Annotated in this window: 103 protein-coding genes and 4 pseudogenes (2 of these 107 cut by a window edge); 79 read left to right on the top strand and 28 right to left on the bottom strand. The window is 66.6% G+C overall.

Annotated features, from left to right (window positions below):
• The 6 genes from ACV229_RS16820 to ACV229_RS16845 form a co-directional block, all read left to right on the top strand.
• On the top strand, positions 1–1,005 hold the 3' portion of the coding sequence (locus tag ACV229_RS16820; protein WP_448084237.1) for an aldehyde dehydrogenase family protein. It extends 477 nt beyond the left edge of the window; the window shows 1,005 of its 1,482 coding nt (coding positions 478–1,482); its start codon lies off the left edge, out of view; its stop codon occupies positions 1,003–1,005.
• Positions 1,006–1,265: 260 nt separating this feature from the next.
• Positions 1,266–2,543 carry an NAD(P)/FAD-dependent oxidoreductase gene (locus tag ACV229_RS16825; RefSeq protein WP_448084238.1) on the top strand — a complete coding sequence of 426 codons (1,278 nt, stop codon included), beginning with the start codon at positions 1,266–1,268 and terminating at the stop codon, positions 2,541–2,543.
• A 65-nt stretch (positions 2,544–2,608) separates the two neighbouring features.
• Positions 2,609–2,917: a (2Fe-2S)-binding protein gene (locus ACV229_RS16830; protein ID WP_448084239.1), complete on the top strand. Its 309-nt coding sequence runs from the start codon at positions 2,609–2,611 to the stop codon at positions 2,915–2,917.
• On the top strand, positions 2,899–4,329 hold the full coding sequence (locus ACV229_RS16835) for an FAD-dependent oxidoreductase (RefSeq protein WP_448084240.1): 1,431 nt from the start codon (positions 2,899–2,901) through the stop codon (positions 4,327–4,329). Before ACV229_RS16830 ends, ACV229_RS16835 begins: the two co-directional genes overlap by 19 nt.
• Positions 4,329–5,480 carry an NAD(P)/FAD-dependent oxidoreductase gene (locus tag ACV229_RS16840; protein WP_448084241.1) on the top strand — a complete coding sequence of 384 codons (1,152 nt, stop codon included), beginning with the start codon at positions 4,329–4,331 and terminating at the stop codon, positions 5,478–5,480. The genes ACV229_RS16835 and ACV229_RS16840 overlap by 1 nt, the downstream gene beginning before the upstream one ends.
• 50 nt (positions 5,481–5,530) lie before the next feature.
• A complete protein-coding gene (locus ACV229_RS16845; RefSeq protein WP_448084384.1) occupies positions 5,531–5,980 on the top strand; it encodes a helix-turn-helix domain-containing protein in 450 nt (149 codons plus the stop codon).
• 72 nt (positions 5,981–6,052) lie between these two features.
• Here the strand turns inward: ACV229_RS16845 and ACV229_RS16850 are convergent, their stop codons facing one another.
• The gene (locus ACV229_RS16850) at positions 6,053–8,425 is read right to left on the bottom strand and encodes a DNA polymerase II (RefSeq protein WP_448084242.1); all 2,373 of its coding nucleotides are present in this window, start codon (positions 8,423–8,425) and stop codon (positions 6,053–6,055) included.
• 304 nt (positions 8,426–8,729) lie between these two features.
• On the opposite strand from ACV229_RS16850, the gene ACV229_RS16855 reads away from it, so the two are divergent.
• Together ACV229_RS16855 and ACV229_RS16860 are read left to right on the top strand one after the other, a co-directional pair.
• Positions 8,730–9,866 (top strand): RpiR family transcriptional regulator, encoded by a 1,137-nt coding sequence (locus ACV229_RS16855; protein WP_448084243.1) that lies wholly within the window; start codon positions 8,730–8,732, stop codon positions 9,864–9,866.
• Positions 9,863–10,708 carry a GSU2403 family nucleotidyltransferase fold protein gene (locus ACV229_RS16860; protein WP_448084244.1) on the top strand — a complete coding sequence of 282 codons (846 nt, stop codon included), beginning with the start codon at positions 9,863–9,865 and terminating at the stop codon, positions 10,706–10,708. The genes ACV229_RS16855 and ACV229_RS16860 overlap by 4 nt, the downstream gene beginning before the upstream one ends.
• A 55-nt stretch (positions 10,709–10,763) precedes the next feature.
• Here the strand turns inward: ACV229_RS16860 and ACV229_RS16865 are convergent.
• Positions 10,764–10,919 (bottom strand): annotated as a pseudogene (locus ACV229_RS16865) (hypothetical protein); the annotation flags it as partial.
• A gap of 785 nt (positions 10,920–11,704) precedes the next feature.
• Between ACV229_RS16865 and ACV229_RS16870 the strand changes: the two are divergent.
• The 5 genes from ACV229_RS16870 to ACV229_RS16890 all read left to right on the top strand — a co-directional run bounded on the left by ACV229_RS16870 (position 11,705) and on the right by ACV229_RS16890 (position 22,680).
• Entirely contained in the window at positions 11,705–15,622 is a 3,918-nt protein-coding gene (locus ACV229_RS16870) for a beta strand repeat-containing protein (protein WP_448084245.1), read from the top strand.
• Complete coding sequence (locus ACV229_RS16875; protein WP_448084246.1) at positions 15,619–21,306, top strand: EndoU domain-containing protein; 5,688 nt, start codon at positions 15,619–15,621, stop codon at positions 21,304–21,306. The genes ACV229_RS16870 and ACV229_RS16875 overlap by 4 nt, the downstream gene beginning before the upstream one ends.
• A complete protein-coding gene (locus ACV229_RS16880) occupies positions 21,303–21,533 on the top strand; it encodes a hypothetical protein (protein WP_448084247.1) in 231 nt (76 codons plus the stop codon). The genes ACV229_RS16875 and ACV229_RS16880 overlap by 4 nt, the downstream gene beginning before the upstream one ends.
• Positions 21,534–21,887: 354 nt before the next feature.
• Positions 21,888–22,208, top strand: coding sequence for a hypothetical protein (locus ACV229_RS16885; protein WP_448084248.1), 321 nt, complete (start codon positions 21,888–21,890; stop codon positions 22,206–22,208).
• Positions 22,209–22,347: 139 nt separating this feature from the next.
• Positions 22,348–22,680 (top strand): DUF6984 family protein, encoded by a 333-nt coding sequence (locus tag ACV229_RS16890; RefSeq protein ID WP_448084249.1) that lies wholly within the window; start codon positions 22,348–22,350, stop codon positions 22,678–22,680.
• On the opposite strand, the gene ACV229_RS16895 is transcribed toward ACV229_RS16890, so the two are convergent.
• Positions 22,673–23,062, bottom strand: a complete 390-nt coding sequence (locus tag ACV229_RS16895) for a hypothetical protein (protein ID WP_448084250.1) — start codon at positions 23,060–23,062, stop codon at positions 22,673–22,675. The genes ACV229_RS16890 and ACV229_RS16895 overlap by 8 nt on opposite strands.
• A 22-nt stretch (positions 23,063–23,084) precedes the next feature.
• On the opposite strand from ACV229_RS16895, the gene ACV229_RS16900 reads away from it, so the two are divergent.
• The 12 genes from ACV229_RS16900 (at position 23,085) to ACV229_RS16955 (ending at position 40,253) form a co-directional block, all read left to right on the top strand.
• A complete protein-coding gene (locus ACV229_RS16900) occupies positions 23,085–23,231 on the top strand; it encodes a hypothetical protein (protein WP_448084251.1) in 147 nt (48 codons plus the stop codon).
• A gap of 983 nt (positions 23,232–24,214) precedes the next feature.
• Positions 24,215–25,006, top strand: a complete 792-nt coding sequence (locus ACV229_RS16905) for a hypothetical protein (RefSeq protein WP_448084252.1) — start codon at positions 24,215–24,217, stop codon at positions 25,004–25,006.
• A gap of 168 nt (positions 25,007–25,174) precedes the next feature.
• Complete coding sequence (locus ACV229_RS16910) at positions 25,175–27,637, top strand: two-partner secretion domain-containing protein (protein ID WP_448084253.1); 2,463 nt, start codon at positions 25,175–25,177, stop codon at positions 27,635–27,637.
• Between the two features lie 3 nt (positions 27,638–27,640).
• Positions 27,641–27,781 carry a hypothetical protein gene (locus tag ACV229_RS16915; RefSeq protein WP_448084254.1) on the top strand — a complete coding sequence of 47 codons (141 nt, stop codon included), beginning with the start codon at positions 27,641–27,643 and terminating at the stop codon, positions 27,779–27,781.
• Complete coding sequence (locus ACV229_RS16920; RefSeq protein WP_448084255.1) at positions 27,778–29,577, top strand: ShlB/FhaC/HecB family hemolysin secretion/activation protein; 1,800 nt, start codon at positions 27,778–27,780, stop codon at positions 29,575–29,577. The genes ACV229_RS16915 and ACV229_RS16920 overlap by 4 nt, the downstream gene beginning before the upstream one ends.
• Positions 29,578–29,662: 85 nt before the next feature.
• On the top strand, positions 29,663–30,505 hold the full coding sequence (locus ACV229_RS16925) for a peptidyl-prolyl cis-trans isomerase (protein WP_448084256.1): 843 nt from the start codon (positions 29,663–29,665) through the stop codon (positions 30,503–30,505).
• 604 nt (positions 30,506–31,109) lie between these two features.
• Complete coding sequence (locus ACV229_RS16930) at positions 31,110–32,696, top strand: inorganic phosphate transporter (RefSeq protein WP_448084257.1); 1,587 nt, start codon at positions 31,110–31,112, stop codon at positions 32,694–32,696.
• 254 nt (positions 32,697–32,950) lie between these two features.
• On the top strand, positions 32,951–34,702 hold the full coding sequence (locus ACV229_RS16935) for an ABC transporter permease (protein WP_448084258.1): 1,752 nt from the start codon (positions 32,951–32,953) through the stop codon (positions 34,700–34,702).
• Positions 34,703–34,771: 69 nt separating this feature from the next.
• Positions 34,772–36,112 (top strand): ABC transporter ATP-binding protein, encoded by a 1,341-nt coding sequence (locus tag ACV229_RS16940; protein WP_448084259.1) that lies wholly within the window; start codon positions 34,772–34,774, stop codon positions 36,110–36,112.
• A gap of 394 nt (positions 36,113–36,506) precedes the next feature.
• A complete protein-coding gene (gene ppk2, locus ACV229_RS16945; RefSeq protein ID WP_448084385.1) occupies positions 36,507–37,376 on the top strand; it encodes a polyphosphate kinase 2 in 870 nt (289 codons plus the stop codon).
• A gap of 765 nt (positions 37,377–38,141) precedes the next feature.
• The gene (locus ACV229_RS16950; protein ID WP_448084260.1) at positions 38,142–39,527 is read left to right on the top strand and encodes an NCS2 family permease; all 1,386 of its coding nucleotides are present in this window, start codon (positions 38,142–38,144) and stop codon (positions 39,525–39,527) included.
• Between the two features lie 342 nt (positions 39,528–39,869).
• Positions 39,870–40,253, top strand: a complete 384-nt coding sequence (locus ACV229_RS16955; RefSeq protein ID WP_448084261.1) for a DUF4377 domain-containing protein — start codon at positions 39,870–39,872, stop codon at positions 40,251–40,253.
• Between the two features lie 147 nt (positions 40,254–40,400).
• Here the strand turns inward: ACV229_RS16955 and ACV229_RS16960 are convergent, their stop codons facing one another.
• A complete protein-coding gene (locus ACV229_RS16960) occupies positions 40,401–41,771 on the bottom strand; it encodes an MFS transporter (protein WP_448084262.1) in 1,371 nt (456 codons plus the stop codon).
• Positions 41,772–41,874: 103 nt separating this feature from the next.
• Positions 41,875–42,741 (bottom strand): LysR family transcriptional regulator, encoded by an 867-nt coding sequence (locus ACV229_RS16965; RefSeq protein ID WP_448084263.1) that lies wholly within the window; start codon positions 42,739–42,741, stop codon positions 41,875–41,877.
• 189 nt (positions 42,742–42,930) lie between these two features.
• Here ACV229_RS16965 and ACV229_RS16970 point away from each other — a divergent pair, with 189 nt between their 5' ends.
• A complete protein-coding gene (locus tag ACV229_RS16970) occupies positions 42,931–43,929 on the top strand; it encodes an NAD(P)H-quinone oxidoreductase (protein WP_448084386.1) in 999 nt (332 codons plus the stop codon).
• Positions 43,930–43,945: 16 nt separating this feature from the next.
• Here the strand turns inward: ACV229_RS16970 and ACV229_RS16975 are convergent, their stop codons facing one another.
• Positions 43,946–44,380 (bottom strand): phosphatase, encoded by a 435-nt coding sequence (locus ACV229_RS16975; protein WP_448084264.1) that lies wholly within the window; start codon positions 44,378–44,380, stop codon positions 43,946–43,948.
• Positions 44,381–44,718: 338 nt separating this feature from the next.
• A complete protein-coding gene (locus tag ACV229_RS16980) occupies positions 44,719–46,077 on the bottom strand; it encodes an NAD(P)/FAD-dependent oxidoreductase (protein ID WP_448084265.1) in 1,359 nt (452 codons plus the stop codon).
• A gap of 99 nt (positions 46,078–46,176) precedes the next feature.
• Here ACV229_RS16980 and ACV229_RS16985 point away from each other — a divergent pair, with 99 nt between their 5' ends.
• The 3 genes from ACV229_RS16985 (at position 46,177) to ACV229_RS16995 (ending at position 49,730) form a co-directional block, all read left to right on the top strand.
• Entirely contained in the window at positions 46,177–47,130 is a 954-nt protein-coding gene (locus tag ACV229_RS16985; RefSeq protein WP_448084266.1) for a LysR family transcriptional regulator, read from the top strand.
• 199 nt (positions 47,131–47,329) lie between these two features.
• The gene (locus tag ACV229_RS16990) at positions 47,330–48,592 is read left to right on the top strand and encodes an MFS transporter (protein ID WP_448084267.1); all 1,263 of its coding nucleotides are present in this window, start codon (positions 47,330–47,332) and stop codon (positions 48,590–48,592) included.
• A 223-nt stretch (positions 48,593–48,815) separates the two neighbouring features.
• Positions 48,816–49,730 (top strand): LysR substrate-binding domain-containing protein, encoded by a 915-nt coding sequence (locus ACV229_RS16995; protein WP_448084268.1) that lies wholly within the window; start codon positions 48,816–48,818, stop codon positions 49,728–49,730.
• Between the two features lie 154 nt (positions 49,731–49,884).
• Here ACV229_RS16995 and ACV229_RS17000 read toward each other — a convergent pair whose 3' ends face one another.
• On the bottom strand, positions 49,885–50,409 hold the full coding sequence (locus tag ACV229_RS17000) for a tautomerase family protein (protein ID WP_448084269.1): 525 nt from the start codon (positions 50,407–50,409) through the stop codon (positions 49,885–49,887).
• A gap of 102 nt (positions 50,410–50,511) precedes the next feature.
• Here ACV229_RS17000 and ACV229_RS17005 point away from each other — a divergent pair, with 102 nt between their 5' ends.
• Positions 50,512–51,555, top strand: coding sequence for a GlxA family transcriptional regulator (locus tag ACV229_RS17005; RefSeq protein ID WP_448084270.1), 1,044 nt, complete (start codon positions 50,512–50,514; stop codon positions 51,553–51,555).
• A 214-nt stretch (positions 51,556–51,769) separates the two neighbouring features.
• Here ACV229_RS17005 and ACV229_RS17010 read toward each other — a convergent pair whose 3' ends face one another.
• The gene (locus ACV229_RS17010) at positions 51,770–53,005 is read right to left on the bottom strand and encodes an NADH:flavin oxidoreductase/NADH oxidase family protein (RefSeq protein WP_448084271.1); all 1,236 of its coding nucleotides are present in this window, start codon (positions 53,003–53,005) and stop codon (positions 51,770–51,772) included.
• A gap of 68 nt (positions 53,006–53,073) precedes the next feature.
• On the opposite strand from ACV229_RS17010, the gene ACV229_RS17015 reads away from it, so the two are divergent.
• Positions 53,074–53,553, top strand: a complete 480-nt coding sequence (locus tag ACV229_RS17015; RefSeq protein WP_448084272.1) for a MerR family transcriptional regulator — start codon at positions 53,074–53,076, stop codon at positions 53,551–53,553.
• A gap of 57 nt (positions 53,554–53,610) precedes the next feature.
• On the opposite strand, the gene ACV229_RS17020 is transcribed toward ACV229_RS17015, so the two are convergent.
• Positions 53,611–53,811, bottom strand: coding sequence for a hypothetical protein (locus ACV229_RS17020; protein WP_448084273.1), 201 nt, complete (start codon positions 53,809–53,811; stop codon positions 53,611–53,613).
• A gap of 193 nt (positions 53,812–54,004) precedes the next feature.
• On the opposite strand from ACV229_RS17020, the gene ACV229_RS17025 reads away from it, so the two are divergent.
• The 3 genes and pseudogenes from ACV229_RS17025 to ACV229_RS17035 form a co-directional block, all read left to right on the top strand.
• Positions 54,005–54,940, top strand: a complete 936-nt coding sequence (locus ACV229_RS17025) for a helix-turn-helix domain-containing protein (RefSeq protein ID WP_448084274.1) — start codon at positions 54,005–54,007, stop codon at positions 54,938–54,940.
• A gap of 227 nt (positions 54,941–55,167) precedes the next feature.
• On the top strand, positions 55,168–56,070 hold the full coding sequence (locus ACV229_RS17030) for an NmrA family NAD(P)-binding protein (RefSeq protein WP_448084275.1): 903 nt from the start codon (positions 55,168–55,170) through the stop codon (positions 56,068–56,070).
• Between the two features lie 3 nt (positions 56,071–56,073).
• A pseudogene (locus ACV229_RS17035) lies at positions 56,074–56,295 on the top strand (porin); the annotation flags it as partial.
• Between the two features lie 4 nt (positions 56,296–56,299).
• Here ACV229_RS17035 and ACV229_RS17040 read toward each other — a convergent pair.
• Both ACV229_RS17040 and ACV229_RS17045 read right to left on the bottom strand, forming a co-directional pair.
• Entirely contained in the window at positions 56,300–56,710 is a 411-nt protein-coding gene (locus tag ACV229_RS17040) for a VOC family protein (protein WP_448084276.1), read from the bottom strand.
• Positions 56,711–56,806: 96 nt separating this feature from the next.
• Positions 56,807–58,006: a benzoate/H(+) symporter BenE family transporter gene (locus ACV229_RS17045; RefSeq protein ID WP_448084277.1), complete on the bottom strand. Its 1,200-nt coding sequence runs from the start codon at positions 58,004–58,006 to the stop codon at positions 56,807–56,809.
• Positions 58,007–58,262: 256 nt separating this feature from the next.
• Between ACV229_RS17045 and ACV229_RS17050 the strand changes: the two genes are divergently transcribed.
• From ACV229_RS17050 to ACV229_RS17100, 11 genes are all read left to right on the top strand, one after another.
• Positions 58,263–59,153: a LysR family transcriptional regulator gene (locus ACV229_RS17050; protein WP_448084278.1), complete on the top strand. Its 891-nt coding sequence runs from the start codon at positions 58,263–58,265 to the stop codon at positions 59,151–59,153.
• A 338-nt stretch (positions 59,154–59,491) separates the two neighbouring features.
• Positions 59,492–60,172 carry a hypothetical protein gene (locus tag ACV229_RS17055; RefSeq protein ID WP_448084279.1) on the top strand — a complete coding sequence of 227 codons (681 nt, stop codon included), beginning with the start codon at positions 59,492–59,494 and terminating at the stop codon, positions 60,170–60,172.
• 31 nt (positions 60,173–60,203) lie between these two features.
• Positions 60,204–60,701, top strand: coding sequence for an Lrp/AsnC family transcriptional regulator (locus tag ACV229_RS17060; RefSeq protein WP_448084280.1), 498 nt, complete (start codon positions 60,204–60,206; stop codon positions 60,699–60,701).
• 151 nt (positions 60,702–60,852) lie between these two features.
• Complete coding sequence (locus tag ACV229_RS17065; protein WP_448084281.1) at positions 60,853–61,932, top strand: homoserine dehydrogenase; 1,080 nt, start codon at positions 60,853–60,855, stop codon at positions 61,930–61,932.
• Positions 61,929–63,359, top strand: a complete 1,431-nt coding sequence (locus ACV229_RS17070) for an aldehyde dehydrogenase family protein (protein WP_448084282.1) — start codon at positions 61,929–61,931, stop codon at positions 63,357–63,359. The genes ACV229_RS17065 and ACV229_RS17070 overlap by 4 nt, the downstream gene beginning before the upstream one ends.
• A 77-nt stretch (positions 63,360–63,436) precedes the next feature.
• Positions 63,437–64,234: an ABC transporter ATP-binding protein gene (locus tag ACV229_RS17075; RefSeq protein ID WP_448084283.1), complete on the top strand. Its 798-nt coding sequence runs from the start codon at positions 63,437–63,439 to the stop codon at positions 64,232–64,234.
• A gap of 31 nt (positions 64,235–64,265) precedes the next feature.
• Positions 64,266–65,045 (top strand): transporter substrate-binding domain-containing protein, encoded by a 780-nt coding sequence (locus ACV229_RS17080; protein WP_448084284.1) that lies wholly within the window; start codon positions 64,266–64,268, stop codon positions 65,043–65,045.
• 85 nt (positions 65,046–65,130) lie between these two features.
• Positions 65,131–65,808 (top strand): ABC transporter permease, encoded by a 678-nt coding sequence (locus tag ACV229_RS17085; RefSeq protein WP_448084285.1) that lies wholly within the window; start codon positions 65,131–65,133, stop codon positions 65,806–65,808.
• 12 nt (positions 65,809–65,820) lie between these two features.
• Positions 65,821–66,516, top strand: coding sequence for an ABC transporter permease (locus ACV229_RS17090; protein ID WP_448084286.1), 696 nt, complete (start codon positions 65,821–65,823; stop codon positions 66,514–66,516).
• A gap of 43 nt (positions 66,517–66,559) precedes the next feature.
• Positions 66,560–67,729, top strand: a complete 1,170-nt coding sequence (locus tag ACV229_RS17095) for a trans-sulfuration enzyme family protein (protein ID WP_448084287.1) — start codon at positions 66,560–66,562, stop codon at positions 67,727–67,729.
• A 31-nt stretch (positions 67,730–67,760) separates the two neighbouring features.
• Entirely contained in the window at positions 67,761–68,198 is a 438-nt protein-coding gene (locus ACV229_RS17100) for an Lrp/AsnC family transcriptional regulator (RefSeq protein ID WP_448084288.1), read from the top strand.
• 48 nt (positions 68,199–68,246) lie between these two features.
• On the opposite strand, the pseudogene ACV229_RS17105 reads toward ACV229_RS17100, so the two are convergent.
• Positions 68,247–68,837: pseudogene (locus ACV229_RS17105) on the bottom strand (fatty acid desaturase); the annotation flags it as partial.
• Between ACV229_RS17105 and ACV229_RS17110 the strand changes: the two are divergent.
• A pseudogene (locus tag ACV229_RS17110) lies at positions 68,782–69,003 on the top strand (phosphate ABC transporter substrate-binding protein); the annotation flags it as partial. The pseudogenes ACV229_RS17105 and ACV229_RS17110 overlap by 56 nt on opposite strands.
• A gap of 105 nt (positions 69,004–69,108) precedes the next feature.
• Here the strand turns inward: ACV229_RS17110 and ACV229_RS17115 are convergent.
• Entirely contained in the window at positions 69,109–69,894 is a 786-nt protein-coding gene (locus ACV229_RS17115; RefSeq protein WP_448084289.1) for a GntR family transcriptional regulator, read from the bottom strand.
• A gap of 1 nt (position 69,895) precedes the next feature.
• Positions 69,896–71,587, bottom strand: a complete 1,692-nt coding sequence (locus tag ACV229_RS17120) for a sigma 54-interacting transcriptional regulator (protein ID WP_448084290.1) — start codon at positions 71,585–71,587, stop codon at positions 69,896–69,898.
• A gap of 286 nt (positions 71,588–71,873) precedes the next feature.
• Between ACV229_RS17120 and ACV229_RS17125 the strand changes: the two genes are divergently transcribed.
• The 17 genes from ACV229_RS17125 (at position 71,874) to ACV229_RS17205 (ending at position 85,619) form a co-directional block, all read left to right on the top strand.
• On the top strand, positions 71,874–72,122 hold the full coding sequence (locus ACV229_RS17125) for a phenol hydroxylase subunit (RefSeq protein WP_448084291.1): 249 nt from the start codon (positions 71,874–71,876) through the stop codon (positions 72,120–72,122).
• Complete coding sequence (locus ACV229_RS17130) at positions 72,119–73,114, top strand: phenol hydroxylase (RefSeq protein WP_448084292.1); 996 nt, start codon at positions 72,119–72,121, stop codon at positions 73,112–73,114. Before ACV229_RS17125 ends, ACV229_RS17130 begins: the two co-directional genes overlap by 4 nt.
• A 39-nt stretch (positions 73,115–73,153) precedes the next feature.
• Positions 73,154–73,423: an MmoB/DmpM family protein gene (locus ACV229_RS17135; protein ID WP_448078808.1), complete on the top strand. Its 270-nt coding sequence runs from the start codon at positions 73,154–73,156 to the stop codon at positions 73,421–73,423.
• Positions 73,424–73,462: 39 nt separating this feature from the next.
• On the top strand, positions 73,463–75,013 hold the full coding sequence (locus ACV229_RS17140; protein WP_448084293.1) for an aromatic/alkene/methane monooxygenase hydroxylase/oxygenase subunit alpha: 1,551 nt from the start codon (positions 73,463–73,465) through the stop codon (positions 75,011–75,013).
• 16 nt (positions 75,014–75,029) lie between these two features.
• Positions 75,030–75,386, top strand: a complete 357-nt coding sequence (locus ACV229_RS17145) for a phenol hydroxylase subunit P4 (RefSeq protein WP_448084294.1) — start codon at positions 75,030–75,032, stop codon at positions 75,384–75,386.
• A gap of 65 nt (positions 75,387–75,451) precedes the next feature.
• Entirely contained in the window at positions 75,452–76,516 is a 1,065-nt protein-coding gene (locus tag ACV229_RS17150) for a 2Fe-2S iron-sulfur cluster-binding protein (protein WP_448084295.1), read from the top strand.
• A gap of 1 nt (position 76,517) precedes the next feature.
• The gene (locus ACV229_RS17155) at positions 76,518–76,874 is read left to right on the top strand and encodes a 2Fe-2S iron-sulfur cluster-binding protein (RefSeq protein ID WP_448084296.1); all 357 of its coding nucleotides are present in this window, start codon (positions 76,518–76,520) and stop codon (positions 76,872–76,874) included.
• Positions 76,875–76,892: 18 nt separating this feature from the next.
• Entirely contained in the window at positions 76,893–77,837 is a 945-nt protein-coding gene (locus ACV229_RS17160; RefSeq protein WP_448084297.1) for a catechol 2,3-dioxygenase, read from the top strand.
• Between the two features lie 20 nt (positions 77,838–77,857).
• On the top strand, positions 77,858–78,307 hold the full coding sequence (locus ACV229_RS17165; RefSeq protein ID WP_448084298.1) for a GlcG/HbpS family heme-binding protein: 450 nt from the start codon (positions 77,858–77,860) through the stop codon (positions 78,305–78,307).
• Positions 78,308–78,376: 69 nt separating this feature from the next.
• Positions 78,377–79,894, top strand: a complete 1,518-nt coding sequence (locus ACV229_RS17170; protein ID WP_448084299.1) for a 2-hydroxymuconic semialdehyde dehydrogenase — start codon at positions 78,377–78,379, stop codon at positions 79,892–79,894.
• A 27-nt stretch (positions 79,895–79,921) separates the two neighbouring features.
• Entirely contained in the window at positions 79,922–80,704 is a 783-nt protein-coding gene (dmpE, locus tag ACV229_RS17175; RefSeq protein ID WP_448084300.1) for a 2-oxopent-4-enoate hydratase, read from the top strand.
• A gap of 40 nt (positions 80,705–80,744) precedes the next feature.
• Positions 80,745–81,668, top strand: a complete 924-nt coding sequence (locus ACV229_RS17180; RefSeq protein WP_448084301.1) for an acetaldehyde dehydrogenase (acetylating) — start codon at positions 80,745–80,747, stop codon at positions 81,666–81,668.
• A 43-nt stretch (positions 81,669–81,711) separates the two neighbouring features.
• The gene (gene dmpG / locus ACV229_RS17185; RefSeq protein WP_448084302.1) at positions 81,712–82,758 is read left to right on the top strand and encodes a 4-hydroxy-2-oxovalerate aldolase; all 1,047 of its coding nucleotides are present in this window, start codon (positions 81,712–81,714) and stop codon (positions 82,756–82,758) included.
• The gene (gene dmpH, locus ACV229_RS17190; RefSeq protein ID WP_448084303.1) at positions 82,755–83,543 is read left to right on the top strand and encodes a 2-oxo-3-hexenedioate decarboxylase; all 789 of its coding nucleotides are present in this window, start codon (positions 82,755–82,757) and stop codon (positions 83,541–83,543) included. The genes dmpG and dmpH overlap by 4 nt, the downstream gene beginning before the upstream one ends.
• A 13-nt stretch (positions 83,544–83,556) precedes the next feature.
• On the top strand, positions 83,557–83,748 hold the full coding sequence (locus ACV229_RS17195; RefSeq protein WP_448078820.1) for a 2-hydroxymuconate tautomerase: 192 nt from the start codon (positions 83,557–83,559) through the stop codon (positions 83,746–83,748).
• A 38-nt stretch (positions 83,749–83,786) separates the two neighbouring features.
• Positions 83,787–84,608, top strand: a complete 822-nt coding sequence (locus ACV229_RS17200; RefSeq protein ID WP_448084304.1) for an alpha/beta fold hydrolase — start codon at positions 83,787–83,789, stop codon at positions 84,606–84,608.
• 108 nt (positions 84,609–84,716) lie between these two features.
• The gene (locus ACV229_RS17205) at positions 84,717–85,619 is read left to right on the top strand and encodes a SphA family protein (RefSeq protein WP_448084305.1); all 903 of its coding nucleotides are present in this window, start codon (positions 84,717–84,719) and stop codon (positions 85,617–85,619) included.
• A gap of 146 nt (positions 85,620–85,765) precedes the next feature.
• On the opposite strand, the gene ACV229_RS17210 is transcribed toward ACV229_RS17205, so the two are convergent.
• Positions 85,766–86,716: an amidohydrolase family protein gene (locus ACV229_RS17210; RefSeq protein ID WP_448084306.1), complete on the bottom strand. Its 951-nt coding sequence runs from the start codon at positions 86,714–86,716 to the stop codon at positions 85,766–85,768.
• 120 nt (positions 86,717–86,836) lie between these two features.
• Here ACV229_RS17210 and ACV229_RS17215 point away from each other — a divergent pair, with 120 nt between their 5' ends.
• Positions 86,837–87,721 carry a LysR substrate-binding domain-containing protein gene (locus ACV229_RS17215; RefSeq protein WP_448084307.1) on the top strand — a complete coding sequence of 295 codons (885 nt, stop codon included), beginning with the start codon at positions 86,837–86,839 and terminating at the stop codon, positions 87,719–87,721.
• A gap of 99 nt (positions 87,722–87,820) precedes the next feature.
• On the opposite strand, the gene dbpA is transcribed toward ACV229_RS17215, so the two are convergent.
• From dbpA to ACV229_RS17235, 4 genes are all read right to left on the bottom strand, one after another.
• Entirely contained in the window at positions 87,821–89,215 is a 1,395-nt protein-coding gene (gene dbpA / locus ACV229_RS17220) for an ATP-dependent RNA helicase DbpA (RefSeq protein WP_448084308.1), read from the bottom strand.
• 1 nt (position 89,216) lies between these two features.
• Entirely contained in the window at positions 89,217–89,414 is a 198-nt protein-coding gene (locus tag ACV229_RS17225; RefSeq protein ID WP_448084309.1) for a hypothetical protein, read from the bottom strand.
• 496 nt (positions 89,415–89,910) lie between these two features.
• Positions 89,911–91,554, bottom strand: coding sequence for a malate dehydrogenase (quinone) (mqo, locus tag ACV229_RS17230; RefSeq protein ID WP_448084310.1), 1,644 nt, complete (start codon positions 91,552–91,554; stop codon positions 89,911–89,913).
• A 472-nt stretch (positions 91,555–92,026) separates the two neighbouring features.
• Positions 92,027–92,515, bottom strand: a complete 489-nt coding sequence (locus tag ACV229_RS17235; protein ID WP_448084311.1) for an Lrp/AsnC family transcriptional regulator — start codon at positions 92,513–92,515, stop codon at positions 92,027–92,029.
• Between the two features lie 116 nt (positions 92,516–92,631).
• Here ACV229_RS17235 and ACV229_RS17240 point away from each other — a divergent pair, with 116 nt between their 5' ends.
• The 8 genes from ACV229_RS17240 (at position 92,632) to ACV229_RS17275 (ending at position 100,977) form a co-directional block, all read left to right on the top strand.
• The gene (locus tag ACV229_RS17240; RefSeq protein WP_448084312.1) at positions 92,632–93,669 is read left to right on the top strand and encodes a histone deacetylase family protein; all 1,038 of its coding nucleotides are present in this window, start codon (positions 92,632–92,634) and stop codon (positions 93,667–93,669) included.
• Positions 93,670–93,732: 63 nt separating this feature from the next.
• Complete coding sequence (locus tag ACV229_RS17245; protein WP_448084313.1) at positions 93,733–94,809, top strand: ornithine cyclodeaminase; 1,077 nt, start codon at positions 93,733–93,735, stop codon at positions 94,807–94,809.
• Between the two features lie 43 nt (positions 94,810–94,852).
• Positions 94,853–95,986: a branched-chain amino acid ABC transporter substrate-binding protein gene (locus ACV229_RS17250; protein ID WP_448084314.1), complete on the top strand. Its 1,134-nt coding sequence runs from the start codon at positions 94,853–94,855 to the stop codon at positions 95,984–95,986.
• Between the two features lie 220 nt (positions 95,987–96,206).
• Positions 96,207–97,712, top strand: a complete 1,506-nt coding sequence (gene pdxR, locus ACV229_RS17255) for a MocR-like pyridoxine biosynthesis transcription factor PdxR (RefSeq protein ID WP_448084315.1) — start codon at positions 96,207–96,209, stop codon at positions 97,710–97,712.
• Positions 97,713–97,848: 136 nt separating this feature from the next.
• Entirely contained in the window at positions 97,849–98,151 is a 303-nt protein-coding gene (locus tag ACV229_RS17260) for an ArsR/SmtB family transcription factor (RefSeq protein ID WP_448084316.1), read from the top strand.
• A gap of 11 nt (positions 98,152–98,162) precedes the next feature.
• Positions 98,163–99,515 carry a pyridoxal phosphate-dependent decarboxylase family protein gene (locus ACV229_RS17265; protein WP_448084317.1) on the top strand — a complete coding sequence of 451 codons (1,353 nt, stop codon included), beginning with the start codon at positions 98,163–98,165 and terminating at the stop codon, positions 99,513–99,515.
• 135 nt (positions 99,516–99,650) lie between these two features.
• Positions 99,651–100,121 (top strand): cupin domain-containing protein, encoded by a 471-nt coding sequence (locus ACV229_RS17270; RefSeq protein ID WP_448084318.1) that lies wholly within the window; start codon positions 99,651–99,653, stop codon positions 100,119–100,121.
• A gap of 112 nt (positions 100,122–100,233) precedes the next feature.
• Positions 100,234–100,977, top strand: coding sequence for an SDR family NAD(P)-dependent oxidoreductase (locus ACV229_RS17275; protein ID WP_448084319.1), 744 nt, complete (start codon positions 100,234–100,236; stop codon positions 100,975–100,977).
• Positions 100,978–101,074: 97 nt separating this feature from the next.
• On the opposite strand, the gene ACV229_RS17280 is transcribed toward ACV229_RS17275, so the two are convergent.
• Together ACV229_RS17280 and ACV229_RS17285 are read right to left on the bottom strand one after the other, a co-directional pair.
• Positions 101,075–101,374, bottom strand: coding sequence for an AzlD family protein (locus tag ACV229_RS17280; protein WP_448084387.1), 300 nt, complete (start codon positions 101,372–101,374; stop codon positions 101,075–101,077).
• Positions 101,367–102,104, bottom strand: a complete 738-nt coding sequence (locus ACV229_RS17285) for an AzlC family ABC transporter permease (RefSeq protein WP_448084320.1) — start codon at positions 102,102–102,104, stop codon at positions 101,367–101,369. The genes ACV229_RS17280 and ACV229_RS17285 overlap by 8 nt, the downstream gene beginning before the upstream one ends.
• Positions 102,105–102,230: 126 nt before the next feature.
• Between ACV229_RS17285 and ACV229_RS17290 the strand changes: the two genes are divergently transcribed.
• The 3 genes from ACV229_RS17290 (at position 102,231) to ACV229_RS17300 (ending at position 104,272) form a co-directional block, all read left to right on the top strand.
• Positions 102,231–102,689, top strand: a complete 459-nt coding sequence (locus ACV229_RS17290; protein ID WP_448084321.1) for an Lrp/AsnC family transcriptional regulator — start codon at positions 102,231–102,233, stop codon at positions 102,687–102,689.
• Between the two features lie 314 nt (positions 102,690–103,003).
• Positions 103,004–103,573: a hypothetical protein gene (locus tag ACV229_RS17295; protein WP_448084322.1), complete on the top strand. Its 570-nt coding sequence runs from the start codon at positions 103,004–103,006 to the stop codon at positions 103,571–103,573.
• Positions 103,574–103,618: 45 nt separating this feature from the next.
• The gene (locus ACV229_RS17300; protein WP_448084323.1) at positions 103,619–104,272 is read left to right on the top strand and encodes a class I SAM-dependent methyltransferase; all 654 of its coding nucleotides are present in this window, start codon (positions 103,619–103,621) and stop codon (positions 104,270–104,272) included.
• A gap of 116 nt (positions 104,273–104,388) precedes the next feature.
• Here the strand turns inward: ACV229_RS17300 and ACV229_RS17305 are convergent, their stop codons facing one another.
• The 6 genes from ACV229_RS17305 to ACV229_RS17330 all read right to left on the bottom strand — a co-directional run bounded on the left by ACV229_RS17305 (position 104,389) and on the right by ACV229_RS17330 (position 109,808).
• On the bottom strand, positions 104,389–105,021 hold the full coding sequence (locus tag ACV229_RS17305; protein WP_448084324.1) for a LysE family translocator: 633 nt from the start codon (positions 105,019–105,021) through the stop codon (positions 104,389–104,391).
• A 176-nt stretch (positions 105,022–105,197) separates the two neighbouring features.
• Positions 105,198–105,530, bottom strand: coding sequence for a DUF2322 family protein (locus ACV229_RS17310; RefSeq protein WP_448084325.1), 333 nt, complete (start codon positions 105,528–105,530; stop codon positions 105,198–105,200).
• Positions 105,531–105,664: 134 nt separating this feature from the next.
• Positions 105,665–106,372, bottom strand: coding sequence for a flavin reductase family protein (locus ACV229_RS17315; RefSeq protein ID WP_448084326.1), 708 nt, complete (start codon positions 106,370–106,372; stop codon positions 105,665–105,667).
• 182 nt (positions 106,373–106,554) lie between these two features.
• Entirely contained in the window at positions 106,555–108,384 is a 1,830-nt protein-coding gene (gene atsR / locus ACV229_RS17320) for a hybrid sensor histidine kinase/response regulator AtsR (RefSeq protein ID WP_448084327.1), read from the bottom strand.
• On the bottom strand, positions 108,381–108,881 hold the full coding sequence (locus ACV229_RS17325) for a molybdopterin-dependent oxidoreductase (protein WP_448084328.1): 501 nt from the start codon (positions 108,879–108,881) through the stop codon (positions 108,381–108,383). Before ACV229_RS17325 ends, atsR begins: the two co-directional genes overlap by 4 nt.
• 48 nt (positions 108,882–108,929) lie before the next feature.
• A complete protein-coding gene (locus ACV229_RS17330) occupies positions 108,930–109,808 on the bottom strand; it encodes a response regulator (RefSeq protein ID WP_448084329.1) in 879 nt (292 codons plus the stop codon).
• 355 nt (positions 109,809–110,163) lie between these two features.
• Here ACV229_RS17330 and ACV229_RS17335 point away from each other — a divergent pair, with 355 nt between their 5' ends.
• From ACV229_RS17335 to ACV229_RS17350, 4 genes are all read left to right on the top strand, one after another.
• A complete protein-coding gene (locus tag ACV229_RS17335) occupies positions 110,164–110,751 on the top strand; it encodes a tetratricopeptide repeat protein (protein WP_448084330.1) in 588 nt (195 codons plus the stop codon).
• A gap of 124 nt (positions 110,752–110,875) precedes the next feature.
• Entirely contained in the window at positions 110,876–111,709 is an 834-nt protein-coding gene (locus ACV229_RS17340) for a hypothetical protein (protein ID WP_448084331.1), read from the top strand.
• 410 nt (positions 111,710–112,119) lie between these two features.
• Entirely contained in the window at positions 112,120–115,203 is a 3,084-nt protein-coding gene (locus tag ACV229_RS17345) for an ATP-binding protein (RefSeq protein WP_448084332.1), read from the top strand.
• A 25-nt stretch (positions 115,204–115,228) separates the two neighbouring features.
• On the top strand, positions 115,229–115,343 hold the 5' portion of the coding sequence (locus tag ACV229_RS17350; RefSeq protein WP_448084333.1) for a hypothetical protein. 158 nt of this gene lie beyond the right edge of the window; only the first 115 of its 273 coding nucleotides appear in the window; its start codon is at positions 115,229–115,231; its stop codon lies off the right edge, out of view.

Genomic DNA, 115,343 nt, shown 5'->3' on the forward strand with positions numbered 1-115,343 from the left:
TTCCCGCTGGTGATGGCGTCGTGGAAGGTCGCGCCGGCGCTGGCGGCCGGCAACGCGGTGGTGCTGAAGCCGTCCGAGATGACGCCGTTCTCGGCGCTGCGGCTCGCTCGGCTCGCGATCGAGGCGGGCATTCCGCCCGGCATCTTCAACGTCGTGCAGGGCGACGGCCGCACCACCGGCGACGCGCTGTGCCGGCACCCTAAGATCGCGAAGGTGACGTTCACGGGTTCGACGCAGACAGGCGCCGCGATCATGACCGCGTGCGCGCAATCGGGCACCAAGCCCGTCACGCTCGAACTGGGCGGCAAGAGCCCGCAGATCGTGTTTGCGGATGCGCCCGATCTCGACACGGTCGCGCGCCGCGTCGCCGCGGCGATCACCGGCAACGCGGGGCAGGTGTGCGTCGCGGGCTCGCGGCTGATCGTCGAGCGCGGCGTCGAGGCGCGCTTCGTCGAGCGGGTCGCGGCCGCGTTCGCCGAGCTGCGGCCGGGCGCGACCTGGGCGGCCGGCACGACGCTGCCGCCGATCGTGTCGCAGCCGCAGCTGCAGCGGATCGACGCGATCGTGCAGCGCACGCTCGAAGGCGGCGCGCAGGCGGTCGCGGGCGGCGGCCGGATCGCGCTGGCCGGCGACGGCGCGTTCTATGCGCCGACGATCCTGACGGGCGTGACGACCGAATCGCCGGCCGTGCGCGACGAGATCTTCGGGCCGGTGCTGACCGTGCAGACGTTCGCTGGCGAGGACGAGGCGCTCGCGCTCGCCGCGCACGACAAGTACGGGCTCGCGGCCGGCGTGCATACGGCCGACCTGGGCCGCGCGCTCCGGATGATGCGCGGGCTCGAGGCCGGCACCGTGTGGATCAATCGCTACGGCCGCACGTCGGATTTCGTGATCCCGACCGGCGGCTACAAGCAGTCGGGGATCGGCAAGGATCTCGGCCGGCAGGCGTACGAGGCGAACCTGCGGTTCAAGAGCGTGCTGATCGACCTGTCGGCCGGCGCGTGATGCGAGCCGTGTCGGCGACCGGTTCGCGCACCTGCACACGGCAGGATCCCGCCCCCATCCGCGCGGACGGAGCGGGCATGCCGGAGGGCCGGCGCGCGGCGCCGCATAGTGTGCTGCGGGCGCCGCGCAAAACGGTGGAATGTGCGTGCGGCGCGCGCCAATACACGGCAACTCGGCTTTTTGGCGGTGATTAAATGGTTTTCAACCGGCGGGCGCCGCGCGCCTCCGATACCTGTCGTTCGAACGTCCCGAAGGATCCGATGAAATTCGAATCGTATTGGCTGGAAACCCGTCCCGCGTTTCGCGCCGGCCGTGACGGGCCCGTCGACGGACGCGCGGACGTGGTCGTGATCGGCGGCGGCTTCACGGGCCTGTCGGCCGCGCTCGCGCTTGCGCAGCGCGGGGTCGCGGTCGTCGTGCTCGAAGCCGGGCAGATCGCGAGCGAGGCGTCGGGGCGCAACGGCGGCCAGTGCAACACGGGCCTCTCGCAGGATTACGCGTCGCTCGCCGCGCGGATCGGCGCGCCGCAGGCGAAGCAGTTCTATCGCGCGTACGAAAGCGCGGTGAAGAGCGTCGAGTCGATCGTCGCCGAGCATGCGATCGACTGCGATTTCCGGCGCGGCGGCAAGCTGAAGCTCGCCGCGAAGCCGCAGCATTTCGCGGGCCTCGCGAAGACCTGCGACGCGCTGCGGCGGGACGTCGATCCGGACGTCGAACTGATCGAGCCGTCGCGGATCCGTGACGAGGTCGGCTCCGACGGTTTTTACGGCGGCCTGCTGCAACGCAACGGCGGCCAGATGCACATGGGCAAGTTCGGGGTCGGACTCGCCGAGGCCGCGTCGCGCGTCGGCGCGCGCATCTACGAGCAGGCGGCCGTCACGCAACTGAAGCGGCTCGACGGCGACCGCCACGAAGTGACCTGCGCGCGCGGCACGATCGTCGCCGATCGCGTGCTGGTCGCGACGGGCGCGTCGCAGCACGGGCCGTTCGCGTGGTTCCGGCGGCGCATCGCGCCGGTCGGCAGCTTCATCGTCGTCACCGAGCCGCTGCCCGACGCGCAGCTGAACCGGCTGTTCCCGCACCGCCGCGCGTACGTGACGACGCGCCATATCGGCAACTACTTCCGCGTGACGCCCGACAACCGGCTGCTGTTCGGCGGCCGCGCGCGTTTCGCGATGTCGAATCCGCGCTCGGACGCGAAGAGCGGCGAGATCCTGCGCGCGGGCATGGCCGCGTACTTCCCCGAGCTCGCGAACGTGCGGCTCGACTATTGCTGGGGCGGGCTCGTCGACATCACGGCCGACCGGCTGCCGCGCGCGGGGCAGCACGAAGGGCTGTACTACTCGATGGGCTACAGCGGCCACGGCGTGCAGATGTCGGTGCACATGGGCCGCGTGATGGCCGACGTGCTGTACGGCGCGGCCGCGTCGAATCCGTGGCGCGAGCTCGACTGGCCGGCGATGCCCGGCCATTTCGGGCACGCGTGGTTCCTGCCGTTCGTCGGCGCGTATTACCGGCTGCAGGACATCCTGCACTGATTGACGATGATGCGCGCGGCACGCCGGCTCGTTTGCGGCACGGTCGCGCGACAGGAGTGATGCAAATGACAGGGCGATTCGTTCGTCTCGCCGAAACCGGGCGCCATCCGGTCGCGTTTCGCGTCGACGGCCGCACGGTGAACGGGCTCGAGGGCGACACGCTGCTCGTCGCGATGCTGACGCAGACGGGCCACGTGCGGCAATCCGAGTTCGGCCCCGAGGCGCGGGCCGGTTTCTGCCTGATGGGCGCGTGCCAGGACTGTTGGGTCTGGACCGCCGACGGCGAGCGCCTGCGCGCATGCACGACCGTCGTGCAGCCGGGCCTCGACATCGTCACCCGGCAACCGGAGGCGCAATGGCCGAATCTCGCGTAATCGTCGTCGGCGCCGGGCCGGCCGGCGTGCGCTGCGCACAGACGCTGGTGGACGCGGGCGTGCGACCGCTCGTGATCGACGAAGGCCGGCGCGACGGCGGCCAGATCTACCGGCGCCAGCCCGACACGTTCTCGCGCCCGTACGAGAAGCTGTACGGCACCGAGGCTGCGCGCGCGAAAGACCTGCACGACACGTTCGGGCGCCTGCGCGCGTCGCTCGACCATGAACCCGACACGCTCGCCTGGAACGTATCCGGCGGCGCGCTCTACACGGCGCGCGACGGCGTGTCGGTGCGGCGCCCGTACGATGCGCTGGTGCTGTGCCCGGGCGCGACCGACCGGCTGATGCCCGTCAAGGGCTGGCAGTACGCGGGCACGTACAGTCTCGGCGCGTCGCAAATCGCACTGAAGGCGCAAGCCTGCGCGATCGGCGCGAACGTCGTGTTCATGGGCTCGGGCCCGCTGCTGTATCTCGTCGCGAACCAGTACGTGCAGGCCGGCGCGAAGGTCGCGGCCGTGCTCGACACGTCGCCGGCCGCGAACCGGCTGCGCGCGTTGCCGAAGCTGATCGCGCGGCCCGACGTGCTCGCGAAGGGCATCGCGCTGGTGCGCGCGCTCAAGCGCGCGGGCGTGCGCGTCGAGCACGGGATCGCGCCGGTCGAGATTCACGGCGATCCCGCGCAGGGCGTGTCGGCCGTCAGCTTTCGCGGCGCCGGCGGCGCGATCGAGCGCATCGCGTGCGACGCGCTCGCGCTCGGCTATCACCTGCGTCCCGAGACGCAGCTCGCGGATCTGGCCGGCTGCGCGTTCCGTTTCGACGGCGACACGCGGCAATGGCTGCCGCAGCTCGACGACATGGGGCGCAGCTCGGTCGCGGGCGTCTATCTGGCCGGCGACGGCGCGCGCGTGTTCGGCGCGGACGGCGCGGAAGCGGCGGGCCGCCTCGCGGCGCTCGCGGTGCTGAAGGATCTCGGGCGGCCGGTCGACGCGCGCGAGGTCGCCGCGTTGCAGCGCGAGCGCGCCAAGATGGACCGCTTCCGCGCGGGGCTCGCGCAGGCGTTTCCGTGGCCCGCGCAACAAGCCGCGGCGCTTTCCGACGACACCATCGTCTGCCGCTGCGAGGGCGTGAGTGTCGGCGAACTGCGCCGCGTGATCCGCGACGAAGGCGCGTGCGAAGCGAATCGCGCGAAGGCGTTCAGCCGTGTCGGGATGGGGCGCTGCCAGGGCCGCTACTGCGGCCACGCGGGCGCGGAAGTGATTGCCGCCGCGGCCGGCGTGCCGCTCGAAGCGGTCGGACGCCTGCGCGGGCAGGCGCCCGTGAAGCCGCTGCCGATTGCGACGCGTGCGACGTGTACGGCGGGTGCGCCGCCTGCGCCGCAGCCCGAAGCCGTGACGACGATGGGGGACGAGTGATGCGGGCCGATGCAGATGTCGTGATCGTGGGCGGCGGGTTCATGGGCGCCGCCGCCGCGTTTTTCCTGCGCCGGCGCGGCCGGTCGGTGATCCTGCTCGAACGCGCGCTGATCGGCCAGCAGGCGAGCGGAACCAATTTCGGCAACGTGCGGCGGCAGGGCCGCTATCTGCCGCAGCTGCCGCTTGCGAACCGGTCGCGCGAGATCTGGGGCCGGCTGCCGGAGCTGATCGGGCACAGCGCGGAATTCCTGCAGACCGGGCATATCCGTGTGTGCTACCGGCAGGAGCAGGACGACGCGTTCGACGTCTATGCGCGCGAGGCCGCGCATTACGGGCTGAAGCTCGACCTGTATCGCGGCGCGTCGATGCGCGCGAAGTTTCCGTTCCTCGGCCCCGAGGTGCTGAGCGCGTCCCATTCGGAAATGGACGGCCATGCGAACCCGCGCCTCGCCGCGCCCGCGTTCGGCCGCGCGGCGGCGCGCGCGGGTGCGCGGATCGAGGAGAACACCGCGATCGCGACGGTCGAGAAGGACGGCGACACGTTCCGCGCGACGAGCACCGACGGCCGCGTGTTCTGCGCGCCGAACCTGCTCGTGACGGCCGGCGCATGGGGCAGCCAGCTCAGCGCGCAATTCGGCGAAGCGGTGCCGATCGCCGTCAACGGTCCGCAGATGTGCGTGACGGAGCCGGTGCCGTATGCGATCCGGCCCGTCGTCGGGGTGTCGTCGCCGCATATCGAGGAAGTCGTGTATTTCCGCCAGGTCGAGCGCGGCAATATCGTGATCGGCGGCTGCGCGCGCGCGCCAGCCTATCTCGACGAGCGGCGCGCGAAGGTGCTGCCGGAGAGCACGCTGCTGCAGTTCACGCAGCTCGCGCGCGTGATTCCCGCGCTGACGCGGCTGAACATCATTCGCGCGTGGAGCGGCGTCGAGGGCTACATGCCGGACGACCGGCCGATCATGGGACGCAGCGCGAAGGTCGACGGGCTGTATTACGCGTTCGGCTTCTGCGGGCATGGTTTCCAGCTCGGCCCGGGCGTCGGCGACACGATGGCGGAGCTGATCGATACGGGCGCGACGAGCACGCCGATCGAGCCGTTCGCGATCGGCCGCTTCGCTGCGTCGGCCGAGGCCGCGCACGCGACGACCTGAGGAATCCGGTCATGGCCAACGCTTTCCACGATACGGACGACGCGGACAACATGGACGACGCCGCGACGAACCGCACGTTCGGCGCTGCGCGGCCCGTGTCGCGCGCGGTCGGCGGCGCGCTGCAGATCATCGAAACCTCGTTCGCGCAGCCGCTGAGTCTCGACACGCTCGCGTCGGTTGCCGGGTTGAGCGTGTCGCGGTTCGCGACGCGCTTTCGCAGCGAAGTCGGCGTGTCGCCGCACCGCTATCTGTGTCTCGTGCGCATTCGTCATGCGCAGGACCTGTTGCGCGCGGGCCTGCCGCCGTCGGTCGTCGCGACCGAGGTCGGGTTCTTCGACCAGAGCCATCTGGGCCGGCATTTCCGGCGCGTGCTCGGGCTCACGCCGCGCGACTACGTCGAGCAGCCGGGCGCGCCGCGCGATGAACAGGGCGCAGCCGGTCGGGCCGTGCGGCGGGCGCCCGAGCGTGCGGAACCGGTGGCTTGCCACGCAGGGCGGTGAGCGGCGCGCGGACTTTGCACGTGCAAAGTCCAGCGGAGGCGGGCAGCGGCGGCGCAACGATTGATGTGCGGCCTACCCCTGAAACAACCGCCCCTGCCCCGACACCACCGACTCGAAATCGTCGCGCAGGAACGGCAGGATCGCATCGGCGACAGGCTGAAGCTGGCGGCTCACGTAGAACGCGTAGTCGATCGGCGAGCGCATCGTTTCGAGCGGCTCCGGGCCGGCCGTCGTCATCATGTAGCTGATCCATCCGCCGCGCTGGTACTGCAGCGGGCGGCCGTGCGCCTCGTTGAACGCATCGGCGGTGCGCGCGGCGCGCACGTGCGGCGGCACGTTGCGCTGATATTCGCTGAGCGGCCGCCGCACGCGCTTGCGGTAGACGAGCAGGTCGTCGAGTTCGCCCGCGAGCGTGCGGCGCACATAGTCGCGAATGAAGTCCTGATACGGCTCCCGCTTGAACACGCGCCGGTACAGCTCGCGCTGGAACTGCTGCGCGAGCGGCGTCCAGTCCGTGCGCACCGTCTCGAGTCCCTTGAACACGACGTCTTCGCTGCCGTCCGGCGCGACCGCGAGGCCCGCATAGCGCTTCTTGCTGCCTTCGTCCGTGCCGCGCACGGTCGGCATCAGGAAGCGGTGGTAGTGCCGTTCGTATTGCAGTTCCAGTGCACTGTCGAGCCCGAAGCGCTCGCGCAGGTGCGTCGTCCACCAGCGGTTCACGTGCTCGACGAGCGCGCGTCCCTTGCGGGCCGCTTCTTCCTCGGTGTGCGGCTGCCCCAGCCACACGAACGTCGAATCCGTGTCGCCGTAGATCACTTCGTAGCCCTGGGATTCGATCAGCTCGCGCGTGCGGTGCATGATCTCGTGGCCGCGCATCGTGATCGACGACGCGAGCCGCGGATCGAAGAACCGGCAGCCGGTGGAGCCGAGCACGCCGTAGAACGCGTTCATGATGATTTTCAGCGCCTGCGACAGCGGCGCGTTGCGCTGGCGTTTCGCGAGGTCGCGCTCGTCCCACACGCGCCGCACAATGTCCGGCAGGCTATGCCGCGTGCGCGAGAAGCGCGCGCCGAGAAAGCCCGGCACCGACGCGTCGTCGCCGGGATCGGCGAGGCCCTCGATCAGCCCGACGGGATCGATCAGGAACGTGCGGATGATCGACGGGTACAGGCTCTTGTAGTCGAACACGAGCACCGAATCGTAGAGGCCGGGCCGGGAATCCATCACGAAGCCGCCGGGGCTCGTCTGCCCCGTCACGTCGCCGACGTTCGGCGCGACATAGCCGAGCCGGTGCATGCGCGGCAGGTACAGATGCGTGAACGCCGCGACCGAGCCGCCGGTGCGGTCCGCCGCGAGCCCGGTCACGGTCGCGCGTTCGAGCATGAACGACAGCAGGTCCGCCTTTTCGAAGATGCGCGTGACGAGTTCGCAGTCCTTCAGGTTGTAGCGCGCGAGTGCGGGCTTGTCGTGGTCGAAGCGGCGCTGGATCTCGTCCATCCGCTGGTACGGGTTGTCGATCGACTTCCCTTCGCCGAGCAGCGCCTGCGCGACGTATTCGAGGCTGAACGACGGAAAGGTCCACGTCGCGGATTTCAGCGCGTCGATGCCGTCGATCACGAGCCGTCCGGCCGCGGCCGCGAAGAAATGGTCGGGCTGCTGGCCGTGCGCGCGCCAGTCGAGCACGCTGCCGCCGCGTCCGAGCCGCAGCGGCACGCGATACTGCTCGGCGTGCGCGTGCAGCACGCGCAGGTCGAACTGGATCAGGTTCCAGCCGATGAGCACGTCCGGGTCGTGCTGCTCGAACCAGTCGTTGAGCCGCGCGAGCAGCGCGGGCCGATCGTCGCAGTAGTCGAACCGGAAGTCGATGTCGCGGGCGTCGCCGTTGGCCGGGCCGAGCATGAACACCTGCCGCTGCCCGCAGCCTTCGAGCGCGATCGAATACAGCTCGCCGCGCGCGCTCGTCTCGATGTCGAGCGACACGCATCGCAGCGCGGGGCGGTAGTCGGTCTCCGCCTTCAGCTCGCCGTCGGACAGCGCGCCGTCGGCGGCCGGCACGCCGCGAAACCGCACCGGCGCGGTAATGAAGCGTTCCATCGTGTAGCGGTCGGGCGGCTGCACGTCGGCTTCGTAGACGTCGACGCCCGCGCGCGCCAGGCGCTTGTGCAGCGCAGACAGGTGGCGATACCGCCGGCAATAGAGGCCGACGACCGGTCGCTGCCGGAAATCGCGCAGCGCGAGCGGGCGCAGTTCGGCGCCGGTTTCGCTGGCCAGCTCGCGCTCGGCCGCTTCGCGCTGTTCGGCCGGGATGAACGCGACCGCTTCCTGCGGACGCAGCCGCACCCGGCGCGGACCGCGTTCGGTTGCCAGCCAGAACTCGATTTCGACGCCGGCAGCGGTGTCCCGCCAGTGGCGGGTGAGGATGAAGCCCTGCTCGAATTCCGTCAAAACGCGCGCTCGCGGTGGGTGCCCAGGCGGCGGATTTTACCGCTAGCGCGGGGTGGTCGCGCGGGACGCGCCATTGGTCGGGGGAGCGGGGTGCCGTCTTGCGCGGCGGGGCGGGCTCAACTTGCGATCGATAACCGGTACCGGGCCCGCGCCCGGTTGAGTCTGCGGGGATCCTGCGGGCTCGGTGATGGAGGTTGGAAATGGTGCCGGATTGGATCGCGCTTGCAGCGTTCGCCTGATAGTCATAACATGGCCATGTGATTTAACATGGCCGAGTGATTTCACTTGGCCAAGTGAGTGCGATATGGAGCCGCTGTCAAACGAATCGCCCGGGCGCCTCGCGCTTGATGCCTTCCGGGCGCTGTTCGAGAAAACCGGTGGATGGAGAATGACCGAGGTCGAGGGGCCGGACCACGGTGGGGACGTCATCCTGACCAGCGATCGTGGTCGAAGCTACCTCGCGGTCATCAAGACGTTCAATGAAGGACGAGCCGATCGTGTCACGGCATTCTTTGCGCAGGCGCTCCTCGAGGCACGCGCGCACGCGAAGCAACACAAGATCCGGCCCGCCATCCTGATCTGGGTCGGCAACGCTTCGCCGTCTCTCATCAAACGCGTGGTGGATTTCCATACGACGTACGGCGACCGCGAGCCGTTCGCCATCCTCTCGATGGACGGGACCCGGTTTGTGCAATTCCCGGGTCTGGCGATCTCCGAGCGTCCCAACGAGCCGACTCGTTCCTACAGCCACGGTCGCAGCGCCCAGCCGCGCCTGGTTTTCTCGGATCTCACCCAGTGGATGCTCAAACTCCTGCTGGCGGCAGATATCAAGCGCGAGAACCTGATCGGCGCGGAGGCCGCGTATTACAGCACGGCGACCGACCTCGCGCGCGCCGCAGGCGTCTCGGTCATGACGGCCACGCGGCTGATCCATGCGCTGAAACAGGAGGGCTTCATCGAGACCAGGCCGTTCTTGACACTCGTGCAACGGCGCAAACTCGCGAATCGATGGAAGGCTGAATACCAGACACCGGCACGGGCGCTGCCCATGAAGTTCCTTTCGCCGGCGGCGCCCGACGTTCAGCTACATAAGCTTCTCAAAAAAGAAGGTGGGATTCTCGGCCTTTTCGCCGCCGCCAGCGCGCTTGGTTTCGGTCATGTTCAAGGTGTGCCGCCGACGGTCTGGGTCCATCACCTGATGGAGGCTGAAAACTGGCGGCCGCTGCGCCGCGCCCGCGAGGGGGAGCGCCCCGATCTGATCCTGCAGCAGCCTGGTTTTCCGCAATCGCTGAAGCGCGGCGCCATCATCTGCGACGGCATGTGGGTAACGGACGTCATCCAGACCTGGCTCGACGTTTCGGCCCACCCGGCGCGAGGCGCAGAGCAGGCTGCCGAGCTGGAACATGGCATTCTCGCAAACGTGATTGGAGAAAGCGCTTGAGCGAACTCGTTGAATTCAGCAAGCTCGCGATGACGCTGGAGCCGTGGCGCTCCAAGGTCGTCTTCGTTGGGGGCTGGGCCTTCCGCCTTTACCAGTATGAGCCCCGCGCCTACAAACCCGACCACAAGCCGATCTACACCCAGGACGCCGACGTGGCGTACGCAGAACACGAGGCGCTCGAAGGTGATATCAAGAAGGCGCTCGAGGGCGCCGGCTTCAAGGAAGAGCCGAACTTCGCAGGTGGGTTCAAGCCTCCTGCGATGCGCTACACGATGGGCGATCAGGCCAACGGCTTCTACGCGGAATTCCTCACGCCGTTGACCGGCAGCCCCAGGCGGCGCAACAAAGTGACCAAGCAGCTGGAAAAGGACGCAACCGAGGTAAATGCCGGCGTCGTGGCGCAGAAACTGCGTCATCTGGAAGTACTGCTGCACGAGCCATGGCTCGTGACGATCCCCGCAGAGGAGTCGGGCCTCGGCGAGGCGGTACCCGATCTGCGCATCCCGAACCCCGTGAGCTTCATGGTTCAGAAGCTGTTGATTCGTGACGACCGGATTCCCGAAAAGCGTGCGCAGGACGTGCTCTACATCCACGATGCGCTGCTCATCTTCGGCGGCGCGATCGAAGACGAGCTTGTCCCGATCTGGAAGAGCCTCGAGGGCGCGCTGTCGGATGCGCAACGCAAGTCAGTCACTGCGGGCGTCGAAGGGCTATTCACTGCGGTGAACGACATCATCCGTGCAGCGGCGGAGATCCCGAAATCTGATCGGCAGATCGAACCTGAAGACGTGCTGAGGCTGTGTCAGAACGGTTTACAGGAGCTTTTCGGCGGCGCAGTCTAGGCTTCGCTACCATTCATCTCGCATCAAGGCCACGGAACCATGATCGGCGCGCTTCGCGTTGTTCGGCCGGAATGAATGCGACCGCTTCCTGCGGACGCAGCTGCACCCGGCGCGGACCGCGTTCGGTTGCCAGCCAGAACTCGATTTCGACGCCGGCCGCGGTGTCCCGCCAGTGGCGGGTGAGGATGAAGCCCTGCTCGAATTCCGTCAAAACGCGCGCTCGCCGTGGGTGCCCAGGCGGCGGATTTTACCGCTAGCGTGGGGTTGGCGCGCGGCGCGTTTGCGCGGGGCGCCTTCTCGAGGCGATTTTCTCGAGAGAGTGAAACATCCGTTCTGCCGTCTACGCTGACCCAGCCGGATTGACGCAAAACACAACAGTCACGTGCGTTCATTCGAAGTCGCGGCACGGATTTTTAGATCGCCATTTCGGCCGTAATCGCTGCTCTCCTGAGTGTGATTGTTTCTTCATGGTGCGGTGTCGAGATGGTTTCGAAAAAGTCGAACGCGTTGATCGGTAACGTTCGTTAACGTTTTGTGCCGATTGAATCGAATGAGGAGTGGTTGACGCTCTCGAGCGGAGACAGAAGCGCGTTCCACGACAGGAATCGCTAGATCCCAACTGGCTAAAGAGATTTCGGGTTTCATTCTGAAGCCAGACTGTTCGTACGAAGCCGTGATTTCAAGATATTTCTATATTAAGTTGCGGGGTGCGAAGCAAATTAATTTCAAATATCAAATTATCCGCTTCAATCAAGGGTGATATGTAATGTGGCGTTGTCGATCATTTTCGATCATGACAATTGTTGACCATCCTTCAATTTCGGTTGTGCGACCATCGGCCAAAACGTCTAAAGAGACCAAGTTATGGGCCGCGCAGTACGCTAAATCGGGATTCGCCACGTTCAACGCGACGCGGCCAAACAAGCGATTATTTTCGACCGCACGTCGCTGCCGATCGAAGGCCGGCCACTGTGGGTAAAGGCAACCGCTTGGGTCATGGCGGCAGTGATGTATCTCGGCCCGGCCGTATTTCTCGCGGATCAAACCGCCTACGCCGCACCAATCGTTGATCCGCGCGCGCCGATTCCGTTCCGGCCGACCGTCACGCAGACCAGCAGCGGCGTGCCGGCTATCAACATCCCTGCACCGAATGCGAACGGAATCAGCCTCGGGCAATACCAGTCGTTCAACGTCGGATCCGAGGGTCTCGTACTCAACAACAGCACTGTCTCCGGGACGCCGTTGCTCGGCGGTACGCTCGGCGCGAACCCGCACCTGAATGGCAGGCCGGCATCGACCATCATCAACCAGGTTACGTCCAACAACATCGCAGTCCTGAACGGGCCGCTCGAGGTATTCGGGACACCGGCGTCGGTGATCGTAGCTGCACCCGGAGGCATTTCCGTCAACGGAATGGCCTTGACGAACATCCCCGGGCTGACGCTGACCACGGGCACGCCGCAGTTCCTCACGGGCGTTGGCGGTGCGCCGACCGATTTCGCGCATGCAGGCGCGGTGGGGTATTCGGTTACGTCGGGCAACATTTCGATCAACGGGCCGGCCGGCGTGAATGGCCCGGGGGCTGGCATCGAGGGCACGGTCGGCAACATCGACCTGATCGGCCAGACCGTCAACATCAACGCGCCGCTGCGCGCGGATCAACGCGTCAACGTGGTGACCGGCAATCAGACCGTCACACCTGCCGACAGCGGCGCGAGCGGTACCACGTACGCGACGTCGGGCAACGGCACGTCGAACACGGCCGCCGCAATCGGCAAGACCTTTGCCGTCGACGCGAACCAGTATGGTTCAGTGACGTCTGGCACCGTCTATATCGTGTCGACCGCTGCCGGTATGGGCGTCAACACGCAAGGCCCGATGTCGGCGACGGCAGGCAACGTGGTCGTCAACTCGAACGGCGACATCGCGGTCGGACAAACGTTCGCCAATCAGAACGTCAATCTGACGAGTGCCGGCAGCACGACGATCAGCGGCACGGGGCTCGCAAACCAGAACTACACGGTCAACGCGAACGGCGACATCAACGCGCCGGGCGCCGTGTCGGCCGGCCAGAACGTCACATTGAACGCAGGCGGCAATCTGAACGCCGCGTCGGTCGCGGCGAATGGCGCCGCCAGCCTCACAGCCGGCCAGTCGATGACGGTCGGCTCGTTGTCCGCGCACGATGTCGCGCTGCAGACGACCAACGGCGATCTGACAGTCGGCGGGCTGAGCGCACCGGGCACGGTGTCGGCCCAGGCCGGTCGGGATTTGACCGTCAACGGCGCGGTGCAGGGCGGCAGCACGGTCGCGCTGACAGGTGGGCGCAATTCGACCGTCAACGGTTCCGTGTCGGGCGTCGGCAATGCGTCGATCGCCGCGACGACCGGCACGGCGCAGATTTCCGGCAGCGCGATCAGCAATGCGGCACTGTCGGTGACGGCGGGGCAGAACGCACTCGTCGGCGGCAACGTGTCGGCGCAGGGGCCGCTGACCGTGACGGCGTCAAACGGCAATGCAACCTTGTCAGGCGCGGCCGTGACGCCCGGCGCGCTGACGGTCAGCTCGGGCGGCACGACGACGCTCGGCGGCCAGACCCAGGCCGCGACGGCGAACGTGTCGGGTGGCAATGTGGCCGTCAATGGCGCGTTGACGACGACGGGCGGCGACGCCACGCTCACGGCGCGCAACGGCAACCTGACCGGCAGCGGCGCAATTGGTACGTCGCAGGGCAACGTCAATCTGTCGGCAAGTCAGGCCATCGCATATAGCGGCGCGGTGCAAAGCGGTGGTGCGGTGTCCGCGACAGCAGGGCAGGATGCAATGCTGGCGAACATTTCTGCGCCGGGGGCCATTTCGATTCACGCCGGCGGCAGCGCACTGGAGACGGGCAATGTCTCCGGCGGTAGCACGGTGTCGGTGACGGCCGGCAACAATGCGACGGTGAACGGCGCGATTTCAGCAGTTGGCAATACTAATTTGACAGCGCAGTCAGGTAGCGCTTCAGTCGGTGGCTCCGTAGTAACGAACAGTGCGCTCACAGTGCAGGCGGGGCAGAGCGCCACGCTGGGTGGCAACGTGTCGGCGCAAGGTCCGATGACCGTGACGGCGTCGAATGGCAATGCGACGCTGTCAGGCACGGCCGTGACGCCCGGCGCGCTGACGGTCAGCTCGGGCGGCACGACGACGCTCGGCGGCCAGACCCAGGCCGCAACGGCGAACGTGTCGGGTGGCAATGTGGCCGTCAATGGCGCGTTGACGACGACCGGCAATGCGGCGCTCGCGGCCACGAACGGCAACCTGACCGGCACGGGCGCGATCGGCACGACGCAAGGCAACGTCAATCTGTCCGCGAGTCAGAACATCGCGTATGGCGGCGCGGTGCAAAGTGGCGGCGTGGTGTCAGCGACGGCCGGGCAGGACGCAACGCTGGCGAACGTGTTGGCGCCGGGCGCGATCACGATCACGGCGGGCCGCGATGCGACGGAAACGGGCAACCTGACCGGCGGCAGTACGGTGCAGATGACGGCCGGCCGAAACGCCACGGTCACCGGCTCGGTCGCTTCGGTCGGCGACACGACGATCGCCGCACAAACCGGCTCGGCGATCGTGAACGGCAATGCGCAGTCGAACGGTGCGCTGTCGATCAATGCCGGCCAGAACGCGTCGATTGGCGGGACGGCGCAAGCGCAGGGGCCGGTGTCGATCACCGCGCAAGTGGGCTCGCTGACGGGTCAAGGCAACGTCACGTCGTCGCAAGGCGCCGTCAATCTGAAGGCCGGGCAGGCAATCGCGCTGAACGGGGCCATGCAGAGCGGTAATGCGATTGCTGCGACAGCCGGCACGAATGCGAACTTCGGCGGCACGTTGACCGCGCCTGGCGCGGTGACGATTCAGGCGGGGCAAGACACCGCGCTCGGTGGCAACGTTACGAGCGGCGGGAACCTGTCCGTCACGTCGGGCGGCAATACGAGCGTGCAGGGCACGGCCGTTTCGCTGGGCGACATGAGTCTGGCAGCCAACGGCGGCACGTTGACGACGGCCGGAAACGTCGTGTCGCTTGGCGCGCTGAATGCGAGCGGGCGGCAGGGCGTGAACCTGGGCGGCACGGTCTACAGCGGCGGCAACGCGCAGATCGGTTCGACGGCAGGCAACGTCGCGGTCGCCGGCGCAGTATCCAGCCCGGGTGCAGTCAGCATCAATGCCGGGCAGGACGCGACCGTCGCCGGTACGGTGCATAGCGGTCAGAGCACGACCATCGCCGCGGGACGCGACGCGAACCTGAATGGCGGCCTCGAGGTCGACAATTCGGGCAATGCGAGCGTCACGGCCGGGCGCGACATCAACGGGACGGGCTCGATCAGCGTCGCGAACGACACGACGCTGTCGGCCGGCAATAACGTCAATGTCTCGGGTGCGATCCAGACCGGCAACAACCTGAGCGCGACGGCCGCGAACACTCTGTCGGTCGGCGCGACGACCGCGGTCGGCAATAGCACGCTGACCGCGACCAACGGCAGCGCGACACTCGCCGGCGACGCGCTGTCGGGCGGGGCGACGACGATCACGGCCGGCACGAACGTGAACACCCAAGGCAGCGTCAAGAGTCTCGGCGACCTGGCCGTGACCGCGAAGGGCGGTAGTGTCACAGCTTCCGGCCCGGTAGCAACCGCCGGCAATGCAAACCTGAACGCCGGACAGAACCTGACGCTGAACGGCCAGACGACCGTGTCACAGGACGCAACGCTGACGGCCTCGAACATCACGACGCAAGGTCTTTCGGTCGGTGGCAACCTGACAGCCACCGCGACGAACAACCTCGATACGTCGGCCGGGCAACTGAACCAGCCGTTCAACGCGTCGGCGCCGGCGCTGTCTGTCGGCGGCAATGCGACGCTCACGGGGCGAACGTGACGACCGCGAACGCGGTGGTCGACGGCACGACGAACATCACCGGGACGCAGAGCCTGACGACAGGCGGCACGGCTGCGTTCAAGGGCAATGCGACATTGGCGGGCGGCACGGTCACGAACGTTGGCACGCAGATGGCCGGCGGCAACCTGAATGTGACGGGTCCGACGGTTTCGAATGCGGGCGCGCTGTCGTCGCTGCAGACTGCGACGGTCAATGCGACGAATCTGAATAACACCGGCACGATCTACGGGCCGATAGCGAATTTCAATGTGTCGGGCGCGACGACCAACTCGGGCGACCTGTTGGCGACAAACGCGCTGGCCCTCACGACGGGCAGCTTGAGCAACACGGGGTTGATCTTCGCGGGCGATGTTCAACATCCGACCGCGGCGACCGGCAACACGACCGTGACGGTGACCGGCGGCAATGGCTCGTTCGACAACACCAACGGCAAGATCCTCGCGCAGAACGTCGCGACGCTGAACCTGCCGAACCAGACGCTCGATCCTTCAGTAGCCGGTTATGGGACCGTCAACGGCGGCAACGGTCTGAATCTGTCCGCGCAGGCGTTCAATAACTCGGGCACGTGGACGTTGCCGGCCACGGCCGTCTCGGTGTCGGCCGCGCAGGGCATCCACAATGCCGGCACGATCAATCAGGGCGCCGGCTCGCTGACGCTGAACGGCGCGGTGAGCAACTCGGGTACCGTCAATGGGAACGATCTGACGATCAACGGCTCGCTCGCGAACCAGTCGAGCGGCGCGGTCACGGCGAACGACGCATTCACGCTGAACGGTTCGGGCACCAACACCGGTACCGTGCAGGCGGTCAATGCGCTGACGATCTCGGGGACGAGCTACGACAACTCGGGTGGCACGACGAAGGCTGGAAACAGCAACAGCCCGGCCGGCAGCGGCAACGCGACGATCAACCTGAGCGGCGATCTCGGTAACGCAGGCGGCACCCTGACGGCGACAAACGACCTGTCGATCACGGCGAACCACATCAACAATTCGGCAGCGGCGGCGGTCACCACGACGACGACCACGAAGACGGTGGACAACGCGCCGCTGTTGATGGCCACGCCGATCGGTACCGAGACGATTTACGCGATCTACAACCTGGGCAAGGATGGCGGCACCCTGACGCTTTCGCAAGCGACGCTGCCGGCGACCCTTGGCGGCCTGCTGTCGCCCGGTGGCGAACAACCGACCAATACGACGGTCTGGTCGACGCAGGTGAATCGCCTGACCTACCAGGGTTGGGGCGATCCGTCGTCGCCGGTGGCGACGTCGGGGCCGGTTCAGTTCGCGCTGGTTCCCACGAGCAATGCGCCTAACGGCGCGATCTGGGTCGTCCAGTCGCCATCGAAGCCGGTTTCGGGCGCGACGACCGTCCAGACGCTGACCTTGCCGACGGTCACCGAGACCACCACCACCACCGGTGCAACGGTCACGTCGTCGGTCATTGCCGCGGGTCATGATCTCAGCCTGACCGCCAATACGCTCAATAACCAGAGCGGTACCGTGAGTGCTGGCCATGATGCCAATGTGAACGTGCAGCAACTCGAGAACGGGGGCTCGAGCTTCACGTCGACGGTCACGGATACGGTCGATGCAGCATCGTTGAATGCGTTCCTGACGTCGTTGCAAGCGTTGCAGAAGTCGGGCGCAATCGGCGTGGCCGGCACGGCCAACCCGAGCGGCACTTACCAGTGCGTCGGCGGGAGTTGTCTCGTGGGTACGCCGACACCCCCGGCCACCTACAAGATCAGTGCACCCGGAACGGTACCGCTGGAGACGGTCTCGTCGACGGTCACGACACAAGGCGCCGTTGGCCAGATCCTGGCCGGCAACAACCTCAATCTGTCGGGCGGCAATCTGACCAATACGGGCACGCTGGCTGCGGGCAACGACGTCACCGTGGAGGCCGCGAGCTTCACGAATCAAGGCACGAATGTCGGCTCGAAGACCGTGACGGCCGGTTGCGCATCAGGTTTCTCGAATTCCGGGTGTTCGTCGCTGAACACGACCAATCCGAACTCGGAAACGTACAGCTACCGGCAGACCAACAGCAATGTCACCGCGGGCCACGACATCGTGATCGCGGCGAATCAGGTCAATAACACCTACGGCAACCTCGTCGCGAAACATGATGTGGTGATCGGCGGTGCCGGTACGAGCGCCAGCGGCGTGACGCAAGCATCGAGTGTGACCAACACCTCGGGCGCGATCGAGTCCGGCAACAACGTGCAGATCAACGCGGCAACAGTCACGAATACGATCGCCGCGCCGGTGACCGTGCACCAGAACTACGGGACGGCGTCACCGTACAGCGGATGCGGCCAGAATTGCGAAGCCTACGTCGAGGGGCAGTCGGCCAAGCCGGCGACGATCACGGCCAACAACAACCTGTCGATCACGGCCGGTGTGTTCGGCAACACGGGCAGCCTCGTCACTGCGCTCAACAGCGCAACGATCAATGCGTCGACGAGCGCGTCGAGCGACAACCCGTACCTGCATGCGTACTGGACCGGCAATCCGGGCGGACGCAGGACCTGGGGCTGCCTGGGTGCGGCGTCGACGTGCCAGAACCTGTATGGCGGGGCCTTCAACCTGGGCGACGCACAGGCGGCGTCGGGTTTGCCGTCGAGTGTCGGATTGTCTGACTTCGTGCCGGCCACGATTCAGGCGGGCGGCCTCAACGTCACGTCGCCGACGCTGACGAACACCGGGAATGTGATCGGCCAGTCGATCACGCTGACGGGGTCGCAACTCGTCAACGGCATCACCAACCCGAACGTCTTTACGCCGCCGCCAGTCGTGTCGGGTCAGGTGATTTCGCTCGGTCCCGTCTCGGCACCGTCCGGCGTGGCAACAACGATCAACGCATCCGGCCAGGTCGTCGACGCGAACGGTCAACCGACCTCGGTCACGGGCGTGGCGGGTCTGCCGTCGAATTCGCCGATCGGCGCGCAAACGGTCGGCAACCCGGTCGCGCCGGTTGTGACGGTCACCGGCCGGCCGTCGGGTGCCGCAGGTGGAAACGGGGTTACGGGGGCGGCGGTCGGCCCTGCCGGGGGCGCGACCGGCTCGATGTCGGCGGTAACGGCGAGCGCGCCGTACAGCACATTCGTGAAGACGATTAAGGGTGAAACGGTCACGGCATCGTATTTGACCAACAACCCGGCGGCGCAGGTCGTCAACTCGATGTCGTCGGCGTCGCTGATCGCCGCGCTGCCGGCCAGCTTGCGACCGGCCAACGTGCCGTTCTATTACGACCCGTACACGGAGAACCAGCAGATCGAGCAGGCCGCGCTGCAGGCAATTGGCAAGAGCAGTTTCTACAGCACGCCCAGCGCGACGGACAGCACGAGTCAGGCATTGATCAGCAATTTTGACAAGACAGCGCTGTACGGCGCGGCGCTCCAATACGCGGAGGCGCACAACGTCGCGCTTGGCACGCAGTTGAGCCAGGCTCAGCTCGACACGGTCAACGCGCCGATGCTCTGGTACGTCGAGAAGAGCGTGCCGGAGCCGGGATGCAGCGCAACGGGTGGCGCAACGTGCCCGACCGTGCAGGCACTGATGCCGGAAGTGTTGTTGCCGAAGAACTACGCGGTGGTCAACGCGGACGGCGAGATTTCGGGCACGAATGTCGCGCTTGACTTCGCGAACAGCATCCTGAATACCGGCACGGTCACGGCGCAGAACCTGACGGTCAATACGAATTCGCTGACCAACGAACAGCGCTCGACGAACATCGGAACGATCTATCAGACCGGCCAGGACGGCGTTCTGCTTCAGACCACGGGAACCGTGGTGCAGCAAGGCGGCTTCATGTCGGCCGCCAACTATCAGCTCAATGCGGATTCGATCGCGCAGATCGGCGGGGCGCTGCAGCAGGTCAATGCCGACGGCACGGTGAATCAGGCTGCGACGCAGCAGATGCTGTCGGACCTGAAGACGAAGCTGGGCGGGAATTTCACGCAGCAGACCGTCAGCGACAACCTGCATACGGACGTCGTCGCCGGTGACGCGTGGTACGACCAGGTGTTTATGACGGGGGTGATCGTCGGACTCTCGATCATGTCGGGGATGGCGGGATCTCAGGCGATCGGGGCACTGGCCGGGTCCGGCGGCACGTTCGCGGCAGCCGTGCCGTCGACCACGACGACGTTGACGGTTGGTACGACTACGGTGACCACGACGACGGCGGCGGTTGGCGCTGGTACGGCGAACATCGCGTTGTCGGCAGGCTTCGCCGGCATGATGAACAGCACGATGAGCCAGTTGAATGCGGGCGGCTCGTTCAGCGTCGGGAAGATGCTCTCGACCGGTGGTGTGGCGGCGCTGACCGCAGGGCTGACGAACGGCATCACCTTCAGTGACGGTGCAGTTGGCTGGTCGTGGGTGGCGTCGGATAACAGTTTGGCTGCGTTGGCGGGGGTGCAGTCGGTAGGCAATACGCTGGTGCCGCAGGCTGGGGCGGCAACGGGCTCGCTGCCGACGGCGATCGGCGCGATCGCAGCGGAGTCGGTGCTGCAGGCCGGGGTGCAAACTGCGATTCAAGGCGGGAGCTTCCTGACGAATCTGCGCAATAGCGCGGTGAGCAATGTCGCCGCCGCGGCGGCCTATGGAATCGGTAACCTCAAGCTGGATGGCGACCTGAGCGGCGTTGCGTATTGGGCTGCGCACGCGGCGCTGGGTTGTGCGTCCGGTGCTGCGACGGGGCAGGGTTGTGGGGGCGGTGCGATTGGCGGTGCTGTCAGCGCTGCACTCTCATCCGATGTGATCAAGGCAATCGATCCGTCCGGCGCTGCATTGGATGAGGGGCAGCGTGCAGCACTTGCGAGTTTCGCAATCCTCGCTGGCGGCGGCCTCGCGGGTTTAGCCGGCCAGAACGCTATGGCCGGTGCGATTGCGGCACAGAACGAGGCCTTGAACAACGACGGAGGTAGTACAAGCCATACGGCGGACGCCGCCAAGAATGGTGGCGTGGTTTCCCAGATCAAAGATGCTTTCGTCGACTGGGCGAAAAGGACGTACGGCGATCCGGTTGGCACGCTGACCAGCTGGAAGAATCAGATAGTTGGCAACATGCAGCGGGACTACGGTGGGAAGCCGCAACCGACCGATGCAAACAATCAGCTATCAGGTGGGGGCAACAACGACAATACGAGTGGGACAGCCGGAGCGGTGGTGACACCGGCGGTGCCGGTTTGTGCTCCCGGGGGATGCTTGATTACGCCTCCGTTTGTTTTTCCCGGTGCGGCTGGTTCGCCGAGTAATGCGATCCTGTCGAGCGGCAACGGCGCTAGCGATTCAGGCAACTCGAATGATCAAAGCGCAACAGACAGCAGTTCTGGGGCTGACGTAAACTTGGCATCACCGGACAGAACTATTCACATCTTGACCGGGGATGCCACCGGTGGTGGGCATCTTTGGCCCGGCTCACCTGGTAAGTCGGCCTTTCCTGAAAGTTGGTCGGCTTCGAAAGTTATGAATGCAGTCTCGGACATTGCAACAGATCCATTGGTTTCCGAGGCGGTCCAGTCAAACGGACGGATAGTAAAAAATGGCACGATCGATGGCGTCAACATCCGCGTCGTACTGGAGTCGCCTAGCAAGGGTGGGGGAATCGTAACTGCATTCCCAACGAACGTTCCGAGGAACCCGAAATGACACGAGATCAACTACATTTCGACGAGTTAGAGCGGCTACTTCGGGAATCGCTCGAGTCGGTAGCAAAACACCTATCGGATCAAGACCGCAGTGACGTTAGTGAGTATCTGGACCATGGTGAATACGGAGTTGCGTATGAACTCTTGGCTTTCGTGCTCGACAAGCAGCGATTGGCATGGCCGGTCACCTTGGTAGAAGCTGGCAAGAAGATGGGCATGGTTGACTAGGCGGAACGCTATCTCTACGGCTCCGGCATGGTGATTGTTGCTACAAACGACGGATCACTTATGCTTTCGTCAATTGGGCGAAATGGACATACGGCGATCCGGTTGGCACGCTGTCCAACCGGAAGAATCAGATTGTCGGCGACATGCAGCGGGATTACGGTGGGAAGCCGTAACCGACCGACTCAAACAACCTATTGCTACAGATCAGCGCACGGCTTGGTCGAAGCCTGCGCCGGGAAATGGCTATGTCACAGGCACTGGTACGATCAACGGAGTTGACATCAAAGTCGTCGTCAACCCCGCGAAAGGTCGAATCGTGACAGGCGATCCGACAAATTTGCCGAGAAACCCGAAATGAACCCGATCTCTGACAATGCGTTGATTGAAGGCAACCTGGATTTCATTCTCGACGAGATGAAGGCCCAGCCGGAAGTCGCTCAATACTATCCACCAGGTGGACTGACCTATGACGAACATTTGGCCCAGATCAACGAGTTCAATGCTGACGCTGGGGAATACGGCCTTGCATATGAATACGTCGTGGGAGCGCTGGAGAGCATTCCGTTCAGATTAACCGGTGCGGCAGCGGTAAAACTTCTAGAAATCGGGTTGCTCATGGGGTTTAAGTCCGAACAGGATCTAGACAAGCGTTTTGATAGACGTCCGTCGCAATAGAGCTTGATGCAGTTGGGCTAGAAGGCTCTCCAATTTAGAACGGCATCGTCGTTGTGAACGGAAACACCTTCAACTACAGTGCTTTCAAGCTCCCCAACGGGACGATTAACGTTGGCCGCATTACGCCTCCGGGGTGACTATGTTTAGGGTGAGAAGATTGAGAGACGACGAGCGAGTGTTGTTGGTTGCGTTGATTGCTGGCGGGCCCAAAGCAAGTGATCTTCTTGCTTCACTGGATGATGCGGTTGTTGAAGAGATGAACGACGGAGGGATGCGGGGGGTGCTCTTCTGCCGACCAGACGACAAACCGCGTCATCTTGGAAAGCAATTGGTGGAAAAAGAGTTCGTCGATATCGATGGCGTACCCGTCATGGTCGCAGTTAACTTGGACGACCACGGCGAGCTATATGAACTCGATATTTGGAAAGTTGATTTCTCGCCGTTGAAGCGGTTTCCTTCGGTTATCAAATGACTAGGTTCGTGTCCGCTCGAATCGTGTTCATGCTTGGCATGTCGATGCTTCTGCCGACGCAGTCGGTAAAACGAATCTGGCTATGAACCGGGTCTGTGCTTGATGGCTGCGGCGTCGCGGGTTTAACTGGCCAGAACGCGATGGCCGGTGCGATTGCGGCGCAGAACGAGGCCTTGAACAACGACGGAGGTAGTGCAAGCCGTACGGCGGCGCCGCTAAGAACGGTGGCGTGGTTTCCGAGATCAAAGATGCTTTCGTCGACTGGGCGAAAAGGACGTACGGCGATCCGGTTGGCACGCTGACCAACTGGAAGAATCAGATTGTTGGCGACATGCAGCGGGTGTGTGAATGGACGATTTGTCTGTAAGTATTCGTTCGACACCAGTAGGTACTGGTGAAAATAGGTGGAGAAAATGCCGGCAGTAGGAGGTGGACCGTCTCCAGAGCAATGGAAACACATGACCAAGGCGCAAAAAATCGTCTATTGGTTGTTGATTGGTGTGGCTATCGTGTTTGTTGGATATTTGGTCGTCGAAAAATTAATGAGTTAAGGTTGAGTTGCTATTTAACGAAGCTCGCGGGCGATAAGGGGGCGAGAGTCGTCATGTATGGCGCGGAATGAGTTGCTGGGTGCGTATGGAATGCCGTCGTGAGAAATTGAGGAGTGGACTATATTGTCGGTCGAGTTGGTTGTATTGACGATTTGACGAATTTTGCGGCTGACTACACGCAATTATGAGGATTGATGTTCCAATTAGTGTTATTGCGGAACTTGGTGTGTCATATTTGATTGATTGGTTCATATTTGGAGGGGGTGTTCTTTCTGTTAAAGGGGGGCAGTTGCGGCTTCTCTTTGTCGAAAGGCAAGCGGCACGTGGATTCGGTGCTTCAGGGTGAGCCGATTACAGTAACAGTAGCCCATGATGGCGGCGCATATTTCTCGGAGTGAGTCTCATCAATGGGGGGCGATCCGCGAGTTGAAAGAGGAATAACTGGACCGTTCGTCCGCTGAGGAGAGCAGTAGTACCCAGGAGCGGAGTTGCCACAAATAACTCTGGTCCGGGTTTGTCGGTGACACTGCACCCGGCAAGTCGGATTTCCCTAAACTGGCCTCGGTAGATCAATACCGACAGGGCGGGCTTGTATCGATTGTTTTAGGATTGGTCAGTGAGTCTGAAAGATCTTATCTATAAATTAGGAATGCGAATATTTTACAATTGTTGACGAAAAATATACTGGTTGGGCATAGGGTAGTCACATCCGCATGCAGGGAACTACGTGGATTGCACTTCGATGAGTCCGAGTGTGTTGGAGCAGTGTGACTGAAAAAACTGGGAAGTAGTGCAGAATTTAGATTGTGGCAGTCGGCGAAGTTGCTTCGCCTCAGAGATGCACCTGCAACGGCTGCAAATGGCTGGTTCGCCGAGATTGATGGCAGGAATATGCTGCCTTGAAGTTAATGGGGTTAAGTTGGTCGCGATAGTAAGTGGTGTGTGGTAACGATAAATGCCAATTCTGACGGAGCGGGGCTAATATGTTGAAGGTGGCAAGAGTAAATTATTTGGTGGTTTCTGTTGTGTCGGTGGCAATGCTTGGTGCGTGCGCATCGAAACCTCAAATTGAATACGATGCGCAGAAGATGTCTGCAATCAAAACAATCGCCGTAAATGTGCCAAAACCAACGAAGTATTTTGCAGTCAGTGCCGGCGGACCGATTTTTGTGCCGATTCCCGGCGTTGGGCTGATTGCGGCCGCGATTGGCGGAGCGATCGCCGGGGGTGCGGCCGCCGTGTCCACGCGTACAAACAAGGACTTCGACAGCCTCGTCAAAAGCCAACTTGGTGATACCCGCCTGAACGGCAAGTACATCGAGGCGCTTGAGGCTGAATTGCGTGCACAAGGTTATCAGGTGAAGGAAATCGATCTCGATCAGGATGGCATGCCAAAAATTGCCGGTGATTGGCTTCATCCTACGTTGAAAGGGGGGGCGTACGCAGGTGCGGACGCGATCATGATTGCACCAAACACCACTGGCTATGGCGCCAATGGTCTTGGCTGGCCCTACGTGCGCACTGTCAATAGTCAGATACGGATTTTCAAGGCCGATACGTTGGAACCGATCTTCTCGCAGAACATCTTCTTCAAGATCGCAAAGGACCCCTATAGCTACCCGTTCTATTCTGATCTCGTCAAAGACTTGCCACATGCAATTCAGGGGGTCGATGAGGCGTTAATGAGCGTTGTCCCGCAGTTCAGGCAGGGACTGCTGGTCAGTAGAGGCGTTTCGCAAGTCACCGACGCCGGTTTGAGCAAAAAAGAAAATTGAGCTGCTGATATAGCGGATCTCCAGCTGGCGTGTCGATGGTTGAGGAGAAGGTGGAGATTCGCAGCTACAGAATGGCATGCTAGTTAAGGCATCCTAATTCTATCGGTTGGGTGGGACATGACGGCAAGTGATCGAATTATCAGGGGGGCGGGGTTCACGTCTCTATCCATGGCAGTTTCCATTGCCATGGGCGTTATGCTGAATGGACCGTCGGTGGCGTTGGCTGCAGGCATCGTCGCGGACGGGGGCACCGCAACAACCGTCTTGAATGGTGTGAGCGGGCGTCAAACAGTGAATATCGCCCCCGCAATCGGCGGCGTCTCAAACAACACCTATTCATCATTCAACGTCTCGAAGGCCGGCGCCGACCTGAACAACGTCGGCATCAACGCGCGCACGATCGTCAATCAGGTCACGAGCACGAACCCGTCGCTGATCCAGGGCAACATCAACGTACTCGGCCCGCGCGCGAATGTGATCCTCGCGAACCCGAACGGCATCACGGTCGATGGTGGCAGCTTCACGAATACGGGACACGTCGTGCTGTCCACCGGACAGGTCAGCTTCAATGACCTGACGCTCGCTCCGGGCGTGCTCCAACGCAACGTGGTGCTGACGACCGATCGGGGCGCGATCACGATCGGGCCGGGCGGCCTGTCCGGCACGCTCGTCAACCTTGACCTGATTGCCAAACAATTGAGTGTCAACGGTCCTGTCACCAACCCCTATACCAGCTCAACCGGCGGCATCCGCGCGATCGTTGGCGGTAGCACGACGACCTACGACACCGGGTTCTCGCCGGAAGACAACGCACACGACTGGCTGATCGGCATGTCATCGTCCGGCACGACCAACAAGTCTGTCGCGGTTGACATCACGGCCGCCGGTGGTCTGACAGCCGGGCGCGTGCAGTTGATCGTCACCGATAAGGGCGCAGGTGTGCATAGCCTGGGTAATGTCTATGCGAGTGCTGGCGACGTGGTCGTCACGTCGACCGGAGACGTGACCGTCGCGGACGGCTCGATCAAAAGCGAGCACGACATTTTGGTATCGACGTCAGGTTCGGTATCGCTGCAAGGCGCGCAACTGAGCGCTGCGAATAACACGACGGTACAGGCCGGAAACATCGCGCTGTCGGACGATTCATCTGACCGCTCATTCGTGAGTGCCGGCAACACGGTCAGCCTGACGAGCAGCGGTGCAATTTCCAACACCGGCAGCCGGATTCAGGCGGGCACGACGGCCAGCGACGGCACAACGAGCGGCGGAGAGGTGGTGCTGAATGCCGGGGGCGATATCACGAATCGTTCGACTGCGAGTAACCCCGCAATCGTCGTTGCCGCCAACGGTAATACGACGATGAACGCCGGCGGTAGCATCATCAACGACAATGCTCGCGTCCAGTCGAACGGGAACGCCGATCTGACTGCGGCGGGCGGTGTGACCATTGCAGACGGCTCGATCAAAGCCGGCGGCGACATGACCATTACGACGCCCGGCACGTTATCGATTCAGGGCGCGCAGTTGGGCGCCGCCAATAACGGGACGGTTCAGGCGGGCAACATTGCCTTGTCGGAGGACGCATCCGGACCGTCGACGCTGAGCGCAGGCAATACGATCACCCTGACGAGCAGCGGCGCGATCACCAGCACCGGTAGCATGATTCAAGCTGGCACGACGGCAAGCGACGGCACCACGGCCGGCGGGGACGTGATGCTCAACGCCGGCGGAGACATTACGAACCGGTCGTCCGCGAGCAACCTCGGCATTATCTTTGCTGCCAACGGCAAGACCAAGTTGACGGCAGGCGGAAACATCATCAACGACAACGCCCGCATCCTGTCGAACGGGGCCATCGACCTGAGCGCGACCGGTGACGTGCAGAACGTGATCGACCATACCGGTGGCACGAACGGCGGGCAGCCGACCGCCTACACGGACCGCGGTAGCAGCTTCTTGTTCTTCACGCACACGACGAGTGGCTTCAACGTCGATTACGGCTCGGTCAACCAGCCGGATCAGCTAGCCTATATCGCTGCGACCAACGGGCCGGTGACGATCTCAGCGCGCAATTTCACGAATTCCGGCGGGATCGTCCAGTCGAACGACGCCGACGTGAAAATCGCCGCGCAACAGGCCTTCACGAATGCCGCCGTGTTCTCCGGCCAGGCGAGTTACACGCGCAGTTGCTGGATCTTCTGCCGTGCCGACGCCTCGAGCAACGTCACGCCGTATGGCGGCACGATTCAGGCAGGCGGCGACATCGACATCAAGGCCGGCACGGTCGCCCGCAACATCGGCGGCAACGCTTATGCGACTGGCGACATCAAGGTTGACGCGCCCGTGACCTACGCGCAGGGCGTCACCGGCTATTCGGCGATCAACCAGCATCGCGGCTTCAAGGCGTTCTTCGGCAGCACGTGGGCGCAAATCGTCGCGATGGACATCGGCGGCGGCTTCACCGCAAACGGAAGCGTGACGCTGACCGGCGACGGCGTGATCGATGGCGGTGCGTTCGGCGGTGGCAAGGGCGTGACGGCAGCCGGCGGCATCACGACCGTCCGCGCGCCGTCACGCACGCCGGTGCAGATCGACCAGCACCTTGGGCTGACGACGTGGTGGTGGCGGTAACGGATGAACTACCGAACGAAAAATCGTCTCGGCCTGGCCGTGGTGGCATTCCTCGCCGTCGCGATCATGCTCGCTGCTCTGATGGACCGCTCTGTCGGCACCGCCGCGCCCGTTGACGGGCACCCGCATGCACAACAACGATGAAAGCACCCGCATTCCCCCGATTGAAGCTGCCGCTGCTTGCCGCGAGCCTCGCCTTGCTCCACGCTCCCGTGCATGCGCAGTCCGCGCCTCCGGCCAGCCGCCCCGTACAAGATCCCGCGCAACTGATCATCGAACAGCAGCGCGAACAGGAACGCCAACGCCAGCTCGAACAACCGCCGGCGTCCATCACGATCGCGCCGACATCCGAGACGACGCTCGACATTCCACCCGACACCCCGGTGGACGCGATCACAGAGTCCGGGCCGACCTTTCCGGTCAGCCGAATCGTGCTGTTGTCACCCGACGGCAAGCCGTTCGAGCCGCCGGGTGGCGTCTCCTGCAAGCAGCTCGACGCGGTCGTTGCCCCGTTCGTGGCTCACGATCTCGGCTCGCACAGAATCAACGTGCTGTTGAAACGGCTTACCGACGTATTCGTCGAACGCGGCTTCGTGACGACGCGCGCGTTGCTCGGCCCACAGAATCTGGCGACCGGGACGCTGAAGGTCACGATTCAGGTCGGCCTGATCGAGAACTTCGCAATCAACGGCAAGCCGATCCACCGGCTGAAGCCGGGCGAGCGGTCATCCGGCGGCGGCTGGTTCACGGATGCGGGCTACGAGAACGCGTTCCCGGCTTCGCCGGGCGATTCGCTGCGCCTGTCCGACATCGATCAGGGCGCCGCGCAGATCAACCGCCTGCGTCGCAATCAGGCGACGATCCAGATCCTGCCGGGCCAGAACCCGGGCGAATCGGTAGTCGACATCGGCAACAAGCCGGGTGACCGGCTCTACTACACGCTCGGCGTCGACAATTACGGAAGCTCCGCCACTGGCGTGACGCGTTACCGCGCCGGCGTCGAGGCCGACAACCTGCTCGGCCTGCAGGAATCGCTGAGCGTGAATTTCCTCGATAGCCTCGACAGCAATGCGCTCGTCGGCTCGTTCGCGGTGCCGTTCGGCCGCCACACGTTCAGCTACACGATATCCGATTCGGAGTACCAACAGCTGATCGGTACCACCGCGCTCGAGTACGGACGCACGCTTTCGCACATCTTCGGCTGGAACTACCTGGTGAGCCGAAGCGTGAGCGACATCACCAGTGTCGACGCGACGCTGTCGTGGCGACGCACCGACCGTGAGGTCAACGGGATCGATCTCGATCCGCAGCGCGTTGCCGTGTTTCGCCTTGGCGGCAACTGGTTGCACAAGTTCGTGATGAACGACGCGCAGGGCAACTTCACGGTCAACGCCGGGTTGTCGCAGGGCTTGCCGTGGCTCGGCGCCAATCACGATCCGCACGGCATCGCACGCGAGGACGCGCACAGCCAGTTCACCAAGGTCGACGCGACCGCTGCGTTCACGCTCCCGCTGCCGAAGGTAGCGGGTGCCTTGCTCGCGTATCGGGGTGTGCTCGGTGGCCAGTACACGAACGTCGCACTGTTCGGTTCGGAGCAGCTGTATCTGGGTGGGATGGACACGATTCGTGGTTTCCGCTCGGGCGAGATCGCGGGTGATCGGGGTTTGTACTCGCGCAACGAGCTCGCGTGGGTGAACGCGCCGGCCTGGACGGATGGCCGAATCGAGCCGTATGTATTCGTCGATGCGGGCAAGGCGAGCCTCGTCGGGGCATCGGGTTTTCCGACCCTGGCAGGCGCGGGCGCAGGGCTGCGTGCGCAATGGCAGTGGCACAAGCAGATGCTGTCCGGTGAGGTGCTGGTCGGCCGTGCGTTGACGCAACCGGCTGCGCTCGGTCCGAAAGCGACGCTCGTGTTGGCCACGATGAACTGGAATTACTGAATGGTCGCACCTGACCGCTCTGGGTCGGGTGCTTTAGCGCGGCGACCTGTCTCCGCGCCTTTTTATTCGAAGTGGTGAGACGACGATGAACACGACACTAAATCGCATCCTGACGGCCATGGCGCTTGTCGGCGTACTGAGCTGCTCAGCTTACGCCCAGACCGCGGCCGCGCCGCAGCCGACGGGTACAGTCGCGACGGTAAATGGCACTGCGATTACACAGACGGAAGTCGACGCGGTGCTGCGCGCTTCCAGGCAACCGGACACCCCCCAGATCCGCCAGGCGATCAAGAACCAGTTGATCGCGCACGTGCTGATCCAGCAGGCAGCCGAGAAAGCGAACTATGGCGGAAAGCCGGAGGTACAGGCGGCGATGCAGGTCGCGAAGGCCAAGGCGGAGACGCAGCTGTACCTGAAGGACAACGTGAAGCCGGAGCCGGTGACGGACGCGCAGGTGAAGTCGCGCTACGACGAAATCGTCGAGTCACTGGGCAAGGACGAGTACAAGCCGCGCCTGATCGTCGTGACGGATGCGGCGACGGCGGCCACCGTGCTTGCCGAATTGAAGGCGGGCAAGTCATTCGACGGACTCGCGCGTCAGTACAGCATCGCGCCGAGCCGCGACGCCGGCGGGGAACTGCCGTGGGTGAGCTTCAAGACGCCGGCCACGGAGGGCAAGACGTCCGGGCTGCCGGTCACGCTTGCTCAGGCGCTGGAAAGACTGCCGGTGGGCGCGATCACGCCTGATTCGATCCCGGTCGCCGGCGCACGGGCGATCGCGAAGCTCGACGCGAAACGGCCGACGCAGGTGCCGGCTTACAATCAGGCGCAGGCCACGATCCGCCAGCAGCTGGAGGCGCTTGCGCTCGAGAGGGCGAGCGCGCAGTTCGTGGGCGGCCTGCTGAAGAGTGCGACGATTCAGCCGTAACCGAGGTCATCGGCGTGCCGCACAAACACCCGTCCCGCCGGCCTCGCAGCAAGGTAGAGCGGCTGCCGTTGCCGGCGGCCCATGTCCGCGCCATTTCGCTCGAGAATCATCTCGAGCTGGCTGGATGCTCACCACGGCTGGATGAGCCTGAGCGCCGGAGTTTCCGGATCGACGGTGTTTCGTCGCGGTCGACGACGGCGATTATCCATGCCGAATCACGGGCGCGCGGCATATTCGGCTGACCCGGATGATTCGATGAATCGAATAATAAAAATGCCCGGCGAATATTTTATTACTCGATATTACTGGGCCGGGCTTTTTCCGCCGGCGGCGAGCTATCGGCCAATTGCTTGAAAATGCACGGATTCTCTGGGCGGCAGGCCAGAGTGGCCGCACCAAACCGTATGCAGAAAATGGCAAGGCTCATGCATGAAACGCAACGCCCGAAAGCATTGCGAAAGTATTTTTCACATACCTTACGGAATGAAAAGTCGGATATTGAAAATGGCGAAATGCTCCATTATTTTTTGATGCGAATTAACGCGCTGGTCACATGCGAGTCGTATAGTCTTCGTTCCGTGCCAGCTACTTTGTTCATTCGACCATGTCCGATCCGTTCGCCGCGCAAGTCAGCGTGTCCGGCAGCCGTACTCGCAACCTTGGCTTTGCCGTCTTCCTGATCCTCCTCGTCGCAGGCGCGACCTTCGTCATCACCCAGCTCGCCACGGATCTCGACACGGTTGTCGAGCGTTCAGCGTTTCCTTACTTCCTGCTCGGCATCGCGCTGATGATCGCGCTCGGCTTCGAGTTCGTGAACGGGTTCCACGACACGGCCAACGCGGTCGCGACCGTGATCTATACGCGCTCGCTCGCGCCGCACCTGGCGGTCATCTGGTCCGGCGCATGGAATTTCCTCGGCGTGCTGACGTCGAGCGGCGCCGTGGCGTTCGGCATCCTGCAGCTGCTGCCCGTCGAGCTGATCCTGCAGGTCGGCAGCGGCGCCGGCTTCGCGATGGTGTTCGCGCTGCTGATCGCGGCGGTCGTATGGAACCTCGCGACCTGGTATTTCGGCCTGCCGTCGTCGAGCTCGCACACGCTCGTCGGCTCGATCATCGGGGTCGGCCTGATGAACCAGTTCCTCAGCGGTCCGTCCGGCACGAGCGGCGTCGACTGGAACCAGGCGCTGGGCGTCGGCAAGGCGCTGCTGTTCTCGCCGATTGCCGGCTTCCTGCTGTCCGCGTTGCTGCTGCTGATCCTGAAGGCGGTCGTGCGCGTGCCGGCGCTCTACGAGGAACCGAAGCGCAACACGCCGCCGCCGTTCTGGATCCGCGCGCTGCTGATCCTGACCTGCACCGGCGTATCGTTTGCCCACGGCTCGAACGACGGGCAGAAAGGCATGGGCCTCATCATGCTGATCCTGATCGGCGTGATGCCGACCGCGTACGCGCTCAACAAGGCCGTGACGTCCGAGCAGACCGGCACGTTCGTCGCCGTGGCGCGCCACGCGTCGGTGACGCTCGCGAAATACGACGACTCGCAGGCCCGCCCCGCCGACGCGCGCGGTGAAGTCGAGGCGTATGTGCGTACCCGCCAGATGACGCCCGCCACGCTGCCCGCGCTGCGCGAGCTGGTCGACCGGATCGCCGGCCAGGTGGGCGCATCGGGCTCGATTTCCGCGGTGCCGCAAAACCAGGCCGGCAACGTGCGCAACGACATGTACGTGGCGTCCGAGGCGATCCGGCTGATGGAGAAGGCGAAGGCGCCGGCGTTCTCCGCCGAGGACGCGGGCGTCATCGACGCATTCAGGAAGCAGCTCGACCATGCGACCAAGTTCATCCCGACCTGGGTGAAGGTTGCGGTGGCCATCGCACTCGGTCTCGGCACGATGGTCGGCTGGAAGCGCATCGTCGTGACCGTCGGCGAGAAGATCGGCAAGTCGCATCTGACCTACGGCCAGGGCGCGTCGGCCGAGGCGGTCGCGATGCTGACGATCGGCATGGCGGACGCGTACGGGCTGCCGGTATCGACGACTCACGTGCTGACGTCCGGCGTGGCCGGCACGATGACGGCCAACGGCTCGGGCCTGCGGTGGAGCACGGTGCGCAATCTGGTGCTCGCGTGGGTGCTGACCCTGCCGGCATCGATCGCGTTGTCGGCATGCCTGTACTGGCTGCTGCACCGGGCTTTCTGACGACGCGCCCCCGGGCTGCCGTCCGCCGGTCGCCGCACTGCATGCCGTGACGGGCCGCGCCGGCCGGAACGTCGCCGCCAGCACTGCGCCGCGCGGGTTCCGCGTCCCCGACACCGACAATGAAGCGGTGCATGAATACCGGGCCAGGCCGGGCGTGCGCGCTCGGCCGCTCCGGCCGCCGGTGAACGGTTGCGACCCACGGTCGCGTACCGTTCGCCGGCCAGCTCAAACTCTCTCGACGGAGAACGTCCCTGATGGATTTCAGCTTTGACCCGAGCCGCACCGCCAATGCGTCGGCGTGGCGCGTCCTGCCCAACCGCTGGGACTTCATCGCCTTTCCGCTGATCGTCTGCCTGATCGCGATGGCGGCGATCGGTTTTCATCAGACGCTCGCCCCGATTTCGACGCTGAAGACCCAGGCGCTCTCGCTCGATCCGTCGAATCTGCCCGAATACGCGCTGCGCACGACGCTGCGGATGCTGGCCGCGATGGTCGCGTCGCTCGTCTTCACGCTCGTGTACGGCACGCTCGCCGCGAAGAGCCGCCGCGCCGAGAAGGTGCTGATTCCGATCCTCGACATCCTGCAGTCGGTGCCGGTGCTCGGCTACATCTCGTTTACCGTCACGTTCTTCCTCGCGCTGTTCCCGGGCCGCGTGCTCGGCGCCGAGCTGGCCGCGATCTTCGCGATCTGGACCAGCCAGGCGTGGAACATGACGTTCAGCTTCTACCAGTCGCTGCGCACCGTGCCGCGCGACCTGGTCGAGGTGTCGCGCGGCTTCCACCTGACCGGGTGGCAGCGTTTCTGGAAGCTCGAAGTGCCGTTCTCGATGCCGGGCCTGATCTGGAACATGATGATGTCGATGTCGGGCGGCTGGTTCTTCGTCGTCGCGTCCGAGGCGATCACGGTCGGCAACAATACGATCACGCTGCCGGGGATCGGCGCGTATCTCGCGCAGGCGATCTCGGACAAGAACCTCGGCGCGGTCGGCTGGGTGATCCTCGCGATGACGGTCGTGATCCTGGCTTACGACCAGTTCCTGTTCCGCCCGCTCGTCGCGTGGGCCGACAAGTTCCGGATGGAAACCACGAGCTCCGGCGACGCGCCCGAGTCTTGGCTGCTCGACGTGTTGCGTCGCACGCAACTGATCCACCGCGCGCTCGTGCCGATGGGATGGATGCTGTCGCGGGCCGCGCGCACGCCGATGCGCATGCCGGCGTTCGGGCGCAGCCGATTTCCGGACGCGCAGCCCGGGAAGGCGTCGCGCATCGGCGACATCGTCTGGGGCATTGCGGTGATCCTGCTGACCGCGTACGTCGTCTGGAGCGTGGTCGCGTACGTGCGCACCGGCGTCACGCTCGACGAGGTCGGGCACGTGTTCGTGCTCGGGCTCATCACGCTGGTCCGCGTCACGGTGCTGATTGCGGTCGCGTCGGTGATCTGGGTGCCGATCGGCGTGCTGATCGGGTTGCGTCCCGCGCTGGCGGAGAAGGTGCAGCCGCTCGCGCAGTTCCTGGCGGCGTTCCCGGCGAACCTGCTGTTCCCGGTGTTCGTGATCGTGATCGTCAAGTTCCACCTGAACGCCGACCTCTGGCTGTCGCCGCTGATCGTGCTCGGCACGCAGTGGTACATCCTGTTCAACGTGATCGCCGGCGCGACCGCGTATCCGAACGACTACAAGGAAGTGACCGCCAACTTCCGCATCCGCGGCCGGCAATGGTGGCGCCAGGCGATGCTGCCCGGCATCTTCCCGTATTACGTGACGGGCGCGATCACCGCGTCGGGCGGCGCGTGGAACGCGAGCATCGTGTCCGAAGCCGTGCAGTGGGGCGACACCAAGGTCACCGCGCACGGCCTCGGCGCGTATATCGCGCAGACGACGGCCGCCGGCGACTTCCCGAAGATCATCCTCGGCATCGCCGTGATGTCACTGTTCGTGACCTTGTTCAACCGCCTGCTGTGGCGCCCGATGTACGCGTATGCGGAGTCGAAGCTGCGAGTCGACTGATCCTGATCGAGAGCCCGATCCGGAGTTGATTGAGTGCCTGATTCAGAGCCTTATTGAGAGCAAAACGCGATGCAAAACCCGAATACTGTGAGCGCCCCCGCCCAGACGCAGCCTGTTCCCCCGAAGCTCGGCGACGAGATCCTGCGCGTCGACGACGTCAGCCGCGGGTTCGACAAGAACCAGAGCGAGCTGCTCGTGCTCGACGGCGCGAACCTGTCGCTGCGCGAAGGCGAGATCGTCGGGTTGCTCGGCCGTTCCGGCTCCGGCAAGTCGACGTTGCTGCGGATCATCGCCGGCCTGATCGAACCGACGGGCGGCGAAGTCACCTATCTCGGCAAGCCGCTGCGCGGCCCGGCCGAAGGCGTCGCGATGGTGTTCCAGACCTTCGCGCTGTTCCCGTGGCTCACCGTGCTGCAGAACGTGGAAGCGGGCCTCGAGGCGCTCGGCGTCGACGCGAACCGGCGGCGCGAACGCGCGCTCGCGGCGATCGACCTGATCGGTCTCGACGGTTTCGAGAACGCGTATCCGCGCGAGCTGTCGGGCGGCATGCGCCAGCGCGTCGGCTTCGCGCGCGCGCTCGTTGTCGATCCGACGATCCTGCTGATGGACGAGCCGTTCTCGGCGCTCGACGTGCTGACCGCCGAGACGCTGCGTACCGACCTGCTCGACCTGTGGACGCAGGGCCGCATGCCGATCAAGTCGGTGCTGATCGTCACGCACAACATCGAGGAAGCGGTGTTCATGTGCGACCGGATCCTCGTGCTGTCGTCGAACCCGGGCCGCGTGATCGCCGAGATCAAGGTGCCGTTCAAGCATCCGCGCAACCGTCTCGACCCGGCGTTCCGCCGGCTCGTCGACGACATTTACGCGAAGATGACGGCGCGCCAGACCGGCGAGGCGACGAAGAAGGGGCTCGAGCTCGGCAGCTGGCTGCCGCGGGTGTCGACCAACCTGATGGCCGGCCTGATCGAAACGCTCGCGATGGCGCCGTACCACGGCCGTGCCGACATGCCGGAAATCGCGCGCACGCTGCATCTCGAGGTCGACGACCTGTTCCCGATCGCCGAAGTGCTGCAGTACCTCGGCTTCGCGGACGTGCGGGAAGGGGACGTGTTCCTGACGCCGCCGGGGCGCGTGTTCGCCGAGTTCGGCACGCAGGAGCGCAAGCTGATGTTCGCGGACCACCTGGTGAAGCACGTGCCGCTCGCGGCGCGGATCAAGAAGGTGCTCGACGAGCGGCCGGGCCATCGCGCGCCGCGCGTGCGTTTCGAGCAGGAGCTGGAGGATTTCCTGTCCGACGACGTTGCCGAGGAGACGCTCGACGCGGTAATCGACTGGGGCCGTTACGGCGAGGTGTTCTCGTACAACGACAAGACCGAGATCTTCAGTCTTGCCGATGTCGAAGCCTGATCGTTTCATTCGCCGCTCGCTCGGGAATCGCGCAGGAACGCCGCACGTGGTCAGCCGCTTGGCCCGCATTGCCCGGATGCGCCGGCTCGAACGGGCCGGCCGCAGTCGGCGGTCGCGCTTGCGCAATGTGCTGTTTCGTCGTTTCATTGCCGCATGTCTGTGGCCTGTTCGACCGGTGATGCGGGCCTTCGTACGCGCGACGCCCGCCGTTGCGGAACGCAACGACGCGCTGATCGACCAGGTCGCACTGCCGGATCGCACCGGCGTTGCGCCGACCTCGCGTGTGCCTGTTTCCGGCGCACGCTTATCCAAAGGTAATACGGGAACTCCCATGAAAGAAGCTCTTCCGACCAATGATGCCGACGCCGACGCCGACCTGGATCGCTACCAGCGCATGCAAGCGGAGCTGATCGACAGTCTGGACGAGGAATTCGAGCTGGAGCTCGACGACCGGCGATTCGAAACCGGCACCGCGGACGAAAGTGAACGGCGCGCCGAGCGCCAGCGTTACTTCCGCGAACTGCTGCGCTTGCAGGGGGAGCTGGTGAAGCTGCAGGACTGGGTCGTGAACTCCGGCCACCGCCTGATCGTGCTTTTCGAGGGCCGGGATGCGGCGGGCAAGGGCGGGGTCATCAAGCGCATCACGCAACGGCTGAACCCTCGCGTGTGCCGGGTGGCGGCGCTGCCCGCCCCGACGACGCGCGAACGCACGCAATGGTATTTCCAGCGGTACGTGGCCCATCTTCCGGCCGCCGGCGAAATCGTGCTGTTCGACCGGAGCTGGTATAACCGTGCCGGTGTCGAGCGCGTGATGGGATTCTGCACCGACGACGAATACGAGGAGTTCTTCCGGTCGGTGCCCGAGTTCGAAAAAATGCTCGTGAGAAGCGGCATCCAGATCGTCAAGTACTGGTTCTCGGTGTCGGACGACGAGCAGGAACTGCGATTCCAGAGCCGCATCGACGATCCGCTGAAACAGTGGAAGCTGAGCCCGATGGATCTCGAGAGCCGCCGGCGCTGGGAGGCGTACACGCAGGCGAAGGAAGTCATGCTCGAGCGGTCGCACATCCCGGAATCGCGCTGGTGGGTCGTGCGGGCCGACGACAAGAAGACGGCGCGCCTCAACTGCATCCGGCATCTGCTGGGGCAGGTGCCGTATCACGACGTCGACCATCCGGGCGTCGTGCTGCCGGATCGCGTTCACCACGAAGACTACATCCGCCATCCGGTGCCGGACGACATGTACGTTCCGGACGTCTACTGACGCGAAACGGCGACGGACGGGGCCTCGCCATGCCGGCCCCGCCCGGCAGCGGCCGCAGCCGCAGCCGCCGGAGTCACCGGAGTCACCGGAGTCACCGGAGTCACCGGAGTCACCGGAGTCACCGAAGTCACCGGAGTCACCGGAGTCACCGAAGTCACCGAAGTCGCCGAAGTCGCTGAAGTCGCCACCACAGTCGCCGCAGCCGCACCGGTGACGCCCGGCTGTTTTGAATTCGCCGCCTCGGGCGTTATCCTCCTACCTTTGACGAAATTGGCCGAAGTGGCCGGGTCCGGCCCGGTGCGCCCGATTGCGCGGGGCCACGCGCGATAGCACGGAAATCGCCGGCCGTCACCGTCGTCACGACTGAATTCTTGTTGCCCGATCCGGCACTCGAATAGTCGTCTTAACGAAACCGAACTAGGCGTATACACGCGGTTCGCGACGCGAAAACCCCCGTTTCAAGCCGATATAAGCGCTATGACATGCGCTGCATGCTCGTCGCCCGATAGGACGTGATGTTCTGTTCGCCTACCCTTCGCTTCGGCAAAGTCCAGATGGCGAGGCCGATACAAAGCGGCCGATACAAAGTGCGTTGAATCACACCCGACCTTCGCGCAAGACAAGGCAGCCCACGATTCTGGACCGACGAGACGCACTGCGGCTCGCCCGTCACCACGACGTTGCCGACCAACCTATGAAGAGACGAGACAAACCTGACGACGGCCCGACGCGGCTGTTTCAGCACGCTGATAAAGGAGCAAGCTCATGAGTGATACCCCGGTGCAGCCGGTCGCCGGCGTCGGCGCGGAGGCAGACTTCGGCGCCAAGGGCGCCATCGATCGATATTTCGGGATTTCCCTGCGCGGCAGCACGCAGCGCAGGGAAGTCGTCGCGGGTATCACCACGTTCCTGGCGATGGTCTATTCGGTGTTCGTGGTGCCCGGCATGTTCGGTAAAGCCGGGTTCGACACGAGCGCGGTATTCGTCGCCGTCTGCCTGACGACGGCGTTCGGCTCGCTGCTGATGGGCCTGTGGGCGAAGCTGCCGATCGCGATCGGCTGCGCGATCTCGCTGACCGCGTTCACCGCATTCGGCCTCGTGCTCGGCAAGGGCCTGCATCCGGCGGTCGCGCTCGGCGCGGTGTTCCTGATGGGCCTCGTGTTCACCGGCATCTCCGTCACCGGCGTGCGCTCGTGGATCCTGCGCAACCTGCCGACGGGCGTCGCGCACGGCACGGGGATCGGCATCGGCCTGTTCCTGCTGCTGATCGCGTCGAACGACGTCGGCCTCGTCGTCAAGAACCCGGGCGCCGGCCTGCCGGTGTCGCTCGGCCACATCACCGCGCTGCCGGTGATCATGTCGGTGATCGGCCTTGCGGCGATCTTCGGGCTCGAACGCCGCCGCGTGCCGGGCGGGATCCTGCTCGTCGTGATCGCGATCTCCGCGTTCGGCCTCGCGTTCGATCCGGACGTGAAGTTCCACGGCATCTTTGCGCTGCCGTCGCTGAGTGCGCCGGGGCACGCATCGCTGATCGGCGCGATGGACATCAAGGGCGCACTGTCGGTTGCCGTGCTGCCGAGCGTGCTCGCGCTCGTGATGACCGCCGTGTTCGACGCGACCGGCACGATCCGCGCGGTCGCGGGGCAGGCGGGCCTGCTCGACGAGAACGGCCGCATCATCAACGGCGGCCGCGCGCTGACCGCGGATTCGGTGAGCTCGATCTTCTCCGGCTTCCTCGGCGGCGCGCCGGCGGCGGCCTACATCGAGTCGAGCGTCGGCGTGGCCGCAGGCGCGAAGACGGGCCTCGCGGCCGCGGTGGTCGGCCTGCTGTTCCTCGTCGTGATGTTCCTGTCGCCGCTCGCCGCGCTCGTGCCGTCGTATGCGACCGCGCCCGCGCTGATGTACGTCGGCCTGCTGATGCTGAGCAGCGTGAGCAAGCTGCACATGGACGACATGGTCGACGCGATGTCGGGCCTCGTGTGCGCGGTGTTCATCGTGCTGACCGCGAACATCGTGACGGGCATCATGCTCGGCTTCTCGACGCTCGTGATCGGGCGCATCGCAAGCGGCGAATTCCGCAAGCTCAACGTCGGCACGGTGGCCATCGCGGCCGTGCTCGTCGTGTTCTACCTCGGCGGCTGGGCGATCTGACGAAACACGTTGCACGCTGTCGCGGACAGGGCCGCGGCAGCGCATCGAGAGAATGTTGTCTCCTCCATCATCATCATCGTTGATGGTCTCCAAGCCTGGAAGCGCGAGTTTCCAGGCTCTTTTTGTTTACGGCGGCCGTCGCCGAGACGGGGTCGAATCGGATCGGCCAGTTACGTTCCATTCCGTTCCGAAGAAATGAGGCCGGACTGCCGATTCACGCGACACGCAAGTGCCGGCGTGCCGTAGCATGGGACGCTTTCGAGCGTGCCGCCTCCGGTGCCCGGAACCTGCATGCACGCAGGCGGTCAGACGTCTCTTTCAAAAATGTAAGGGAGCCTCGGAATGAATCGAACGGTCCGGGCATGGATGCTGACGGCAGGCCTCGCGAGCGCGGCCGTGCTCGCCGCGTGCGAAACGAACGGGGGCAACGTGCCGGCGTCGAGCGCGCAGCAGGCCGGCGGCCAGCCGGTCGCGAAAACGATCCATGTCGCGCCCGCGAAGGCGCGCTGCGTCGGCGTCGCGCCGATGGAATGCCTGCGGGTGAAGGATCGGCCGGACGCGGACTGGAGCCTCTGGTACGCAGGCATCGAAGGATTCGATTTCCAGCCGGGCTTCCGCTACGTGCTCGAGATCGCCGAATACAAGGTCGCGCAGCCGCCCGCCGACGGTTCGTCGATCCACTGGGTGCTCAAGCGCGTCGTGTCGCGCGTGCCGGCGAGCGAGTGATGTACGTAGTCACGTGGACGTGCGTGTCCGTCCGCGTTGCCTCCCGAGTCGGGCGCCATGCACGCGGCGAGCCGCCCGGCCGCCGCGATGTGTGAGCGGCATCGGCGTATCGCGCCGTTTCGACGCGCCCGGCCGCAAGCCGCCCGGTCACGTGACCGGCGGCGCATGCCCGTGGTCGCCGATCCCCCGCATGTCGTCGTATTCCCGCGAGATGTCCTTGTTCGTGTAATCACCGAGCATCGCCGCCGCGACCACGCTGAACACCGCGCACACCGCCACGTAGATCGCGATCGCGTAGCCCGTGCGGTAGTACGCGAACAGTGCGGTCGCGATCAGCGGCGCAGGGCCGCCGGCGATCACCGACGCGAGCTGGTAGCCGAGCGACGCGCCGCTATAGCGCAGCCGCCCTGTGAAGGACTCCGCGATCAGCGCGGCCTGCGGGCCGTACATCATCGAATGCGGCACCAGCGACAGCACGATCGCCACGAAGATCCACGCCGGGATCTTCGTATCGACCATCGCGAAGTAGACGAAGCCGAACAGGCCGACGGCAATGGCGCCGGTGATATACATCCGCCGCCGCCCGATCAGGTCGGACACGTGGCCGAACAGCGGGATCGTGAAGAATTCGACGACCGACGCGGCGAGCACCGCGGCGAGCAGCAGGTCGCGCGACGCGCCGAGCGCCGTGATGCCGTAGGTGAACACGAATGCGGTGTAGATATAGAACGGCGCCTGTTCGGCCATGCGCGCGAACGCCGACAGCAGGATGTCCTTCGGCTGGCGGCGCAGCACCTCGAGCATCGGTGTCCGCTCGATCCGGTTCTCGGCGAGGAGCTTCGCGAAGATCGGCGTCTCGAGGATGTTCAGCCGGATGTAGAGGCCGATCGCGACCAGCACGATGCTGAGGACGAACGGCACGCGCCAGCCCCACGTCAGGAAGCTGCTGCCTGCCGCCCAGCTGACGGCCAGCACGACGAGGTTAGCGAGGAACAGCCCGGCCGGCACGCCGAACTGCGGCCATGACGCGACGAAGCCGCGATGCGCGTTGGTGCGTGCCCATTCCATCGACATCAGCACCGAGCCGCCCCATTCGCCGCCGACGCCGACGCCCTGGATGAAGCGCAGCACCGTGAGCGCGACCGCGCCCCAGATGCCGATCGTGGCATACGTCGGCACGAACGCGACGGCGAACGTGGCGAGCCCCATCAGCAGCAGCGTGACGATCAGCGTGGCCTTGCGTCCGATGCGATCGCCGTAGTGGCCGAAGATCGCCGCGCCGACCGGCCGCGCGACGAAGCCGACCGCATAGATCAGGAACGCCTGCAGCGTGCCGACCAGCGGGTGGGATTGGGGGAAGTACAGCTTCGCGAAGACCAGCCCGGTGACGATGCTGTAGAGGAAGAAGTCGTACCATTCGATCGTCGTGCCGATCGTGCTGGCAATGACGGCGCGCCGCAACTGGCGCCGCGCCTCCTCGTCGGAGAGGGGCGTTGCCCCGGGTTCCATGGCAGCCATTTGGATCCCCTTGGAGAAAGGGCGATAGATGTATAGACAATCATAGTCAATCTACCTTTCGACGCTTTCCGGCCCGGGTTCCGGCCGCGGCGCCGCACGGCGCTCAGCCGCCGAACGCGGACACGATCGCGTCGATCGCCACGCGGATGCGGGCGGTGTGGCGCAGGTCCTGGTGCGTGACGAGCCATATGTCGTACGAAACGTCGCCCGAGCGGTCGGGCCAGATCCGCACGAGCCCGTCGCGCTCGGCCATCGGCACCGGCAGCTGGCCGATGCCGAGCCCCGCCTTGAGCGCCGCGCGCAGCGTCAGGTTCGCGTTCAGCCGCGCGACGATGCGGCCGTGCGTCAGCGGTTCGCCGATGAATGCGGGCGCGCGGGCCGCCGCGATGTGCGGCTGGTAGACGGCGAGATCGTGGCCCGCGAAATGCTCGCCCGGCACCGGCTCGCCGCGGCGCCGCAGGTAGTCGGGCGACGCGAACAGCCCGACTTCCCACTGCACGAGACGGCGCGCGAGCAGGTCGGGGTTCGCGGGCTTCACGGTGCGGATCGCGATGTCGGCGTCGCGCTTCGCGAGATTGAGGATCTCCGTCGACGTGTCGAGCATCACCGACACGTCCGGATGCTTCGCGTGCAGGCGCTCGATCGCAGGCATCACGTATTCGAGCGCGAGTGCGTCCGTCGTCGTGACCTTCACCTCGCCGGCGAGCCGCTTGTCGACGCCCTGCGTATGGCGCACGAGATCGTGCGCGGACAGCTCCATCGCCTCGGCCGCGCGGATCGCGATCCGGCCGACGGGCGTCAGCTCGTAGCCCTTCGACGTGCGCAGGAACAGCGTCGCGCCGAGCGCATGCTCGAGCGCGGCGAGCCGGCGGCCGACCGTCGCCTGGTCGATGTCGAGCGCGCGCGCGGCGGCGCGCAGCGTCTTTTCCCGATGGAGCGCGACGAAAATGCGCGCGTCGTCCCAGTTCATGCGGCCTCCAGCGTGATGCAAATTTGCATCATACGTTCGGCAATTCGCTGCGTGTCAAGCGCGGGCGGCATCCCTACACTTTTCCCTGACGGATGCGGCGCTCCGGCGAGTGGCCTGGAGTCGCAGCGCATCCGGCCTGTTGAAGAGGATCAAGCCGTGTCACAACTCACGCAAACCCTTCCCGCGGCGATGACCGCGATCGAGATCGCACGGCCGGGTGGCCCCGACGTGCTCGTGCCGGCGACGCGGCCGGTTCCCGTGCCGGCCGCCGGCGAAGTGCTGATCCGCGTCCACGCGGCCGGCGTGAACGGCCCCGATGTGCTGCAACGCAAGGGTCTCTACGATCCGCCGCCCGGCGCGTCGGACATTCCGGGTCTCGAGATCGCAGGCGAAGTTGTCGCATTCGGGCGCGACGTCACGCGGTTTGCGATCGGCGATCGCGTTTGCGCCCTGGTCCCGGGCGGCGGCTACGCGGAATATGCGGTCGCGCACGAGGGCAATACGTTTGCGATTCCTGAAGGGTTGTCGACGATCGAAGCGGCCGCGATGCCCGAGACGTTCATGACGGTGTGGCTGAACCTGTTCCAGCGCGGCAGATTTGCAGCGGGCGACAGCGTGCTGATCCACGGCGGCGCGTCCGGGATCGGCACCACGGCGACGATGCTCGCGAAGGCGTTCGGCGCGTCGAAGATCATCACGACGATCAGCTCCGACGCACAGCGCGACGCGAGCATCGCGCTCGGCGCCGACGTGGCGGTGAATTACCTGAACGAGGATTTCGTCGACGCGGTGATGCGCGCGACGGACGGGCGCGGTGTCGACGTGGTGGTCGATATCGTCGCCGGCGATTACGTCGCGCGCAATTACGCGGCTGCCGCGATGAACGGCCGCATCGTGCAGATCGGCGTGATCAAGGGGCCGGCGAAGGAACTCGACCTGTTCCCGATGCTGGCGAAGCGCCTGACGCACATCGGCTCGACGCTGCGCTCGCGCACGCCCGCGGAGAAGGCGCAGCTGATCGAGGATCTCGAACGGTCGGTGTGGCCGCACATCCGCAGCGGCGCGGTGAAACCGCTGATCTACCGGACCTTTGCGCTCGACGACGCGCGCGATGCGCACGCACTGATGGATTCAGGCGCGCACATCGGCAAGATCGTGCTGACGACGGACGCGGCGCGCGCCGCGTGATGTGATGCGCGCTGCGTCAGCAATGGCCCAGCGGTGCAGCCGAACGCGCGACGTCGGCGATCCGCACGCAGCGCGACATGCCGTAGTCTTCGGCCTCGCGGCGCTCGGGCTCGCTGCTCGCGACGGCCGCCGCGCATTCGCGCGGCACGCCGAGCGCGTGCAGCGCGACGTCGAACGGATGCTGGCTCGCGGCCACGGACGGCTGATGCGCGTCGGTGACGACAACCGAGAAGCGGTCGAGGTTCGCGAGCCCGAACTGACCTTCGAACATCGCGCTGAGGCGCGACGCCGGCAAGGTCGTCACGAGGCCGAGGCGATAGCCTTCGGCCGACGCGCTGTCGAGCCACTCGATGATCGCGTCGCGCTGATGCTGCGATTCCCGCGAGTCCGGTGTCGCTTCGATCTGTTCAAACGCTGCGTCGAGTCGTGTAACGATGGCTTCGATGACCACGATGATGCTCCTCTCCAGTAACGTGACGATCCGTTCGCTGACGGGAATGCCACACCTTATCTTTTAAATGGATTACAGAACCAATTAATCTTTTTAACCGATTCATAGGTTCTGGCTAATATATCCGCGCGCACCCGTTCGTGTGGCCGCGCGAGCGTCCGATCGCCGTGCGCTTGCAAACCACGGAGCAACGATACGCACCAAATTGGTGTTTCGCCGATTGCAACGATCGCGCCGACCGTGTTCCCGATGTGCACGAAACGCACGAAACGCACGAAACGCACGAAACGCGTATCGGGCAACCTGCGCCCGATACGCGTTCCGCCGTTTCCCGATCGTCAATGCAGCTTGATCGAAGGCTGGTTGCGGCTTTGCAGCCAGTGGCTCAGCGATTGCAGCAGCGTGCGCTTCGCGCCGTACACGCTGAACAGGTGCTTGCGGTACAGGAACTTGTACAGCCCGATCGCGGCCAGCCCGTCGACGATCAGCGAGCGCGAGCGCACGCCGAGTTCCGCCTGGAACACCGCGCCCGCCTGGCCGAGCGACACGACGGTGCCGGCATCGCGGAACGTGAAGCCGTCGACCGGCTTGCCGGCGAGGCGCCGCGCGAACGCGTGGCCGAGATACACGGCCTGCTGGTACGCGACCTGCGCCCGCGGCGGCAGCACACCGCGCGTGCCGGCCGACGGGCACGCCGCGCAATCGCCGAATGCGAACACGTGCGGATCGTCCGGCGTCTGCAGCGTGCCGGTGACGATCACCTGGTTCGACGCAGTCAGCGCGATGTCGCCGATCTGCCGCAGGAACGCGGGCCCCGCGACGCCCGCGGCCCAGATCGTGATGTCACTCGCGAGACGCTCGCCGGTCGCGGTCACGACCGCGTCATGCGTGACCTCGGCGACGCGCGTGCCGGTCAGCACGTCGACGTGCAGTTGCCGAAGCTGGTCCTGCATGCGCGCGGACAGACGCTCGTCGAGCACCGGCAGCACGCGCGGGCCGCCCTCGATCAGCCGGATGCGCACGTCGCGGTCCGGCTCCAGCGCCTTGAACCGGTACGTGGTCAGCTGGTTGATCGCATGCCGGAGCGCGGCCGCGAGCTCCACGCCGGTCGCGCCGGCGCCGATCACGTTGATGCAGACCGGCTGCGGACGCTGCGCAGGCTGCTGCTCCGCGACGTGGTTGGCCTTCGTGCACGCGGCGAGAAACTTGCGGCGGAAATCTTCGGCCTGCTCGACGTTTTCGAGCGGCAGCGCGTGGCGCGCCGCGCCCGGCACGTTGAAGAAGTTCGTCACGCTGCCGACCGCCAGCACGAGGTCGTCGTAGTGCACGTCGCGCGGCGGCAGGATCTGCGCGCCGTCCGCGTCGACGACGGCGGCAATCGTCGCGGTGCGCCGTGTGCGGTCGACGCGTTGCAGCTCGCCCTGCACGAACCGGAAGCCGTGGCGCTTCGCCTGCGCCGCGTATTCGATCGTGTGCGATGCCGGGTCGCGATGGCCGGACGCGGCCTCGTGCAGGAGCGGCTTCCAGAAGTGCGTCGGAGAACGATCGACCAGCACGATCTCCGCCAGGCCGCGTCGTCCGACGGTGTCGCCGAGGCGCGTCGCCAGTTGCAGGCCGCCGGCGCCGCCGCCGACGATCACGATGCACGGCACGCGCGTCGCGCTGTCCGTGGCAGGGGTGAACTGGTTATTGACCATGCTTGTTCTCCAGGCTGTTTGCTGCAGATGACAGATTTCGAGATACGACGATATAGTCTGGGTTCCGCTAAAACAATTTAATGTTTATAGGCGACTCATATGTATTCACTAATAGGTAAGACGGCGACGTTCCGGCAGCTGAAGGCGCTGGACATGATCGCGCGGCTCGGCAGCGTGTCGCGGGCGGCGGAGGAGCTGAACCTGACGCAGCCGGCCGTCTCGCTGCAGATCCGCCTGCTCGAGGAGGCCGTCGGCGCCGCGTTGCTGCAGCGGGTGGGGCGCGGCGTGCAGCTCACGGCAGGCGGCGAGATCGTCGCCCGCTATGCGCGCGAGATCCTGCATTTGTGGAGCGAGGCGGGCGACGAAGTGGCGGCGCTGACCGGCGATCTCGGCGGCACGCTGCGGATCGGCGCGATCACGACGGCCGAGTACCTGATTCCGCCGCTGCTCGTCAAATTCACGGCGACGCGCCCGCACGTGAAGACGTACTTCAAGGTCGGCAACCGCGACGACATCATCCGGATGCTCGCGACGCATGAAATCGATCTCGCGGTGATGGGCAGCGCGCCGAAGGAGTTGCGCACGCATGCGGTCGAGTTCGCGAAGCATCCGATGGTGTTCGTCGCGGCGCCAGGCCACCCGCTGACGCAGCGCAAGCGTGTCGCGCTGAAGGATCTCGAATCCGCGCACCTGCTGGTCCGCGAGCGCGGCGCGGGCACGCGCTCGACCGTCGAGAGCCTGTTCAAGGCGTCGGGATATCGTTTTCATGTGGGCTCCGAACTGTCGAGCAACGAGGCGATCAAGCAGATGGCCGAGGCCGGCCTCGGCGTCGCGTTCCTGTCGCTGCACGCGTGCGCGCTCGAACTGCGGACCGGGCTGCTGGAGCAGCTGCCGTTCCCCGGCAACCCGATCGAGCGGGAGTGGTACGTGGTGACGCTCGCCGACCGGCGGATCTCGCAGGTGACCGCGCTGTTCCGTGATTTCCTGATCAAGCAGGGCGCGCCCGTGATCGACGGCGCGACATCCGCGGCGCATGAGCGGCGGCGCAAGTGATACGACTGCGCCGCGCGTTGCGTGACGTTTGCGGCGCGACCCGCGCGCCGAAGCCGCCACGCACGTAGCCCGCTCGAAGTCCGCTCTAAACCCGTTCGTCAGTCATCAGTTTTTCAGATGACTCAGATCGCTGCCGCGTCCCTACTCGCGGAAGCGGCCTCCGGCTACCGTTACGTCCAACTCAAAGCCGAGGCCACACATGTCCAAGCTGAACCTGAAATTGCTGGGCCCCTGCCTGCTTGCGATCGCGATCGATGCGATGGGATTCGGGCTCGTCTATCCGATCATGGCGGCGATCTTTTCCGATCCGCATTCGGGCGTCATCGGCGCCGATGTGCCCGCGCACCTGCGCAACTTCTATCTCGGTCTCGGGTACGGCATCTATCCGTTCTTCATGTTCTTCGGCTCGTCGCTGATGGGCGAGCTGTCCGACGGCTACGGCCGCCGCAGGATCCTGCTGCTGTGCGTGTCCGGCCTCGCGCTCGGCTACCTGCTGATGGCGCTCGGCGCGCTCTTGCCGAGCATCGTGCTGCTGCTCGTCGGGCGCGGGCTGAGCGGCCTGATGGCCGGCTGCCAGGGGATCGCCCAGGCCGCGATCGCTGACCTGAGCACGCCGGAGAACAAGGCCTGGAACATGAGCATCATGTCCGTCGCGTTCAGCGCAGGCGTGATCGTCGGCCCCGTGCTCGGCGGCGTGACGTCGGATCGCACGATTGCGCCGTTCTTCAACTACGGCACGCCGTTCCTGCTGGTCGCCGCGCTGTCGCTTGCCTGCGGGCTCTGGACCTGTCGTGTCTATCGCGATGCCGTGCCGCCCGCCGGCGGCGCGCGGATCGACCTGCTGCTGCCCGTGCGGATCATCTGCGAGGCCGGCACCCATGCGCGGATCGCGTGCCTGTCGGTCGTCTTCTTCCTGATGCAGGTCGGCTATGGCCTGTACCTGCAGACGATCATGCTGGTGCTGCAGACGCGCTTCCAGTACACGAGCGGGCAGCTCGGCCTGTTCAGCGGGCTGATCGGCGTCAGCTTCGTGTTCGGGCTGGTGGTCGTCGTCCGGCTGATGCTGAAGGTGTGGGGTGTCGTCGACATCGCGAAGACCGGGCTCGTCGTCGCCGGCATCGGGCAGGTCGTGTCCGCGCTGTTCCCGCATGAAGCCGCGCTGTGGGCGCTCGCGGTGGTGGTCGGCTGCTTCGACATGGTCGCCTATACGACGATGTACACCGCGTATTCGGACGCGGTTGCCGAGGACCGGCAGGGATGGGCGCTCGGCGTCGCAGGCTCGGTGATGGCGATCGCGTGGGTGGTGACGGGGTTCTTCACCAATCTGCTGCCGGTGCTGGGTGAGCTCGGCCTGCTGATGACGGGCGGCCTGAGCTTCATGCTGAGCTTCGGGGTGATGTCGGCGTACGGCCGCATGTGGGCGGCGCCGGCGGCGCGTATCGGAGCGCGCGCCTACGATTAGCGCGCGCTTCCGTTACGCGGTTCGCCTCTTGTTGCGACCCGCTTGCGACTGTGGCCGGCGGGAACGGGCGCTTGCGCGTTGTATCGCCGATCGCGGCCGCGTGGCAGACTTCTCCGGTCTTGTGCAGCGCGCGCCCGCCGACTTGCCCGCGCCATGCGTGCGTGCCCGGGCAGCATCGGCTTTGCCGACCGGCGCTTCACGTCACCTCACTACCGGAGAACCCATGGATCTGCTTGCCGCGATGCGTATCTTCGTGCGGGTTGTCGAACGCGGAAACCTGTCGCGCGCGGCGAAGGATCTCGGCATCGGCCAGCCGGCCGTCAGCGATCGCATCGAGCGGCTCGAGCGCCATCTCGGCGTCAAGCTGCTGTTGCGCAGCACGCGCGCGGTGTCGTGCACGGACGAGGGCGCGCTGTTCTATCAGAAGAGCAAGACCGTGCTCGACGCGGCCGACGAGGCGCAGGCCGCGGTGACGCTCGGCGCCGAGGTCGTGCGCGGCCGCATCCGGATCGCCGCGCCGCACGGGATCGGCGAGATCGTGCTGCCGGGGGTGCTGGCGGCCGTTCGCGAACGGCATCCGCAACTGCACGTCGACCTCGTACTGAACGACGCGGTCATCGACCCGGTGACCGAAGGCGTGGACATCTCGCTGCGGCTCGGCTCGCTCGGCGACGGCAACTTCGTCGCGCGCCGGCTCGGCCATGTGCGCCGCGTGCTGGTCGCGGCCCCTGCATACGTCGATGCGCACGGCCTGCCCGGCAAGCCCGCCGATCTCGCCGCGCATCCGTTCATTCGCGTCGCGGGGCTTTTCGCCGACGGCCAGCTACGCCTCGCGCGCGGATCGAAACCGGTGCGCTCCGCGCCGATCCACATCGTCGTCGGCACGAGTCACTGGCGGCCGGCCTACGAGATGCTGGTCGGCGGTGCGGGCATCGGCGTGCTTCAGGAACCCGTCTGCCGCGACGCGCTCGCGGCCGGGCAACTCGTCCGGCTGTTGCCGGCGCATACCGTTCCAGGCTTCGAGTTGCATGCGCTGTGTCCGCCCGTGCGGCCGGTTCCGGCGAAAACGCAAGCCGTGATGAAGCTGCTGGAAGCGCATTTCAGCCGGGTGCTGGCGGTGGCCGACGCGGACGCCTGATCGTCGTCTGCCCGATGCATTGACGACGCGCCGCCACGGCGGACGTACGGCAACGTGAGTGCTTGCTTCGCGTGGCCGCGACACGGGTGCTGATGGCGCGTACCGAACCGTGCCGGCTCGTTCCCCCGTGCAGTCCGGCAAGGTGCGCCGCCTTTCAGCGTGTCCGCTCGATCGCGTCCAGCGCGCTTTCCAGCACGACGCGCGCGTGGTCGCGCCGCCGCCGCGCGAGCCGTTCCGCGCCCGTCTGCCGCTCGTGTTCGCCGGCGATGAAGGCCTGGATGTCGGGCAGCCTGCGAATGACGCCGCGGCTGCCCCACTGGCCGTCCGGGATCTCCGTCGGAAACACCCAGACGCGCGGCGCGACGTCGTCGTGCGTGCCGCCTTCCGCCCGTACGACGGCCTCGGTGAGTTCCCGGACGAGCGTCGCCCGCGCCGCATCCGTGTACTGCCCCTTCGGCACGGTCGGCACGATCCGGTAGCGCGGCTTCGCCGAGCGGGCGCCGGCCACCCATGTTTCGGCCGGGCGGTGGAGAAAGACCACGGAGACGCTTTGAGCGATCTCGTTGGCCGGGTCGAAGCCCTCGGCCCGCAGCAGAATGTCGGTCATCTCCTTCAGCAGCCGTGCTTCGGCGTCGGCCGTCAGCGCGTGTTCCGGAATCGTTGCGTCGATCATCGGCATGGCGATCGTCCGTCATCGGTGGTTGGGGTGGCACGATGATCGGGCTTGCGACACGCATCGACGAGTGGCAGGATCGCCATTCCTTGTGGAAAAACGGACAACATGGCGATCATCCGCATCTGGGTCTACGACGGGATTCTGGCGTCGGGCGTCGCCGGGCCGATCGACGTGTTCAACGCCGCGAACCGTCTCGGCGCCGGCGCGGCGGCACAAGGGCAGCCGTCCGCGCCGAAGCTCGTCTGGCGCGTGGAATCCCTCGACGGCCAGCCCGTGCGCGCCGCGTCCGGACAGGCGATCGCGGTGGACGGCAGCATCGACGTCCGCAAGCGTGCAGACGCGATTCTCGTGACCGCGCCGTTCGTCGGGGACATGGACGCGTTTCTCGCCCGCCGCGAGCGGGTGGCCGCGCTCGCGTCCGCGTTGCGCCGCCAGCACGACGCCGGTGCACTGCTTGCGTCCTATTGCACGGGCAGCTACCTGCTCGCCGAGGCGGGATTGCTCGACGACCGGATCGCCACGACGCACTGGTCCCGGGCGACGGATTTCCGGCGGCGCTACCCGAAGGTCGAATTGCGCGCGCACGAGGTGCTCACGGAGCAGAACGGCATCCTGTGCGGCGGCGCGGTGACGTCCTATCTCGATCTGGCGGTGCGGATCGTCGAACGGCTGGCCGACGCGCGGCTCGCGTCGCTCGTCGCGAAGACGCTACTGATCGATGCCGGGCGCGCGTCGCAGACGTCATACGCGACGCTCGTGGACGACCATGGACACACCGATCCGCTCGTCGCACGCGCGCAGCGCCGGATGGAGGCGACGCTGCGGCAGCGATTCCGGCTGGCGGACCTGGCCGCCGACCTGGCCGTCAGCGAACGGACGCTCAACCGGCGTTTCAAGCAGGCCGTCGGCGATGCGCCGCTCGGCTATCTGCAGCGGCTGCGGGTCGAGGTCGCGAAGCGTCTGCTGGAATCGGGCAGCCATCGCGTCGAGGCAGTCTGCGAGCAGGTCGGATACGACGATCTCGGCACCTTCCGGCAGTTGTTCAAGCGGATGACCGGACTGTCGCCGCGCGACTATCAGCAGCGCTTCGCCCGTTCGCTCGCGCAAGACGCGACGGACGAGCACGGCGCGGGTCCATTGGAACCATGACGCTTCGAAGGGAGCGCGATCGTCGCGGATCGTGTCCCGGGTGTGCGGCCAGACAGTCGGGCTTCGATCCGCTCCGGCGTCGTGCGCCGTCTGCGTCGGTTCGATGCGAACCGGCTCCGCGTCATGCGGTCGCGCGGGTCTGCGAGACAGTCGGGTTTCGACCGGTTCCGACGTCGAGCGCCGTCTGCGTCAGCTTGACGGAACCGGCCCGGCGTCACGCGCTCGCCGGGCTCCACTGCCGATACCGCCGCGTCAGCTTGCGCATCCGGATCTGGTCGAGCACGAGCGTCAGCACCGGCGAGTAGTGACGCGCGGGGCGGCGGCCCGCCGCGATCGCGTGCAGGCAGCGCTTGACGAGCGCCATCGTCGCCAGTCCGGCCGCGCCCTTGTCGCGCCACTCGACGTGGACGCCGGGCGCGTCGACCGCCTGGCCGTCGCGCCAGCGCTTCGGCAGATCCGGGATGCACGCGAGCGCGGTCGCCATGCCGACCACCGCGACGCCTTCGGCGACCACCTTTTCGGCGACCGACTGCCGCCGGATGCCGCCCGTCGTCATCACCGGCATCGTCGCGATCGCGGCGATGTCGCGCGCGAACGTCAGGAAATACGCTTCGCGCGCGAGCGTGCGGCCGTCCGCGGTGCGGCCCTGCATCGCCGGGCTCTCGTAGCTGCCGCCGGACAGTTCGACGAGATCGACGGCTTCGTCGTTGAGCCACAGCACGATCTGCTTCGCGTCGTCCTCGGAGAACCCGCCGCGCTGGAAGTCCGCGGAATTGAGCTTGACGCCGACGCTGAACCTGGCGCCGACGCGCTCGCGTACCGCGCGCACGACCGACAGCAGCAGCCGCGACCGGTTCTCCAGCGGGCCGCCCCACGCGTCCTGGCGCCGGTTGGTCAGCGGCGACAGGAACTGCGAGAGCAGGTAGCCGTGCGCCGCGTGAATCTGCACGCCGTCGAAGCCGGCCGCCTTCGCCGCCGCCGCCGTGTCGGCAAAGCGCCCGATCACCTCGCGGATCTCGTCCTCGGTCATTTCGCGCGGCGCGGCGAACAGCTTGCTGTGCTTGCCGAGATCGAGCGGCACGGCGGACGGCGCCCAGCCGTCGCGGCCCATCGCGGCCATCACCTGCCGGCCCGGATGGTTGATCTGCATCCAGACGCGCGCGCCGTGGCGGCGCGCGGCGTCCGCCCACGCCCGGAACGGCTCGAGCGGCGTGTTCCGTTCCAGCACCACGCCGCCCGGGCCCGTCAGCGCGCGGCCGTCGATCATCACGTTGCCGGTGATCAGCAGGCCGGCGCCGCCCGCGCCCCACGACGCATACAGGCGCCGCAGCGCTTCGCCGGGCAATTGGCCGGGGGCGGCCATGTTTTCCTCCATCGCGGCTTTCGCGATGCGGTTGGGCAGGGTGCCGCCGTTGGGCAGCGTGAGCGGGGTGAAGAGCGGTGTGGTCATCGCAGGACCTGTTCGGTGTACGGGATCGGCCTATACTAAGTTTCAAGTCGACTTGAAGGTCAAGCACCATGAAGATTGGAGAACTGGCCGCGCGGACCGGCATGACCACGTCCGCGATCCGCTTTTACGAACAGAGCGGGCTGTTGCCGCCGGCGGGCCGGGGGCAGAACGGCTACCGGATGTATGAAGAGGAGTCGGTCGCGCGGCTGCAGATGATCCTGCTCGCGCAGCGGCTCGGGTTTTCGCTCGACGAGATGCGCGCCGTCGCCGAGGAAATGAACGCGTTCTCGAAGGAAGGCTTGCTCGCCCGTCTCGACGAGCGGCTGCGCGAGATCGACGAACTGCGCGCGAAGCTCGACGGACAGCGCGCGGAACTGCAGGCGATCCGCGCGACGCTCGAGACCGAATGGGAGGCGGGACGGTGCCTCAAGATGGAGCGGTGCGACGCGCCGGCCGTGGCGCCGCAGGAGGGAGCAGGACGCCGCGCGCGGCGCGGCGCGACTGCGCCCGAGTTTGCCGCGCGCAGGAAATCGCTGGGCGGCCGCTAGGCTCTCACGCGATGGTAGCCGACTACGGCTATTCGATCGCTTGAGCGGGCGCGGCGGTCAAACCACCCCGAAGTCGTCGTTGCTGTCGGGAATCGACGCGAGCAACTGCTCGAGCCGGTACCAGCCGACAAGGCCGAGCAGGGTGCTGCCGGCGGTGGCGACGCGCGCGCCTGCCGAGTTGGCGTGCGCGTTCGAATCCTGGTGCGACGGTGCGGGCGGCGCGGTGAACACCGTGCGCCGCGAACAGCAGTGGAGCATGGCAATCTCCGATGGAGGCGGGATGCGCCGATCGTAACGGGCGGCGCGCATGCCGGCGCGCACGCAAGGATCGCCGCGAACACAAACGGATGATCCTTTTCGCATGGCCGGCCGCGGCCGGTCCGGCGACGAGCGCGCGCGCCGGAATGGCGGCACAATGCGCATTCGATTCGCGATTTCGAGAGAACATGCGATGAACGATGCGACCCTCGCCGCGCGCCCGGAGCTTGCCGTTCCGGTCAGCCTGCGCTCCAGCGCGAAGCTCGGCTGGCAAGGCTTCGGCGCGGCGCTGCTCGGCATTCAGGCGGGCACCTACCGGATCCCGGCGGCCGACGATCACCGGGTCGGCGTGCATGTCGGCGCGCCGACCCGCGCGGACTGCGTGTGCGACGGCCAGCGCTACACGCGCATCCAGGCGCACGGCGACGCCGACGTGATCCCGGCTGGCATGCCGGGCCGATGGACCGACGAATCCGACTGCCGGATCCTGCGCATTACGTTCAGCGACGCGTTCGCGCGCGCGACGTTCGACCAGCTCGAACTGAAGCCGTCGCAGGCGCAGATCCGCCGGCGCATGCAGGTGCGCGACCCGCGTCTGCAGCACATCGCGTGGGCGCTGGCCGCCGAGCTGGAAGCGGACGACGCATCGGACCCGCTCTACGCGGAAAGCCTGTGCACCGCGCTGATCGTGCGGCTCGTCGACGCCGCGCCGTCGCTGCGCGGCCGGCGGCACGCGCTCGCGCCGAAGATGGCGGCGCGCGTGATCGACTACATCGAGGACCATCTCGACCAGCGTCTGACGCTGTCGGAACTCGCCGCGCTCGCGGCGATCAGCGTGCCGCATTTCAAGGTGCTGTTTCGCGAAACGCTCGGCATGCCCGTGCACCAGTACATCGTGCAGCGCCGCGTCGAGCGCGCGAAGGCGCTGCTGCTCGAGGGCCGGCTCAGCATCAGCCAGGTCGCGCTCGAAGCGGGGTTCGCGCACCCGAGCCACATGGCGAACTGGATGAACCGCCTGCTCGGCGCGACGCCGGGCGAGATCGCGCGGTCGGCCGCGCAGTCGGCCGTTCAATCGGCGCATGCGGAGGCGCGTATGGCCGACGATGGCCGGCGCGTTCCTGCTGCCTGAATAGCGCGTTCTTTGGGGCGACCTGCCGGAAGGGCAGATCGCGACGCGTCACCTGTATCACGCAGGGTTTCGCGCGGGGCGTCACGCGACAAGCATGCGCACCGCATCCGTCCCACAGTGATGCTGCCGATCGCGTCATCCTCGCCTGCTCGTTTCATCCGGGCGTGTGCGCCGCGCCGCTGGTGTGTTCCGATAATCACCCTACATCGATCAAGCGGGAGCACATCATGTTCGTGATCTTCGGAGCATCCGGCAACGTCGGCCAGGCCACCGCGGCCGCGTTGCGCAACGCAGGCCATCCCGTGCGCGCGGTTGTGCGCGACGCGCGTCGTCGCGAACGGCTCGAGCACCTCGGCTGCGACGTCGTGTTCGCCGACCTGACCGACGCGCGTTCGGTCGCTGCGGCGATCGACGGCGCGCACGCCGTGCAGATGCTGTGCCCGGTGCCCGTCGCCGATGCTGATCCTGCAACGACGATGCGGCGCATGATCGACGCGGCGGCCACGGCGCTGGCGGAGAATCCGCCGCCCGTGCTGCTCGCGCTGTCGGACTACGGCGCGGAGCTCGCGTCGAATACGGGGATCACGCGCCTCTTTCACGATCTCGAAGAATGGTTCAAGCCGATCGCCACGCGGCTCACGCTGCTGCGTTCGGCCGAGCATCTGCAGAACTGGGCGAGGATGCTGCCGACCGCGCTCGCGACCGGCATGTTGCCGAGCCTCCATCACCCTGTCGGCAAGCTGTTTCCGGCGATCTCGGCGCCGGACGTGGGCGTTGTTGCGGCCGAGTTGCTGCTCGATGACGTACACACAAGCGGGCCGCGTGTCGTCAGCGTCGAAGGGCCTCGGCGCGTCAGCGTGGCCGACATCGCCGCTGCGCTCGGCAAAGCGGCGGGCCGCACGATCGTCGCGCGCGAACTGCCGCGCGACGCATGGACGCCGACGCTGCTGCGCGCCGGTCTCAGCGAACTGCACGCGCGCCTGATCACCGATCTCTATGACGCGCACAACGCAGCGCACATCGACGTCGAAGCGGGCGCGTCCGAGCGGCGTTTCGGCACGACCGAGCCGGCCGACGCGCTGGCGGCGCTGGTGGAACCGGCGCAGCGGACGATGCAGCGAGAACCGTGACGCGACGGCACGCTCGGCTCGGGCGTCAACTACTCGGCGACCGTGCTTGCCGAGTACGCGCTGTCCAGGCACACGGAGGTGTATGGCACGGCGGATTTCGCGCGCGGCAACGGCGCATTCGCGGCCGACTATCCGGGCGTGACCAACCCGGCTACCGGCAACGTGGACAAGATCGGCCGCACCAACAACGTCGGCGTGGCGGTTGGCCTGCGGCAGATGTTCTAGTGTTCTAGTCTCTGTTTTCGTTTGCCGAAGCGTGACACACGGCCTCGACCCGGTTGCCGGCCGGGTCGACCAGAAACGCCGCGTAGTAGTCGCTGTGGTAGTGAGGCCTCAATCCGGGATCGCCGTCAGACTGCCCGCCCGTCGACATGCCGGCCTGGAAAAACGCATCCACATGCTCGCGGGAAGGCGCTTTGAAGCACCAGTGCCGCTTGTTCGTTCCGATTTCGGCGGGATCCAGATAGACGGCCAGGAAGGTCGATGCCGTGTCGTCCGCATTGCAACGCTCGCCGTAACCGAGTGCGGTGGGCCGGTCGTAGACCTTGCATGCGCCCAGAGCGGCCATGATGGCATCGTAAAAGGGACGTGCTGCCTGAATATCAGGAACGCCGATCGACACGTGGTCAAGAAGTTGCATTGCATGTGCCCCCATTGAACTCGCCCGAGTGTACCCGACGGGGGGCGTGGCGAATGGGAGGATCCTGTCGCGGCACGACAGATCCGTGCCGCCGGCCTACCGCTTGACCTTGTTCAGCAGCGCATACGACAGCGACCCGATCACGATTCCCCAGAACGCGGAGCCGAGCCCGAGCCACGTCATGCCCGATGCGGTCGCGAGAAACGTGATGACCGACGCTTCGCGATGCTGCTCGTCCTCGAAGATGCCGAGCACGTTCGAGCTGATCGCGCCGATCAGCGCGAGCCCCGCGAGGACCGCGACGAATTCCTTCGGCAGCGCGAGGAATACCGCGACGATCGTGCTCGCGAAGATCCCGCCGATCAGGTAGAACGTGCCGTTCGCGAGCCCGGCGACGTAGCGCTTGTCGGGATCCTCGTGCGAGTCCTTGCCGGTGCAGATCGCCGCGGTGATCGCCGCGATCACGATCGTGATCCCGCCGAAGCACGCGACGACAAGCGACATCACGCTCGTCGCGGTGATGATCGGGCGCGCCGGCGTGTGATAGCCGGACACGCGCAGGATCGTCATCCCCGGCAGGAACTGCCCGGTCAGGCTGACGACGACGAGCGGCAGCGCGAGGCTCAGCGTGGTGCCGAGCGTCCATTCGGGCCGGATGAACACGGGCTGCGCGACGTGGACGGACACGTCGCCGAGATGCGTCATCCCGAGCAGGCCGGCGAGCGCCGCGCCCGTCAGCAGCACGAGCACGATGCTGTAGCGCGGCACCAGACGCTTGAACAGCACGTACGCGGCGATCATCCCGAACGCCAGCGCGGGCTTCGTCGTCGCCGCGGTGAACGCATGCGTGCCGAACGGCAGCAGGATGCCGGCCATCATCCCGCACGCGATGCCGCGCGGAATGTGGCGCACGAGCTTGTCGAAGTAGCCGGTCACGCCGATCAGCAGGATGATCAGCGCCGCGGTGATGTACGCGCCGACGGCCTGGTTCAGCGTCAACTGCGGAAACAGCCCGACGAGCAGCGCGGTGCCGGGCGCCGACCATGCGGTCACGACGGGCACCTTCAGTTTCCAGCTCGCGTAGAACCCCGACACGGCCGCGCCGATCGAGATCGCCCACACCCACGACGTGACCATCGCGCTCGACGCATGCGCGGCCTGCGCAGCCTGAAAGAAGATCGCGAGCGGGCCCGCGTACGAGATCAGCACGGCGAGGAAGCCGGCGGTGACGGTCGATACGGACCAGTCGCTGAGGAGCGCGCGCGGCGCGCTCGCCTGGGGAGTCAGTTCAGTCATCGTCGGGGAAATGGGGGCAATGCGGGGCGCGACGCGGGACACAATGCGGGGTGCAACGCGGGGGCCGGATCCGGCGCCTGGGACACACGGGCTGCGGCCGGCCGGCGTGCCGGTATTGCGCAGGTTTCGTTCCGGTTTCGAGCCGGGTGTCACAGGCAGTGGTGCGTGCCGACATTCTCGGTGCAGACGCCCGAATTGACAATTCATCGTCCGATATCAACACTGTTTATTTTCCATAAACAGTTCGGGTGACGGAATGGACCGACTGCTCGCCATGCGGCTGTTCACCTGCATCGTCGATTCGGGCAGCTTCACGCGCGCCGCGCAGCAGCTCGGGATGCAGCGCGCGTCCGCCACGCAGATCATGAAGCAGCTCGAGGCGCATCTCGGCGCGCGGCTGCTCGTGCGCACGACGCGGCACGTGAGCCCGACGCTCGACGGCGCCGCCTATTACCAGCGCTGCATCGACATCCTCGACGGGATCGACGCGGCCGAGGCGTCGTTCTCGCATGCGGCGCGGCATCCGCAGGGCACGCTGAAGGTCGACCTGTCGAGTTCGTTCGCGCGGCTCGTCGTGATTCCGGCGCTGCCCGGGTTCTTCGCGCGCTATCCGCAGGTCGCGCTCGACCTCAGCATCGGCGACCGGCGCGTCGATCTCGCGCGCGAGAGCATCGATTGCGTGGTGCGGATCGGCGAGCTGACCGATTCATCGCTGGTCGCGCGGCGGGTCGGCGTGCTTGCCCAGGTGACCTGCGCGAGCCCCGGCTACCTGGCCGAGCACGGCAAGCCGCGCAACCTGGCCGACCTCGCGCGGCATCGCGAAGTCGCGTACGTGTCGGCGTCGAGCGGCAAGCGCGTGCCGCTCGAGTTCAGCGCCGATGGCCGCACGGAAGCGCGCGAGCTGCCGTCGGCCGTGTCGGTCAACAACGGCGATGCGTACGTGGCGGCCTGCGAGGCGGGGCTCGGGATCATCCAGGTGCCGCGGTATCACGTCGCCGCGCAATTGCGCAGCGGCACGCTCGCCGAGATCCTCACGCGGCATCGTCCGCCCGCGTTGCCGCTGTCGGTGCTGTATCCGCATCGCGGGCACCTGTCGCCGCGGCTCAGGGTGTTCATCGATTGGGTGGCGGAGTTGTCGCAGGGGTAGGCGGCTGACGAGGTACGCCAAGTCAGCCACGTTGCTGTTCCCCCCTTGCCGCCCCGCCCGGCATTGAAGCGGGGTGTCGCGCGATTCGGGATCGACCCGCAGACTGCCGATGCCGGCCTCGGCGCCCGGTCGCATTGCCGGCCGGGTTTTCCATAATCGCGACCAAATACGTCGCGTAGCGGCCACTATTCTCCGTTTTTCGTCGCCGATCGCCTTGACTGAGATTTTTCCCGCCGCAGCCGGGCGATATGATTTCTCCAGCCCGACACCTGTCAGCAGAACCATCGGGGCGCGCCGGCACGACTGCGACGCGGCCCCGCGAGCATCGAGAGAGTTGTATGCCGGACACGCCAAACGTCATCGTCGAACGCGCCCGCAGGCGAACCGCGCAGGTCCGCTTCGGCGACGTGCCTGCCGCCTTGCAGGACGGCCCCAAATGGGTGTGCCGGATCGTGCCCGGCCATCTGGCGCAGGCCGACGCTGAGCCGATTCCGTCGGCGCGCGTGGCCGAGATGATCGGCAACCTGAAGCCCGCGAACGTCGCGCTGTCGGCGGGCATCGCGCATGCGCGCGGCTGGCTGGCCTGTTCGGCAGCCGATTCCGCAGGCCGGTGCCGCGCCTATGCCCACCTGGGCGTGGACGGAACACTCGAGATGGTCGGGATGCCGGGCGTCGGCCCGTGGCTCGCCGAGCGTGAAACGTGGTGGCCCGGCGCATACGAGCTGCCGCTGCTCGAGCAACTGCCGGCGACCGTGCAGCCGCTGCTCGACGTGGTCGGCGCAAACGCGTGCGCGCATCTGCTGATGAGCCTGACCGCGATCGACGGCACCGCGCTCGTGACCGAGTCGGACGACGGCATCGAGCGTCCGTTCCGAATTCCCGCAGGCGTGGACACGATGCATTTCGACGCGGTGCGCATCGGCGGACCGGTCTCGCAATGGCGCGAAATGCTCGTCGCTGCATTCGACCGCGTCCGCCATCTCGTCGGGCTCAAGTCAGCCCGCCCGTTCTATCTCTGAATTTCACGCACCTCACACGGCAGGCCACGCCATGACCGACGCACTCGACGTCTTCGACCGCAAGATCCTGACCATCGTCCAGCGCGACTGCACCGCGACCGCGGATGCGATTGCCGAACGCATCGGCCTGTCCACGTCCGCCGTGCAGAAGCGGCTGAAGCGCATGCGCACCGAAAAGATCATCTCGGCGGAAATCGCGGTGGTCGATCGCGCGGCGGTCGGCCGCCCGATGACCTTCATCGCCGCGATCGAGATCGAACGCGAAAACTACGAGACGATCGCCAAGTTCCGCGAGTGGTCGAAGGCGCACGACGAGATCCAGCAGATCTACTACGTGACCGGCTCCGTCGACCTGATCGCGATCATCACCGCACCCGACGTCGAGGCCTACGACCGGTTGTCCGCGCGGATCATGCAGAGCAATCCGATGATCCGCCGGATCAACACGAACGTCGTGCTGAGCGCGGTCAAGGTCGGGTTGTTCGTGCCGGTCGAGAAGGACGGCGACGACGAGCCGCCCGCCGCCTGACGAGGGCAGTGCGCAAGAGGACGGCCGATCCGGCCGTCCCGCGTGACGAACCGCAATGCACGCCCGTCGAAATCGGCCGAAACGCATAATTTGGCAATCGATTCGCACCACTAATCTGTTTCCTGCTTTCACTGAACAGGAGATGATCGAGATGGAACTCAAACTGGCACTGGTCGGCTTCGGCGGAGTCAATCAAGGACTGGTCGAGCTGCTCAAGAAGAAGCGCGCAATGCTGTCGGCCGCAGGGCTCGACGTGTCGGTGACGATGGTCGCCGACCTGCGGCTCGGGATCGCGACGAATCCCCGCGGCATCGCGCTGGACGTGCTCGACGAAACTGCCCGGCGCGGCGTCGACGCCGAAGCGCTGCGCCGCGATCCCGGCACGCTGGTGTCGCCGGACGTGGGTCTCGGCGCCGTGCTGAAGGCGATCGCGTCGGAGCACGTGGATGTCGTCGTCGAGGCGACCTTCACCGACCCGACCGCCGGCGAACCGGCGCTGTCGCACTGCCGTACCGCACTCGAATGCGGCAAGCACGTGATCACGACCAACAAGGGGCCGATCGCGCTCGCGCAGCCGGCGCTGGCGCGGATCGCCGCGCGCTCGGGTGCGTGCGTGATGTACGAAGGCACGGTGATGAGCGGCACGCCGGTGCTGCGTCAGCTCGCGACGACGCTGCGTGGCTGCGACGTGAGCGGCTTTGCAGGCATCCTGAACGGCACGTCGAACTTCGTGCTCGGCCAGGTCGAGGCCGGCGCGAGTTTCGATGCAGCGATCAGGGACGCGCAGCAGCGCGGCTACGCGGAAGCGAATCCGGCGGCCGACGTCAACGGCTCCGACGTGCAGCTGAAAGTCGTGATTCTCGCGAACACGCTGTGGAACGCGGGCCTCGAGCGGGGCGACGTAGCTTGCCGCGGGATCGTCGAGCTGACCGAGGACGACGTGCGCGCCGCGGCGGCCGAAGGGATGTCGTGGCGGCTGATCGGATCGGCGGTCCGCCATCCGGACGGCACGGTGACGGCGAGCGTCGAGCCGCGCAAGCTGCCGGCCGGACATCCGCTGCGCGCCGCGAGCGGCGTCACGAACGCGATCACGTTCGACACCGACGTGCTCGGCGGCGTGACGATCAGCGGGCCCGGCGCGGGCCGCGAGGAGACGGCATTCGCGATCCTGTCCGACCTGATCGAACTGCGCGAGCGCATCGGCGTTGCTGCGCAGGAGGTGCTCGCATGACCGCGCGCGATGCAGTGATCGGCGATCTCGCATCGGCCGGCGTGGCCGACGTCCGCTCGCCCTATGACGGCGCGATCGTCGGCACGGTTCGCGTGTCGCGGGCCGACGCGGCGCCGGCGCTCGTCGAGCGTGCACTCGGCGGCGCGAGCGTGGCCGCGGCGCTGCCGCGCAGCCGGCGCGCCGACATCCTGTTCCGCGCGGCGGCGCTTGTCGAAGCTCGCGCGGAGACGCTCGCACGCACGATTGCGCTCGAAGCAGGCAAGCCGCTGCGCCAGGCGCGCAAGGAGGTTGCGCGTTGCGTGAACACGCTGCGCCTGTCCGGCGAGGAGGCGAAGCGCCTCGTCGGCGAGACGATCCCGTTCGACGGGTATCCGGGTTCCGAGGACCGCAGCGGCTACTACACGCTGGAGCCGCTCGGCGTGATTCTCGCGATCACGCCCTTCAATGACCCGCTGAACCTCGTTGCGCACAAGCTCGGGCCGGCGATCGCGACCGGCAATGCGGTGATCCTGAAGCCGTCGCTGCGCGCGCCGCTGTCCGCGCAGGCGCTCGTCGAGATTCTGTGGGAAGCGGGTGCCGCGCGCGATGCGCTGCAGATCGTTCACGGCGGCGCGGAGATTGCGTCCGCGCTCGTGCGTGACCGGCGAATCCGGATGGTGACGTTCACCGGCGGGCCGGCGGCCGGCGACGCGATTACGCGCGACGCCGGGCTCAAGAAGATCGCGATGGACCTCGGCGGCAACGCGCCGGTGATCGTGATGGCCGACTGCGACCTGAAGGATGCGGCCGAGTCATGCGTGTCGGGCGCGTTCTGGGCCGCGGGCCAGAACTGCATCGGCACGCAGCGGATCTTCGTGGCCGAGGCCGCGTACGAGCCGTTCGTCCGCTACTTCGTCGAGCTGACCCGCAAGATGGTCGTCGGCGATCCGCTCGACGACGCGACGGACATGGGGCCGATGATCGGCGACGGAGAGGCGCAACGGATCGAGCGCTGGGTCGACGAGGCGGTCGCGGCCGGCGCAACGGTGCTGACCGGCCATCGCCGGCGCGGCGCGCTGTACGAGCCGACGGTGCTCGCCGATGTGCCGTGCGATGCGCGCGTGTGGACCGACGAAGTGTTCGCGCCTGTCGTGTCGATCGTGAAGTTCGGCGACCTGCAGCAGGCGCTCGACGCGGCGAACGCGTCCGAAAGCAGCCTGCACGCGGGCGTGTTCACGAGCCGCCTGGAGGTGGCGCTCGGTGCGGCGGAAAGGCTGCAGGCGGGCGGCGTGATGATCAACGACTCGTCCGACTACCGTTTCGACGGGATGCCGTTCGGCGGATTCAAGTATGGGTCGCTGGGCCGCGAAGGCGTGCGGTTCGCGATGACGGAAATGACGCAGCCGAAGGTGGTCTGCTTCAGGCGCAACCGGGGGCTGTCGAGCTGACGCGCTGCGCCGGCGCGTGGGGCGCCGGCGCAGCGGGGACCGGAGCGGTGTGCAACGTATCGAAGAGGGAGTCGGGGATGCCAGCAGCAATTCCTGCATGCAAGCCAGCGGCCGACGTGCTGGTGGTCGAGGATATTCACAAGTCGTTCGGCGGGGTCGAGGTGCTGAAGGGCATTTCGTTGACCGCGAGGAATCACGAGGTCGTATCGATCCTCGGCAGCAGCGGGTCGGGCAAGAGCACGTTTCTCAGGTGCATCAACCTGCTGGAGACGCCCGATCGCGGCCGGATCCGCGTGAACGGCGAGACGCTCGCGCTGAAGCCGGCGGGCAGGGACGGCGCGCTTGTCGCGGCGGATCCGAAACAGGTGATGCGCGTGCGCCGCAAGCTCGCGATGGTGTTCCAGCAGTTCAATCTGTGGGCGCACATGACGGTGCTGCAGAACGTGATGTTCGTGCCGGTGCGGGTGCTCGGCGTGCCGAAGCGCGACGCGCGCGACAAGGCGATCGCGATGCTCGAACGCGTCGGCCTCGCGGGCAAGTGCGAGCACTACCCGAACCAGCTGTCGGGCGGCCAGCAGCAGCGCGTCGCGATCGCGCGTGCGCTCGCAACGGATCCCGACGTGATGCTGTTCGACGAGCCGACGTCGGCGCTCGACCCGGAGCTCGTCGGCGAAGTGCTGAAGGTGATGCGCTCGCTTGCGGACGAGGGCCGCACGATGCTGGTCGTCACGCACGAGATGGGGTTTGCGCGCGAGGTCGCGAACCGCGTGGTGTTCGTCCACCAGGGACGAATCGAGGAGGACGGCAGTCCTGACGAAGTGTTCGCGAGCCAGAAATCGCCGCGATTCCAGAAGTTTCTGTCCAGCATCATCTGATGCGGATCCAATGCCAACCGGAGAGGAAATCATGAAGAAGCTGATTCAGTCGCTGTGCATCGGCGCGGCCTTGCTCGGATCCGCCGCGCAGGCCGAACAGGTCGTGCGAATCGGCACGCTCGCCGACTATGCGCCGTTCGAATACAAGGATGCGTCCGGCAAGCTGCAGGGCATGGAGATCGACATCGGCAGGAAGATGTGCGACGAGATGAAGGTCAAGTGCCAGTGGGTGACGATGGACTTCGACGCGCTGATTCCCGCGCTGAAGGCGAAGCAGATCGACGCGGTGCTCGCGCAGATGTCGAAGACGCCGGAGCGCGAGCAGTCGGTCGACTTCACGCGGATCTTCACGACGGCGCCCGTGCAACTTGTCGCAAGGCAGGGCTCGGGCATCACGGACAACCCGGCCACGCTGCGCGGCAAGACGATCGGCGTGCAGACTGCGTCGACGCACGAATCCTATCTGCGCCGCCGCCTGCCGGCGAGCAAGTCGGGCATCAACGTGAAGGTCTACCAGACGCTCGACGAGGCGTGGCTCGATCTCGAGGCCGGCCGTATCGATGCCGTGTTCGCGGACAACACGGTGGCCTACGACTGGCTGACGAAGGCCGGCAAGAAGGAAGGCTTCGGCTTCGTCGGCAAGCCGATCGCCGACGCGGAAATCTTCGGCGACGGCACCGCGATCGCGGTGCGCAAGGGCGATGCGCCGCTGAGGGCACAGTTCGACAAGGGCATCGCGCAGGTGCAGGCGGACGGCACGTTCTCGGCCGCGAACAAGCGCTACTTCCCGTTCAGCATCGCGCCGCAATAGCCGCGCATCGGGTGCGCGCGGCCGGCGGGCGGCGGCGCGCGCACGGCGCGCGGAAGGCCCGCGTCTAACCAGGAGCGATACCACGATGGACCTGTTGTTGAACTACGGCGCCCAGATCGCGGCGGGCGCGCTCGTCACGCTGGCGCTCGCGGTTGCCGCGCTGTGCCTTGGCATGCTGCTCGGGATCGCCGGCGCGTCGGCGAAGCTGTCGGGTGTGCGCTGGCTGAGCGGCGCGACCTATGCGGCGACCAATTTCCTGCGCGGCATTCCCGAATTCCTGATCCTGCTGATCTGCTACTTCGGGTTGTCGCATCTGCTCAATACGGAGTTCGACGGCGCAATCACGGTCAGTCCGTTCTCGGCCGGCGTCATTGCGCTCGCGGTGGTGTTCGGCGCGTATTCGTCGGAGATGTTTCGCGGCGCGTTTCTCGCGGTGCCGGCCGGGCAGGTCGAGGCGGCGCGCGCGTACGGCATGACGCGGCTGCAGACACTGTGGTTCGTCCGCCTGCCGCAGGCGTGGCGGATCTGCCTGCCGAGCCTGAACAACATGTGGCAGAACCTGCTGAAGGACACGTCGCTCGTGTCGATCGTCGGGCTCGAGGACATGCTGCGCAAGGCCAACATCGCCGCGCAGTTCACCAAGCAGCCGTTTGTCTTCTACGTGACGGTCGGCGTCGTCTACTTCGGTTTTCTCGCCGTCTCCAATCCTGCGTTTGCGTGGCTCGAACGCATCGCGGGCCGCGGCTACGCGAAACGCACCTGAACAGGCCCTGCCATGAACGACCTCCTCTCCCTGATTGACCAATCCGGCCCGGACATCGCGCGCGGCGTGTGGATCACGCTGCAGCTGCTGGTGCTGTCGTGCGGGCTCGCGTTCGCGCTGGCGGTGCCGCTCGCGGTCGCGCGCACGTCGGCATGCCGCTGGCTGTCGACGCCGAGCCGTCTCTTCATGTCGGTGTTCCGCGGCACGCCGCTGCTCGTGCAGATCTTCGTGCTGTATTACGGCCTCGCGCAGTTCTCGGCCGTGCGTGCGTCGCCGCTGTGGCTGCTGATCGGCGGCTCGTTCTCGTGCGCGCTGTGTGCGCTGACGCTCAACCTCGCCGCGTACATGGCGGAAGACATCCGCGGCGGAATCGCCGGCGTGCCCGCGGGCGAACAGGAAGCCGCACTCGCGTTCGGGATGAGCCGCTTCAAGTTGACCTGGTGCGTGATCGTGCCGCGCGCGATCGGCATCGTCGCGCCGACGCTCGGCAACGAAATCGTGCTGCAACTGAAGTCGACCGCGCTCGCGAGCACGATCACCGTGCTCGACCTGACCGGCGTCGCGCGGCGCATCTCGATCGAAAGCTATACGACCGACGCGCTGCTCGTCGCGGGCATCGTGTACGTCGGCATCACGGCGGTGCTGGCGACCGCGCTGAAGCGCGTGGAAGGCCTGCTGAACCGTCACCTGGGCAGCGTGCGCGCGTAGCGGCGACGCACGGGCCCGATACATCGAACGATCCGAGGACGACATGGGATACAAGCTTGAAACGCTGGCGCTCGCCGCCGACCGCGACGTGACCGACGAGAAGACGGTCGCGCCCGCGATCCATTATTCGGCCGTGTTCAAGGCGGCCGGCGGCGAGGAATTCGCGGAGATGTCGAGCGTGCCGCAGCATCCGCGCAACTACACGCGCTACGGCAACCCGGTGCACGAGCGCGTGAAGGCGATCATGGCCGAGCTCGAAGGCACGGAGACCGCGCTCGTCACGGCGTCCGGCATGGGCGCGATCGCGACGGCGATCCTGAGCGTCGTGAAGGCCGGCGATCACGTGATTGGCCAGACGCGCCACTACATGAGCACGACGAAGATGCTCGACGACATGCTGCGCAAGTTCGGCGTGGACGTGACGTTCGTCGACCAGACCGACGCGGCCGCGTTCGGTCGTGCGATCCGGCCGAACACACGGCTGATCGTGCTCGAGTCGCCGGTCAATCCGCTGCTGCTCGTGACCGATATCGCCGCGGTCGCCGAGATCGCGCGGGCGCACGGCATCCTGACGCTCGCGGACAATACGTTCGCGTCGCCGGTCAACCAGCAGCCGCACCGCCTCGGCGTCGACATCGTCGTGCACAGCGCGACGAAGTACCTGGGCGGCCATCACGACCTGACGGGCGGCGTGATCTGCACGAGCCGCGTGCTCGCCGAGCAGATCTGGCACACGCACATCACGCTCGGCTCGGTGCTGTCGCCGATGGACGCGTGGCTGCTGCTGCGCGGGCTGCGCACGCTGCCGCTGCGCGTCGAGCGGATCAACGCGAATGCGCTGGCGCTTGCCGAATTCCTCGAACGGCACCCGAAGATCGACCGCGTGTTCTATCCGGGCTTGCGCAGCCATCCGCAGCATGCGCTAGCGTGCCGGCAGATGCGCGGCTTCGGCGGTGTGGTCGCGTTCGGCGTGCGGGGCGGCTACGACGATGCGCAGCGTTTCGTCGAGGCGTTGCGCGTGCCGCTGAACGCAGGCAATCTCGGCGGCGTCGATTCGCTCGCGATCCACACGGCGGCGATGTGGGCCGGCACGATGTCGGCGGAGCAGATGCGCGCGGCGGACATTCCGCTCAATTTCATCCGCTATTCGGTCGGCGTCGAGCATGTCGACGATCTGAAGGCGGACATTGCTCAGGCGCTTGAAGGCATCTGACATATCGGCACACGCACGACGGGAATCCCCCATGAAAGTCGACGGCCTCGACCAGAAAATCATCGACGCGCTGTGCGCCGACGCCCGCATTCCGCTGGCCGTGCTGGCCGACCGGATCGGCCTGTCGCGGCAGGCGGTCCGGCACCGGATCGACCGGCTCGAAGCGCTGAAGATCATCGCGGGCTACACGGTGCGGCTCGCGCTGCCTGACGACGCGTCGCCGGTGCGCGCGGTGATGCTCGTCTACCGGAAAGACCGGATGCGCGGCGCGGATGTGCTTGCCGCGCTCGAGCGGATCGCGGAGGTGCGCGACTGCGCGGTGCTGAGCGGAGAGGTTGACCTGCTCGTGCAGATCGAGGCCGCGTCGCACGAGCGCGTCAGCGAGATCTGGGCGGCGATCAGCGCGCTGGACGGCGTGCAGAACATGACGACCTGCTTCGTGCTCGATTCGGTGATCCACCAGCGGTGAGCGCGGAGACCGGCGGCAAGCGTAGGCGACGGCAGGCCGGGCCGCCCGTTACGTGCTGATCTGCAGATGCCCGTCGACCACCGCGACACGCACGCCGCCGCCGCTCGACAGCGACGCCGTGCCTTCCGGAAACGGATGCACGGGCGCATCGGTCGGCCGCCATGCATGCCGCTTCAGCAATTCCCGATATCCGCCGCGGATCACGAAACCGCCGCACTTGTCCGCATACGCGTCGCGCCGCATCCGGTACGCGCGCGGCAGGTCGTACCACGGCAGCTTCGGCAGGTCGTGGTGCACGAGGTGGTAGTTGTTGTTCAGGTACAGCAGCCGCATCGCCAGCCCCGCCTCGTTGATCACGATGCGCGCCTTCGGATTGCGGGCTGCGCGATGCTCGTACAGGGAGCGGACCATCGCGAGCGACAGTGCGGGCCACGTGATCGCCAGCAGGTAGTACCACCACGGCACGCCGATCGACATCTGCAGCCACGCGAGCAGCGCGATCACGCACGCGGCGTGCACGACCCACATCGGCAGGTAACGCAGGTCGCCGCGCCGGAATGCGGCGAGCGCGTCCGAAAACATCGCGGCGATGCTGGTCGGCGGCCCGACGACCAGCCGGCCGACGAAGGTCTTGCGCGCCGCTTACAACAGCGACGATTCCCACAGCGGGATGAACGCGTTCCGGCATGCGGTTGCGCCGCATGCGCGCAACGGGCGTTTCTTCGCGTCGGCGACGGCGTTCGGCGCGCATCTGGACGTGCTGCGCGCGCTCGGCAACGGCGATGCGGATTGCGCGGCGATCGAATCCGGTCCGCTCGCTGGCGAACCGTGCTCGATGTGCGCGACAAGCGCGACTGCGCGGTGTGTCCGAAATTCCCGAACACGAAGCGCCGCCACGCATTTCCTGACCTCAAGCAAACGGCAACGTCCCCGGCGGCGCGTTCCTGACGATCGCCAGCGTCGTGCTGATGTGATCCTCCAGCGCGAGTGCCGCGCGCGCATCGGCGCGGCGCATCGCCGCGTCGAAGATGCACGTGTGTTCCGCATGCACGTCGCGTTTCGAATCCTCGAGGCCGATGCACACGCGCCGGTAGCGTTCGCTCTGCTGCGACAGCATGCGCAGCACCAGATAGGTCCACGGCGACGCGGCCGCCGAAATCAGCGCCTCGTGGAACCGGCGATTGCACGCCTCCCACGCGGCGCGGTGTTCGATCGACACCGGCTGCTCCCACGCGGACAGCATCTCGAAGCTGTGCCGCACGCGCTGCTCCCACGCCGCATCGCCGTGCCGCACCGATTCGCGCAGTGCATCGACCTCGATATGCAGCCGCAGCCGCGTGATCGCCTCGAGGTCCGCGACCGACATCGGCGTGACGCGGAACCCGCGCTGGCCTTCGGCGACGACCAGCGCATCGCTGACGAGCCGCGTGAGCGCCTCGCGCAGCGTGCCCGCGCCGACGCCGTACACGTCCTTCAGGTGCTCGACGCGCAGCTTCGCGCCCGGCGGGTAGTGCCCTTCGATGATGTGCTGCCGGAGCTGGTGGTACGCATGCTCGCCGAGCGTGCGCGCGTGCGGGCCGGTCATGTCGTCGGCAATTGCGTCGGAAGGTGCATCGGCAGGCGTTTCGGCACAGGCGGGCGGCGCGTCGTCCGGCGGCGTGCCGCGCGGCGGACGGGCGGGCAGGATGGTGTTCATGTCACGCGTCCTCCTGATCCTGATTGCGGGTGAGGCGATAGCTGAGCTGCGCGCGCGTCAGGCCGAGCAGCCGCGCGGCGGCCGACAGGTTGCCGTTCGAGCGGTCGACGGCCTCCTGCAGCAACGCGCGTTCCAGCCCGTCGAGGCCGCCGCCGCATCCCTGCAATTGATCGAGGATCGACCCGCAGTCGATTTGCACCGACGACGCCGGCCTGATCTGCCCGGCACGATCGACGGTCGCGCCGCCCGGCAGGCCGAGGCCGGGAAACAGGTCCTTCGCGTCGACCGCGCGGTTCGGCCGCGCCAGGATCACCGCGCGCTCGATCAGGTTCTCGAGCTCGCGCACGTTGCCGGGCCAGCGGTAGCCGCGCAGCGCGTCGTACGCGTAGTCGGTCAGCGTCGGCGCCGGCTTGCCGTGCAGCGACGCGAAGCGCTCGAGCATCGTATCCGCGAGCAGCGGGATGTCGTCCTGCCGCTCGCGCAGCGGCGGGATCCGCACCGGGTAGACGTTGATCCGGTAATAGAGATCCGCGCGGAAGCTGCCGTCGCGCACCGCCTGTTCGAGATCGCGGTTGGTCGCGGCGACGATGCGCACGTCGACCTTGCGGCTCTCGGTCGCGCCGAGCCGCTCGACTTCGCCTTCCTGCAGCACGCGCAGCAGCTTCGCCTGCACGTCGAGCGGCAGCTCGCCGATTTCGTCGAGGAACAGCGTGCCGCCGTTCGCGCGCTCGAAGCGTCCCGCGCGCGCGGCCTGCGAGCCTGTATACGCGCCTTTCTCTGCGCCGAACAGCTCGGATTCGATCAGCGCATGCGGAATCGCCGCACAGTTGATCGCGACGAACGGCTTCGCGGCGCGCGGGCTCAGATTGTGCAGCGCCCGCGCGAAGCGCTCCTTGCCGACGCCCGTTTCGCCGGTCAGCAGCACGGCGACCTTGGTCGGCGCGGCTGTCTCCAGCAGCGAATAGGCCGCGGTGAACGCGTCGGACCGGCCGACGAGCTGCGTGCGGTCGGCGTCGGGCGCGATCTCGAGGCGCAGCGATTCGACCTCGGTCTGCAGGTCGCGGATCGTGTTGATCAGCGAGTCGGCCTTGAACCACGACGCGATCTCTTCGGCGTCCGGCCATTCTTCCGCGGGCTTGCCGACGATCGTGCAATGCGCGTCGTTCATGCCGACGCAGGTCGTTTCCTTGAACAGGATCGTGCGGCCGATGAATGCGCTCGTATAGCCGGTCGCATAGCCGATCAGCATCCAGCACACGGGTTCCGGCTGCGCGCCGAACGTGCGCCGGTGCACGTCGGCTTCCCACGAATGTTCCCAGCGGTATTCGCAATAGAACGCGCCCGTCTCCGGATCGGCCTCGAAACGCAGCGGCGTGACCTGCACCGCGCCTTCGAGCATATGGAGCTGCGGGCCGACATGGAACATGTCGAAGAACGACGCCTTCGCGCGGATCTCGCGTGCGAGCGCCGCGTCGCGTTCGCCGGCCGCAAAGCCGACGCGCGTGAAGAAGCGGCGCGTCTGCGCGGGCCCGACGCTTTCCATCAGCTCCTGGCGCAGCGTCGCGAGCGCGCCCGCGTGGAGCAGCACCATCCGCTGTCCGGCGAGCCAGATGCGGCCGTCGCTGGCCGAAAAATGAATCAGCCGCCGCAGGTCGGCGTCCGTCGGTAGCGGGGGCAGGCTGGGCCGCGTCATGTCTCCTCCGTCGAGATTTCTCGTGATTTCCGAATATGCGTGACCGCCGGTCGGACACGTCCGAGGGTTTCACCATTTCATCAAATCCGCTTCATCGAGTTGATGAAATCATGAAAACGGCCGTCAGATCAGGGGTTTGGCGTGAGCGTTCGACGGCGGTTTCCATTCTGGTTAACCGGTATTGTGCGTGCCGAATTCGAATTGTGTGTCAGGGCTTTCCCTGAATTATCGAGATTTTTCGCAAGACACACGGAACGTGGCACGGTTGGTGCATTGAAGTACGGGCATGGAGGCGACACCGATCATGGATCAAATCACAAGCGATCAACCCCCGCTCGACCCGGGCCGCAAGTGCGTCCGGGTGACCGGCACCAACGGCCGCGGCTTCGTCGAATTCGAGCTGTCGGTAGGCGGCGCGCCGGACCTGTTCGTCGAGCTGACGTTGCCCCCCGCCGCCTTCGATGCGTTCTGTGCGGAACAGCGCGTGACACGGCTGGACGACGACAAACCCATGACATTGAGGAGCAAGAAGTGACCATCGAGCTGAAGACAGTCGACATCAAGCCGCTCCGGCACACGTTCGCGCACGTCGCGCGGCACATCGGCGGCGACAGGACGGCGACCCGGTACCAGGAAGGAATGATGGGCGCGCAGCCCCAGGCGAACTTCCATTACCGGCCGACCTGGGACCCCGATCACGAGATCTTCGACGCATCGCGCACGGCGATCCGGATGGCGAGCTGGTATGCGCTGAAGGATCCGCGCCAGTTCTACTACGCGTCGTGGGTGACGGCCCGCGCGCGCCAGCAGGACGCGATGGAATCGAACTTCGAGTTCGTCGAGTCGCGCCGGATGATCGGCCTGATGCCCGACGGCGTCGCGCAGCATGCGCTCGACGTGCTGGTACCGCTGCGCCACGCCGCGTGGGGCGGGAACATGAACAACGCGCAGATCTGCGCGCTCGGCTACGGCACCGCGTTCACCGCGCCGGCGATGTTCCATGCGATGGACAACCTCGGCGTCGCGCAATACCTGACACGCCTCGCACTCGCGATCGCCGAGCCCGACGTGCTCGACGCGGCGAAGGCCGCGTGGCTCGCCGACGCCACATGGCAGCCGCTGCGCCGCTACGTCGAGGACACGCTGGTCGTCGCCGATCCGGTCGAGCTGTTCGTCGCGCAGAACCTCGCGCTCGACGGCCTGCTGTATCCGCTCGTCTACGACCGCTTCGTCGACGAACGGATCGCGCTCGCAGGCGGCTCGGCGGTCGCGATGCTGACCGCGTTCATGCCCGAATGGCACGCGGAATCGAATCGCTGGATCGACGCGGTCGTGAAGACGATGGCCGCCGAATCGGACGACAACCGCGCGCTGCTCGCACGCTGGACGCGCGACTGGGCCGAGCGGGCGAACGACGCGCTCGCGCCGGTCGCAGAGCGCGCGCTGCAGGACGCCGGTCGCGCGGCGCTCGACGAAGTGCGCGAGCAGCTCCACGCACGCGTCGCGAAGCTCGGCATCGCACGCTGACCTGACGCCGGACGATCATCTCTCACTGAGGAAACACGCATGTCCAACGTATTCATCGCCTTCCAGGCCAATGAGGAGTCCAGACCGATCGTCGAGGCGATCGTCGCGGACAACCCGCGCGCGGTCGTCGTCGAGTCGCCCGGCATGGTCAAGATCGACGCGCCCGACCAACTGACGATCCGCCGCGAAACGATCGAAGAACTGACCGGCGCGCGCTTCGACCTGCAGCAGCTGCAGGTGAACCTGATCACGCTGTCCGGCCATATCGACGAGGACGACGACCAGTTCACGCTGAGCTGGGCGCACTGAACGCCGCACAACGCGCACCCGACAACACCGGAGACACGAATGGACACGCCAACGCTCAAGAAAAAGCTCGGCCTGAAGGACCGCTACGCGGCGATGACGCGCGGCCTCGGCTGGGAGACGACCTACCAGCCGATGGACAAGGTCTTCCCGTACGACCGCTACGAGGGCATCAAGATCCACGACTGGGACAAGTGGGTCGACCCGTTCCGCCTGACGATGGATGCGTACTGGAAATACCAGGGCGAGAAGGAAAAGAAGCTGTATGCGGTGATCGACGCGTTCACGCAGAACAACGCGTTCCTCGGCGTGACCGACGCGCGCTACATCAACGCGCTGAAGCTGTTCGTCCAGGGCGTGACGCCGCTCGAATACCTCGCGCACCGCGGCTTCGCGCACGTGGGCCGGCATTTTACCGGCGAAGGCGCGCGCATCGCATGCCAGATGCAGTCGATCGACGAGCTGCGGCACTACCAGACCGAAACGCACGCGATGTCGACGTACAACAAGTTCTTCAACGGGTTCCATCACTCGAACCACTGGTTCGATCGCGTCTGGTACCTGTCGGTGCCGAAGTCGTTCTTCGAGGATGCGTATTCGTCTGGGCCGTTCGAGTTCCTGACCGCGGTGAGCTTCTCGTTCGAATACGTGCTGACGAACCTGCTGTTCGTGCCGTTCATGTCGGGCGCCGCGTACAACGGCGACATGTCGACCGTCACGTTCGGCTTCTCCGCGCAGTCGGACGAGTCGCGCCACATGACGCTCGGCATCGAGTGCATCAAGTTCCTGCTCGAGCAGGACCCCGGCAACGTGCCGATCGTGCAGCGCTGGATCGACAAGTGGTTCTGGCGCGGCTACCGGCTGCTGACGCTCGTCGCGATGATGATGGACTACATGCAGCCGAAGCGCGTGATGAGCTGGCGCGAATCGTGGGAGATGTACGCGGAGCAGAACGGCGGTGCGCTGTTCCGGGATCTCGCCCGCTACGGGATACGCGAGCCGAAGGGCTGGCAGGACGCGTGCGAAGGCAAGGACCACATCAGCCACCAGGCATGGTCGACGTTCTACGGCTTCAACGCGGCGTCGGCGTTCCATACGTGGGTGCCGACCGAGGACGAGATGGCGTGGCTCGCCGCGAAGTATCCGGACTCGTTCGACCGCTACTACCGGCCGCGCTTCGAGCACTGGGGCGAGCAGGCGAAAGCCGGCAACCGCTTCTACATGAAGACCCTGCCGATGCTGTGCCAGACCTGCCAGATCCCGATGCTGTTCACCGAGCCCGGCAACCCGACAAAGATCGGCGCGCGCGAATCGACCTACCTCGGCGACACGTTCCACTTCTGCAGCGACCACTGCAAGGAGATTTTCGACCACGAGCCGCAGAAGTACGTGCAGGCGTGGCTGCCCGTGCACCAGATCTACCAGGGCAACTGCTTCCCGCCCGATGCCGATCCGGCAGCCGTTGGCTTCGATCCGCTTGCTTCGGTGCTCGACTACTACGAGGTGGGCATGGGCCGGGACAACCTCGATTTCGAAGGCTCGGAAGACCAGAAGAACTTCGCGGCATGGCGCGGCCAGGCCACGAGCAACTGACCCGCAGGAGACAAACATGGCTGTCGTTGCGCTCAAACCCTACGACTTCCCGGTAAAGGACACGGTGGACAGGTTTCCCGCACCGCTCCTTTACGTGTGCTGGGAAGACCACCTGATGTTTCCGGCGCCGTTCTGCCTGCCGCTGCCGCCCGACCTGCCGTTCGGCGCGCTCGCGAAGGACGTGCTGCCACCCGTCTACGGCTACCACCCGGACTTCGCGAAGATCGACTGGGATCGCGTCGAGTGGTTCCGGTCCGGCGAGCCGTGGACGCCGGACGCGTCGAAGAGCCTGGCCGGCAACGGCCTCGGGCACAAGGACCTGATCAGTTTCCGCACGCCGGGCCTCGACGGCCTCGGCGGCGCGAGCTTCTGACCGTCACCTGCACGAACGCCGGCCGCCTGCGTGCGGCCGGCATTCCGGAACATGGGCACATCATCATGAGCCACCAACTTACGATTGAGCCGCTGGGCGTCACGATCGAGGTCGAAGAAGGACAGACGATGCTCGACGCGGCGCTGCGCCAGGGCATCTACATCCCGCACGCGTGCTGTCACGGCCTGTGCGGCACCTGCAAGGTCGCGGTGCTCGACGGCGAGACCGACGTCGGCGACGCGAACCCGTTCGCGCTGATGGATTTCGAGCGCGAGGAGGGCAAGGCGCTCGCGTGCTGCGCGACGCTGCAGGCCGACACGGTGATCGAGGCGGACGTCGACGAGGATCCGGACGCGGAGATCATCCCGGTCAAGGATTTCGCGGCCGACGTCACGCGCATCGCGCCACTGACGCCGACGATCAAGGCGATCCGCCTGAAGCTGTCGCAGCCGATCCGCTTCCAGGCGGGCCAGTACGTTCAGCTCGAAATTCCCGGGCTCGGGCAGAGCCGCGCGTTCTCGATCGCGAACGCGCCGGCCGACGTCGCGGCCACCGGCGAGATCGAGCTGAACGTGCGCCAGGTGCCGGGCGGGCTCGGCACGGGCTACCTGCACGAGCAGCTTGCGGTCGGCGACCGCGTGCGGCTGGCGGGTCCATACGGCCGCTTCTTCGTGCGCCGCTCGGCCGCGCTGCCGATGATCTTCATGGCCGGCGGCTCCGGGCTGTCGAGCCCGCGCTCGATGATCGTCGACCTGCTCGACGGCGGCGTGACCGCGCCGATCACGCTCGTCTACGGCCAGCGCAACGCGAGCGAGCTCTATTACCACGACGAATTCCGCGCGCTCGCCGAACGGTATCCGAACTTCACGTACGTGCCCGCGCTGTCCGACGGCGCGGCGGACGCGCACGGCGGCATCGCGCAGGGCTTCGTGCACGACGTCGCGAAAGCGCATTTCGACGGCGACTTCTCCGGGCATCAGGCGTACCTGTGCGGACCGCCCGCAATGATCGACGCGTGCATCACCGCGCTGATGCAGGGGCGCCTGTTCGAGCGCGACATCTACCACGAGAAGTTCATCTCGGCGGCGGATGCGCAGCAGACCCGCAGCCCGCTGTTCCGCCGGGTGTGACATGGACGCGGGCAGCGCGAAGGCGACGGTGACGATCGTGCGGACCGACGAGCGCTATGCGTGCGCGGCCGGCGAATCGCTGCTCGCCGGGATGGCGAAGCTCGGCCGGCGCGGCATTCCGGTCGGCTGCCTGAACGGCGGTTGCGGCGTCTGCAAGGTGCGCGTGCTGCGCGGCACGGTGCGCAAGCTCGGGCCGGTCAGCCGCGCGCACGTGAGCGCCGACGAGGAGGAGGACGGCTACGCGCTCGCCTGCCGCGTGGCGCCGGACGGCGACGTCGAACTGGAAGTGGCCGGCCGCCTGAAGAAGCCGTTCTTCTGCGGATCGGCCTGCACGGCGGCATTGAATTTCAACAAGTGAATCTGGAGGAGACACATCATGGGTGTGATGCGTATTGGCCATGTCAACCTGAAGGTGATGGACCTGGATGCGGCGCTGCGTCACTACATACGCGTGCTCGGGCTGCAGGAGACGATGCGCGACGCGGCCGGCAACGTGTACCTGAAGTGCTGGGACGAATGGGACAAGTATTCGCTGATCCTCAGCCCGTCCGACCAGGCGGGGCTCAAGCATGCCGCGTACAAGGTCGAGCACGACGCCGATCTCGACACGCTGCGGCAGCGCATCGAAGCGTACGGGATCGCGACCGAGATGCTGCCGGAAGGTGCGCTGCCGTCGGTCGGCCGCCAGCTGCGTTTCCTGCTGCCGAGCGGCCATGAGCTGCGCCTGTACGCGCAGAAGGAGCAGGTCGGCACCGCGGTCGGCTCGCTGAACCCCGACCCGTGGCCCGACGACATCCCGGGCTCCGCCGTGCACTGGCTCGACCACTGCCTGCTGATGTGCGAGCTGAACCCGGAGACGGGCGTGAACCGCGTCGAGGAGAACACGCGCTTCATGGCCGCGTGCCTCGACTTCCATCTGGCCGAGCAGGTGATGGTCGGCCCCGGCAACACGATCCAGGCCGCGACCTGGATGTTCCGCAGCACGACGCCGCACGACATCGCGTTCGTCGGCGGTCCGCGCAACGGGCTCCATCACATCGCGTTCTTCCTCGACGACTGGGCCGACGTGCTGAAGTCGGCCGACGTGATGGCGAAGAACAAGGTGAAGATCGACGTCGCGCCGACGCGGCACGGCATCACGCGCGGCACGACCATCTACTTCTTCGATCCGAGCGGCAACCGCAACGAGACGTTCGCGGGCCTCGGCTATCTCGCGCAGCCCGATCGTCCGGTCACGACGTGGACCGAGGAGGAGCTCGGCCGCGGGATCTTCTTCCACTCCGGCGAATTGAACGAAGCGTTCACGACCGTCTACACCTGATCGACAAGGAGCGAAGCGTCATGGCCCGGAACCCGACCATGCAGAGCGTCGACACGCGCGTGATCGACTGGCCCGCGGCGTCGCGCGCCGCGCAGGCAGCGGCCGAGGCCGCCGAGCGCCTCGGCGTGCGCGTGAATGTCGCGATCGTCGATGCGGCCGGCCTGCTTGCCGCGTTCGTGCGGATGCCCGGCGCGCCGCTGCATTCGATCGACATCGCGATCGACAAGGCGTACACGGCGGCGAGCTTCGGCTTACCGACCGGCCGCTGGCACGATGCGCTCGCCGAACATTCGGCCGCCGTGCGGCAAGGGCTCGTATTGCGTGCGCGCTTCGTCGCGTTCGGCGGCGGCTTGCCGATCGTCGAGGGCGGCCGGCTGATCGGCGGGATCGGCGTGTCGGGCGGCAGCGAGGCGCAGGACGAGGCCTGTGCGACGGCGGGCCTCGACGCGGCCGGTTTGTCCGGCCCGTGACGGGTCGCGCACCGCGATGTGCGCATTCTTTACGACTGAACTGATCCACGACAATCGGCAGACTTCATCATGTACGACAACGATACTGAAACGACCGCCGCGACTCGCGGCCCCGCCGGCGGGCAGCCGGAGGTGCGGCAGATCCGCCATTTCATCGACGGCGAATACTGCGCCGGCGAGCGCTGGTTCGACAAGCGCTCGCCGCTCGACAACACGCTGATCGCACGCGTCGCCGAAGCCGGCCGCGCCGACGTGGATGCCGCCGTGCACGCGGCGCGCGCCGCGCTGTCGGGCCCGTGGGGCGGGCTGACGGTCGCGCAGCGCGTCGACATCCTCTACGCGGTGGCCGACGGCATCGAGCGCCGCTTCGACGATTTCCTCGAAGCGGAAGTGGCCGACACCGGCAAGCCGATGAGCCTCGCGCGTCATCTCGACATTCCGCGCGGCGCCGCGAACTTCAAGGTGTTCGCCGACGTCGTGAAGAACGTGCCCGGCGAAACCTTCGAGATGGCGACGCCGGACGGCGCGGGCGCGCTCAACTACGCGATCCGCCGGCCGGTCGGCGTCGTCGGCGTGATCTGCCCGTGGAACCTGCCGCTGCTGCTGATGACGTGGAAGGTCGGGCCCGCGCTCGCGTGCGGCAACACGGTGGTCGTGAAGCCGTCGGAAGAGACGCCGCAAACGGCCGCGCTGCTCGGTGACGTGATGAACGCGGCGGGCGTGCCGCGCGGCGTCTACAACGTCGTGCACGGCTTCGGTCCCGGTTCGGCCGGCGAATTCCTGACGACGCACCCGGGCGTGAACGCGATCACGTTCACCGGCGAGACGCGCACCGGCGCGGCGATCATGAAGGCGGCCGCCGACGGCGCGCGGCCCGTCAGCCTCGAGATGGGCGGCAAGAACGCGGCGATCGTGTTCGCCGACTGCGATTTCGACGCGGCCGTCGAAGGCACGCTGCGCTCGTGCTTCGCGAACGCGGGGCAGGTGTGTCTCGGCACCGAGCGCGTGTACGTCGAACGTCCGCTGTTCGAGCGCTTCGTCGCCGCACTGAAGACCGGCGCGGAGCGGCTGCGGCCGGGCCGGCCGGAAGCCGACACGACCGGCATCGGGCCGCTGATCAGCCAGGAGCACCGCAACAAGGTGCTGTCGTACTACCGCCAGGCGGCCGAACTCGGCGCGACCGTCGTGACCGGCGGCGGCGTGCCCGACATGCCGGCCGACCTGCGCGACGGCGCATGGGTGCAGCCGACGATCTGGACGGGCCTCGGCGACGATTCGCCGATCGCCCGCGACGAGATCTTCGGGCCGTGCACGCTCGTGATGCCGTTCGATTCCGAAGCCGAGGTGATCGGCCGCGCGAACGCGAACGCGTATGGCCTCGCGACCGCGATCTGGACGCGCAACCTGTCGCGCGCGCATCGCGTCGCCGCGTCGATCGACGTCGGCCTCGCGTGGGTCAATTCGTGGTTCCTGCGCGACCTGCGCACGGCGTTCGGCGGCGCGAAGCAATCGGGCATCGGCCGCGAAGGCGGCGTGCATTCGCTCGAGTTCTACACCGAGCTCCGCAACGTCTGCATCAAGCTCTGACATCACGTTAATGACCGGATGACACATATGGACTCCACATTGATTACCACGCTCGGCGACAAGCTGTACGACGCGATGACGTCGCGCACGCCGATCGCGCCGCTGACGTCGCAGCACGAGGACCTGTCGGTCGACGACGCGTACCGGATCCAGCAGCGCTTCGTGCAGCGCCGCCTGGACGCGGGAGAAACCGTGATCGGCAAGAAGATCGGCGTCACGTCGAAGGCCGTGATGGACATGCTCGGCGTGTACCAGCCCGACTTCGGCTATCTGCTGTCGGGAATGGTGTTCGGGGAAGGCGAATGCATCCCGCTCGACACGCTGATCCAGCCGAAGGCGGAAGGCGAGATCGCGTTCGTGCTGAAGCGCGACCTCATCGGCCCGGGCGTGACGAACGCGATGGTGCTCGCCGCGACCGAATGCGTGATGCCGTGCTTCGAGATCGTCGATTCGCGGATCCGCGACTGGAAGATCAAGATCGGCGACACCGTCGCGGACAACGCGTCGTGCGGCGTGTTCGTGCTCGGCGACAAGGCGGTGAGCACCCGCAGCGTCGATCTCGCGACCTGCGGGATGGTGCTCGAGAAGAACGGCGACGTGATCGGCACGGGCGCCGGCGCGGCCGCGCTCGGTTCGCCGGTCAACGCCGTCGCGTGGCTCGCCAATACGCTCGGCCGGCTCGGCATCCCGCTGAAGGCCGGCGAGGTGATCCTGTCCGGCGCGCTGGCCGCGATGGCGCCGGTCGGGCCCCGCGACAACTTCCGCGTGTCGATCGGCGGGATCGGCGCGTGCTCGGTGCGGTTCGCGTGAGCGGCCCCCATTCCATTCACTGGCAGACAAGGACATCCCCATGACCCGGAAAATCCGTTGCGCGCTGATCGGCCCCGGCAACATCGGCACCGACCTGCTCGCGAAGCTGATGCGCAGCCCCGTGCTCGAACCCGTCTGGATGGTCGGCATCGATCCCGACTCAGACGGCCTGAAGCGGGCTCGCGAACTCGGCCTGAAAACGACCGCCGACGGCGTCGACGGCCTCGTGCCGCACGTGCAGGCCGACGGCGTGCAGATCGCATTCGACGCGACGAGCGCGTACGTCCACACGGAGAACAGCCGCAAGCTCAACGCGCTCGGCGTGCTGATGATCGACCTGACGCCGGCCGCGATCGGCCCGTACTGCGTGCCGCCCGTCAACCTGCGGGACCACATCGGCAGCGGCGAGATGAACGTGAACATGGTCACGTGCGGCGGCCAGGCGACGATCCCGATGGTGCGTGCGATCTCGCGCGTGCAGCCGGTCGCGTACGGCGAGATCGTCGCGACCGTGTCGTCGCGCTCGGTCGGCCCCGGCACGCGCAAGAACATCGACGAGTTCACGCGCACCACGGCCGCGGCTGTCGCGCAGGTCGGCGGCGCGAAGCAAGGCAAGGCGATCATCGTGATCAACCCCGCCGAGCCGCCGCTGATCATGCGCGACACCGTGCACTGCCTGACCGAAGACGAGCCCGACCAGGCGCGCATCGTCGAATCGGTGCACGCGATGATCGCCGACGTGCAGCGCTACGTGCCCGGCTACCGCCTCGTCAACGGCCCGGTGTTCGACGGGCGGCGCGTGTCGGTCTACCTCGAAGTGGAAGGGCTCGGCGACTACCTGCCGAAATACGCGGGCAACCTCGACATCATGACGGCCGCCGCCGCGCGCACGGCCGAGATGTTCGCCGAGGAACTGCTGGCGGGCCGCCTCGCGCTGGCGCCGGCCGCGCAGGCCGTGGCCTGACGCCGGTGCGCGCATTCCCACGATCGGACGAAAAGGAACGGCAATGAATCTCAAAGGCAAACGAATCACCGTCCACGACATGACGCTGCGTGACGGCATGCACCCGAAGCGTCACCAGATGACGCTCGACCAGATGCGCGCGATCGCGAGCGGACTCGATGCGGCCGGCGTGCCGCTGATCGAGGTCACGCACGGCGACGGCTTGGGCGGCTCGTCGGTCAACTACGGCTTTCCGGCGCACAGCGACGTCGAATACCTCGGCGCCGTGATCCCGCTGCTCAAGCGCGCGAAGGTGTCGGCGCTGCTGCTGCCGGGCATCGGCACCGTCGACCACCTGAAAGAGGCGCATGCGCTCGGCGTGCACACGATCCGCGTCGCGACGCACTGCACCGAGGCCGACGTGTCGGAGCAGCACATCGCGATGGCGAGAAAGCTCGAGATGGATACGGTCGGATTCCTGATGATGAGCCACATGAACAGCCCGGAAGGGCTCGTCAAGCAGGCGAAGCTGATGGAGTCGTACGGCGCGAACTGCATCTACATCACCGATTCGGCCGGCTACATGCTGCCCGACGACGTGAAGGCGCGTCTGCGCGCAGTGCGCGACGCGCTGCAACCCGGGACCGAACTGGGCTTCCACGGCCACCACAACCTCGCGATGGGCGTCGCGAACTCGATCGCGGCGATCGAGGCCGGCGCGAACCGGATCGACGGCGCGGCGGCGGGCCTCGGCGCCGGCGCGGGCAACACGCCGCTCGAGGTGTTCGTCGCGGTGTGCGAGCGGATGGGGATCGAGACCGGCGTCGACGTGTGGAAGATCCAGGACGTCGCCGAGGATCTCGTCGTGCCGATGATGGACTTCCCGATCCGCGTCGACCGCGACGCGCTGACGCTCGGCTATGCGGGCGTGTATGGGTCGTTCCTGCTGTTCGCGAAGCGCGCGGGCGAGAAGTACGGGATACCGGCACGCGACATCCTCGTCGAGCTCGGCCGGCGCGGGATGGTCGGCGGGCAGGAAGACATGATCGAAGACACCGCGCTTACGCTCGCGAAGGCGCGCGCGGCGCAAGCGAAGCAGGAGGCGGCATGAATCTCACGACCGACATCGTCGACGCGCTGGCCACGCATCTCGACGACTGCGTGCGCGACGCGCGCGACACGCCGAAGATCACCGACGCGCATCCCGATATGGACTGGGACGACGCATACGCGGTCCAGGACGCGATCCGCCACCGGCAACTGGCGCGCGGCGCGCGGATCGTCGGCTACAAGGCCGGCCTGACGTCGCACGCGAAGATGCGCCAGATGGGCGTCGATACGCCCGTGTTCGGGTTCCTGACCGATACGTACGCGCTGCCCGACGGCGGCGAATGCGACACGGCCGCGCTGATCCATCCGAAGGTCGAGCCGGAGATTGCGTTCGTCACGAAGGCCGAGCTGAAGGGCCCCGGTTGTCATATCGGCGCGGTGCTCGCCGCGACGGATTTTGTTGTCGCCGGCATCGAGGTGATCGACAGCCGCTACCGCGATTTCAAGTTCGACCTGAAGAGCGTGGTGGCCGACAACACGTCGGCCGCGCGCTTCGTCGTCGGCGGCCGGCCGCTCGCAGTGGATGGCGTCGACCTGCGCACGCTCGGCGTCGTGCTCGAGAAGAACGGGCAGCGGGTCGCGTTCGGCGCGGGCGCGGCCGTGCTCGGGCATCCGGCCGCCGCGATCGCGATGCTTGCGAACCATCTCGGCGCGCGCGGCGAGTCGATTCCCGCGGGCAGCGTGATCCTGTCGGGCGGCATCACGGAGGCGGTGGCCGTCGAGGCCGGCGACAACGTGACGCTGCGCGTGCAGGACATCGGGTCGGTCGGCCTGCGTTTCATCTGACGAGGAGGCAATCGTGCCGGTAGCTCATCTATACATCCTGGAAGGCCGCGACGACGAGAAAAAGGAACGCCTGATCGCGGAAGTCACGGACGCGATCCATCGCTCGCTTGACGCGCCCGTCGAGTCGGTGCGCGTGATCATCACCGAGATGCCGAAGGCGCACTTCGGGATCGGCGGTCAGAGCGCCAAAAAACGCGGGCGCTGATGCGCGCTGCATACGACAGGAATCGATTGGAGAGCGTCATGTCGACCAACCCTGAAATCGGCCGCCGGATCGCGGCCGGCGGTATCGAAACGAACTATCACGACCTCGGCGACGGCCCGCCCGTGCTGCTGATCCACGGCTCGGGGCCGGGCGTGACGGCCTACGCGAACTGGCGGCTCACGATGCCCGCGCTCGCGCGGCAGTTCCGCGTGATCGCGCCCGACATGGCCGGCTTCGGCGAGACCGAACGGCCGGCCGGGTACCGGTATTCGATGGAACACTGGGTCGACCATGCGCTCGGCCTGCTCGATGCGCTCGATGTCGAGCGCGCACATGTGGTCGGCAACTCGTTCGGCGGCGCGCTGGCGCTTGCCCTCGCGATCCGGGCGCCCGCGCGCGTCGGCCGGCTCGTGCTGATGGGCGCGGCGGGCACGCGCTTCACGCTGACCGAAGGCCTCGACGCGGTGTGGGGCTATACGCCGTCGATCGCGAACATGCGCGCGCTGCTCGACATCTTCGCGTTCGATCGCGCGCTCGTGAACGACGAGCTCGCGAAGCTGCGCTACGACGCGAGCGTGCGGCCCGGCTATCAGGAAGCGTTCGCGAACATGTTTCCCGCGCCGCGGCAGCGCTGGGTCGATGCGCTCGCGAGCGACGACGCGAAGCTGCGCGCGTTGCCGCACGACACGCTGATCGTCCATGGGCGCGAGGATCGCGTGATTCCGCTCGAGAGCTCGCTGAAGCTGCTCGAGCTGCTGCCGAACGCGCAACTGCACGTGTTCGGCCGGTGCGGGCACTGGACGCAGATCGAGCATGCGGCGCGCTTCAACCGGCTCGTGATCGATCACTTCAGCGAGTAGGCGGCAAGGCCGTCACGTACCGGACGATCGGGTGCGTGACGGCAGTGGAAGGATTCGGCTTCAAAACCATAAGAAATCCATTCAGTAGAACGAATATTGGAGACATCGATGAAACGGAAGGCTGCATTCGGGTTGGTCTCGCTCGCCGCGTGCGCGGGCATTACGTTGAGCACCGGCGCGTGGGCGACGGAGGGCGGCGGCGACACGATCGGCGAGGGCGCCGAGGCGTTCTTCGCGGGCGCGTTGCCGCCGGCCGGCCTGTATGGCCTCCTGTACTACACGCACTACCATGCGCCGCGGTTCAACGATTCGCACGGCAACGGCTCGGTGCCGGGCTTCAAGCTCGATGCGGACGTGTTCATTCCGCGCGTGGTGTGGATGTCGAACCTGTCGCTGCTCGGCGGGCGCTACGGCGCGTATGCGGTGCTGCCGATGGAGCATCTGACGCTCGACGCGGGCGGTGCGTCGTTCGATCGCACCAATCTGGGCGACCTGATTGTCAGCCCCGCGCTGATCGCGTGGGGCTCGGGTGCGCTGCGCACCGTTGCCGCGGTCGAGTTCGTGTTTCCGACGGGCCAGTACGACTCGCACGCGGCACTGAACACCGGCAAGAACTACTACACCGCGCGGCCGGTTTTCGGTGTGTCGTGGCTGCCGAACGACAAGGTCGAGGTATCCGCGAAGTTCACGTACAGCTTCAACTCGCCGAACAACGACACCCGCTATCACTCGGGGAACCTGTTCCACTTCGACTATTCGGCGAGCTACGCGGTCACGCCGGCGGCGCGCGTCGGGATCTCCGGGTACTTCGTCAAGCAAACCACGGACGACATGCAGAACGGGCAGCCCGTCGCGGGCGACGGGTTCAGGGGCCAGACGTTCGCGATCGGGCCCGGGTTCCGCTATCAGTTCAGCAAGATCAGCCTGGAAGCGCGCGTCGTGAAGGAGTTCTTCGTGCGCAACCGGCCGGCCGGGGAGGCCGTGTGGGCGAAGGCCGTCATACCGTTCTGACGGCGGCGAGTCGATGGGGACGCCACCGAGAAGCCACGGGGATGCGGCGGTGAGCGGTGGTGAGCGACGGCGAGCGACGGCGCGCGACGGCGGAGCGGCGAAGTCAGGCCGCCCCGCCGTTCCGGCGGGCTTCGTGACGCGATGCGTTATCGCGCCTGCTCCGAAAGACGCGGGAACAGCGCAAGCGCGTTGCCGTGGTTGATCGACGCATGCTGGTCCGCGCCCAGCGCGTCATAGGCATCCTGCGCGGCGGTGAACGACGTGCTGACGGCCGCAGGGGCATACGGGAAATCGCTTCCGTACAGCACATGGCCGGGTTTCGCGAACGCGGTGAGGCTCGGCAGCGCGGACGGCGACGACAGCGCGGTATCGAAGTAGAACGTCCGCATCAGCTCGAGCAGCCCGTCACGGGACGGAGCGTCGTCGCGCACGCCGGGCGCGATTTCCGCGAAGCGGTACGCCGCGTACGGCAGGAAACCGCCCGCGTGCGACAGGATGATGCGCACGTTCGGGTGCCGCGTGATCACGCCGTTGAGCACGATCTGGAGCGCCGCGCGCGTCGTGTCGAACGGATAGTCGAGGAGCGGGCCGGGCATCCCCGGCAAACCGTCGATCGCGGGCTTCGCGGGGTGGATGAAGACCACCGCGTGGCGGCGATCGAGCTCCGCCCACACGGGTTCGAAGGCCGGATCGCCGAGATAGATGCCGCCGTAGTTGCTGAGCAGCACGACACCGTCCGCGTTCAGCACGTCGAACGCGTGGCCGATCTCGGCCAGCGCGCCATCGACGTCCGGCAGCGGAAGCGTTGCGAAATGGCCGAAGCGGGTCGGCCATTTCTCGACGAGGCCGGCTGCGTATTCATTCACCTTCCGCGCCATGTCGCGCTTCGCCTGGCCGCTCCAGCCCTGCACGCCCGGCGCCGTCAGCGACAGCACGCCGGTCTGGATCTGCAGCGAATCCATGAAGTCGCGCGCATTGTCGGGGCGCCACACCGGCATGCCCCAGCCGGACGGATCGCCGCCGTGCGACGGCAGCGCGTCGGCCCAGAACGGGGGCACGACATGTTGATGGACATCGATTCGACGGCGGGTGGTCATGGTCGGACTCCTGTGAAGCGACGCGAGGTTGCGTCTGACCTCCAGCATGCGCGGGCTTGAATTTTCGATCCAATAGATTAAATTTCAAGATTGATTGTTTTCGGTGATCAATCGATCGGTATGGACCTTCGTCATTTGCGCTACTTCGTCGCGGTCGCTGAAGAAGGGCACTTCGGCCGCGCGGCCGAGCGGCTGCACATCGTGCAGCCGGCATTGAGCGTGCAGATTCGCGCGCTCGAAGAGGAGCTGGGCACCGCGCTGTTCGTGCGCAGCACGCGCAAGGTCGCGCTGACGGACGCCGGCAGGCTGCTGCTGGTCGAGGCGCGGCGCACGATCGAGCAGGCGGAGCGGACGAAGCGCGTGGTCCAGCGCGCGGCGCGCGGCGAGACCGGCGTCGTGCGGATCGGCTTCGTCGGCAATGCGGTCGCGGCGGGGCGCCTGTCCGACGATCTGCTCGCGTTCCATGCCGCGTGGCCGAACGTCGCGCTGGAACTGCGCGAGATGGCCCCGGCCGCGCAGCAGGAAGCGATCCTCGCGGATCGTCTCGACATCGGCTATTGCCCGGCGTTCGGCGTCGAATTCGATGCGAAGCTCGCAGTGCGTCCGGTCGGGAGCTGGACGTGGGAGGTCGTGATGAACAGCCGCCATCCGCTCGCGAACCGGCGTTCGCTGTCGGCCGCCGTGCTTGCCGACGAGCCGTTCATCCTCTATGCGGCCGACGGCGACGACCTGGGCCAGCTGACGATCTTGCGCCAGGTGCTGGGAAAGGAGCCGCGCATCGCGCACAAGGTGAGCAGCACGCTGTCCGTGCTGGCGCTGACCGCCGCGGGCCTCGGGCTGGCGCTCGCGCCCGCGCCGCTGAGCCGGATCGCGGCACCGAACGTCGTGTACCGGAAGCTGGCGGGGCGCGGCCCGAAATCGGAACTGGTTGCGATCAGCCGAATCGGCGGGGAGTGGGGGGCGATCGAGCGGTACCTGGAGATGCTGGGGGAGCGCGCCGCGTGAGTGTCGCGTCGCGGCGCGCTTCGGTGTTGCTGGTCCGTCAGGTCACCGCGCGCCGCGGCGTTACTCATCCGCCACGTAACGCCGCGGCGCGCATCGGCGTCATTCGTCCATCAACCGCACCTTCACGCGCTTGCCCTTGATCTTGCCGGCATTGAGCTTGCGCAGCGCGTCGCGCGCGACGCCGCGCTCGACCGCGACATACGTCGAGAACTCGGTCACGTTGATCTTGCCGATCTGCGCGCCGCTGAAGCCCGCGTCGCCGGTCAGCGCGCCGAGCACGTCGCCGGGACGGATCTTGTCCTTGCGGCCGCCGAGAATCTGCAGCGTTTCCATCGGCGGCAGCAGCGGTTCGTTGCTGTCGGCCTTCAGCTCGGCGAGCGGATGCCATTCGACGTCGCGCTTCTGCGCCTGCTCGATGCCGCCGACGCGTCCCATCTCGTCCATGCTCGCGAGGCTCAGCGCCCAGCCTTCCTGATCCGCGCGGCCCGTGCGGCCGATGCGGTGCACGTGCACTTCGGGGTCGGGCGTCACGTCGACGTTGATCACCGCTTCGAGCTGCGCGATGTCCAGGCCGCGTGCGGCGACGTCGGTCGCGACGAGCACCGAGCAGCTGCGGTTCGCGAACTGGATCAGCACCTGGTCGCGTTCGCGCTGCTCGAGCTCGCCGTGCAGCGCGAGCGCGTGGAAGCCCTGCGCGTGCAGCACGTCGAGCAGGTCGCGGCATTGCTGCTTCGTGTTGCAGAACGCGATCGTGCTGACCGGACGATAGTGGTTCAGCAGCAGGCCGACCGCGTGCAGCCGCTCGTCTTCGGTCACTTCGTAGAAGCGCTGGCGGATCTTGCTGTCGTCGTGGCGCTCCTCGAGCTTCACTTCCTTCGGGTTGCGCAGGAACTGCTGGCTCAGCTTCGCGATGCCGTCCGGGTAGGTTGCCGAGAACAGCAGCGTCTGGCGCGTCGGCGGGCATTGCCGCGCGACCTTCGCGATGTCGTCGAAGAAGCCCATGTCGAGCATCCGGTCCGCTTCGTCGAGCACGAGCGTGTTCAGCGCGTCGAGCTGCAGATTGCCGCGGTCGAGGTGGTCCATGATGCGGCCTGGCGTACCGACGACGATATGCGCACCGTGCTCGAGGCTCTGCGCCTGCGGGCGCATCGGCGTGCCGCCGCACAGCGTCAGCACCTTGACGTTTTCCTCGGCGCGCGCGAGGCGGCGGACTTCCTGCGCGACCTGGTCGGCCAGTTCGCGCGTCGGGCACAGCACCATCGCCTGCACGTCGAAGCGGCGTGCATCGAGGCGCGCAAGCAGCGCGAGCGAGAAGGCGGCGGTCTTGCCGCTGCCGGTCTTCGCTTGCGCGATCAGGTCCTGGCCGGCCAGCGCGATCGGCAGGCTCGCGGCCTGGATCGGCGTCATGTCGGTATAGCCGAGCTGCGCAAGATTCGCGAGCGTGGCGGGCGTCAGCGGCAGCGCGCTGAACGGCGTGGCGGTCGGTTGAGTCATGTCAGGACAGGTCTCCGAGGTAGGGCCGGCCTTCCATCTGTTCGTAGACGACCGTGCCGTCGTCGCCTTCGAAGCGTTCGAGATAATTGCGCGCGCCGCACAGCGGGCAGCGGAACAGCAGCCCCTGGCCTTCGTCCTTGATGACGACGTCGGATTGTTCCCACTGCGTGCCGCAGCTCTGGTTTCGGCAGGTAAACACGGTCTTTCTCCAGCTGAATTCGATTGTGCGCGCCGGCGCATCGGGCGCGGGCGCTGGCGTTGCGTGGCCGTCGCGTGCAGCTTCCGCGTGAAAGGCGGGGCGCGGTGCGGCCGTTCGCGTGATGGTTTGTCGGGGTGGATGATGGATCGGGGCGCGATCGGAGAATCGCGCGTGGCGCAATTCTAGCGGATACGGCGGTTGTGCCGGCGGTATTGACGCGGAATTGAGGGCGTGTTGCGGCGGTATTGCGGGTGGTATTGCTGCGGTATTGCAGCGATCTAGCGGTGGTCTCGCGGCGCGGCAAAACGAAAAACGGCCGTCCGGCCCGGACTGCCCCCGACTTGGGGGCGGTTCCATCCGGGACGGCGGCGTCGCGGCGCGCCATGAAAAACGGCCGCCCGATGCGGACTGCCCGCCGATGGGCGCGGCGGTCCACGTCGGGACGGCCGTTTGACCCGTTTCGTCCGTTCCGACCGATACGGCGGCGTTCAGCGCATCACAGCGCCATGTCGGCGGCCGCCTTGGCCGGCTGGGCCGGTTTGACCGCGTTGGCCGATGCAGCGGCGGCACCCGGCTGCGCGGGCGCGGTCATGTCGATCTTCGGCGGCGCAGAGAGCTGCAGCACGTCGCTCGTATAGGTCCACTCTTCATAGACCTTCAACGGGCTGTCGTTCAGCTTCGTGCCGTAGCTCGGCACGATCTGGTGGATCTTCTGCTGCCACTCGGGCGTCGCGACCTTGTCCTTGAACACCTTCTGCAGCAGGCTCAGCATGATCGGCGCGGCCGTCGACGCGCCCGGCGACGCGCCGAGCAGGCCCGCGATGCTGCCGTCCTTCGCGCTGACGATCTCGGTGCCGAGCTTCAGCACGCCGCCTTTCACGGGGTCGCGCTTGATGATCTGCACGCGCTGGCCGGCCTGCCACAGGCGCCAGTCTTCCTTCTTCGCGTTCGGGAAGTATTCCTTCAGCGCGTTGAAGCGGTCGTCGTCGGTCAGCATCAGCTGGCCGGCGAGGTATTCGACGAGCGGAAACTCGTCGACGCCCACGCGCATCATCGGCATCACGTTATGCGTGTTCGTGCTGGTCAGCAGGTCGAAGTACGAGCCGTTCTTCAGGAACTTGGTCGAGAACGTCGCGAACGGTCCGAACAGGATGATCTTCTTGCCGTCGATGATCCGCGTGTCGAGGTGCGGCACCGACATCGGCGGCGAGCCGACCGACGCCTTGCCGTATGCCTTCGCCAGATGCTGCTTGACGATTTCCGGGTTGTCGGTCACGAGGAACGAGCCGCCGACCGGGAACGCGCCGTAGTCCTTCGCCTCGGGAATGCCCGACGCCTGCAGCAGGTGCAGCGCGCCGCCACCCGCGCCGATGAACACGAACTTCGCGTCGACGGCCTGCGGCGGTTCGTTCGAGTGCAGCTTGACCCACGACACGTGCCACGTGCCGTCGGCGTTGCGCGTGATGCCGCGCACTTCGCTCGACAGCGACAGCGTGAAGCCCGGCTGGCGCTGCAGGTAGCCGACGAACTGGCGGGTGATCTCGCCGAAGTTCACGTCGGTGCCGATCGGCGTCCAGGTGGCGGCGACCTTCTGCTTGCGGTCGCGGCCCTCCATCATCAGCGGCACCCACTGCTTGATCTGGTCGTAGTCTTCCGAATACTGCATGCCGCGGAACAGCGGGCTCGCCTGCAGCGCGTCATAGCGCTTCTTCAGGAAGCGGACGTTGTCGTCGCCCCACACGAAGCTCATGTGCGGCGCCGAGTTGATGAACGAATGCGGGTTCTTCAGCACGCCTTGCTTGACCTGCCATGCCCAGAACTGGCGCGAGATCTGGAACGATTCGTTGATCTCGATCGCCTTCGAGATGCTGACCGTGCCGTCGGGCTTCTCGGGCGTGTAGTTGAGCTCGGCGAGCGCCGAGTGGCCGGTGCCGGCGTTGTTCCAGCCGTTCGAGCTTTCCAGCGCGACGCCGTCGAGGCGCTCGACCATCGTCATCGACCAGTCCGGCTGCAGTTCGTGCAGCCAGACACCGAGCGTCGAACTCATGATGCCGCCGCCCACCAGCAGGACGTCGACCTTCTTCGTGTCGTCCGCGTGCGCGGACGACGCGGCCACGCACAGCGCGAGCCCCGACAGCATTACCCGTAACGTTTTTATCACAGCACTAACCTTTTCAGCTTGGTCAAATCAGGTCTGCCACGCCGCCTGGCGCACGGCTTCGTCGGCCGGCGCGCGCCCGTTCCGGACGATGCCGGATCGGCATCCGGAAATCCGGATCGCGTTTCCGGGATTCCGGAAATGCGATCGCGAAACGCGCTCGACCCGATGCGAAACCGATCCGAAGGACACCTTCCGATCGGTTTCACGTCCTCGTCCGCGATGTGCCTTTCAGGCCGCGCAAAACGCGCGCGGGCCCTTGCGGCAAGCGTGTGCGGACGAGGCTGGCGGCGGCGCACAGGCATGCGGTGCGCGACGCGTTCATCGGGGGGCGGGTGGCAAGGGGCGCGTAATATAACCGAATTCAATCGTCGTGTTGCGCGCGAATTTTTCCGTTGTTTTTGTGGGGTTTTTCGGGTTTCCGGGTTTCCGGAATGCGCTCGGCCGATGCCGCTCACTCATCCGGCACCGGCAAGCGCGACGAGAACTTCACCTCGCGCAGCGCGAGGCTCGACTGGATCGACGAGATGCCGGCCTGCTTCCTGAGCACGCGTTCGATGAACTCCGCATACGCGTCGAGATCGGCCGAGACGACCTGCAGCATGTAATCGGCGGCGCCGGTGATCTTGTGGCACGACAGCACTTCGTCGTGGCGCCGGATCACCGTTTCGAACTGGTCGCACGCCTTGTCCGAATGCATGTTGAACGTGACGAGCACGAACGCGAACACGTTCATGCCGAGCGCGCGCCGGTCGAGGTTCGCCTGATAGCCGGTGATCACGCCCTCGTCCTCGAGGCGCTTGCGGCGCCGCCAGCACGGCGTCACGCTCAGCGACAGCTTCTCGCCGAGCGTCGCGTTCGACAGCGCGCCGTCTTCCTGCAGCAGGCGCAGCATCGCGCGGTCGACGCCATCCATGTCAATTGCCGGGCGATTTTTGCTCATTTCCGACGTCCTGTAGACAGTTTGTACAAAAGTGTACGTAACCCGCGCGCGGAAAGCAAAGCTATTGCGGTTGCTCGCCAATAAACTGTTGCTCACCCTCATTGCAACGGTCAACCATGCTCACGATCTACAGCAGCGATCATCGCCTGCATCGCGGCGTCGAACTGAAGGACGGCGCCATCACCGATTCGTTCGAAAACCCGCAGCGCGCCGAAACGGTGCTCGCGCAAGTCAGGGCCACGGGCCTCGGCGACGTGATCGCGCCGCAGCCGTTCGACCGCGCGTGCTATGCGGGCGCGCACAGCCGGCGCTACGTCGATTTCCTCGCGGGTGCCTGGGACGAATGGTGCGCGACCGGCCGCACCTGCCAGGCGCTGCCGCTCGTGTGGCCGGTGCGTGCGATGCCGTCCGCCGCGACGCCGCCCGCGTTCATCGACGGCAAGCTCGGCTTCTACGCGATGGATGCGGGTGCGCCGATCAACGCCGGCACGTGGGACGCAGTGAGCGCGAGCGCAAATTCGGCGCTGACGGGCGCCGACCTGCTGTCCAACGGCGGCACGCGCGCGGCGTTCGCGCTGTGTCGTCCGCCCGGCCACCATGCGGGCCGCGAATACATGGGTGGCTACTGCTACCTGAACAACGCGGCGATCGCGGCCCAGCACGCGATCACGCGCGGCGCGGCACGCGTGGCCGTGCTCGACGTCGACTTCCACCACGGCAACGGCACGCAGGACATCTTCTACGACCGCTCGGACGTGCTGTTCGTGTCGATTCACGGCGAGCCGTCGGTGTCGTACCCGTACTTCTCCGGCTACGCGGACGAGCGCGGCACGGGTGCGGGAGAAGGCTACAACCTGAACCTGCCGCTGCCGAAGGGCACGCTCTGGAACACGTATGACGAAGCGCTCGGCCGCGCCGCGGCGGCGATCGCCGCCCATGCGCCCGACGTGCTCGTCGTGTCGCTCGGCGTCGACACGTTCGAGCACGACCCGATCAGCCACTTCCGCCTGCGCTCGCAGGACTACCTGCGGATCGGCGAGGCGCTCGCGCGCCTGAATGTGCCGACGCTGTTCGTGATGGAAGGCGGCTACATGGTCGACGAGATCGGCATCAATGCGGTGAACGTGCTGCTGGGCTTCGAAGGCCGGGCGTGACAGTGCCGCATTGACCGTTTCAACGGCGGCTCCTCAGCCGCCGCAACCGATGGAGCAACAAGCATGACGCGATATCTGGATGTGACGAGCGTGTCGAAGCTCGTCGACGAAGTCGGGATCACGCAGATCCTGACAACGATGGCTTCATACATCGAGCAGGACTACCGCCGCTGGGAGACGTTCGAGAAGACCGCGCGCGTCGCCAGCCATTCGACCGACGGCGTGATCGAGCTGATGCCGACGTCCGACGCCCGGCTGTATGCGTTCAAGTACGTGAACGGGCATCCGAAGAACACGAAGGCCGACCTGCTGACGGTGATGGCGTTCGGCGTGCTCGCCGACGTCGACACCGGCTATCCGCTGCTGCTGAGCGAAATGACGCTGACGACGGCGATCCGCACGGCCGCGACGTCCGCGCTGGTCGCACGCTTTCTCGCGCGCAGCGACGCGCGTTCGATGGCGCTGATCGGCAACGGCGCGCAGAGCGAGTTCCAGGCGGTCGCGTTTCACGAGATGCTCGGCATCGACGCGCTGCGCGTGTTCGACATCGATCCGGCCGCGACCGACAAGCTCGTGCGCAACCTCGCACCGTTCACGGGCCTGCGCGTGATCCGCTGCGCGTCGGCGGCCGACGCGGTGCGCGGCGCGGACATCGTGACGACCGTCACCGCCGACAAGACGAACGCGACGATCCTGACGCCCGACATGATCGAGGACGGAATGCACGTCAATGCAGTGGGCGGCGATTGCCCCGGCAAGACCGAGCTGCATGCGGACGTGCTGCGGCGCGCGCGTGTCGTCGTGGAGTTCGAGCCGCAGACGCGCATCGAAGGCGACCTCCAGCAGATGCCGGCGGATTTTCCGGTGGTGGAGTTCGCGCAGATCGTGTCGGGCGCGCGGTGCGGCCGCGAATCCGATGCGCAGGTGACGGTGTTCGACTCGGTCGGCTTCGCGCTCGAGGATTTTTCGGCGCTGCGCTATCTGAACGCGGCGGCGCGCGAGCGCGACATCGGCATCGAACTCGACCTGATCCCGACGCCGCGCGATCCGAAGAACCTGTTCGGCGTCGCGACGGGCAGCGAGGCGAGCGCGGCGCCTGACGCCGCAGGCCGCGCGATGCTCGCGGCACTCCGGCATTGACGCGTTGCACCACACGAACGACATGACCCACCAGGAGACAGGCATGACCCGACTTCACAAGACAGCACTGGCCGCAGCCGTCGCGATGACCTGCGCGCTGTCCGCGCACGCGGACGAAATCGTGCGTATCGGCCACGTCGCGCCGCTGACCGGCGCGATCGCGCACCTCGGCAAGGACAGCGAGAACGGCGCGCGGCTGGCCGTCGAGGAGATCAACGCGAAGGGCCTCGTGATCGGCGGCAAGAAGGTGACGCTGCAGCTCGATCCGCAGGACGACGCCGGCGATCCGCGCACCGCGACGCAGGTCGCGCAGCGGCTCGTCGACGACAAGGTGGTGGGCGTCGTCGGCCATCACAACTCCGGCACGTCGATCCCGGCGTCCCGCGTCTACCGTGACGGGGGCATCGTGCAGATCTCGCAGGCGGCGACCAACCCGATGTACACGCAGCAGGGTTTCAAGACGACGTACCGGGTCGTCGCGACCGACGCGCAGCAGGGGCCGGCGCTCGCCGCCTATGCCGCGAAGAACATGGGGATCAAGACGGTCGCCGTGATCGACGATGCGACCGCCTACGGCCAAGGCCTCGCGACCGAGTTCGAGAAGGCGGCGAAAGCGGCCGGCGTGAAAGTCGTGTCGCGTGACGCGACGAACGACAAGGCGATCGATTTCCGCGCGATCCTCACGAAGATCAAGGGCGAGAATCCGGACGCGATCATGTACGGCGGCATGGACGCGACAGGCGGGCCGCTCGCGAAGCAGGCGCGGCAGCTCGGCCTGCGCGCGAAGATCCTCGGCGGCGACGGCGTGTGCTCGACCGACCTGCCGAAGCTCGCGGGCGCGGCGTCCGACAACGTCGTGTGCTCCGAAGCAGGCATCGCGCTCGAGAAGATGCCGGGCGGCGCGGCGTTCGCGAAACGCTACGAGGCGCGCTACCACCAGCCGCTGCAGGTGTATGCGCCGTTCTCGTACGACGCCGTCTACATCATCGTCGACGCGATGAAGCGCGCGAACTCGACGGACCCGGCGAAGGTGCTGGCCGCGATGCCGGCCACCGACTATCGCGGCGTGATCGGCGAAACGAGCTTCACGCCGCAGGGCGACCTGAAGCACGGCGCGATTTCGGTGTTCACGTACAAGGGCGGGAAGAAGGCGCTGCTCGATATCGTGCAGATGTGATCCCGCATGCCGGATGGCACGCGCGGCGCGACGCAGGCGTGTCGCGCCGCGCAGCCGTTCGGTGGAGGGCGGATGATCACGCCCCCCGCCACGCTTCTTCATTTGAACGCGTGCGATGGAATGCCGTTGCGGGCGCGGCCGGGCACGGCGCAGACGCCTGCGATAGAAAAATCGTGGCACCATGTGTAGACCCATGAGTCAACACCAACCTGGAGCCACGATGGACTACGGCGTCTTGCTGTCGACGTTCGAGCGCGAGGCCGGGCGCGATGCGTCCGCGCGAATGTCGCAGCAGCACCGGCTGTACGCATGCCTGCGCGACGCGATCCTTGCTGGCCGGATCGCCGAAGGCGCACGGCTGCTGCCGACGCGTACGCTCGCCGACGAACTGGGCATCGCGCGCAATTCGGTGCTTTACGCGTATGAACGGCTGGCCGCCGAAGGTTTCGTGATCGGCACGCGGCAGGGCACGGTGGTCGCGCGCGTGGGGCTGCGTCACGTGCCTGCCGCGCCGGTTTCGACTGCTGCCGCGGCCGGTGACGTCGCGCGATTGTCACGCCGCGTCGCGCACGTCGAGCCCGCCACCCGCGACGTCGACGAGTCGATGCCTTTCATGCCGGGCGCGCCTGCGGTCGACGCGTTTCCGCTAGCGCAGTGGCGGCGCTGCATCGAGCGCGCGTGGCGAACCGCCGGGCCTGCGCAGCTTGGTTACCAGTCAGCCGAAGGAGACGCGGCGCTGCGCGACGCGATCGCCGGCTACCTGCGCGTGTCGCGCGGCGTGCGCTGCGACGCGGAGCAGGTGATCGTCACCGACGGCACGCAGAACGGGCTCGACCTGTGCGCGCGCACACTGGCCGACGCCGGCGACAGCGCGTGGATCGAGAACCCCGGCTACCACGGCGCACGCAACGCGTTCCTGGCCGCCGACTTGCGCGTCGTGCCGATCGGCGTCGACGCGGACGGCCTCGCGCCGCGCGCGGACGACTGGCGCGATCGTCCGCCGAAGCTGATCTACATCACGCCGTCGCACCAGTATCCGCTCGGCGCGGTGATGAGCCTCGAGCGGCGGCTCGCGCTGGTCGCGCACGCGCGCGCGGCCGGCGCGTGGATCGTCGAGGACGACTACGACAGCGAATTCCGCCACCACGGCACGCCGCTCGCGGCGGTGCAGGGCCTTGCCGACGACGCGCCGGTGATCTACCTCGGCACGTTCAGCAAGGTGATGTTTCCGGCGCTGCGGATCGGCTTCATGGTCGTGCCGCCCGCGCTCGCGCAGCCGCTGCGCGACACGGCCGGCGCGCTGATGCTGCACGGGCGCGCGGTCGAGCAGCGGGCGCTCGCGGATTTCATCGAAGCCGGGCATTTCACGCGGCACCTGCGGCGCATGCGCAGGCTCTATGCGGAGCGGCGCGCGGCGTTGCAGGATGCGCTCGAGCGGCACCTGCGCGCGCAGCTGACCGTCTCCGGCGGCGCAGGCGGCATGCACCTGTCCGCGCGGCTCGACGTGCCGGTTGCGGATACCGGGCTCAGCCGCGTCGCGCAGGCGCGCGGGTTGATCCTGCGGCCGCTGTCGACGTTCTGCATGCCGGGCACGGAGCAGGGCTACAACGGTCTCGTGCTCGGATACGGCGGCGTGCCGGCGGAACGGATGGACGCGCTCGCGCGGCGGATCGGGGCGGCGATCGACGAGGCGGTGGCGGCCGGCGGTCGCAAGACCGCAATGTAGCGCGTGCCGGGCCGGCCGATCATTGGGCTGCCTTCGAAAGCAGCATTCAAGGAAAGTGAAAGTTGAGGGCGCGGCGATCGATTGCACACGTTTCGTCATTTAGCTAATATTCAAAATGTTCTGCGAGATGGAAATCATGGACGACGACGTTACCCGCATCAGCGCCCTTGCCAACGAAAGCCGGCTCGCCGTGCTGCGCTGGCTCAGGAACCCGAGCAAGCACTTCCCGCCGCAGCCGCATGGCGACATCGACGAACTCGGCGTGTGCTGCACGTTCATCACCGAGAAGCTCGGCATCGCGCCGGCGACGACCACCCGGCACATGCGCATCCTCGCGGATGCCGGCTTCGTGCGCGCGACGCGTCTCGGCAAATTCACGTACTACAAGCGGATCGACGCCGAGCTGAAGCGGCTGGGCCGCGATCTGTCACAACTCTGAGAGACACCGACATGGACGAACTCGCGTTGCTGGCCGATGCCGATCGGCGTGCGCACACCTACCTTGCATCGACGGACACGCGTCGTGCATTTCCGGACGCCGACGCGCTGGCCGGTCTGGCCGCCTTCGACGAACCGCTGCCCGAACACGGCAAGCCGGCCGGCGACGTGCTTCGGCTGCTCGATGACGCCGGGTCGCCCGCGACTGTCGCGTCGAACGGCCCGAACTACTTCGGCTTCGTGATCGGCGCGGCGTTGCCGGCCGCCGCCGCGGCCGAGCGCCTGATGCTCGCGTGGGACCAGTGCGCGTCGTCGTTCGACAATTCGCCGGTCGCCGCGACGCTCGAACGGCTGGCGGCGCGCTGGGTCGTCGACGCGCTCGACCTGCCGCGCGACAGCGCGGTCGGCTTCGGCACCAGTGCGACCGCGTGCACGCTCGTCGCGATCGCCGCCGCGCGGCGCGCGCTGCTCGCGCGCAACGGCTGGGACTTCGACGGCGATGGCCTGATCGGCGCACCCGAAGTGAAGGTCGTGATTTCCGAACTCGCGCACATCACGGTCAAGAAGGCGCTGCGGGTGCTCGGCTTCGGGATGAAGCGCATCGTCGTCGCGCCGGTCGATGCGCAGGGCCGCATCGATCCGGACCGCCTGCTGCCGCTCGACGACATGACGATCTTCTGCGTGCAGGCCGGCGAGGTGAACACCGGCGAATTCGATCCGTTCGCCGCGCTGATTCCGCGTGCGAAGGCCGCGGGCGCGTGGGTGCACGTCGACGGCGCGTTCGGCCTGTGGGCGCGCGCGTCGGCGAGGAAGGCGCTGACCGAGGGCATCGACGGCGCGGACAGCTGGACGACCGACGGCCACAAGTGGCTCAACACGCCGTACGACGGCGCGATGGTGATCTGCCGCGACGCGGCGGCGCTGGCGACCGCGATGAACAGCGACGCCGTGTACCTGAGCGGCGCGCAGGACGCGCAGAAGAACCTGAACCTCGAGTTCTCGCGGCGGGCGCGCGGCATCCCCGTGTGGGCAGCGCTGCGCTCGCTCGGACGCGCGGGAGTGGCCGCGATGGTCGACCGGCATTGTGCGTACGCGTCGCACATTGCCGACGGTCTGCGGGCGGCCGGCTACGACGTGCTGAACCGCGTCGTGCTCAATCAGGTACTGGTGCGCGCCGACACCGACGCGCATACTGTCGCGATTCGCGAGGCCGCACAGGCATCCGGCGACGTGTGGTTCGGCCCGACCGTATGGCAGGGGCGGCCGGCGTTCCGGATCAGCGTGTCGTCGTGGCGAACCGGCGACGAGCACGTCGAGAGGCTCGTCGCGTTGCTGACCGACTTGCGCCAGCGGCACGCCGGCTGAAGCGCGGCGGCGTGCGGCGTTCGTGAATGAGCGCCCGTCTGCCGCGCCGCATTGCAACTAACGGCCTTGGCGTCCGCTTCGACGCCGTCGCAGACCTGACCTTCAATCCACGCATTCATCGTTGCTAACACAACCATGCCGAATACTTGTCGTGAACTGTTGAAAGCCGCCGATATCGCAAACATGGAGCCCGATCGCTCGGTCCATGGGCTGAACGGCGATGCGGTCCGTCTCAAGAAGCACCTGGGCGACCTGACCGGGCTCACGCAGCTCGGCGTGTTGCAGGTCACGCTGATGCCGGGGCACGGGTCGGCCGAGTACCACCGGCACCATTACGAGGAGGAGTGCGTGTATGTGCTGTCCGGCAACGGCACCGCGACGATCGGCGAGAGCGACTACGCGGTCGGGCCGGGCGATTTCCTCGGGTTCCCGCGCGGCGGCGACGCGCACACGCTGGTGAACACGGGTGACGTGCCGCTCGTGCTGCTCGTTGCCGGGCAGCGGCTGGAACATGACATATGCGATTACCCGCGCATCGGCAAGCGCCTGTTCCTGGCCGGGAAACGCGAGGCGCTGGTGGATCTGCCCGATGGCGAAGAAGAATGAGGCGTTCCGCATCGGCGCAGTCTTGCCGCCGTTCGAGGGCCCGTGCACTTGCGTGCATCGGCCATGACGCAACACGAACCATGACGACTTCCATCCATTCCGGATCCGCACGATGACTGACGCCAGGCCTGTCGCACTCGTCACCGGCTCCACGTCGGGCATCGGCGCCGCGATCGCGCGACGCCTGTCGGCGGACGGCTACGCGGTGATCGTGCATTCGCGGCGTTCCGCCGAAACGGGGCGTGCGATGGCGCGCGAACTCGGCACGGCGGCCTATGTGCAGGCGGACCTGGCCGACGACGCGGACCGCGTGCGGCTTGTCCGCGACGCGATCGCCGTATGGGGGCGGCTCGACGTGCTGGTGAACAATGCGGGGATCAGCCGTGTGATTCCACATGACGATCTCGCGGCGGCGACGCCCGAGATCTGGCGGGAGTTGCATGAGGTGAATGTGGTCGCGCCGTTCCGGCTGGTCGCCGAAGCGCAGGCGGCGCTGTGCGAAGCGGCGTCGCGGGGGCGGCCCGGCTGCGTCGTGAATGTCAGTTCGCATGCGGGCGTGCGGCCCAAGGGCGCGTCGATTCCGTATGCGGCGACGAAGGCGGCGCTCAATCACATGACGCGTCTGCTCGCGCTGTCGCTCGCGCCGCAGATCCGCGTCAATGCGGTGGCGCCGGGCCTCGTCGATACGCCGCTGACCGCCGACTGGACGCACGCGCAGGCACTGTGGCGCGAGCGTGCGCCGATGCGCCGGGCGGCGCAGCCGGAAGATGTCGCGCAGACGGTCGCGATGCTGGTGGCGTCTGATTACGTGACCGGTGAGGTCGTGCTGCTCGACGGTGGGCTGAACCTGACCTAGCTGACCGCTTGCCGCTTGTCGACGGCAGCCGAGAGCCGAGAGCCAGTAGCCAACAGCGATCAACCACAGTCGTCACACGCAACGGCAGCCCCGGCCCTCAGCCGAGCAGATGCCGCAACACCCCCGCCGCGACCACGCCGATCGTCACGGTCGGCAGGATCGACAGCCGGGTCGCCGCGAGCAGCGTGATCGCGAGCGCGAACAGATCGGCGGGGCGGCTCGACACGAACGCCGGCGCGATCACCGAGATCAGCACGCAGCCGGGCACGTTTTCCATCACGGCCGTCATCCGCGGGCTCAGCGTGCGGTTGCGCAGCATCACGTAGCCGAGGATCCGCGACAGGTACGTCGTCGACGCCATCAGCACGATCGTGGCGACGGTCTGCAGGTCAGGCATCATCGCGCGGCTCCAGCAGCAACGCGGAGATCAGCCCCGCACAGGCGCCCGCCGCGACGTACCACGCGCCGGGCACGGCCAGGTGCGTGGCGGCCGCGACGACGAGGCTCACGAACCACGGCCGGCTCGCGCGCACGCCTTTCCACATCCCCCGCAGCAGCACGAGGAAGACCGCCGAGAACGCCATGTCGAAGCCGTACTGCTCGACGTTGCCGATCGTCGGTCCGAGCGCTGCGCCGAGCGTGGTCATCGACACCCATGTCGAATAGAGGCCGGCGGCCACGCCCGCGTAGTACGCGACGCTGATGTGATCGGCCGACCGCTGCCGCGCGTCGGCGAGCGACATCGCCCAGCTCTCGTCGCACATGAAGAACAGTGCCGCGAACGCGCGCCGGCGCGGCAGGCGCCGGACGTACGGCGCAAACGCGGCGCCCATCAGGATATGGCGCGAATTCACGAGGAACGACATCGCGACGATCAGCGCGATGTGCGGCGGCGACGTCCACAGATGGATCGCCGCAAACTCGGATCCGCCGCCGAAATTGAGGCCGGTCATCAGCGGCACTTCGAGGACGCTCAGTCCTTTCTGGGTCGCCTGCGCACCCAGCACCAGCGCGAACGGGATGAAACCCAGCATGACGGGCAGCGCCGCGCGCATCCCGCGGCCCATCTCGGCGATATAGGCGGGCCGCTCGCGCAGCCCGGTCGACGTTGAAACGCTACTGCTCATTACTCCTCCTTCGGGGGAGGGGGATTGTCTGCTTTTTTGACTCGAATCGGGTTGCGTTATGGCCAGATCTTTCGGAGAATTTGGCATTCGACATCGTCATTTTCAAAATTGTGAAATCGGATGCCAATGAAGCTTGATGCCATCGACCGGCGGATCCTGAGCGCGCTGCAGCGCGACGGCCGTATGCAGAACGTCGAACTCGCGCTCGAAGTGGGGCTGTCGCCGTCGCCGTGCCTGCGGCGTGTGCGGCTCCTCGAGGAGGCGGGCGTGATCGAGAAATACGTCGCGGTGCTGAACCCGGCGAAGGTCGGCAAGGCGCTGACGATCTTCGCGCGCGTGTGGCTGAAGGGGCAGGACGCCGATACCGTGAATCGCTTTGCCGATGCCGTCCAGCAGATGCCGGAGGTCGTCGAGTGCCACCTGATGGCGGGCGATTGCGATTTCCTGCTGCGCATCGTCGCGGCCGACATCGACGAGTACCGGCGCTTCCAGATGGAATACCTGACGCGCATCCCGGGCGTGCTGAGCGTGAAGACCGACATCCCGATGCAGAAGGTCAAGCTGACGTCGGCGCTACCGACGTAGCGCACGTCGGCGGCGTGTGTCACGCGCCGCGTGCTTGCGAGGCTGGTCGGCGATGCCGGCACCCGCGCAACGCGATGCCAGGAATCACGTTCGCCGGCCTGCGGCATGGGTCACGCGCCGCCAGCGGACATTGGACGAACGGTCACAGACTGGCGACAATCAACCGGTATGCTGACCGCATGCGTGATGACTCGGCCACCTGCCTTGCAACTAACGGCCGAATCGCGCCGGCCCGCGCGATCGTGCGAGGCGACCGGCCGGCGCGCCGTCGAGTCGCGCATCCCGATCCCATGTTGTTCTCGTGTTGGGCGCCCATGCAAGCCATCAACAGTCCGTGGAATTCGCTGGCAGTCTTCAAGCTCGCGATCGACATCCTGATGCCGTTGTCGGTGGCCGGCCTCGGCTGGTTCATCAGCCGCCGGCTGAAGCAGCTCGAACTCGTGCAGTGGACCAACCAGAAGCTGATCGAAAAGCGCCTCGCGCTCTACGACACCGTCGCGCCGCTGCTCAACGAGCTGCTGTGCTTCTACACGTGGATCGGACACTGGAAGGACATTTCGCCGGACGACGTGATCCGGGCGAAGCGCGACCTGGACCGGACCTTCCACATCTATCGCTACCTGTTCGACGACGACGTGTACGACGCGTATCACACGTACATCCATGCGCTGTTCGAGACACACACGGGCGCCGGCCGGGACGCGCGGATCCGCTCGCTGGTCCAGGCGCCGGACGGCGACCGGATGCAGCACGGCACCTATGCGTGGAACCCGGACTGGAACGAGCGGTTTTCCGGCGCGGGCGTCGTGGCTGCCGCCGACGTGCGACGGCTTTACACGCGGTTGATGGAGCGGCTGCGCGTGTCGCTGGGCGCGGATCGGTGAACGCGGCCAGTGCCGCGCGCAGACGCAATGTCGCAAGGGGGCGCGATGTCGACGAACGTCAGCGGCACTGAAGGCTATGCGGAAGCATCCGGCGCGCTGATCGAGCGGTGGCGGCGCATGCCGTTCGACGAGCGCCATGCGCCGGTCCTGCATCTGATTCCGGACATGGCGTCGAACATCGCCGACATCGGTGCAGGCGCGGGCGACGATGCGGCTGCGCTCGCGGCGCGGGGCCATCGGGTGGTCGCCGTCGAACCGGTCGACGCGTTGCGCGCGGCCGCGATCGGCCAGTATCCGTCACCGCGGATCACGTGGCTCGACGACAGTCTTCCGGATCTGGCCGTCCTGCTGTCGACACGGCAGACGTTCGATGTCGTGATGCTGACGGCGGTGTGGATGCATCTGGACGATGCGCAGCGGCGCCGCGCGATGCCCAACGTCGGCTGGCTCGTGCGTGATGGCGGCGTGCTGATCGTGTCGCTGCGTCATGGCCCCGTGCCCGCCGGCAGGCGCATGTTCGACGTGTCCGCGCAGGAAACGATCGAGCTCGCTTGCGACCGCGGCTTGCGGCCGGTGCTGAATCTGCAAACCGAATCGGTTCAACCGGAAAACCGCCGCGCGGGCGTGACGTGGACGCGGCTCGCGTTCGTGAAAGGCGATCGCCGCGTGCCGCTCCACGCACATCAGGATGGCGCGTGAACCTCGGCGACGGCACGGTTGATCGCCTTCGTTACCTCGTCATGATTCTCATCGCATTCCGGTCCGCGGGCGATCGCCGCGCGTCACGCGCGTGCTTGCGCAGCGCGGACGTGCGGTCAATTCCGGCCGGCGGCCGTGAGCCGTGCGGCGAGCCCCACGAACACCGAACCGAGCAGGTATTGCGGCAGTTTCGACGCGCGCTTGCGTTCGCCGAACTTGCGGCTCAGCTTGCTTGCGGACAGGATCACCGCGCCGTTGACCACGAGGCCGATCGCGTTGAGCACCGTCGCGAGCACGAGCATCTGCACGGTGATCGAACCGTATTGCGGCCGGATGAACTGCGGGAACAGCGCGAGCACGAACAGCGCCATTTTCGGATTGAGGAGGTTCGTCGTCAGTCCCTGGCGAAAGATCGTCGCGGTGGAGCGGCGCTGGATCGACGTGTTCGGCGACAGCGCCGTCGGATCCGACCGGAACGTTTTCCACGCGAGATAGAGCAGGTAGGCGGCGCCGGCGAAGCGCACGATGTCGTACGCGGTCGGTACGGCGACGAACAGCTGAGACAGGCCGAGCGCGGCGGCGAGTGCATGGCAGTAGGTGCCGGCCTGAATGCCGGCGAGCGTCGCGAACCCGGCGCGGCGGCCCTGGCTCACGCTGCGCGAGGCGATCAGTAGCATGTCGGGGCCGGGCGTGGCGGTCAGCGCGACACACGCGCCCGAGAACAGCGCAAGGGTGGTGAAGTCGATCATGCGGTTCCTCCGCGCCGGTTCGGCGCAAAAGGGATCACAGTGTAGGAACGTGTTCGAAGCCGGTCAATTGCGACGGTGTGCCTGCATGAAGTCATGCCCGGCGCCGCCGCGCGATGCGCGACCTGGCCGCGCTTGCTGCGCCGGGCCATGCACCACGCGCTGCGGCTATTTCGCGCTCAGGCGCGCGCGACGACGTCGATGCGCAGCGGCGCGCCGCCGGCCGCGATCGCGAGCAGGTGATCGACGTTCGGATGGGCGCCCGGGCGGTTGCGCGCGTCGGCCGTGTGCTCGGCGAACACCACGAGGCCGTGCTCGGCGGCCTTCGCATCGAGCGTGCCGAACGTCTGGAGCAGATAGTTGTAAACCGCGAGCGAACCCTGCTTGCCCGGCTTGTTCTCGATGCTCGCCACCACGTCGCCGTTGCCGTTTACGAGGTCGATGCGTTCGATGCCGTCGATCGCCGGCAGTTGCGCGAGGTTGTCCTTGAATACGTTGCCCGGTTGAATCACTGAAAACACTCCGTCTGGTCGATAATTGGCGTGACGGGCCGTATCTTATCCGATCGGATGCGTCGCGCCCGCCGGCGAGTCGTGCCGCGCGCGAGTTGGCGCGACGCCGCCGGCCCGGCCACGCAGCGCCGCGGCTATCGCTGGCCCGCCCCTTCCTGAAGCGGCTCGGCGTCGCGCGCACGGTCGACGTCGGGGCTGCGATACAGGCGCTCCGGAATCTCCGCGAGCCGCGACGCGTGAACCTGCCGCGGCGCGAGCCCATAGAACTTCTGGAAGCTCATGATGAGCGGCGACCATTTGTCGGGGTCGATCCGGTCCGGATTGTCGTCCATCAGCAGGTCCGGATGCACGTGTACGCGCTGGATCCGCACCTCGAACACACAGACGTTGCCGCGCACGTCGGGCGCGTCGTCGGCGATGCCGTGCCGGGCGGCCACGACCGCCTCCATGTGCACCGGACATTCGAGCGCACGCGGCGGCGCGACGGTGTCGGAAGCGATTTCGGTGAGCCCGGCCCGCCCGAACTTGTCGGGTTCGAACACATAGCCGCGCGCGAGCTTCGACGCGGGAACCGGGCTGGAACCCGTCGTGCGCGCGATGCGGTCCACCGCGTGCGCCTGCGCCGACGACGGCAGGTTCAGCACGCACTCGCCGGTGCGGATCATGTTGTGCGTGGTCCCGGAACTGGCGGCGATCCCGAGGACGCCGCGCCAGCCGAGCCAGAATGCGGACGAGATCGGCGCGAGATTGGCCGTGTCGTCGTCGTTCAGCGTGCTGACCAGCACGACGGGCGTGCCGAAATAGAGGATGTTCGGTTCACTGACGCGATGCGGAGCGTTCATGGTCGAGTCCTGGTGGTGACGGGATCAGGCTGCATGCTGATCCTGTCGCCGCCGGCCGGCGCTCCGATTCTTGTGGTGTCATTCGACGCCTATGCTCGCGGGGACGCGCGGCCGCCGCAATCCGCGCGTTCGGCCATTCCGGCTGGCGACCGACGTGAGCGGTTCCGCCGCGCAAACAGGCTCTACCCGAGCAGCCTTTCCACGAGCGCGCCGAGTTCGCGCAGATGCAAGGGCTTCGGCAGGAATTCGTCGAACACCTGCTTGTTCTCCTTGAGCGCAGCCGACTCATACGCGCTGACGCCGAGGATGGCCGTCTGCCGCTCGCAGTCAGGCGGCATCGCCGCGCGGATCCGCTTCGCGACCTCGAAGCCGCTCAGGTCCGGCAGCTCCAGATCGAGCAGCACGAGGTCGTAGTGCTGTTCGCCGAAGCGCGCGACGCCTTCGTTGCCCGTCCCGCACAGGTCGGCCGGGATCCCGAGCGCCGACAGCATCGAGCCGAGCGTTTCGCGCGCGTTGTCGTTGTCGTCGACGACCAGCGCGCGCCGGGCGCGGGGCGGCGCGAGCGGCGGCAACGCCGGCGCGTCGCCGGGTCGCTCGCCGCCATCGGGCAGTTCGACCGGCAGCTCCACCGGCAGCGTGACCGCGAATTCGCTGCCTTCGCCGACGACGCTGCGCACGTCCACGTGCCCGCGCAGCGTCGTCACGATTTCCCGCACGACGGCAAGGCCCATGCCGATGCCGTCGACGTGCAGCCCCACCGCATCGTTCGCGCGGTAGAACGGCTCGAAGACCTTCGACAGATGCGATTTCGCGATGCCGACGCCGGTGTCGCGCACGACGATCCTCAACTGATGGCCGGCGGCCGTGTTCGCGAGCGTCGCGGCGACGGCGACCGTGCCGCCGTTCGCGCCGTTCGTGTATTTGACCGCGTTCTCGATCAGGTTCGACAGCACCTGCTGCAGCAGCTTGCGGTCCGAGCGCACCACGAGACCGACCGGCTCGACCTGCTGCGAGACCCGGATGCGCTTCGCGGCGATCCGCTCGCGAAATGGCTCCAGCACGTCGGCGAACAGCGCCGCGACGCCGACGACTTCCGATTCCGCGAGGCGCTTGGTCGAGCGCAGCTTGATGTAGTCGGTGAGCTCCTTCACCAGCGCTTCGAGCGACGACGCCGAATTCTGCAGCCGCTTGATCGTCTTCAGGTTCGCATCCGACTGCGGCCGCGCGAGCAGGATCTCGATCGAGCCGCAGATCGCCTGCAGCGGCGTGCGCAGCTCATGGCTGACCATCCCGAGAAACGCGTTCTTCGCCTCGATCATTTCGAACGCGCGGTCCGACGCCTTCTTCTCGGCTTCGAGCGCCGCGTGCTGCCGTTCGAGCAGGTCGTCGCGCGTGCGCACCGTATAGAACAGCAGCAGGAACAGCGCACCGAGGATCACGCCGAGGATGCTGCCGAGAATGAGGATCGCGCGCTGCTTTTCCTTCAGCTGATGGAACGTGAAATCGCGCTGCGCCATTTCGATCGAGCGGAAGTAGTTCGACAGGCCGTTCACTTTCGGCCAGTACGCGGCGACGTCGGCCAGCACGCGCGCGGCATCGCCGGGGGTGTCGCGCAGCGTCGGCACGTCGCGTTTCAGGTGCGCCATGAAGTCGCCGAGGGTCGCGATGTCGTCGCGCGCCTTCGGGATGCGCAGCCAGTATTCGGACACTTCGGATGGCCGCTCGAGGAAGCCGAACGACACCGACAGGCTGTCGAACTGCATCTGCACGCGGTCGAAATCGTCGTCCTGGTGTGTCGCGTAAAGAATCAACTGCCGGTCGAAGCGGCTGTATGCGTTGCGGTATTGCGCCGCCGTCCAGAACACCCCTTCGCGCGGACCTTCGAGCACGCCCTCGTTGACCGAGGTTGCGAGCAGGTCGTACAGCAGGAACGCCCACGCGGCGAATCCCAGGATCCACAGGGATCCCAGGACGATGATGATTTTTCTATTTTTCCATCGCTTGCCGGTCATTTCACTGTCAGGCCGATGATCTGCCATGCGAACTTGGCTTCGCCGAGCGGCGTCTTCAGGTCGTCCGGGAACTGGTCACGCGGATACATGATCCACAGCGGGCCGTAGTTGTCGTTGCCGAGCACCTTGCCGTCCATCTTCCGCGCGAGGATCACGCCGTACTTGTCGGCGTCGGCCACCGGAATCGTGAACGTGTATTCGTCGATGCAGCGGAACTCGATCTGCGTGCCCTTCGCGCCGACGACCTTCAGCACGTCGGCGAGGCGCGGGCCGCTGAAGGTCGCCTTCGGCGTCCAGCTCGTCGACGTCGTGATCGCGTGCTGCGGCAGCGCCATCAGCTCCTGTTCGGAAAACACGTACACGGTCTTGCCGGGCTGGTTCGACTTCTCGATCCTGCCGTCGACGGTGAACGTGAACGGCGCGGCCCAGGCGGCGGCGGCCACACCCAGCAGGCAGGCCAGCAGCAGGCTTTTCAGCCAGATCGTCGTGATTCGCATGTGGGGTTCTCGCTTGTCGTTATCGCTTGTCGTGATCGGATCGGTGGCTCAACCGGCGTTCGCGTTGAACGGCTGGGCGATCTTCAGCTCGCGCGCCACCTCGGCGAACAGGATCGGCAGCCGCACCGGTTTTTCTTCGCAGCGCGCATTGTAGTGCGACACCACGCGCGCGATTTCGTCCTCGCTCGCTTCGCCGGTCGAGATCTTGCCCGTCAGCAGGAAGATCGGGGCGCCGCCGTTTTCGCTCGACCGGATGCCGCGCACGAGATCGGCGGCCGTCTGGTCGCCGAGCATCCAGTCGAGGATGTAGCCGTCAAAATCCTCGACGGCCAGCGCCTGCCTGAACGATTCGCCGTTGAAATATGGAATCGCGTTCACGCCTTTCTCGACGAAGTACTCGCAAATCGTTTCGGCGACGTCCGGCGAATCGTCGACCACGGCGATCCGCGCGACGCATGCGTTCTGCTGCGTGGAGCGCAGCTCGATCAGGTCGACCGGATAGGTGCGGCCTTCACGCGCATGCTGACGTTCGGTCACGATCCATTCGCCTTCCGACTGCACCGCGACGAAGTCCGATTCGCCATGACTGCTGGCCTTCGCCGAGATCGCGGCGCGGCAGCGGAAGCGCCGCGATTCGATGACGAGCGTCGCGTCGACCATCTCCGCCGCGGGCGCGTTCGGCTGCGCGGCGCGGTCGTCGAGCAGGATCGCGGGCGGCACGCCGAAGTGCGTCGCGATGTCCTGCAACTGCGACAGGTTCCACGGGATCAGCCCTTTCATCTTGCGCGTGACGACCGAGAAACTGAGGCCCAGCACGTTCGCGATCGTCGTGTTGTGACTGCGCGGCGGGATGCCGTTCCGGGTCAGGAGATCGCGCACCTTGGTGGCGGTGATGAGGTCGGCGCTGGTCAGCTCGCTGTTGGACATCTCGTGATGGTCTCCGATGATTTTCGCGTGGAAGCATAGCAAAGGTGACGTGCCATGCAAACTTTTTAAAAGAAAATCGGCTTGACATGCCATTTTTCTCCATTATTATTGCTCACCACGTCACTATTGTTTGCCGCGTCATGTTTCGAGGCCGTTGATTTCGGGCGGTCGGCATCCAGAATTCGGCAGCATGAAGTGACACACCGTTCGAAATGCGAACCTGAGAGAGCCTTGGACCGCGTGCCGGCGCTGGTGGCGTGTATTCGTCCGCCGTGCCGCACGCGCGACCGGGTGCGCGCTCACGGGGGTGTTGAAGCTCGAATTGCGGCGCCAATAAAACACGAGGAAAGTGCCAATGTATCGCCGTCTACTCGCACCGGGGCTGCTGCTGCTCCTTGCCGCGTGCGCGCAGAACCCGTCCGCCAGCAACGTGGTGCGTATCTGCGACGACACGGGCTGTTCTGATCGACCTAAAGATCAGGTCTCCTACCAAAAGAAGGACGATTCGGACGACCGCGAGGATCCGCGCATCGCTGCGCTGAAGGCGCGCGCGAAGACGCAGCCGAAGGCTGCGTACGACCTCGGGCTGCGCTATTTCCGCGGCGACGGCGTGCGCCAGGACAGCTATCAGGCACTCAAATGGATGCGCGAGGCCGCCGAGCGCGGCGACCTGCAGGCGCAAAAGGCGCTCGGCGGCTTCTACCTGTTCGGCCTCGAGGAGATGGGCTCCGATCCGCGCGAAGCGGACAAATGGCTGTCGATCGCGGCCGGCCGAGGCGACAAGGAATCGAAAAAACTGCTCGAGATGGCGCGGGCGGAGAAGAAGTCCGACGAGGACGACTACAAGTGGCGCACGCAATGGCGTGACGTCTATTACGGCTACTGGTATTCGGGCTATCCGTATTACGGCGTCTGGAATCAGACGGTCTGGTACGGCTATTGACCGCAGCCGGAGGCATCGGGGGCAGCCGCGGGGAGACCACCATCGCGGGCCTTGCCGGGGGGCTTATCGAGGTTCGCACGGACACATAAGCCGAATAACGACTCTAACTAACTATCGTAACGACATGAAGACCCATCTCTCCCTCTCCAATCGCTTTGTCCAATGCACTATGTTCGCGGCGCTGGCCGCCTCTCTTGCAGCATGCGGCGGCGTGGTTTCGCCGGGTGGCCAGAACGCCGGCGTGACGGGCGCGGCCGCAGGCGGTGCGAGCGCCGGCGCGGATTCCGGACTGCAGCGCTGCGCGTCGCCGCTCGGCACGATCGCGGTCGACGACGGCCGTAACGCCGACTGGTGGGGCCCGTTCGGCAGCGCGACCAAGGTGACGAGCATCGATCCGCTGCTGCGCCTCGCAGTACAGCAGTCGAACTGCTTCGTGATCACGTCGATCGGCAACCAGAAGAGCGATGCACGGCTGTCGCGCATCACGCAGATGCAGCGCAACTCCGGCGAATACCGTGCCGGCTCGAAGCAGCAGAAGGGCCAGCGTGTCGCGGCCGACTACTACATGGAGCCGCAGATCGTCATCAACGATTCGCCGATCGGCGGCATCGGCAGCATGATCGGCGGGCTGATCGGCAACAGCGCGGTCGCGGCGGTGGCGGGCCACCTGCAGACGAAGGCGTCGGTCGTCACGCTGACGCTGTTCGACGTGCGCTCGGCCGTGCAGATCGCGGCGGCGGAAGGCAGCTCGACGGCGACCAACTATGGCGCGGCGCTGGCCGGCTTCGGCGGCGGTGTCGGTGGCGGCCTGGCCGGCTTCTCGACGACGCCGGAAGGCAAGGCGACCGTCGTCGCGTTCATCGACGCGTACAACAAGATGGTCGTCGCGCTGCGCAGCTACAAGGCTCAGGACGTCAAGGGCGGCCTCGGCCGCGGCGGCCAGCTGCAGGTCAACTGACGTCGCCGGGCCGGCGGCGCGCCGCCGGCCGAATGCTGACGCTCAATCGGCTGAAGCAGAGCTGATCGAACCCTTGTTCGGCGGCTGACGGCATGCGCAAAGGCGCGTTTCGTTTCCGGGCCCGCCCCAGCCTTTCCTCTTTTCTCCCTTTTCCTGACTGCTCGCTGCGCGTCCCGGTTCACGATCGGGGTACGTCCTGCCGCGGCAATTTTTCGCATCGAATTTCGGTCAAGTTCTAAATTCGTCTGCACTGCAATTTGACGTGTACGAAATGGTCCATTTTGGGTGGACGCTCGCGCACGCGTTTGGCATCGTCGGAATCACTTCCATCTTTCCACGGGTGAATTCCGGCAAGGTCTTGAGATCCGGATCGGCATCGCTCCGGGTCGCGGCCGTCGTCACGCGTCGTCATGCCGCAGAGTCCGCTTCAATCCCTCCGCCGCTATCTGAGCATTTCGGTGTTCGGTGGCGGCATCGTCGTTACCCTCCTGGTCCTGATCGCTTGCGGGCTCGGGATGGTGTCGATCGTCTCGGGCTATGTCGAGGGTGAGCGGCGCAACTACCTGAACGGCCTGGAGCAGACGCTCAACGAAATCCAGGTGAGCGAGACGTCGTTCCGCAACGGCGTCGCGAATGCGCAGCTGATCTGGCAGGAGGCCAACAACGCGCCGGCCTCGGTCGTCGACGCGTTCTTCCGCGACGACCAGCGCGTCGCGATCAGGCCGCATCCGTCGCTCGTGCTCGGCGTGCCCGGGCAAACCGGCGACGGGGACGAGGTGGCGCGCTATCTGTCGCTGTCGGTACTGCTGTCGCGCATCTGCGCGGCGAGTTCGATCAATCGCGGGCGCACGCTGGAGGGCTACCACTACAGCACGCGCACGGGCATGTTCGGGCTGGTGCCGAACCGGAACCGCGACGATCCCGCGCTGGTTTCGCACGAAGATCGCGCGCGCGTGCTGGATGCGCTGCGGATCGATTTCGAACGCGCGTTTCCGGGCGTCGTCGACGCCCGCCCGCACGTGCGCTGGCTGGCGCCGTTCACCGATCCCGTGTCGGGGCAGCCGCGCATCCGGATCGCGGCCGAGGCGCATGACAACGGCAAAGCGTTTGCGGTGCTCGTCACCGAATACCCGCCCGATTACCTGCTGTCGTGGCTGGCCGACTATCGCCCCGAAGGCGCGTTCTACATCACGACGGCCGATGGCCAGCTCGTCACGGCGGATCCTTCCGCGGGCGACGACAGTCGCGCGGCGCGCCTGCTGAAACTGGCGCCGTGGCGGAGCGGCGCGTCGTCGGGCGCGCCCGTGTTTCGGAACGGCTTCCTGCTGTTTCACGGCAAGCTCGAATCGACGGGCTGGACGCTCGCGTACGCGCTGTCGTGGACCGACATCGCGGCCGGCGTCGCGCGTTCGGCCGGCATGCTGGTGGCCGCGACGCTGCTGACGCTCGCGGTCATGTGGGGGCTGCTGCTGCGCTTCCATCGGCGCGAGTTCGCGCCGCTCTACGCGCGCTCGCAGCGCGTGTTCGACAGCGAGGCGCTGTGCCGCAGCGTGATCGAGATGGCGCCGATCGGACTCGGGCTGATCGCGCGCGACGACGGGCGCTTCATGCTGGCAAGTCCCGCGCTGACGGAAATGGTTGCCCGGATCGGCGGCGACTATCACGCGCTGTCGAACCAGGTGGCTGCTGCCTGGCAGGCGCATGACGCGAGCGGCGACGCGAGTGGCGTGCTGCACGACGATCTCCTGCTGGGCGGCGACGAAGCCGCACACCTGCATCTCGAATTCATCGCATGCGGCGCACGCTACCAGGGCACGGACGTGCTGATCGTCGGGGTCGCCGACACGACCGCGAAGCGGCAGCTTATGCAGAAGCTCGAAGAGGCCGTGCGTGCGGCCGATTCGGCCAATGCCGCGAAATCGTCGTTTCTCGCGGCGACGAGTCACGAGATCCGCACGCCGCTGAACGTGATCCTCGGCAACCTCGAACTGCTCGAGCGCTCGGCGCTTGACGCCGCACAGCACGGACGCGTCAGCACGCTGCGCACGTCGGCGACGAACCTGCTCGCGCTCGTCAGTGACATTCTCGATTTCTCGAAGATCGAGGCCGGCGCGATGCAGGTCGAGTCGATCGAATTCGACGTGATCGCGACGGTCTCGCATGAGCTGAACGCGTTCGCGCCGATCGCGAAGGCAAAGGGGTTGCAACTGTTCTGCGAGGTCAACGCAGCCGGCACGCAGCGGATGCGCGGCGATCCGACGCGGCTCGCACAGGTGCTCGGCAATCTGCTTGGCAATGCGATCAAGTTTACGGACGCGGGCTGCGTGACCGTGCGCGTGTCCGTCGTCGCAGACGGCCACGGCGGGCCGGCGTTGTCGATCGGGGTCGAGGATACGGGGATCGGCATTGCGGCGGAGCATCGGCGCAAGCTGTTCAAGGCGTTCTCGCAGGTCGACACGTCGATCTCGCGTCGCTACGGCGGCACGGGGCTCGGGCTTGCGCTGTGCGACCGGCTCGTCACGGCGATGGGCGGCCGCATCGAGGTGACGAGCGAGCAGGGCGTCGGCAGTTGCTTCACGGTTCGTCTGCCGCTCGGCACGAACGTTATCGCGCTCGGCCGGCCGCACGGAGCGCGTGTGCGCGCGCTGACGCTGATTGCCGCGCATCCCGAGTGGCGTGATTTCGCGTTGCCGCATCTGGATGCGTGGGGATTCGACGTCAGCGCGTACGACAGCCCGTCGAGCCTGCCGGGCGCTTTTGCGGGGCCGGTCGTGCTGCTCGGCGACTCCGATTCATGGACGCACGCGGAACTCGACAGCCTGCGCGGCTGTGCGCCGCTGATACTCGCCACGCGCGACGGCCCGCTCGAACCTTACCGCGCGGGCGGCACGGTGCGCGTGTCGAGTTATTCGCTCGTTGGCCTGCGTGCCGCGCTGGCATGCGGAGAATCGTCTGCCGGTGACAGCGCGATCGACGCTTCATCCGGCGGCGAGGCGTCGGGCGTCGACATGTCGAACTGGCGCGCCGGGCCGGCGCTGCCGCCGCCGCCCGTCGCGCGTGCATTGCGCGTGCTGGTCGCCAACGACGAAGCCGTCAACGGATCGATTTTCCGCGAGCAACTGCACGCGCTCGGCTGCAGGGTGGCCGAGGTCGGGTCCGGGCGCGCGGCGCTCGGATTGCTGGCCGGCGGAGACTGGGATGTGCTGCTGATCGGCGCCGACCTGCCCGACATGCGCGCGCACGTGCTGGCCGAAGCCGTGCGCGGCACAGCCGCCGCGTGCGACGTGCTGGTCGTCACGTCGCACGTGACGCCCGAATGCATGCGCCGCTGTGTGGCGGCAGGCGTACGGCGCATCTTGACGAAACCCGTGACGCTCGCGCACCTGCGCGGCGCGCTTGCACCTGCGTGGCAGCGGCGCGGGGCTGCTCCGGAAAGCGCGACGCGTGCAGCGGGCCGGCCGGTCGATCGTGAAACGGCATTGCATGACGAATAACCGATAACTGCAAACGTCGCGACGCATGTTCGAGACAACCAAGGCAGGGTGCCGGCACACGTTGCGCGGCATATTTCAAATCACACTGGAGGGGAAGGCCGTGCGTCACTTGGGGAAGATATTCGCACTGTTGCTCGATT

The organism is Burkholderia sp. MR1-5-21 (assembly GCF_053427715.1).

Bases quoted from the DNA above. Each gene is read 5' to 3' on its own strand.
- ACV229_RS16825 (WP_448084238.1), top strand. From the start codon at position 1,266: ATGAAATTCGAATCGTATTGGCTGGAAACCCGTCCCGCGTTTCGCGCC.
- ACV229_RS16830 (WP_448084239.1), top strand. From the start codon at position 2,609: ATGACAGGGCGATTCGTTCGTCTCGCCGAAACCGGGCGCCATCCGGTC.
- ACV229_RS16835 (WP_448084240.1), top strand. From the start codon at position 2,899: ATGGCCGAATCTCGCGTAATCGTCGTCGGCGCCGGGCCGGCCGGCGTG.
- ACV229_RS16840 (WP_448084241.1), top strand. From the start codon at position 4,329: ATGCGGGCCGATGCAGATGTCGTGATCGTGGGCGGCGGGTTCATGGGC.
- ACV229_RS16845 (WP_448084384.1), top strand. From the start codon at position 5,531: ATGGACGACGCCGCGACGAACCGCACGTTCGGCGCTGCGCGGCCCGTG.
- ACV229_RS16855 (WP_448084243.1), top strand. From the start codon at position 8,730: ATGGAGCCGCTGTCAAACGAATCGCCCGGGCGCCTCGCGCTTGATGCC.
- ACV229_RS16870 (WP_448084245.1), top strand. From the start codon at position 11,705: ATGGCGGCAGTGATGTATCTCGGCCCGGCCGTATTTCTCGCGGATCAA.
- ACV229_RS16880 (WP_448084247.1), top strand. From the start codon at position 21,303: ATGACACGAGATCAACTACATTTCGACGAGTTAGAGCGGCTACTTCGG.
- ACV229_RS16885 (WP_448084248.1), top strand. From the start codon at position 21,888: ATGAACCCGATCTCTGACAATGCGTTGATTGAAGGCAACCTGGATTTC.
- ACV229_RS16890 (WP_448084249.1), top strand. From the start codon at position 22,348: ATGTTTAGGGTGAGAAGATTGAGAGACGACGAGCGAGTGTTGTTGGTT.
- ACV229_RS16905 (WP_448084252.1), top strand. From the start codon at position 24,215: ATGTTGAAGGTGGCAAGAGTAAATTATTTGGTGGTTTCTGTTGTGTCG.
- ACV229_RS16910 (WP_448084253.1), top strand. From the start codon at position 25,175: ATGGCAGTTTCCATTGCCATGGGCGTTATGCTGAATGGACCGTCGGTG.
- ACV229_RS16915 (WP_448084254.1), top strand. From the start codon at position 27,641: ATGAACTACCGAACGAAAAATCGTCTCGGCCTGGCCGTGGTGGCATTC.
- ACV229_RS16920 (WP_448084255.1), top strand. From the start codon at position 27,778: ATGAAAGCACCCGCATTCCCCCGATTGAAGCTGCCGCTGCTTGCCGCG.
- ACV229_RS16925 (WP_448084256.1), top strand. From the start codon at position 29,663: ATGAACACGACACTAAATCGCATCCTGACGGCCATGGCGCTTGTCGGC.
- ACV229_RS16930 (WP_448084257.1), top strand. From the start codon at position 31,110: ATGTCCGATCCGTTCGCCGCGCAAGTCAGCGTGTCCGGCAGCCGTACT.
- ACV229_RS16935 (WP_448084258.1), top strand. From the start codon at position 32,951: ATGGATTTCAGCTTTGACCCGAGCCGCACCGCCAATGCGTCGGCGTGG.
- ACV229_RS16940 (WP_448084259.1), top strand. From the start codon at position 34,772: ATGCAAAACCCGAATACTGTGAGCGCCCCCGCCCAGACGCAGCCTGTT.
- ppk2 (WP_448084385.1), top strand. From the start codon at position 36,507: ATGCAAGCGGAGCTGATCGACAGTCTGGACGAGGAATTCGAGCTGGAG.
- ACV229_RS16950 (WP_448084260.1), top strand. From the start codon at position 38,142: ATGAGTGATACCCCGGTGCAGCCGGTCGCCGGCGTCGGCGCGGAGGCA.
- ACV229_RS16955 (WP_448084261.1), top strand. From the start codon at position 39,870: ATGAATCGAACGGTCCGGGCATGGATGCTGACGGCAGGCCTCGCGAGC.
- ACV229_RS16960 (WP_448084262.1), bottom strand. From the start codon at position 41,771: ATGGCTGCCATGGAACCCGGGGCAACGCCCCTCTCCGACGAGGAGGCG.
- ACV229_RS16965 (WP_448084263.1), bottom strand. From the start codon at position 42,741: ATGAACTGGGACGACGCGCGCATTTTCGTCGCGCTCCATCGGGAAAAG.
- ACV229_RS16970 (WP_448084386.1), top strand. From the start codon at position 42,931: ATGACCGCGATCGAGATCGCACGGCCGGGTGGCCCCGACGTGCTCGTG.
- ACV229_RS16980 (WP_448084265.1), bottom strand. From the start codon at position 46,077: ATGGTCAATAACCAGTTCACCCCTGCCACGGACAGCGCGACGCGCGTG.
- ACV229_RS16985 (WP_448084266.1), top strand. From the start codon at position 46,177: ATGTATTCACTAATAGGTAAGACGGCGACGTTCCGGCAGCTGAAGGCG.
- ACV229_RS16990 (WP_448084267.1), top strand. From the start codon at position 47,330: ATGTCCAAGCTGAACCTGAAATTGCTGGGCCCCTGCCTGCTTGCGATC.
- ACV229_RS16995 (WP_448084268.1), top strand. From the start codon at position 48,816: ATGGATCTGCTTGCCGCGATGCGTATCTTCGTGCGGGTTGTCGAACGC.
- ACV229_RS17000 (WP_448084269.1), bottom strand. From the start codon at position 50,409: ATGCCGATGATCGACGCAACGATTCCGGAACACGCGCTGACGGCCGAC.
- ACV229_RS17005 (WP_448084270.1), top strand. From the start codon at position 50,512: ATGGCGATCATCCGCATCTGGGTCTACGACGGGATTCTGGCGTCGGGC.
- ACV229_RS17010 (WP_448084271.1), bottom strand. From the start codon at position 53,005: ATGACCACACCGCTCTTCACCCCGCTCACGCTGCCCAACGGCGGCACC.
- ACV229_RS17015 (WP_448084272.1), top strand. From the start codon at position 53,074: ATGAAGATTGGAGAACTGGCCGCGCGGACCGGCATGACCACGTCCGCG.
- ACV229_RS17020 (WP_448084273.1), bottom strand. From the start codon at position 53,811: ATGCTCCACTGCTGTTCGCGGCGCACGGTGTTCACCGCGCCGCCCGCA.
- ACV229_RS17025 (WP_448084274.1), top strand. From the start codon at position 54,005: ATGAACGATGCGACCCTCGCCGCGCGCCCGGAGCTTGCCGTTCCGGTC.
- ACV229_RS17030 (WP_448084275.1), top strand. From the start codon at position 55,168: ATGTTCGTGATCTTCGGAGCATCCGGCAACGTCGGCCAGGCCACCGCG.
- ACV229_RS17040 (WP_448084276.1), bottom strand. From the start codon at position 56,710: ATGCAACTTCTTGACCACGTGTCGATCGGCGTTCCTGATATTCAGGCA.
- ACV229_RS17045 (WP_448084277.1), bottom strand. From the start codon at position 58,006: ATGACTGAACTGACTCCCCAGGCGAGCGCGCCGCGCGCGCTCCTCAGC.
- ACV229_RS17050 (WP_448084278.1), top strand. From the start codon at position 58,263: ATGGACCGACTGCTCGCCATGCGGCTGTTCACCTGCATCGTCGATTCG.
- ACV229_RS17055 (WP_448084279.1), top strand. From the start codon at position 59,492: ATGCCGGACACGCCAAACGTCATCGTCGAACGCGCCCGCAGGCGAACC.
- ACV229_RS17060 (WP_448084280.1), top strand. From the start codon at position 60,204: ATGACCGACGCACTCGACGTCTTCGACCGCAAGATCCTGACCATCGTC.
- ACV229_RS17065 (WP_448084281.1), top strand. From the start codon at position 60,853: ATGGAACTCAAACTGGCACTGGTCGGCTTCGGCGGAGTCAATCAAGGA.
- ACV229_RS17070 (WP_448084282.1), top strand. From the start codon at position 61,929: ATGACCGCGCGCGATGCAGTGATCGGCGATCTCGCATCGGCCGGCGTG.
- ACV229_RS17075 (WP_448084283.1), top strand. From the start codon at position 63,437: ATGCCAGCAGCAATTCCTGCATGCAAGCCAGCGGCCGACGTGCTGGTG.
- ACV229_RS17080 (WP_448084284.1), top strand. From the start codon at position 64,266: ATGAAGAAGCTGATTCAGTCGCTGTGCATCGGCGCGGCCTTGCTCGGA.
- ACV229_RS17085 (WP_448084285.1), top strand. From the start codon at position 65,131: ATGGACCTGTTGTTGAACTACGGCGCCCAGATCGCGGCGGGCGCGCTC.
- ACV229_RS17090 (WP_448084286.1), top strand. From the start codon at position 65,821: ATGAACGACCTCCTCTCCCTGATTGACCAATCCGGCCCGGACATCGCG.
- ACV229_RS17095 (WP_448084287.1), top strand. From the start codon at position 66,560: ATGGGATACAAGCTTGAAACGCTGGCGCTCGCCGCCGACCGCGACGTG.
- ACV229_RS17100 (WP_448084288.1), top strand. From the start codon at position 67,761: ATGAAAGTCGACGGCCTCGACCAGAAAATCATCGACGCGCTGTGCGCC.
- ACV229_RS17115 (WP_448084289.1), bottom strand. From the start codon at position 69,894: ATGAACACCATCCTGCCCGCCCGTCCGCCGCGCGGCACGCCGCCGGAC.
- ACV229_RS17120 (WP_448084290.1), bottom strand. From the start codon at position 71,587: ATGACGCGGCCCAGCCTGCCCCCGCTACCGACGGACGCCGACCTGCGG.
- ACV229_RS17125 (WP_448084291.1), top strand. From the start codon at position 71,874: ATGGAGGCGACACCGATCATGGATCAAATCACAAGCGATCAACCCCCG.
- ACV229_RS17135 (WP_448078808.1), top strand. From the start codon at position 73,154: ATGTCCAACGTATTCATCGCCTTCCAGGCCAATGAGGAGTCCAGACCG.
- ACV229_RS17140 (WP_448084293.1), top strand. From the start codon at position 73,463: ATGGACACGCCAACGCTCAAGAAAAAGCTCGGCCTGAAGGACCGCTAC.
- ACV229_RS17145 (WP_448084294.1), top strand. From the start codon at position 75,030: ATGGCTGTCGTTGCGCTCAAACCCTACGACTTCCCGGTAAAGGACACG.
- ACV229_RS17150 (WP_448084295.1), top strand. From the start codon at position 75,452: ATGAGCCACCAACTTACGATTGAGCCGCTGGGCGTCACGATCGAGGTC.
- ACV229_RS17155 (WP_448084296.1), top strand. From the start codon at position 76,518: ATGGACGCGGGCAGCGCGAAGGCGACGGTGACGATCGTGCGGACCGAC.
- ACV229_RS17160 (WP_448084297.1), top strand. From the start codon at position 76,893: ATGGGTGTGATGCGTATTGGCCATGTCAACCTGAAGGTGATGGACCTG.
- ACV229_RS17165 (WP_448084298.1), top strand. From the start codon at position 77,858: ATGGCCCGGAACCCGACCATGCAGAGCGTCGACACGCGCGTGATCGAC.
- ACV229_RS17170 (WP_448084299.1), top strand. From the start codon at position 78,377: ATGTACGACAACGATACTGAAACGACCGCCGCGACTCGCGGCCCCGCC.
- dmpE (WP_448084300.1), top strand. From the start codon at position 79,922: ATGGACTCCACATTGATTACCACGCTCGGCGACAAGCTGTACGACGCG.
- ACV229_RS17180 (WP_448084301.1), top strand. From the start codon at position 80,745: ATGACCCGGAAAATCCGTTGCGCGCTGATCGGCCCCGGCAACATCGGC.
- dmpG (WP_448084302.1), top strand. From the start codon at position 81,712: ATGAATCTCAAAGGCAAACGAATCACCGTCCACGACATGACGCTGCGT.
- dmpH (WP_448084303.1), top strand. From the start codon at position 82,755: ATGAATCTCACGACCGACATCGTCGACGCGCTGGCCACGCATCTCGAC.
- ACV229_RS17200 (WP_448084304.1), top strand. From the start codon at position 83,787: ATGTCGACCAACCCTGAAATCGGCCGCCGGATCGCGGCCGGCGGTATC.
- ACV229_RS17205 (WP_448084305.1), top strand. From the start codon at position 84,717: ATGAAACGGAAGGCTGCATTCGGGTTGGTCTCGCTCGCCGCGTGCGCG.
- ACV229_RS17210 (WP_448084306.1), bottom strand. From the start codon at position 86,716: ATGACCACCCGCCGTCGAATCGATGTCCATCAACATGTCGTGCCCCCG.
- ACV229_RS17215 (WP_448084307.1), top strand. From the start codon at position 86,837: ATGGACCTTCGTCATTTGCGCTACTTCGTCGCGGTCGCTGAAGAAGGG.
- dbpA (WP_448084308.1), bottom strand. From the start codon at position 89,215: ATGACTCAACCGACCGCCACGCCGTTCAGCGCGCTGCCGCTGACGCCC.
- mqo (WP_448084310.1), bottom strand. From the start codon at position 91,554: ATGCTGTCGGGGCTCGCGCTGTGCGTGGCCGCGTCGTCCGCGCACGCG.
- ACV229_RS17235 (WP_448084311.1), bottom strand. From the start codon at position 92,515: ATGAGCAAAAATCGCCCGGCAATTGACATGGATGGCGTCGACCGCGCG.
- ACV229_RS17240 (WP_448084312.1), top strand. From the start codon at position 92,632: ATGCTCACGATCTACAGCAGCGATCATCGCCTGCATCGCGGCGTCGAA.
- ACV229_RS17245 (WP_448084313.1), top strand. From the start codon at position 93,733: ATGACGCGATATCTGGATGTGACGAGCGTGTCGAAGCTCGTCGACGAA.
- ACV229_RS17250 (WP_448084314.1), top strand. From the start codon at position 94,853: ATGACCCGACTTCACAAGACAGCACTGGCCGCAGCCGTCGCGATGACC.
- pdxR (WP_448084315.1), top strand. From the start codon at position 96,207: ATGGACTACGGCGTCTTGCTGTCGACGTTCGAGCGCGAGGCCGGGCGC.
- ACV229_RS17260 (WP_448084316.1), top strand. From the start codon at position 97,849: ATGGACGACGACGTTACCCGCATCAGCGCCCTTGCCAACGAAAGCCGG.
- ACV229_RS17265 (WP_448084317.1), top strand. From the start codon at position 98,163: ATGGACGAACTCGCGTTGCTGGCCGATGCCGATCGGCGTGCGCACACC.
- ACV229_RS17270 (WP_448084318.1), top strand. From the start codon at position 99,651: ATGCCGAATACTTGTCGTGAACTGTTGAAAGCCGCCGATATCGCAAAC.
- ACV229_RS17275 (WP_448084319.1), top strand. From the start codon at position 100,234: ATGACTGACGCCAGGCCTGTCGCACTCGTCACCGGCTCCACGTCGGGC.
- ACV229_RS17280 (WP_448084387.1), bottom strand. From the start codon at position 101,374: ATGCCTGACCTGCAGACCGTCGCCACGATCGTGCTGATGGCGTCGACG.
- ACV229_RS17285 (WP_448084320.1), bottom strand. From the start codon at position 102,104: ATGAGCAGTAGCGTTTCAACGTCGACCGGGCTGCGCGAGCGGCCCGCC.
- ACV229_RS17290 (WP_448084321.1), top strand. From the start codon at position 102,231: ATGAAGCTTGATGCCATCGACCGGCGGATCCTGAGCGCGCTGCAGCGC.
- ACV229_RS17295 (WP_448084322.1), top strand. From the start codon at position 103,004: ATGCAAGCCATCAACAGTCCGTGGAATTCGCTGGCAGTCTTCAAGCTC.
- ACV229_RS17300 (WP_448084323.1), top strand. From the start codon at position 103,619: ATGTCGACGAACGTCAGCGGCACTGAAGGCTATGCGGAAGCATCCGGC.
- ACV229_RS17305 (WP_448084324.1), bottom strand. From the start codon at position 105,021: ATGATCGACTTCACCACCCTTGCGCTGTTCTCGGGCGCGTGTGTCGCG.
- ACV229_RS17315 (WP_448084326.1), bottom strand. From the start codon at position 106,372: ATGAACGCTCCGCATCGCGTCAGTGAACCGAACATCCTCTATTTCGGC.
- atsR (WP_448084327.1), bottom strand. From the start codon at position 108,384: ATGACCGGCAAGCGATGGAAAAATAGAAAAATCATCATCGTCCTGGGA.
- ACV229_RS17325 (WP_448084328.1), bottom strand. From the start codon at position 108,881: ATGCGAATCACGACGATCTGGCTGAAAAGCCTGCTGCTGGCCTGCCTG.
- ACV229_RS17330 (WP_448084329.1), bottom strand. From the start codon at position 109,808: ATGTCCAACAGCGAGCTGACCAGCGCCGACCTCATCACCGCCACCAAG.
- ACV229_RS17335 (WP_448084330.1), top strand. From the start codon at position 110,164: ATGTATCGCCGTCTACTCGCACCGGGGCTGCTGCTGCTCCTTGCCGCG.
- ACV229_RS17340 (WP_448084331.1), top strand. From the start codon at position 110,876: ATGAAGACCCATCTCTCCCTCTCCAATCGCTTTGTCCAATGCACTATG.
- ACV229_RS17345 (WP_448084332.1), top strand. From the start codon at position 112,120: ATGCCGCAGAGTCCGCTTCAATCCCTCCGCCGCTATCTGAGCATTTCG.